The 87,431-nt window shown below is 50.5% G+C and carries 79 protein-coding genes, 1 rRNA gene and 5 pseudogenes (1 of these 85 only partly in view); 49 read left to right on the top strand and 36 right to left on the bottom strand.

The window, feature by feature from the left end; genetic code table 11:
* Positions 1 to 258: ribosomal RNA gene (locus GF617_RS10155) — 16S ribosomal RNA — on the bottom strand; the annotation flags it as partial.
* Between the two features lie 723 nt (positions 259 to 981).
* Between GF617_RS10155 and GF617_RS10150 the strand changes: the two genes are divergently transcribed.
* Both GF617_RS10150 and GF617_RS10145 read left to right on the top strand, forming a co-directional pair.
* The gene (locus GF617_RS10150; RefSeq protein ID WP_181621914.1) at positions 982 to 1,314 is read left to right on the top strand and encodes a YkvA family protein; all 333 of its coding nucleotides are present in this window, start codon (positions 982 to 984) and stop codon (positions 1,312 to 1,314) included.
* Complete coding sequence (locus GF617_RS10145) at positions 1,298 to 1,534, top strand: hypothetical protein (protein ID WP_239006409.1); 237 nt, start codon at positions 1,298 to 1,300, stop codon at positions 1,532 to 1,534. The genes GF617_RS10150 and GF617_RS10145 overlap by 17 nt, the downstream gene beginning before the upstream one ends.
* Positions 1,535 to 1,645: 111 nt before the next feature.
* Here GF617_RS10145 and GF617_RS10140 read toward each other — a convergent pair whose 3' ends face one another.
* Positions 1,646 to 3,160 (bottom strand): phosphoethanolamine transferase, encoded by a 1,515-nt coding sequence (locus GF617_RS10140; RefSeq protein ID WP_239006408.1) that lies wholly within the window; start codon positions 3,158 to 3,160, stop codon positions 1,646 to 1,648.
* A 327-nt stretch (positions 3,161 to 3,487) separates the two neighbouring features.
* Between GF617_RS10140 and GF617_RS10135 the strand changes: the two genes are divergently transcribed.
* Entirely contained in the window at positions 3,488 to 4,441 is a 954-nt protein-coding gene (locus GF617_RS10135; protein WP_181621913.1) for a nickel/cobalt transporter, read from the top strand.
* Between the two features lie 34 nt (positions 4,442 to 4,475).
* Here the strand turns inward: GF617_RS10135 and proP are convergent, their stop codons facing one another.
* Positions 4,476 to 5,978 (bottom strand): glycine betaine/L-proline transporter ProP, encoded by a 1,503-nt coding sequence (gene proP, locus GF617_RS10130; RefSeq protein WP_181621912.1) that lies wholly within the window; start codon positions 5,976 to 5,978, stop codon positions 4,476 to 4,478.
* Between the two features lie 648 nt (positions 5,979 to 6,626).
* Here proP and kdgT point away from each other — a divergent pair.
* Positions 6,627 to 7,619, top strand: a complete 993-nt coding sequence (gene kdgT / locus GF617_RS10125) for a 2-keto-3-deoxygluconate transporter (protein ID WP_181621911.1) — start codon at positions 6,627 to 6,629, stop codon at positions 7,617 to 7,619.
* 53 nt (positions 7,620 to 7,672) lie between these two features.
* Here kdgT and GF617_RS10120 read toward each other — a convergent pair whose 3' ends face one another.
* Both GF617_RS10120 and crfC read right to left on the bottom strand, forming a co-directional pair.
* Entirely contained in the window at positions 7,673 to 8,551 is an 879-nt protein-coding gene (locus GF617_RS10120) for a diguanylate cyclase regulator RdcB family protein (RefSeq protein ID WP_203451597.1), read from the bottom strand.
* The gene (gene crfC / locus GF617_RS10115; RefSeq protein ID WP_181621909.1) at positions 8,548 to 10,902 is read right to left on the bottom strand and encodes a clamp-binding protein CrfC; all 2,355 of its coding nucleotides are present in this window, start codon (positions 10,900 to 10,902) and stop codon (positions 8,548 to 8,550) included. Before crfC ends, GF617_RS10120 begins: the two co-directional genes overlap by 4 nt.
* A gap of 598 nt (positions 10,903 to 11,500) precedes the next feature.
* On the opposite strand from crfC, the gene GF617_RS10110 reads away from it, so the two are divergent.
* The 17 genes from GF617_RS10110 to GF617_RS10030 all read left to right on the top strand — a co-directional run bounded on the left by GF617_RS10110 (position 11,501) and on the right by GF617_RS10030 (position 23,724).
* Positions 11,501 to 11,836, top strand: coding sequence for a zinc ribbon domain-containing protein YjdM (locus GF617_RS10110; protein WP_181621908.1), 336 nt, complete (start codon positions 11,501 to 11,503; stop codon positions 11,834 to 11,836).
* Positions 11,837 to 11,917: 81 nt separating this feature from the next.
* Positions 11,918 to 12,349 carry a VOC family metalloprotein YjdN gene (gene yjdN / locus GF617_RS10105; protein ID WP_181621907.1) on the top strand — a complete coding sequence of 144 codons (432 nt, stop codon included), beginning with the start codon at positions 11,918 to 11,920 and terminating at the stop codon, positions 12,347 to 12,349.
* A 137-nt stretch (positions 12,350 to 12,486) separates the two neighbouring features.
* The gene (phnC, locus tag GF617_RS10100) at positions 12,487 to 13,275 is read left to right on the top strand and encodes a phosphonate ABC transporter ATP-binding protein (RefSeq protein WP_181621906.1); all 789 of its coding nucleotides are present in this window, start codon (positions 12,487 to 12,489) and stop codon (positions 13,273 to 13,275) included.
* A gap of 24 nt (positions 13,276 to 13,299) precedes the next feature.
* Positions 13,300 to 14,316: a phosphonate ABC transporter substrate-binding protein gene (gene phnD, locus GF617_RS10095; protein WP_181621905.1), complete on the top strand. Its 1,017-nt coding sequence runs from the start codon at positions 13,300 to 13,302 to the stop codon at positions 14,314 to 14,316.
* Between the two features lie 73 nt (positions 14,317 to 14,389).
* Complete coding sequence (gene phnE, locus GF617_RS10090) at positions 14,390 to 15,169, top strand: phosphonate ABC transporter, permease protein PhnE (protein ID WP_181621904.1); 780 nt, start codon at positions 14,390 to 14,392, stop codon at positions 15,167 to 15,169.
* Positions 15,170 to 15,189: 20 nt separating this feature from the next.
* Entirely contained in the window at positions 15,190 to 15,915 is a 726-nt protein-coding gene (gene phnF / locus GF617_RS10085; RefSeq protein ID WP_181621903.1) for a phosphonate metabolism transcriptional regulator PhnF, read from the top strand.
* Positions 15,916 to 16,368, top strand: coding sequence for a phosphonate C-P lyase system protein PhnG (gene phnG, locus GF617_RS10080; protein ID WP_203451596.1), 453 nt, complete (start codon positions 15,916 to 15,918; stop codon positions 16,366 to 16,368).
* The gene (gene phnH / locus GF617_RS10075) at positions 16,365 to 16,949 is read left to right on the top strand and encodes a phosphonate C-P lyase system protein PhnH (protein WP_181621901.1); all 585 of its coding nucleotides are present in this window, start codon (positions 16,365 to 16,367) and stop codon (positions 16,947 to 16,949) included. The genes phnG and phnH overlap by 4 nt, the downstream gene beginning before the upstream one ends.
* Positions 16,949 to 18,013 carry a carbon-phosphorus lyase complex subunit PhnI gene (locus GF617_RS10070; protein WP_181621900.1) on the top strand — a complete coding sequence of 355 codons (1,065 nt, stop codon included), beginning with the start codon at positions 16,949 to 16,951 and terminating at the stop codon, positions 18,011 to 18,013. The genes phnH and GF617_RS10070 overlap by 1 nt, the downstream gene beginning before the upstream one ends.
* Positions 18,006 to 18,851, top strand: a complete 846-nt coding sequence (gene phnJ / locus GF617_RS10065) for an alpha-D-ribose 1-methylphosphonate 5-phosphate C-P-lyase PhnJ (RefSeq protein WP_181621899.1) — start codon at positions 18,006 to 18,008, stop codon at positions 18,849 to 18,851. The genes GF617_RS10070 and phnJ overlap by 8 nt, the downstream gene beginning before the upstream one ends.
* A complete protein-coding gene (gene phnK / locus GF617_RS10060; RefSeq protein WP_181621898.1) occupies positions 18,848 to 19,603 on the top strand; it encodes a phosphonate C-P lyase system protein PhnK in 756 nt (251 codons plus the stop codon). Before phnJ ends, phnK begins: the two co-directional genes overlap by 4 nt.
* A 9-nt stretch (positions 19,604 to 19,612) precedes the next feature.
* Complete coding sequence (gene phnL, locus GF617_RS10055; protein WP_181621897.1) at positions 19,613 to 20,293, top strand: phosphonate C-P lyase system protein PhnL; 681 nt, start codon at positions 19,613 to 19,615, stop codon at positions 20,291 to 20,293.
* Positions 20,290 to 21,426, top strand: coding sequence for an alpha-D-ribose 1-methylphosphonate 5-triphosphate diphosphatase (gene phnM / locus GF617_RS10050; RefSeq protein WP_203451595.1), 1,137 nt, complete (start codon positions 20,290 to 20,292; stop codon positions 21,424 to 21,426). The genes phnL and phnM overlap by 4 nt, the downstream gene beginning before the upstream one ends.
* On the top strand, positions 21,423 to 21,980 hold the full coding sequence (gene phnN / locus GF617_RS10045; protein WP_181623664.1) for a ribose 1,5-bisphosphokinase: 558 nt from the start codon (positions 21,423 to 21,425) through the stop codon (positions 21,978 to 21,980). Before phnM ends, phnN begins: the two co-directional genes overlap by 4 nt.
* A complete protein-coding gene (gene phnO / locus GF617_RS10040) occupies positions 21,967 to 22,401 on the top strand; it encodes an aminoalkylphosphonate N-acetyltransferase (RefSeq protein ID WP_181621895.1) in 435 nt (144 codons plus the stop codon). The genes phnN and phnO overlap by 14 nt, the downstream gene beginning before the upstream one ends.
* Positions 22,402 to 22,409: 8 nt before the next feature.
* Positions 22,410 to 23,168 (top strand): phosphonate metabolism protein PhnP, encoded by a 759-nt coding sequence (phnP, locus tag GF617_RS10035; RefSeq protein WP_181621894.1) that lies wholly within the window; start codon positions 22,410 to 22,412, stop codon positions 23,166 to 23,168.
* Between the two features lie 73 nt (positions 23,169 to 23,241).
* A complete protein-coding gene (locus tag GF617_RS10030; protein WP_203451594.1) occupies positions 23,242 to 23,724 on the top strand; it encodes a hypothetical protein in 483 nt (160 codons plus the stop codon).
* On the opposite strand, the gene yjdP is transcribed toward GF617_RS10030, so the two are convergent.
* Both yjdP and GF617_RS10020 read right to left on the bottom strand, forming a co-directional pair.
* The gene (gene yjdP, locus GF617_RS10025; protein WP_203451593.1) at positions 23,721 to 24,041 is read right to left on the bottom strand and encodes a DDRRRQL repeat protein YjdP; all 321 of its coding nucleotides are present in this window, start codon (positions 24,039 to 24,041) and stop codon (positions 23,721 to 23,723) included. The genes GF617_RS10030 and yjdP overlap by 4 nt on opposite strands.
* Before the next feature lie 69 nt (positions 24,042 to 24,110).
* Complete coding sequence (locus GF617_RS10020) at positions 24,111 to 26,393, bottom strand: ATP-binding protein (RefSeq protein WP_203451592.1); 2,283 nt, start codon at positions 26,391 to 26,393, stop codon at positions 24,111 to 24,113.
* Between the two features lie 148 nt (positions 26,394 to 26,541).
* Here GF617_RS10020 and GF617_RS10015 point away from each other — a divergent pair, with 148 nt between their 5' ends.
* From GF617_RS10015 to GF617_RS09990, 6 genes are all read left to right on the top strand, one after another.
* Entirely contained in the window at positions 26,542 to 28,062 is a 1,521-nt protein-coding gene (locus GF617_RS10015) for a sugar ABC transporter ATP-binding protein (protein ID WP_181621890.1), read from the top strand.
* A complete protein-coding gene (locus GF617_RS10010; RefSeq protein ID WP_203451591.1) occupies positions 28,059 to 29,054 on the top strand; it encodes a ribose ABC transporter permease in 996 nt (331 codons plus the stop codon). The genes GF617_RS10015 and GF617_RS10010 overlap by 4 nt, the downstream gene beginning before the upstream one ends.
* Positions 29,055 to 29,083: 29 nt before the next feature.
* Positions 29,084 to 30,025, top strand: a complete 942-nt coding sequence (locus GF617_RS10005) for an ABC transporter substrate-binding protein (protein WP_181621888.1) — start codon at positions 29,084 to 29,086, stop codon at positions 30,023 to 30,025.
* A gap of 96 nt (positions 30,026 to 30,121) precedes the next feature.
* Positions 30,122 to 30,808, top strand: a complete 687-nt coding sequence (locus GF617_RS10000) for a D-lyxose/D-mannose family sugar isomerase (protein WP_181621887.1) — start codon at positions 30,122 to 30,124, stop codon at positions 30,806 to 30,808.
* A gap of 10 nt (positions 30,809 to 30,818) precedes the next feature.
* Positions 30,819 to 31,679, top strand: coding sequence for a ketose 1,6-bisphosphate aldolase (locus tag GF617_RS09995; protein ID WP_203451590.1), 861 nt, complete (start codon positions 30,819 to 30,821; stop codon positions 31,677 to 31,679).
* Positions 31,680 to 32,684 carry a carbohydrate kinase family protein gene (locus GF617_RS09990; RefSeq protein ID WP_181621885.1) on the top strand — a complete coding sequence of 335 codons (1,005 nt, stop codon included), beginning with the start codon at positions 31,680 to 31,682 and terminating at the stop codon, positions 32,682 to 32,684.
* A 3-nt stretch (positions 32,685 to 32,687) separates the two neighbouring features.
* On the opposite strand, the gene GF617_RS09985 is transcribed toward GF617_RS09990, so the two are convergent.
* Entirely contained in the window at positions 32,688 to 33,419 is a 732-nt protein-coding gene (locus GF617_RS09985) for a response regulator (RefSeq protein ID WP_181621884.1), read from the bottom strand.
* 257 nt (positions 33,420 to 33,676) lie between these two features.
* Between GF617_RS09985 and fdhF the strand changes: the two genes are divergently transcribed.
* The 3 genes from fdhF to GF617_RS09970 all read left to right on the top strand — a co-directional run bounded on the left by fdhF (position 33,677) and on the right by GF617_RS09970 (position 37,092).
* Entirely contained in the window at positions 33,677 to 35,824 is a 2,148-nt protein-coding gene (gene fdhF, locus GF617_RS09980) for a formate dehydrogenase subunit alpha (protein WP_203451589.1), read from the top strand.
* 321 nt (positions 35,825 to 36,145) lie between these two features.
* A complete protein-coding gene (locus GF617_RS09975) occupies positions 36,146 to 36,298 on the top strand; it encodes a Hok/Gef family protein (RefSeq protein WP_181621882.1) in 153 nt (50 codons plus the stop codon).
* 119 nt (positions 36,299 to 36,417) lie between these two features.
* The gene (locus tag GF617_RS09970) at positions 36,418 to 37,092 is read left to right on the top strand and encodes a tetratricopeptide repeat protein (protein WP_181621881.1); all 675 of its coding nucleotides are present in this window, start codon (positions 36,418 to 36,420) and stop codon (positions 37,090 to 37,092) included.
* 85 nt (positions 37,093 to 37,177) lie between these two features.
* On the opposite strand, the gene gltP is transcribed toward GF617_RS09970, so the two are convergent.
* Positions 37,178 to 38,491, bottom strand: a complete 1,314-nt coding sequence (gltP, locus tag GF617_RS09965) for a glutamate/aspartate:proton symporter GltP (protein WP_181621880.1) — start codon at positions 38,489 to 38,491, stop codon at positions 37,178 to 37,180.
* A 423-nt stretch (positions 38,492 to 38,914) separates the two neighbouring features.
* On the opposite strand from gltP, the gene acs reads away from it, so the two are divergent.
* From acs to actP, 3 genes are all read left to right on the top strand, one after another.
* Positions 38,915 to 40,873 carry an acetate--CoA ligase gene (gene acs, locus GF617_RS09960; protein WP_181621879.1) on the top strand — a complete coding sequence of 653 codons (1,959 nt, stop codon included), beginning with the start codon at positions 38,915 to 38,917 and terminating at the stop codon, positions 40,871 to 40,873.
* Between the two features lie 77 nt (positions 40,874 to 40,950).
* Positions 40,951 to 41,268, top strand: coding sequence for a DUF485 domain-containing protein (locus GF617_RS09955; protein ID WP_181621878.1), 318 nt, complete (start codon positions 40,951 to 40,953; stop codon positions 41,266 to 41,268).
* Positions 41,265 to 42,914 carry a cation/acetate symporter ActP gene (gene actP / locus GF617_RS09950; protein WP_181621877.1) on the top strand — a complete coding sequence of 550 codons (1,650 nt, stop codon included), beginning with the start codon at positions 41,265 to 41,267 and terminating at the stop codon, positions 42,912 to 42,914. The genes GF617_RS09955 and actP overlap by 4 nt, the downstream gene beginning before the upstream one ends.
* Before the next feature lie 34 nt (positions 42,915 to 42,948).
* Here actP and GF617_RS09945 read toward each other — a convergent pair whose 3' ends face one another.
* On the bottom strand, positions 42,949 to 43,638 hold the full coding sequence (locus GF617_RS09945; RefSeq protein ID WP_181621876.1) for an LrgB family protein: 690 nt from the start codon (positions 43,636 to 43,638) through the stop codon (positions 42,949 to 42,951).
* Positions 43,631 to 44,041 carry a CidA/LrgA family protein gene (locus GF617_RS09940; RefSeq protein WP_203451588.1) on the bottom strand — a complete coding sequence of 137 codons (411 nt, stop codon included), beginning with the start codon at positions 44,039 to 44,041 and terminating at the stop codon, positions 43,631 to 43,633. Before GF617_RS09940 ends, GF617_RS09945 begins: the two co-directional genes overlap by 8 nt.
* A gap of 102 nt (positions 44,042 to 44,143) precedes the next feature.
* On the opposite strand from GF617_RS09940, the gene GF617_RS09935 reads away from it, so the two are divergent.
* On the top strand, positions 44,144 to 45,037 hold the full coding sequence (locus GF617_RS09935; RefSeq protein WP_181621874.1) for a LysR family transcriptional regulator: 894 nt from the start codon (positions 44,144 to 44,146) through the stop codon (positions 45,035 to 45,037).
* 48 nt (positions 45,038 to 45,085) lie between these two features.
* Here GF617_RS09935 and GF617_RS09930 read toward each other — a convergent pair whose 3' ends face one another.
* The 4 genes from GF617_RS09930 to soxR all read right to left on the bottom strand — a co-directional run bounded on the left by GF617_RS09930 (position 45,086) and on the right by soxR (position 49,930).
* Positions 45,086 to 46,732, bottom strand: a complete 1,647-nt coding sequence (locus GF617_RS09930) for a Na+/H+ antiporter (RefSeq protein WP_181621873.1) — start codon at positions 46,730 to 46,732, stop codon at positions 45,086 to 45,088.
* Between the two features lie 151 nt (positions 46,733 to 46,883).
* Positions 46,884 to 48,233, bottom strand: coding sequence for a guanine/hypoxanthine transporter GhxP (gene ghxP / locus GF617_RS09925; protein ID WP_203451587.1), 1,350 nt, complete (start codon positions 48,231 to 48,233; stop codon positions 46,884 to 46,886).
* A gap of 303 nt (positions 48,234 to 48,536) precedes the next feature.
* Positions 48,537 to 49,202, bottom strand: coding sequence for a glutathione S-transferase family protein (locus GF617_RS09920; protein WP_203451586.1), 666 nt, complete (start codon positions 49,200 to 49,202; stop codon positions 48,537 to 48,539).
* Positions 49,203 to 49,471: 269 nt separating this feature from the next.
* Positions 49,472 to 49,930 (bottom strand): redox-sensitive transcriptional activator SoxR, encoded by a 459-nt coding sequence (gene soxR / locus GF617_RS09915; RefSeq protein ID WP_181621870.1) that lies wholly within the window; start codon positions 49,928 to 49,930, stop codon positions 49,472 to 49,474.
* A gap of 98 nt (positions 49,931 to 50,028) precedes the next feature.
* Between soxR and soxS the strand changes: the two genes are divergently transcribed.
* Entirely contained in the window at positions 50,029 to 50,355 is a 327-nt protein-coding gene (soxS, locus tag GF617_RS09910) for a superoxide response transcriptional regulator SoxS (RefSeq protein ID WP_003860277.1), read from the top strand.
* Between the two features lie 15 nt (positions 50,356 to 50,370).
* On the opposite strand, the gene GF617_RS09905 is transcribed toward soxS, so the two are convergent.
* A complete protein-coding gene (locus tag GF617_RS09905) occupies positions 50,371 to 51,936 on the bottom strand; it encodes an EAL domain-containing protein (RefSeq protein WP_181621869.1) in 1,566 nt (521 codons plus the stop codon).
* 339 nt (positions 51,937 to 52,275) lie between these two features.
* Positions 52,276 to 53,679 (bottom strand): sensor domain-containing diguanylate cyclase, encoded by a 1,404-nt coding sequence (locus GF617_RS09900; RefSeq protein WP_203451585.1) that lies wholly within the window; start codon positions 53,677 to 53,679, stop codon positions 52,276 to 52,278.
* A 496-nt stretch (positions 53,680 to 54,175) separates the two neighbouring features.
* Here GF617_RS09900 and GF617_RS09895 point away from each other — a divergent pair, with 496 nt between their 5' ends.
* The 8 genes from GF617_RS09895 to fecE all read left to right on the top strand — a co-directional run bounded on the left by GF617_RS09895 (position 54,176) and on the right by fecE (position 62,126).
* Entirely contained in the window at positions 54,176 to 54,457 is a 282-nt protein-coding gene (locus GF617_RS09895; protein ID WP_181621867.1) for a YjcB family protein, read from the top strand.
* Positions 54,458 to 54,577: 120 nt separating this feature from the next.
* Positions 54,578 to 55,099, top strand: a complete 522-nt coding sequence (fecI, locus tag GF617_RS09890; protein ID WP_181621866.1) for a ferric citrate uptake sigma factor FecI — start codon at positions 54,578 to 54,580, stop codon at positions 55,097 to 55,099.
* Positions 55,096 to 56,049, top strand: a complete 954-nt coding sequence (gene fecR, locus GF617_RS09885) for a ferric citrate uptake sigma factor regulator FecR (protein ID WP_203451584.1) — start codon at positions 55,096 to 55,098, stop codon at positions 56,047 to 56,049. Before fecI ends, fecR begins: the two co-directional genes overlap by 4 nt.
* Before the next feature lie 86 nt (positions 56,050 to 56,135).
* Positions 56,136 to 58,463, top strand: coding sequence for a TonB-dependent Fe(3+) dicitrate receptor FecA (fecA, locus tag GF617_RS09880; RefSeq protein WP_181621864.1), 2,328 nt, complete (start codon positions 56,136 to 56,138; stop codon positions 58,461 to 58,463).
* Between the two features lie 44 nt (positions 58,464 to 58,507).
* A complete protein-coding gene (locus GF617_RS09875; RefSeq protein ID WP_181621863.1) occupies positions 58,508 to 59,410 on the top strand; it encodes a Fe(3+) dicitrate ABC transporter substrate-binding protein FecB in 903 nt (300 codons plus the stop codon).
* Positions 59,407 to 60,405, top strand: a complete 999-nt coding sequence (gene fecC, locus GF617_RS09870; RefSeq protein WP_203451583.1) for an iron-dicitrate ABC transporter permease FecC — start codon at positions 59,407 to 59,409, stop codon at positions 60,403 to 60,405. Before GF617_RS09875 ends, fecC begins: the two co-directional genes overlap by 4 nt.
* Positions 60,402 to 61,358, top strand: a complete 957-nt coding sequence (gene fecD / locus GF617_RS09865) for a Fe(3+) dicitrate ABC transporter permease subunit FecD (protein ID WP_181621861.1) — start codon at positions 60,402 to 60,404, stop codon at positions 61,356 to 61,358. Before fecC ends, fecD begins: the two co-directional genes overlap by 4 nt.
* Positions 61,359 to 62,126, top strand: a complete 768-nt coding sequence (gene fecE / locus GF617_RS09860; RefSeq protein WP_203451582.1) for a Fe(3+) dicitrate ABC transporter ATP-binding protein FecE — start codon at positions 61,359 to 61,361, stop codon at positions 62,124 to 62,126.
* A gap of 49 nt (positions 62,127 to 62,175) precedes the next feature.
* Here the strand turns inward: fecE and GF617_RS09855 are convergent, their stop codons facing one another.
* Positions 62,176 to 63,726 (bottom strand): hypothetical protein, encoded by a 1,551-nt coding sequence (locus tag GF617_RS09855; protein WP_203451581.1) that lies wholly within the window; start codon positions 63,724 to 63,726, stop codon positions 62,176 to 62,178.
* 637 nt (positions 63,727 to 64,363) lie between these two features.
* Between GF617_RS09855 and GF617_RS09850 the strand changes: the two are divergent.
* Both GF617_RS09850 and wcaA read left to right on the top strand, forming a co-directional pair.
* Positions 64,364 to 64,675, top strand: a pseudogene (locus tag GF617_RS09850) (pentapeptide repeat-containing protein); the annotation flags it as partial.
* Between the two features lie 24 nt (positions 64,676 to 64,699).
* Positions 64,700 to 65,569: pseudogene (wcaA, locus tag GF617_RS09845) on the top strand (colanic acid biosynthesis glycosyltransferase WcaA).
* Positions 65,570 to 65,694: 125 nt separating this feature from the next.
* On the opposite strand, the gene GF617_RS09840 reads toward wcaA, so the two are convergent.
* The 3 genes and pseudogenes from GF617_RS09840 to GF617_RS27445 all read right to left on the bottom strand — a co-directional run.
* Entirely contained in the window at positions 65,695 to 66,174 is a 480-nt protein-coding gene (locus tag GF617_RS09840; RefSeq protein ID WP_203451580.1) for a hypothetical protein, read from the bottom strand.
* Positions 66,167 to 67,061, bottom strand: a pseudogene (gene parM / locus GF617_RS09835) (plasmid segregation protein ParM domain-containing protein). Before parM ends, GF617_RS09840 begins: the two are co-directional and overlap by 8 nt.
* 54 nt (positions 67,062 to 67,115) lie before the next feature.
* Positions 67,116 to 67,199 (bottom strand): annotated as a pseudogene (locus GF617_RS27445) (peptidoglycan endopeptidase); the annotation flags it as partial.
* Between GF617_RS27445 and GF617_RS09825 the strand changes: the two are divergent.
* A pseudogene (locus GF617_RS09825) lies at positions 67,161 to 67,933 on the top strand (EAL domain-containing protein). The pseudogenes GF617_RS27445 and GF617_RS09825 overlap by 39 nt on opposite strands.
* Before the next feature lie 142 nt (positions 67,934 to 68,075).
* The gene (locus GF617_RS09820) at positions 68,076 to 68,567 is read left to right on the top strand and encodes a hypothetical protein (protein ID WP_203451577.1); all 492 of its coding nucleotides are present in this window, start codon (positions 68,076 to 68,078) and stop codon (positions 68,565 to 68,567) included.
* Between the two features lie 255 nt (positions 68,568 to 68,822).
* Here the strand turns inward: GF617_RS09820 and GF617_RS09815 are convergent, their stop codons facing one another.
* Together GF617_RS09815 and GF617_RS09810 are read right to left on the bottom strand one after the other, a co-directional pair.
* Positions 68,823 to 69,068 carry a hypothetical protein gene (locus GF617_RS09815; protein WP_001514834.1) on the bottom strand — a complete coding sequence of 82 codons (246 nt, stop codon included), beginning with the start codon at positions 69,066 to 69,068 and terminating at the stop codon, positions 68,823 to 68,825.
* Between the two features lie 656 nt (positions 69,069 to 69,724).
* Positions 69,725 to 71,089, bottom strand: a complete 1,365-nt coding sequence (locus GF617_RS09810) for an anti-phage deoxyguanosine triphosphatase (RefSeq protein ID WP_057061554.1) — start codon at positions 71,087 to 71,089, stop codon at positions 69,725 to 69,727.
* Positions 71,090 to 71,615: 526 nt separating this feature from the next.
* On the opposite strand from GF617_RS09810, the gene GF617_RS09805 reads away from it, so the two are divergent.
* Entirely contained in the window at positions 71,616 to 72,182 is a 567-nt protein-coding gene (locus GF617_RS09805; RefSeq protein WP_001514831.1) for a DNA adenine methylase, read from the top strand.
* Entirely contained in the window at positions 72,179 to 73,024 is an 846-nt protein-coding gene (locus GF617_RS09800) for a hypothetical protein (protein WP_001514830.1), read from the top strand. Before GF617_RS09805 ends, GF617_RS09800 begins: the two co-directional genes overlap by 4 nt.
* Here GF617_RS09800 and GF617_RS09795 read toward each other — a convergent pair.
* From GF617_RS09795 to ssb1, 13 genes are all read right to left on the bottom strand, one after another.
* Positions 72,968 to 73,642 (bottom strand): dehydrogenase, encoded by a 675-nt coding sequence (locus GF617_RS09795; RefSeq protein WP_223371151.1) that lies wholly within the window; start codon positions 73,640 to 73,642, stop codon positions 72,968 to 72,970. The two genes, GF617_RS09800 and GF617_RS09795, sit on opposite strands and share 57 nt — an antisense overlap.
* On the bottom strand, positions 73,620 to 74,225 hold the full coding sequence (locus GF617_RS09790) for a 7-cyano-7-deazaguanine synthase (protein ID WP_016236833.1): 606 nt from the start codon (positions 74,223 to 74,225) through the stop codon (positions 73,620 to 73,622). The genes GF617_RS09795 and GF617_RS09790 overlap by 23 nt, the downstream gene beginning before the upstream one ends.
* Positions 74,222 to 75,463, bottom strand: a complete 1,242-nt coding sequence (locus GF617_RS09785; RefSeq protein WP_001514827.1) for a PfkB family carbohydrate kinase — start codon at positions 75,461 to 75,463, stop codon at positions 74,222 to 74,224. The genes GF617_RS09790 and GF617_RS09785 overlap by 4 nt, the downstream gene beginning before the upstream one ends.
* Positions 75,460 to 75,792 (bottom strand): hypothetical protein, encoded by a 333-nt coding sequence (locus GF617_RS09780; RefSeq protein ID WP_001514826.1) that lies wholly within the window; start codon positions 75,790 to 75,792, stop codon positions 75,460 to 75,462. The genes GF617_RS09785 and GF617_RS09780 overlap by 4 nt, the downstream gene beginning before the upstream one ends.
* 485 nt (positions 75,793 to 76,277) lie before the next feature.
* Entirely contained in the window at positions 76,278 to 76,397 is a 120-nt protein-coding gene (locus GF617_RS27510) for an IS1 family transposase (RefSeq protein WP_077258877.1), read from the bottom strand.
* Positions 76,398 to 76,552: 155 nt separating this feature from the next.
* Positions 76,553 to 77,725 (bottom strand): response regulator, encoded by a 1,173-nt coding sequence (locus GF617_RS09770; protein WP_057061553.1) that lies wholly within the window; start codon positions 77,723 to 77,725, stop codon positions 76,553 to 76,555.
* On the bottom strand, positions 77,722 to 78,180 hold the full coding sequence (locus GF617_RS09765; protein ID WP_001514824.1) for a response regulator: 459 nt from the start codon (positions 78,178 to 78,180) through the stop codon (positions 77,722 to 77,724). The genes GF617_RS09770 and GF617_RS09765 overlap by 4 nt, the downstream gene beginning before the upstream one ends.
* Entirely contained in the window at positions 78,170 to 81,478 is a 3,309-nt protein-coding gene (locus tag GF617_RS09760) for a hypothetical protein (RefSeq protein WP_088765868.1), read from the bottom strand. Before GF617_RS09760 ends, GF617_RS09765 begins: the two co-directional genes overlap by 11 nt.
* Before the next feature lie 95 nt (positions 81,479 to 81,573).
* Positions 81,574 to 81,993, bottom strand: a complete 420-nt coding sequence (locus GF617_RS09755; protein WP_032142156.1) for a hypothetical protein — start codon at positions 81,991 to 81,993, stop codon at positions 81,574 to 81,576.
* Positions 81,986 to 84,019 (bottom strand): hypothetical protein, encoded by a 2,034-nt coding sequence (locus tag GF617_RS09750; RefSeq protein ID WP_016236831.1) that lies wholly within the window; start codon positions 84,017 to 84,019, stop codon positions 81,986 to 81,988. The genes GF617_RS09755 and GF617_RS09750 overlap by 8 nt, the downstream gene beginning before the upstream one ends.
* Positions 84,012 to 85,571, bottom strand: coding sequence for a site-specific integrase (locus tag GF617_RS09745; RefSeq protein WP_001514820.1), 1,560 nt, complete (start codon positions 85,569 to 85,571; stop codon positions 84,012 to 84,014). Before GF617_RS09745 ends, GF617_RS09750 begins: the two co-directional genes overlap by 8 nt.
* Positions 85,561 to 86,808, bottom strand: a complete 1,248-nt coding sequence (locus GF617_RS09740; protein ID WP_032142157.1) for a site-specific integrase — start codon at positions 86,806 to 86,808, stop codon at positions 85,561 to 85,563. The genes GF617_RS09745 and GF617_RS09740 overlap by 11 nt, the downstream gene beginning before the upstream one ends.
* Before the next feature lie 157 nt (positions 86,809 to 86,965).
* Positions 86,966 to 87,431: the 3' portion of a single-stranded DNA-binding protein SSB1 gene (gene ssb1, locus GF617_RS09735; protein ID WP_181621853.1), read on the bottom strand. 59 nt of this gene lie beyond the right edge of the window; 466 of the gene's 525 nt are visible here — the last part of the coding sequence; its start codon lies off the right edge, out of view — the gene reads right to left on this strand; it ends in the stop codon at positions 86,966 to 86,968.

The raw sequence follows: 87,431 nt of genomic DNA, 5'->3' as shown, positions 1-87,431 counted from the left end.
CCCCACCTACTAGCTAATCCCATCTGGGCACATCTGATGGCAAGAGGCCCGAAGGTCCCCCTCTTTGGTCTTGCGACATTATGCGGTATTAGCTACCGTTTCCAGTAGTTATCCCCCTCCATCAGGCAGTTTCCCAGACATTACTCACCCGTCCGCCGCTCGTCACCCGGGAGCAAGCTCCCTGTGTTACCGCCCGACTTGCATGTGTTAGGCCTGCCGCCAGCGTTCAATCTGAGCCATGATCAAACTCTTCAATTTAAGTTTGATGCTCGTGAATTAAACTTCGTAATGAATTACGTATGTTCACTCAGAGACTTGGTATTCATTTTTCGTCTTGCGACGTCAAGAATCCATGTCACTTTGAGTGCCCACACAGATTGTCTGATAAATTGTTAAAGAGCAGGTGCGACACGCTTTAGCGCTCTGTCGCGAGGTGGCGTATATTACGCTTTCCTCTTTCAGAGTCAACCCGTTATTTCAGGATTTTTCTCTTCATCCGACCGGGTTGTTTGTGAAGTGATTCACATCCGCCGTGTCGATGGAGGCGCATTATAGGGAGTTCTCATCAGGCCGCAACCCTTAAATTGCAGAAAAATGACTGACTGCTGCATTCCACAGCAAAACACCGCCTTATACCCTTTTGCTCACAGACTTATCCACAATCATCGTTGTTTTCGGCCACATTCCAGGGTGATGAGGCTCAACACGGTATGAATTTACGCACTCCATCGCCGCGATACATTCATTAATGTGCAGCAAGCACACCAGTATATAGAGGTACATATAGAAGAAAGCGTGGCGCTACGATTTTCACTGTCCAGATGTTTCTCCAGCAAGGCTATGCCGGATTTAGTTAAAGCCATCGCTATTCTGGTCGAAAATGAAATAAGGATGACTGACATTTATCGTCAGCCAGCTCCAGCACTATAGAAAAGCGATAAACCGATAACACCGTGAAAAAGACAAGCAAAGGGGAAACGAATGGCTATAGAGATAGATGATTACAACGAAGAGGGTTTTTGGGCAAAAGCGAAAATGTATTGCAAGAGCATTGGCCGCACTTCCCTTGAGCAGGTGTTTACCCTGTATTACGCCCTGGAGAGTGAAAAATGCTCAACCAAAGATAAGACGATCATTTACGGTGCACTCGCTTATCTTGTATCGCCAATTGACCTGATTCCTGATTTAACGCCAGTTTTAGGATACACAGATGATATGGCTATGATCGCTGCGGCTCTTGTCGCTGTCACAGGATGCATTGATGATGTCGTAAAAGGAAAAGCAAAGGGGAAAGCAGATGAGCTTTTTGACTAAAATGAGAGATACACTCTTACCCGAAGCAACAAAAGAAAAAATCATTAAACATCAAGTGAAAAAACAGATTAATAACAAGCTTGGCCTTAATGGTGCGTTAGATACGCATGTTGATAAGTTGGCCGAAAAAGTTTTTGAAAAAGTAGATGCCTCTACGGTGTTCAAAGCTAAAGATATGTTTGACAAGTTGAAAGCTGCACCAAAAGACGAAAACAAGTAATCACTCTCGAATGACAATCCTGGCAAGGTCATGCCTGGCCTTTGTCTCGTCAATCGTGCTGACTACCTGCTGAAGCCGATTCTATTTTCATCGCCTTCAGCAGGCCCGAGATTAATGGATGATCGGATTGTTCTTCAAACCCTGATACTCAGTGAGCTTGCCACCGTCAAAAACAGTAATGTTTCCACTGGTAGCCTGTTCCGGGGAATGGGCCGTCACCTTATCGGAGCTAAAACCGGACAACCACTCAAATATAGAGATGAACTGTCTTGCACTGATGGGTTTGTCAGAAGTGATGTGCTTATCGCTGTCACTGGTGAAAATGAAGAAGGGGACATTATAGTTCTGTCGGGCATCATTACCGTGGCGCACCGGGCGATCGCTTTCATCAACCGTCATACCATGATCGGAAAAGTACACCAGCGCGTAAGACTCCCCACTTTGGTTCAGTATCTGGACAGCACGTTCCAGGAAGAGATCGAGTTTCTGTAATGTCGCGAGGTAACAATTGAATTTTTCCTGATGACTTATTCTTATATTCACCGGGAATCCATTCAATCTTTCACAGGTATCAGGGTGAGAGCCTATCATGTGCAGAAAAACAGCATTACGATCATGCTCTTTATTGTTGATGATACTGCTCAACTGCTTCAGTAGATCCATATCATCGGTATTGTTAGCGTTGTAATCACCCTTTTTAAAAAAGACTTCATGCTGTGCATTTTTCGCAATAATCGTACTTGGCGTGTCAAATTCGCCGACAAACCCCTGATTAGAAATCCAGTGAGTGTACAAGCCTGCTTTTTTTGCCAGCGCAACAATATTGTTATTCTCTTCGGTTTTTATGCCGTCACTCACTGTCAGTGTTCGCGGTAACGACATAAAGGTATTTGGGGCTGATGATACATAGTTTGAATAGAAATACCCCGGAGCATGATTCAGCCACGGTGTGGTGTCATGCTGGTATCCATATACCGATAAGTAATCCCTGGTAACACTTTCCCCGACAACAACAATAATATTCTTATACCTCTGATGATTATCGACCACCGTGAAATCATCAGGAACCTGGCTATAGCTCTCAAGCTTTTTCAGCTCAGCATTTGCCTGCTTTACGTACTCGGTTGTGAGAAAAAGCATACGTTTAGGATAGGCATTAAGGTTTATCAGAACAAACGCAATGAGATATAACCAGCTGTATTTTTTACCAAAATCCTGACCATTTTTTGCAAACATGTAGAGTGAAGCAATGGCCAGGAACATCAGAAACCATGCAGCAAAGCTTGTCCCACGCAAAAATTCAGATAGCTCCCCGGTATTTGTTTGCAATGCCGATATTACATAACCATAACTTATCCTGCCAAAATTAATACCTACAGGTATATATAGTGAAATAAAGAATAAGACGAGGCACGATACATAAAATGTCACCCTGTTCTTTCTGGAAAGATAAAGTGTAACAAAGGTTAATATTGAGCTACCAAACCCTTTATAGCCAATACAGATCGGAATGACTATTGATACAACGATAGCAGGGAATAACCACATGAGTGTATCTTTAAGGTCTGTACTTTTATGTTTCATACGAAATGAATGACCAAGACGGTTTAATAAACTATTGAACATCCCGTTGCCTTGCTGTGAAAAAATGAATGAGTAAATATTATTTGAATAAAAAAGCGGCGGACACTATACCTTGTTATACCGCCGGTGTGTAGAGTCTGAACACAATAAGCCCAGCCAACCAGAAAAGCCCTGGATTCCCTTTATCCCTTGATATACACCATTAATTAATAGATACCCGACAAGATATAACGTCTGTCTACCCTTATTTATAGTAGTATTTCATCAGTGCTAAAATGATCGAATGCCGATATAGACATCAACGTCAATGGACGCAAAACGTCCGCTCCCGCTATACTTTTCCTAAATTTTCTCGTCACAGGCCCTCCCATGACCACACAACGTCTGACGCGTGACTGGCGCATCCCCACTGCCGGGTTAATCGTGCTGGTACTTTTATTCGCGGGCTTAACTCTACACACTCACTGGAATGTTTTTATTCAATGGTGTCTTGCCACGCAAATCACTCTACATCGCTATCTGGTGATGTATTTACTGCAGCTCAATAACCATCAGTACAGCGGAGGGCTATGGTTACTGACTGGCGCATTCTTCTATGGCGTACTCCATGCTATCGGGCCGGGACATGGCAAGTTTATTGTCACCACGTATCTGAGCACCAATAAAGAAAGCCAACTCGCAGCACGCGTCGTACCGTTTATCGGTAGCCTGATGCAGGGCGTCAGCGCCATTCTGTTCGTCTTTATTCTGGCCATCGGGTTTAATCTGGCATCAGGGGATCTCAGTACCAGTCGCTGGTATGTGGAGAAAATCAGCGCCGTTCTTATTGGCGCGTTCGGCGCATTTGTCATTTATCAGGCACTCAAGACTTTGCGCCCACGAAAAATGACCATCAGTTCGCTCAAACCAGTACATCAGCATGACGAACACTGTGGCTGCGGCCATCACGGCGTCGGTGCGGACCTGACAAAAGGTGACTGGAAAACCCGGCTGGGCGTGATTCTGGCCATTGGCGCGCGACCATGCAGTGGCGCAATTATGATTCTGATGTTCTCAAATGCGCTGGGCATTGTGACCTGGGGTATTGCGGCCGTCATGACCATGGCGCTGGGAACGGCGCTGTCTATTATGGGATTATCGCTGGCAGTAAGGTATGCCCGTGAACGAACGGTGGCCTGCTTCGGTGGCAATTCTGCACTCAACTGGCTGGTTCCAGCCGTCAAAATTGTGGGTGGCGTGATGTTGATTCTGTTCGCGGTCGTCCTGTTCCTGACAGTCATCCCCATGAGTGCTAACGGGGACTATATCGCAGCCGGATGCTAGTCAAAGAAAACCCGCCAGCGGCGGGTTTTTTGTCTTACTCGTTAATCCGTGGATGCTGATCCACCAGACGTGAACGCTTCTCCTGCAACGCTTCTATCTCAGCATCAAGATCTTCAATTTTCTGCTCGATATTGTCGTGATGCTCACGCAGGATCTCTTTCGCTTCCTGAAGGTCAGATGCCGCAGGCGTAGCTCCTTTCAGCGGCAGATTTGCCGTTTCCTTCATGGTAATACCGGTAATCAAACCAATCACCGCGATAACCATCAGATAGTAGGCTGGCATCATCAGGTTCTGCGTACTCTCCACCAGCGAGGCGGCAAGTGTCGGCGTCAGACCGGCAATCAGTACCGAAATGTTAAAGGCTGCCGCCAGGGCACTATAACGAATGTGCGTCGGGAACATCGCCGGTAGCGACGAAGCCATCACCCCTGTGAAGCAGTTAAGGATCACCGCAAGCATCAGCAAGCCGGCAAAAATCAGCCCCAGCACATTACTGTTAATCAGCATAAAGGCCGGGATTGCCAGCAGTAACAGCGCAACACTGCCCATAATCACAAACGGGCGACGACCAAAGCGGTCACTCAACAGCCCCATCACCGGCTGCACAAACAGCATCCCAATCATGATGGCGATGATAATCAATACGCCGTGATCTTCCGAGTAGTGCAGGTTATGCGACAGGTAGCTCGGCATGTAGGTCAACAGCATGTAGTAGGTAACGTTGGTGGAAATCACAAGACCAACACAAGCCAGCAGGCTGCGCCAGTGCTTGGTTGCAATCTCCCTGAACGAGATTTTTGGACCTTCCTGTAAACCTTCACGGTCACCCTGTTCCAGCTTATCAACATGCTGCTGGAACGCAGGCGTCTCCTCAAGCGCATGACGCAGGTAAAGGCCAATCAGCCCAAGCGGTAGCGCCAGGAAGAACGGAATACGCCAGCCCCAGTCAAGGAAGTTCTCCTCTCCGACGAGAGTCGACAGCAGAACAACCACGCCCGCGCCAAGCACAAACCCGGCAATAGAGCCAAAGTCCAGCCAGCTTCCCATAAAGCCACGTTTACGGTCTGGCGAGTATTCCGCAACAAAGATCGATGCGCCCGTATATTCTCCCCCAACGGAGAATCCCTGTGCCATTTTACACAGCAACAACAGGATCGGCGCCCAAATGCCAATCGAGGCGTAAGACGGTATCAGGCCGATACAAAACGTACTGACTGACATGATCACAATGGTGATAGCCAGTATCTTTTGGCGACCGTATTTATCGCCCAGCATGCCGAAGAACAGGCCACCTAAAGGTCGAATCAGGAAGGGAACGGAGAACGTACCCAGAGCTGCAATCATCTGCACGCTGGGATCTGCACCAGGGAAGAACACTTTACCGAGTGCGTAGGCCACAAAACCATAGACACCAAAATCGAACCATTCCATCGCATTACCGAGCGAGGCGGCGGTGATTGCTTTGCGTAACTTTCCGTCATCGATAATCGTGACATCGCGAAGCGTGATGGGTTTTACCTTTTTCCTTTTAAGCATTGCTATCCTCGTAGACTGAGCCCTGTCCGCACCACAGTATATTTTGCGGTCTGTGGACCTGGTGAGCGCCTCTTGCGCATCTCCTCTTCAAGCGTAGCAGGTTTACTTACATTGACGTTTTACGTCGATACAACCGAACCTGTTGACGCCTGCCTGGGCAGTTAATGACCTCTTTACCCTACCAGTGTTTATATTTGTGATCAACTTCACACATATTCCCCCTCTTCGTCAGCTGTGTTCAGTATTTGTCAATTTTCGCTTACTACAGCCCTCAGCCTTTCGGGAAAAGCAATATCCTCCCGGACGTTATTATTTCCTTCAGAACAAAAAATAAACCACATTTATTCACAACCAATTCACAGAAATTTTAATTATCGAATATCAATTCTAATGTTTACATAAAATATGTGACACGCATAACTAAAACATTGTTTTATTTTCATTGAATCGCAATTCCAATGATCGCATTATAAAACTGAATTCACCACTTTTGGTGCTTTCGATTGAAGGGTAATTGAATGCACTTACTTAATTTTTTTGCATGGATAACGAAATGCTCGACGGAGCAGTCGATCAATTCATTGAATTAATTGATTTATTTTTTTGACATCTCCGCCAGTTACGCGGGATATGATGTGAGGGTTAAACATGAAAATCAAAGCCACGATAGAACGTATCCCTGGCGGAATGATGCTGGTTCCGCTAGTGCTAGGCGCAATCTTAAATACTCTTGCGCCGAATACAGGTGCTTATTTTGGTGGTTTCACAAAAGGGATGATTACAGGAACAGTACCGATTCTGGCGGTATGGTTCTTCTGTATTGGTGCGTCCATTAATTTACGCGCAACGGGTACGGTTTTGCGTAAATCCGGAACGTTAGTTATTACCAAAATTGCAGTCGCATGGGTTGTCGCGATGATCTGCGCCGTATTTATTCCTGAAAATGGCGTGCAAACCGGTTTCTTTGCAGGGTTGTCCGTACTGGCAATTGTCTCTGCTATGGATATGACTAACGGCGGTCTGTACGCCAGCCTGATGAACCAATACGGAACGAAAGAGGAGTCGGGCGCATTTGTTCTGATGTCTCTGGAGTCAGGCCCGCTGATGACCATGCTGATACTGGGATCGGCCGGTCTGGCCTCGTTTGAACCTCACCATTTCGTCGGTGCAGTTCTGCCCTTCCTGATCGGTTTTGCGCTGGGTAATCTGGATCACGACCTGCGTGATTTCTTCAGCAAAGCAACCCCGGTACTGATTCCATTCTTTGGTTTCGCACTGGGTAACACCATCAATCTGAATGTGATCCTCGATACCGGTCTGCTGGGGATTGTTCTGGGCGTTGCCGTTATCATCATCACGGGTATTCCGCTGATTATTGCCGACCGCGTGATTGGTGGAGGAAACGGGACGGCTGGTGTCGCAGCCTCATCAGCCGCAGGTGCTGCCGTAGCAAACCCGGTGATCATCGCGCAGATTAACCCCGCCTTCGAACCGGTCGCCGCATCAGCGACAGCCCTGGTTGCCGCCAGCGTAATTGTCACAGCAATCCTGGTTCCGATTATTACGGCACTGTATGCCAAACGGTTCGGCAATGTTCCTGAACAAGGCGTCGAGCAAAAAACGGTAGAAATGCATCACTAAAACACTGCCCCCTCATCCTCTTTCTTTATGGAGAGAAGATGAGGGGAAAACCTTCATCCACCAAATATCTCTTCGACCATCGCCCCCACCAGGCGTTTCGCTGAACACAATCTCGGCATCCCTAATGCCACTGTTTGCCAGTTCTGCGTCACCGACCAGCTCACCGGATGCTTATCGGCATGACACCAGTCCCCCAGCCAGCCCAGCATATCTTTATGATCCATTAATCCAGGGGAAGCAGGTGTAGTCAGCCACTGATGATAAAAGTGGCGTGTGGCGGGAGAAGCATTTATCCCCTGAGCAAGGTAATTTGACGCCATGCTACAAAGGTTATCCTTGAGCATTTCAGCCACATCATCATTCGCAAGGCGACAGGCATCACCAAATGCCCCCCAACGCAACTCTTCCAGTGCGATATAGCAACGCCCAGCCAACGACCAGCCATCATAGTGTCCGGCTCGCCAGCGAGTAAAAATCTGCTCACTATGCTCGCCTGCCTGCACCGTTAACCCGCGCTGAGACAAGGCTTTTTCTTTATAGGCTGCACGCTGGTTAAAATGTGAAGAGAGGTCGTCGTATTGCTGCATCAGGCCCGGAGATTGCGGTGTACGCGGGTTTGTCTGCTGACGCAGTGCCGTCAGTTTTTCGGTCATCCGGGTGAGCGCCAGATGCCCGGGATCAAGCATTCCAGCCAGTTTTTCGGCCAACCCGAGGCGCAATGCCACATTTTCGTTGAGCATTCCCGCCATCGCCCAGGGCCGCAGCCGAGTGTGCGTCATGATCTCCTGAGTTAAACGCTCACGAAACTGCAGCTGTTGCGGCCCCAAAGGGGTATGACGCACAGCGTCCACCCCCTGAACCAGATCGACCATAAATTTAGGATGAATACACTCCAGCGTCCGCCCGGGACCGTCCAGTAGTTGTGTTGTCATGGTTGCTCTGCCGCGAATAGAGTTTGAATATCATCGCGTAACAGTCGGGTATCTTCCTGAATCCACGTCGCAGTCGTAAGACTTTGCTTCAACAGCTGGCTGAGCCCCCGAGTGGAATGCTCATTTTGCTGGCGTACTGCGAGGCTATCACGCAAGCTTTCCTGTAACCCGGTCAGGCACAACGAAAATTCCGCAAAAAACGTTGCCATACCTGCCGTAACAGAGACATCGACCTGAGCGGCCAAAGCTTTACGAATTTGTTCACAAAACTGATCAATATGTTGCTTAAATTTGTCATGAAGCTGAGCGATATCGATAACATATCGGGTCCGCGTCACCACGTAATCTTCCCAGCCCCAACCCGGATTATTCAGCCAGCGAGAAACCGTCTCCCGCATACTGCCCGCACCGGAAGCCTGACCAGCAGGCCGGTTATCCAGCGCTATCGCATCGTTAAACAACGCACGCGTATTAAAGTTAAGCTGATTAGCCTGAAATGCCGGGAAGCTAATCCGCGCCCGAAAACCGGCATGACTGAGCTGCTCTTTAATGCGTGTCTCAATGGGGCGCATCGCCTCATTCAGAGATCGCGCCAGCGTGGACTCCAGTTGATCAAAGCGTAATGCCAGTTCACGGCTGATTTTATTCTGCACATCCAGCATGATCAGCTCGCAGGAAGAACGGATCTTACTCAGCACAATTTGCGCCTGGCCTTCATCCTCCAGCACCAGTTGCTTCATATCCTCCGGTGCACTGCTGCGCAGATTCAGGGGATCAATACCTGCCAGATCAAGAACATTATCGCTGCTGAACACATGAGCAATCGCCTGCTGAAGCGTGCTCTTTTGCTGCGCAATAAAGCTATCCGTTGCGCTCAGCGCCTGCTCAACTTCATGCTCGACTTCATCGCTCACCACTGCCTGACGCGTTTGCAGCAGCGTCATATCCTCTTCCAGACGGGCAATATTAAGCTGCAGTTCGTCAAAGGCCACCGTCAGACCCTGGTAGCGAAAATCGAGATACTCCCTGGCATTTTGCGCATAGTTCAGCAGTTTGTGCGATGCAGAACGCAAGGCAAACAACGAGGCATTGGCATACGCGGCATAGATCAACTTACGGATCGGTTGCTCAAATAAAGAGTCTTCCCACAGCAGGTCGGCGGCATGACGAATATGTTCGATATCATCCAAATCAGCCGTACGCCAGCGGCGGCCCAGTGCGGCCTCGGCGAAATCCTGAACCCAACGCTGCTCCTGATGATCGGGAAGATGTCCGTTAGCGGTCATTTCATAGCGCGCGCGGTTTGCCAGATAAGCCCACATCGACGAAACAGGGTAAATTTGCCCCGGCGAAATATTGCCTTTCATTAGCGTGCCAGAAATCATCGCCCGCACCTGCTCTTCATCATCGCTGTTGCGGTCTTTCTGATCGAATTTATTCACCAGCGCATACAACGGGACGGATTTCCCGACCGCAGAAATGGCCTGGCGAACCTCTTCATCAGAAATGGATTTCAGTTGGGTGTAATCCATTACGGCCAGCACTGCAGAGGCTCGCGCAAGCTGCTCACTGAGCATTTTTTGCAGATGCGGTTGCCCGGCTTCATTTGGCCCTGGGGTATCGAGCAACGTCAGTTGCCCCAAATGCGCATCCAGACCAGCAAGATGCACAAACTCCACCTCAATGACCGGTATATGCTCAATGGCGGCATATTCTGAAAACGGGAAATCGACACCCAGCGCCAAAGAAAGTCGCACCAAATCGTTAAGACTCTTCAGGCAATGAAATATGGGTTGCGCACCAAGATGATGCTTTTCAAAAGCCTCACCTTTTTCAATACGCTCCAACAACGCATTCATGTCTTTATCAATTTCCAGACGCTGCGCCAGTTTTCCCCGATCATAATCGCACAGTCGTTGCTGCAATTGCTGAAGCAATGTATCTATCGGAGATACATGTAAAAAATGCAGTACCGGCTCTTTCTGGCCCGGTGTATGGCGAATCAATGTGGGTAATGCCGTCATCGGACGGTTGCGGTTCGGGAGGACTTCCGTCCCAACGATGGCATTAATCGTGGTCGACTTACCGGCCTTCATGGTCCCGACAATCGCCAACACCATTTCAAGGCGGGTAATTTTCCGTAATTCATTATTCAGCATCGCTTGCTGCGCTTCGACACCACGCGTACTGAAATGCAAAGGTAAAACGTTGTTATTTTCGCCAGTTATCGCCGCTGTAGTGCTATCCAGCATCGCAATCGGCATTGATTTCAACGTATCAAGATTCTGCAAGGCGAGTTGTAGCAACCGCTCTGCTTCCTGGCTTAATTCAAAAATGGTCTGTGTGTGCATGATAAAAGCCTTCCCTTAACGCAAATTTAATACTTTTATTAAGCCACTTCGTTTTAATTATGCTGTTTCGGCTTATATGATCACGTGTGGAAAACATGTTCACTTAAATATAACTAATTGATGGCAATCAGAAATATATTCCCATCGTTGTATAGCGTGTAATACTTCCCCCTTTGGCCAGATAGCCAAAAGATAAAAAGCGTAGCTCAATTTCAGGAAACTTCAGGATATATCATCATTATTTACCCACCTAAAAAGAGAGGTAATTCACCACTGTCATTTGAGGCAAGACAGTAGAAGCAATGGATAAATAACAACGTGTTGCTTCACCTTATCCGAAATGGGAGAGTGTAGCAATTTGCTGCAATAAAATATTCGATATATTTAGTGCCATTTCTTTCCACCTTCTTAAGGGTGTTAGCATCGCTTAACTGACTGACAGGAAATGTCATCCCATCTCTGTTTTTTGCACTTTTTTATAAAACGATATCACCGACAAAAGTGTGGATTTGCGCTATACTTGCCGCCTTTTTCGGCTCTATGCCGCCTTTTAGCTGGCTCTTTCCAGCGTGATAAGCACTTTTTTGAGGATACCGACATGCAACTCCCACACTGCCCGAAATGCAATTCTGAATACACTTATGAAGATAACGGCATGTTCATCTGCCCGGAATGCGCACATGAATGGAATGACGCAGAGCCCTCGCAGGAGAGCGATGTACTGACCGTCAAAGATGCGAACGGTAATCTGCTGGCCGACGGCGACAGCGTTACCGTGATTAAAGATCTGAAAGTGAAAGGCAGCTCTTCAATGCTGAAAATCGGCACGAAGGTGAAGAATATTCGTCTGGTAGAAGGCGATCATAATATTGACTGCAAAATTGACGGCTTTGGCCCGATGAAGCTGAAATCTGAGTTCGTGAAAAAGAACTGATTTTCCAGGCCCGGTGGCGCTTCGCTTACCGGGCCTGCCAGAACTACACTTAACGAGCTTCTCTTACCTGAGGTAACGATTATGCCGTTAAGTCCCTACATTGCTTTCGCCGGTAACTGCACAGAGGCCACCGCCTTTTATCAGCAGGCCGTCGGCGCAGAACTCCTCTACAAAATCACCTTCGGTGAAATGCCAAAAGACGAACACAGCGAAGAAGGCTGTCCGTCCGGCATACAATTCCCGGATTCCGCCATTGCCCATTCCAATGTCCGTATCGCAGGCAGCGATATCATGATGAGCGACAGCTTGCCTGATGGAAAAGCACACTACAGTGGTTTTACCCTGGTCCTCGATACCCAGGATGTGGCAGAAGGTAAACGCTGGTTCGATAATCTGGCCCTGGGTGGCACTATTGAAATGGCCTGGCAGGAAACGTTCTGGGCCCACGGATTCGGTAAAGTCACTGATAAATATGGTGTTCCATGGATGATTAACGTCATCAAACAGCACTAAGATGTTGGCGGTGGGCAGTCTGCCTCCGCCTGTCATCATTTCCCCCTCAACTCTTCAAACTTCCGCAACCCGCACTTAACCGAAATGTCACATTGATCCGCCAGCATGAGGCCACATTTATCGTGAGGCTTCATCACATGCAAACTGTTATCCGCGTCGAGAAACTCAGCAAGACCTTTCATCATAACAAGGCTCTGCATGCCGTTGATCTGACCGTCCAGCAGGGCGAAATGGTGGCGCTGCTGGGGCCATCCGGCTCAGGTAAATCAACCCTTCTGCGTCATTTAAGTGGGCTTATCACCGGCGATAAAACCCCGGAAAGCCACGTTGAGCTGCTGGGTAACACCGTCCAGCGTGCAGGGCGCCTGGCGCGTGATATCCGCAAAAGCCGTGCGCAGACAGGCTACATCTTTCAGCAATTCAACCTGGTGAACCGTCTGACGGTGCTGGAGAACGTACTTATCGGCGCGCTCGGCAGTACACCGTTCTGGCGCACCTGCCTGCGCTGGTTCTCCCCCTCTCAGAAACAGCAAGCCTTGCAGGCGCTGACCCGCGTAGGCATGGCGCACTTTGCCCATCAGCGTGTTTCCACCCTGTCCGGTGGGCAACAGCAACGCGTCGCCATTGCGCGTGCCCTGATGCAAAAAGCAAAAGTGATCCTGGCGGATGAGCCTATTGCCTCGTTAGACCCAGAATCAGCCCGCATCGTGATGGAAACCCTGCGCGACATTAACCAGAACGACGGCATTACCGTTGTGGTGACTCTGCATCAGGTGGATTACGCCCTGCGCTACTGCGAACGCATCGTCGCGTTGCGTCAGGGCCATGTGTTCTTTGATGGCGCAAGTCATCAGTTTGATAGCGAACGTTTTGACCATCTCTACCGCAGCATTAACCGCGTCGAAGAGAACGCGCAGGCTGCTTAACTCAACCCGATCCGAGGAAAGTACATGAGCTACAAAGCCGTTGCCGCGCTGGCCTTTACCAGCATGTTCAGCATCAGCACCCTGTTAAGCCCTGCGTACGCGGAAGAACAGGAAAAAGCACTGAACTTCGGCATTATTTCGACGGAATCACAGCAGAATCTCAAACCTCAGTGGGAACCGTTCCTGAAAGATATGGAAACCAAACTGGGCATCAAAGTGAATGCCTTCTTCGCCCCCGATTATGCGGGCATCATCCAGGGTATGCGGTTTAACAAAGTGGATATTGCCTGGTACGGCAACCTCTCCGCCATGGAAGCGGTGGATCGTGCCAATGGTCAGGTCTTTGCTCAAACCGTTGCGGCAGATGGCTCTCCAGGATACTGGAGCGTACTGATCGTCAACAAAGACAGTCCCATCAATAACCTCAACGACATGCTCGCCAAACGTAAAGATCTGACGTTTGGCAACGGCGATCCTAACTCCACGTCAGGCTTCCTGGTTCCGGGCTATTACGTTTTCGCCAAAAATAATGCCTCTGCCAGTGACTTCAAACGCACCGTGAATGCCGGTCACGAAACCAACGCGCTGGCAGTCGCAAACAAACAGGTCGATGTTGCGACAAACAACACTGAAAACCTCGACAAACTGAAAGTCTCTGCGCCGGACAAACTGAAAGAACTGAAGGTTATCTGGAAATCGCCACTGATCCCTGGCGACCCGATCGTGTGGCGTAAAAACCTTTCCGAGAGCACCAAGGACAAGGTGTACGACTTCTTCATGAATTACGGCAAAACACCGGAAGAGAAAACCGTTCTGGAGCGTCTGGGCTGGGCGCCATTCCGTGCATCAAGCGACCTTCAACTGGTTCCGATTCGCCAACTCGCCCTGTTTAAAGAGATGCAGGGCGTGAAGGATAACAAAGGTCTTAAGGAAGAAGAGAAGACCAGCAAAGTGTCTGAAATTCAGGCGAAGCTGGAAGACCTGGATCGTCTGACCGCGGCGCTGAGCGCCATGACCAGCGTGAATAAAGCGGTTCAGTAACTTTTAGCCCTCACGCAGCCCTCTCCCCAAGGGGAGAGGGCTGCGTGAGGGACATAAACCAAAGGTGTCACACATGCAAACCATCACCGTCCCGCCACCAAAACGCAGCTGGTTCTCCCTGATTAGCTGGGCCATTCTGCTGGCAGTGCTTGTTATCTCCTGGAAGGGTGCGGAAATGGACCCGCTGATGCTGGTCAAAGATTCCGGCAACATGGCGACCTTCGCCGCCGATTTCTTCCCGCCAGACTTTAGCCAGTGGCAAGACTATCTCGGTGAAATGGCCGTCACGATGCAAATCGCCGTCTGGGGCACAGCCCTTGCCGTTATTCTCTCCATTCCGTTTGGCCTGATGAGCGCCGAAAACATCGTCCCCTGGTGGGTTTACCAGCCAATGCGTCGCCTGATGGATGCCTGTCGCGCGATCAATGAAATGGTCTTCGCGATGCTGTTCGTGGTCGCCGTAGGACTTGGTCCTTTCGCGGGCGTGATGGCGCTGTTTATTCACACCACCGGCGTCCTCTCCAAGCTGCTGTCAGAAGCCGTTGAAGCCATCGAACCCGGCCCGGTCGAGGGGATTCGCGCGACGGGTGCAAACAAAATCGAAGAGATCCTCTACGGCGTATTGCCGCAGGTGATGCCACTGCTCATCTCCTACTCACTCTATCGCTTTGAATCCAACGTCCGATCCGCAACGGTGGTCGGTATGGTCGGCGCAGGCGGAATTGGCGTCACCCTGTGGGAAGCGATTCGCGGTTTCCAGTTCCAGCAAACCTGTGCCCTGATGGTGCTCATTATCATCACTGTCAGCCTGCTTGATTTCCTCTCTCAACGTTTGCGTAAGCATTTCATCTGAGAAGCGAGGCTTTGATTTATATGCACGTATCCAGACATCCGACCAGTTACCCTACCCGCTGGCAAGAGATTGCCGCAAAACTCGAAGTCGAGCTGCGCACGCAATATCGCTGTGGTGATTATCTGCCCGCCGAGCAGCAGCTTGCCGACCGCTACGAAGTGAACCGTCACACCTTGCGCCGCGCCATCGACCAGCTGGTTGAACGCGGCTGGGTACAGCGCCGTCAGGGCATTGGCGTACTGGTGCTGATGCGCCCGTTTGACTACCCGCTCAATTCTCAGGCGCGCTTTAGTCAGAACCTGCTCGATCAGGGCAGCCATCCCACCAGCGAAAAACTGCTCTCAGTCTTGCGCCCCGCGTCCAGCCATGTAGCGGATGCGCTCGGTATTCAGGAGGGCGATAACGTAGTGCACCTGAGAACACTGCGCCGGGTGAATGGTGTGGCGGTATGTCAGATCGATCACTACTTTGCCGACCTTACCCTCTGGCCAGTGTTGCAGAATTTCTCCAGCGGATCGCTGCACGACTTTCTGCGGGATGCCACCGGTATTGCACTCAAACGAACCCAGACGCGCATCAGTGCCCGCCGCGCTCAGGCGAAAGAGAGCAAAGTGCTGGAGATCCCAAACATGGCTCCCCTGCTCTGTGTTCGCACCCTTAACCACCGTGACGGCGAGGTCAACGCAACGGAATACTCCGTCAGCCTGACCCGCGCCGACATGATTGAATTCACCATGGAGCACTGAATGTCAGTCGACACCTCCACTCGCCAGCGCTGGATGAGCGTACTTGCCAAAAGTCAGCCAGCCGCGCTGCAAACCCGCATGCATGCCCTGCATCTGACGCCAGACTATACGACCATTCGCGCGCCGGAAATTGGCCTGGTTCAGATCCAGGCGCGTATGAGCGGCACAGGAGCGCGTTTTTTTGCCGGTGATGCCACCCTCACCCGCGCCGTTGTCCGCCTGAAAAGCGGGACACTGGGCTACAGCTATGTCCTGGGTCGCGATAAACAGCACGCTGAGCGCTGTGCAGTTATCGATGCACTTTTGCAGGAACAGACCCATTTTCAGACCCTGATGGAAACCTTAATTGCCCCGCTGGAAGCTGACCACGCTGCACGCACTGCTGCACGTCAGGCCGAAGTGAACACCAGCCGGGTCGACTTCTTTACGCTTGTTCGCGGAGATAACGCATGACGCTTCAACCTGCTTTTACCCTGGCCGTCCAGGATGCCCAACACAGTTTTCGCCGTCTGCTGAAGGCCATGAGCGAGCCTGGCGTCATTGTCTCGCTTCACCCGCTTTCACAAGGCTGGCTGCCGCTGAGCCTCGCGACCACCAGCGTCTTACTCACGCTGGCAGACAATGACACCCCGGTATGGCTCTCTGCCGCGCTGGCGAACGATATCGCCAGACAGAACCTGCGTTTTCACACCAGCGCGCCGTTGGTTGAACAACCGCAACAGGCCATATTTGCCGTGGCGGATGAACAAATTAGCCACGAACAGCTTAACGCCCTTTCCACAGGATCGGCCGTTGCACCGGAAACCAGCGCCACGCTGATTTTGCAGGTCGCCAGCCTGAGCGGAGGACGTATGCTGCGTCTGACTGGCGCGGGGATCGCCGATGAACGCATGGTCGCGCCACAGTTGCCGGAGTGCATCATTCATGAGCTGACCGAACGTCCACACCCGTTCCCGCTGGGTATCGACCTGCTCCTGACCTGCGGCGAACGCCTGCTGGCTATTCCACGAACCACCCATGTGGAGGTGTGCTGATGTACGTTGCTGTCAAAGGGGGCGAAAAGGCGATAGCCGCCGCCCATGCGTTGCAGGAGCACAGACGACGGGGTGATGAGCAGCTTTCCGAGCTGAGCGTTGCCCAGATTGAACAACAGTTAAACCTCGCCGTGGACCGCGTGATGACGGAAGGCGGCATTGCCGACCGGGAACTGGCGGCACTGGCGCTGAAACAGGCCAGTGGCGATAACGTTGAAGCGATTTTCTTGCTGCGCGCCTACCGGACAACGCTGGCTAAGCTGGCAGTCAGCGACCCTGTTGCCACGGCCGACATGCGACTGGAGCGCCGTATTTCGGCGGTCTACAAAGATATCCCCGGCGGTCAGTTGCTTGGCCCGACCTACGACTACACTCACCGCCTGCTGGATTTCACCCTGCTGGCAAACGGTGAATCGCCAGAACTGAAAAAAGCCGCATTTCAACCCCCCCCCTCCCCGCACGTCTTTAGCCTGCTGACAAATCAGGGGCTGGCGAAAGCTGAAGAAGACAACGGAACAACACCCGATGACATCACCCGCACGCCACCGGTTTATCCGTGTTCACGCTCATCACGCCTGCAACAACTGATGCGCGGCGACGAGGGCTACCTGCTGGCGCTGGCCTACTCGACCCAGCGCGGCTACGGGCGCAACCACCCGTTTGCAGCGGAAATACGCAGTGGTCACGTCGATGTCACCATCGTTCCGGAAGAGCTGGGTTTTGCCGTCAACATCGGTGAACTGCTGGTGACAGAATGCGAAATGGTGAACGGCTTCGTCGCCCCGGAAAACGAAGCTCCACATTTTACGCGTGGCTATGGGCTGGTGTTTGGCATGAGTGAACGCAAGGCGATGGCGATGGCGCTGGTCGACCGCGCCCTGCAAGCCCCGGAATACGACGAAACCATTTCAGGCCCGGCACAGGATGAAGAGTTTGTGCTGGCGCATGCAGATAACGTTGAAGCCGCCGGGTTTGTCTCGCACCTCAAATTGCCGCATTACGTCGATTTTCAGGCCGAACTGGAACTGCTGAAACGCCTGCAACGGGAGCGCGAACATGGCTAATTTGAGCGGGTATAACTTTGCCTATCTGGATGAGCAAACCAAACGGATGATCCGTCGCGCCATTTTAAAAGCGGTTGCTATTCCGGGCTATCAGGTTCCGTTTGGCGGCCGTGAAATGCCCATGCCATACGGCTGGGGAACCGGCGGGATCCAGCTTACCGCCAGCGTGATTGGCGAAGCCGATGTGCTGAAGGTCATCGATCAGGGCGCAGATGACACCACCAACGCCGTGTCGATCCGTAATTTCTTCAAACGGGTCACCGGGGTGAATACGACGGAAAAAACTGAGGATGCGACGCTGATCCAGACTCGCCACCGCATTCCAGAAACACCACTCACCGAAGACCAAATCCTGATTTTTCAGGTTCCTATCCCGGAGCCATTGCGTTTTATCGAGCCGCGTGAAACTGAAACCCGCACCATGCACGCCCTGGAAGAGTACGGCATCATGCAGGTGAAGCTGTATGAAGATATCGCCCGCTTCGGCCATATCGCCACCACCTACGCCTACCCGGTGAAAGTCAACGGACGCTACGTTATGGACCCATCACCGATCCCGAAATTCGATAACCCCAAAATGGACATGATGCCTGCGCTCCAGCTCTTCGGGGCCGGGCGCGAAAAGCGTATCTACGCTGTGCCGCCCTATACCCGCGTGGAGAGTCTCGATTTTGACGACCATCCCTTTACGGTTCAGGAGTGGGACGAACCTTGCGCCATCTGCGGTTCGAAACACAGTTACCTGGATGAAGTGGTGCTGGATGATACGGGCAAGCGCATGTTTGTCTGTTCCGACACCGATTTCTGCCGCCAACAGAGCGAGGCGAACAGCCAATGAAACCGCTGCTTTCGGTGAATAACCTGAGCCATTTATATGCGCCAGGAAAAGGCTTCAGCGATGTGTCGTTCGAGCTGTGGCCAGGGGAAGTGCTGGGAATTGTCGGGGAATCCGGATCCGGCAAAACCACACTGCTTAAATCGATTTCCGCCCGCCTTACCCCACAAAACGGGGAGATCCTCTACGAAGGCCAGTCGCTGTACGGAATGAGCGAAGCCGAACGACGTCGCTTGCTGCGCACCGAGTGGGGCGTGGTGCATCAACATCCGATGGACGGTCTGCGCCGTCAGGTCTCGGCGGGCGGCAATATTGGCGAACGGCTGATGGCAACGGGCGCGCGTCACTACGGCAATATCCGCGCAACGGCGCAACAGTGGCTCGAAGACGTGGAGATCCCCGCATCACGTATTGATGACCTGCCAACCACCTTCTCCGGCGGTATGCAGCAGCGCCTGCAAATCGCCCGCAACCTGGTGACCCACCCAAAGCTGATGTTTATGGATGAACCCACCGGGGGGCTGGATGTCTCCGTTCAGGCACGCCTGCTGGACCTGCTGCGCGGCCTGGTGGTGGAACTGAATCTGGCGGTGGTGATTGTCACCCATGATTTGGGCGTTGCACGCCTTCTGGCCGACCGTCTGCTGGTAATGAAACAAGGCCAGGTGGTGGAAAGTGGGCTAACTGATCGCGTACTCGACGACCCACACCATCCGTACACCCAGTTGCTGGTGTCGTCCGTTTTGCAGAACTAAGAGGCCAACATGATCCGCGTAGAAAACGTGAGTAAGACCTTTGTACTCCACCAGCAAAACGGCGTGCGTCTGCCGGTACTGCAACATGCCACGATGAATGTCAAAAGCGGCGAATGTGTGGTGCTGCACGGTCATTCCGGCAGTGGAAAATCGACGCTGCTGCGTTCGCTCTATGCCAACTATCTGCCGGACGAAGGCCACATTCACATTCGCCATGGTGATGAATGGGTCGATCTGGTTCAGGCTCCTGCGCGGAAGGTGCTGGATGTCCGCCGTTCAACGATCGGCTGGGTGAGCCAGTTTTTGCGGGTGATCCCCAGGATCTCCGCACTCGACGTCGTCATGCAACCCTTGCTGGATCTGGGCGTCCCGCGTGAAACCTGCGCCGCCAAAGCCGCCAGCCTGCTGACTCGCCTGAACGTACCAGAACGCTTATGGCATCTGGCGCCTTCCACCTTTTCCGGGGGCGAGCAACAGCGCGTCAATATCGCCCGTGGTTTTATCGTCGATTACCCGATTTTACTCCTGGATGAACCCACCGCCTCGCTGGACAGCAAAAACAGCGCAGCCGTGGTTGAACTGATTGAACAAGCCAAAGCGCGCGGAGCAGCGATCGTCGGGATCTTCCACGACGCAACTGTCCGCGATCGTGTGGCAGACCGTCTCTATGCGATGGGAGTCGCACCATGATTATCAATAACGTAAAACTGGTTCTGGAAAACGAGGTGATCGACGGATCGATTGAGGTACAGGACGGAGTGATCCGCGCGTTTGCTGAATCGCAAAGCCGTTCTCCTGAGGCGATGGATGGCGAAGGCGGTTGGCTGTTGCCGGGTCTGATTGAACTGCATACCGATAACCTGGATAAATTCTTTACGCCGCGCCCGAAAGTCGACTGGCCTGCTCATTCAGCGATGAGCAGCCACGATGCGCTGATGGTCGCCAGCGGTATTACGACCGTTCTGGACGCAGTGGCGATTGGCGATGTCCGCGATGGTGGCGATCGACTGGAAAACCTGGAGAAGATGATCAACGCGGTGGAAGAGACGCAAAAGCGGGGTCTGAACCGCGCCGAGCACCGGCTTCATATGCGCTGCGAACTTCCTCATCACACCACCCTGCCTCTGTTTGAAAAGCTGGTCGGGCGCGAGCCTGTCACGCTGGTCTCGCTGATGGACCACTCCCCTGGCCAACGCCAGTTCGCCAATATCGAAAAATATCGCGAGTATTATCAGGGCAAATATTCGCTCACCAATGAGGAGATGGCGCGCTACGAGGAAGAGCAACTCGCGCTGGCCGCCCGGTGGTCACAGCCAAACCGCCTCGCCATTGCTGCCCTGTGCCGGGATCGTCATATCGCGTTAGCCAGCCACGACGACGCGACCCACGAACATGTTCACGAATCCCATCAACTTGGCAGCGTGATCGCCGAATTTCCCACCACCTTTGCAGCCGCAGAAGCCTCACGCCAACACGGCATGAACGTGTTGATGGGCGCACCTAACATCGTGCGTGGCGGTTCACACTCCGGGAACGTCGCCGCCAGCAAACTGGCCGCACTGGGTTTTCTGGATATTCTCTCCTCCGATTACTACCCCGCCAGCCTGCTGGATGCTGCGTTCCGTGTCGCGGACGACGACGAAAATAGTTTTTCTCTGCCGCAGGCTATTCGCCTGGTGACAAAAAACCCGGCTGAGGCGCTACATCTTCAGGATCGCGGGGTGATTGGGGAAGGCAAACGGGCAGATCTGGTGCTGGCACATCGCAAAGGCGATCACGTTCATATCGACCACGTCTGGCGTCAGGGAAAAAGGGTGTTCTGATGGGAAGACTGATCTGGTTAATGGGGCCATCCGGCTCCGGAAAAGACAGCCTGCTGTCGGCGTTACGGCAGCGAGAACATACCCAGCTACTGGTCGCGCATCGCTACATTACCCGCGCAGCGAACGCCGGAAGTGAAAACCATATTTCACTGAGCGAACAGGAATTTTTTACCCGCGCCGGACAAAACCTACTGGCACTCAGCTGGCATGCGAATGGCTTCTACTATGGTGTGGGCGTGGAGATAGATCTGTGGCTCCATGCCGGATTTGACGTGCTGGTGAACGGCTCCCGCGCTCACCTTGCGCAGGCGCATGCCCGCTATGAAGCCGCATTACTTCCCGTTTGTTTACAGGTATCGCCCGATATTCTGCGCCAACGCCTGCAAAACCGTGGGCGAGAGAGTGCGCGCGAGATCGACCTGCGCCTGGAGCGCGCGGCACGGTATACCCCTTCTGACTGCCATATCCTCAACAACGACGGAAGTTTGCTACAGTCAGTCGATAATTTTTTATCACTGATTCGCCAGAAGGAGAAACACCATGTCTGCCTGTGAACTTCGCCGCGCCGGGCCTGATGATGCACTTGCGGTTTACGCTCTGATTTGCGAACTCAAGCAAGCCGAATTTGACCGACAGGCCTTTCATGCCGGCTTTATTGCCAACCTTCAGGACCGCAATATGCACTATCAGCTGGCGCTACTGGATGGGCATATCATCGGCATGATTGGACTGCATTTACAGTTTCATCTCCACCATGCGAGGTGGATCGGTGAGATCCAGGAGTTGGTAGTGATGCCGCAAGCACGTGGACTGAAAGTCGGTAGCCAACTGCTGGCGTGGGCTGAGGACAAAGCTCGCCACGCCGGTGCGGAATTAACGGAACTGTCTACCAGCGTGAAGCGTGTAGACGCACACCGTTTTTATGTGCGTGAAGGCTACACACAGAGCCACTTTCGCTTTACCAAACCGCTGTAGAGGTGGATATGAGTTTGACGATCACGTTGACGGGAACTGGTGGCGCTCAGCTTGTGCCCGTGTTTGGCTGCGACTGCGCGGCATGCCGTCGGGCACGTTTGCAAGTCAATCACCGCCGTCGCCCCTGTAGTGCGGTGGTCAAATTCAACAACGCAGTGACACTGCTGGATGCGGGGCTTCCGGACCTGATGGACGACTGGCCTGCGGGCAGCTTCCAGCAGTTTTTGCTCACCCATTACCATATGGACCATGTGCAGGGGTTGTTCCCGCTACGCTGGGGAGTCGGCGCAACCCTTCCGGTCTACGGCCCGCCGGACGACGCTGGCTGCGATGACCTGTTTAAACACCCCGGAATTCTGGATTTTAGCCACACGGTCGAGCCCTTTGTGGTCTTCGAGCTACAGGGATTACGGGTGACACCATTGCCGCTCAACCACTCAAAACTCACCTTTGGTTATTTACTGGAAAGCGCCCACAGCCGTGTGGCATGGCTCTCCGATACCGCCGGACTGCCTGAAAAAACAGTGAAGTTCCTGCTCAATAACCAGCCGCAGGTCATTATTATCGACTGTAGCCATGCCCCGCGTGATGAAACGCCCGGCAACCACTGTGATTTAAATACGGTGATTGCATTGAATAACGTGATTGGCTGTCCGCAGGTGATTCTGACCCATATCAGCCACCAGTTTGACGTATGGCTCATGGATAACCCGTTGCCGGAAGGGTTCGAAGCGGGGTATGACGGAATGGTGCTGGCGCTGGATTAACGCCACTTCACTGTCTCTTCACTTATGCTGATTATCCTCCCCCTTCAACGTGAATACTCTGAAGGGGAATGCTATGACAAAAACACGCCGTATTATCCATCACGCTTGCTGGTTTGCTTTATTAGCCCCACACGCTGGTGTGCCCGTTGCCATTGTCGGTAAAGTGCTCACCAGTTCTTACACGCCAGGACAACTCCTCCTGCAAATCCTCAGCGTCTTACCGCTGTTTATGGCATTAACCTGGATTGTAGGTGGTCTCGCAGCCCTGCTGACCGGCATAGCTGCGGCATGCTTTCCTCAACGTATCTATCACTCTGCCTGGCGAAGAACGCTTGCCTGCGGTGCGATCGGCGCGGTTATCGCCTCTTTTTGCTGGTTGCTGATCATCAAAGAGCTTCCCCCTGATTTTCTCTGGATGTCGACCGGCCCTGGACTGTTGGCCGGGCTAATCATGGGCTGGGCTGTGCCGTATCTCCCGTTTCGTGGCGAGCAGACGGATGGCATGCAAGCCAAAACGGTTTCCATCGCGCACGAAGAAACCGCACCTGACCGTTAACGATCGTCACTCTCTTCCAGCCTTCGTTCGTCGTCTTCAAGCTGTCGTCTGTCATCATCAAGCCGACGCTGACGCTCGTCTAAACGGCGGCGTCGGTCTTCAAGCTGTCGGCGACGATCGTCATACTGCCTGCTGTCATTCCGACGGCTGTCATCATAACGATCTCCGTCATCATTACTGCGGCTACTGCTGGGGTTATAGGCATCGTTGATCGCCTGCTGAATATTGCCGATGGCATCATCTACAATATCGGCGTGAGCCAGTTGACTGGTTAAAGACAGCAAACCCAATAACAGAGCGGTAGAGTAACATTTCATAAAGCCAGTCTCGCAGGGGGGCTGGCTTTACAGTAAACAGCAGCAGGTTGCAGAGGTAGCGGAGGAATCTCAATTCGCGGTCACCTTCCGCAGCGCCTGCGCCAGTTGCACGCGGGTAAAAGGCTTGCGCAATAGCGCCACGTCCGGCAACTGTGGGTTATGCGCCGGACGTAAATCCTGGCCGCTCATCAGCAACACGGGAAGATGCGGAAAACGGCTGCGAACATGGTTAATCACCTCCGCACCGCTTAAGTTCCCTGGCAGCATTAAATCACTGATAAACATGCCAATACCCGGCGAGGCTTCCAGCATACTCAGCGCCTGCTCACCGCTTTCCGCTTCGAGCGTTAAATAACCCAGCTGGTGCAGTTGCTCACACAGCGTCTGGCGAACATCAGCCTCATCCTCCAGTACCAGAACCAACTGGTCGCTTGGCTCTGAGGCCGTCGCAGTCCGTATTTCTTCCCTGGGTACGGCCAGCAGCGTAGAACGTGGCAGTTGCAAGCGGACGGTTGTCCCCTGCCCTGGCGCACTTTCAATTTCCACCCGTCCACCGGACTGGCGCACAAATCCGTAGACCATCGACAACCCTAGTCCACTGCCGCTTCCGGTCTGTTTAGTGGTAAAGAACGGTTCGAAAACCTGGGACTTCACCTCCTGCGACATCCCCGTTCCGTGGTCGATCACTTCCAGCGCCACCATGTCCTGCTTGCGTCCGTCACTGCGGGTAACACGCTGGTTCCAGGTGCGAATTTTAATGACACCTGTTTGCCCTTCCATCGCGTCGCGGGCGTTCATCACCAAATTGATAATGGCGTTTTCCAGTTGGCTAACATCAATCCAGGCAGACCACGCCGGAGACTGCGCTTCAATATCCAGCGTCAGGGAAGCGGGCAATGAATGGCACATCAGCTCCCCCAGGTTCTCCAGCAGCGGTTTCATCTCCACGGCATGCGGATTGAGGGACTGCTTGCGAGAGAACGCCAGCAGACGCTGAGTCAGCAACGCGCCGCGTTCCGCGGCTTTCAGCGCACGGGTAATGCGCGGTGCATCCGGCGAGGCACGATCCGTCAGCTCCAGGCTACCGATAATCACCGCCAGCAGGTTGTTAAAGTCATGCGCCAGGCCGCCCGTCAGTTGCCCCACGGCTTTCATTTTTTGACTGTGCAACAGCGCCTCTTCCAGCCCCTGGCGCTCAATACGATCGACCTCCATCTGCGAGGTTTTTTCTTTCAGCAGCCGGGTGGTGTGTTCCAGTGACGCGGTGTTGCGGGCAAAAACGTTGAACGCGCGCGCCAGCTCGCCCAGCTCGTCACGGCGTTGCAGGGCGGGGACGGAAACATCCTGCTCGCCGTGCGCTAATCGCGACATTGCGCGGGAAATGGCCGTCAGGTTGGAGCCTAAATTGCGGTAGATATACCAGCAGGCACAGCCGGTGATGATGAGTGCCAGAACGGCGAAAATCGAGATAAAGACGCTGATCGAGCGCAGTTCCTGATGGCTCTGGGCAGTGCGAAGCTGGGATGCCTGAGCCACCTGCTCAACATACTGATTAATATCGCTGTTTAAGATCGCAACCAGCGCCTTAATGTGGAACATATACCAGCTAATCGCCAAATCGCTCTCTTCCAGCTGTTTGGATAAGGGGGCAAGCTTGCGCAGTTCAGCGTTGAAATCGGGAAGGACAAAATCCGCAACAGGCTGCGGAGCCGTTCGTGGCAGAGAGGCCATTACTCCGTTTAATTGCTGAATGGTGGCACGTGGCGAAGGCGTACCTATTGCCGCCACAATCAGCCGATCCATCTCTCCCAGCAGCTGTGCATCTGGTACGTTACCGCCAAAACGACGCTGAATATCCTGTAAATGACGCAAGTAACTCTGGCTTTGATAGAGTGCGCTAAGCAGCGCGTTGCGCTCCAGATGACGGCGTTGCCCCCGCTCCAGCATCTCCGTCACGCTTTGCTGTAATTCATTACTGCGCTGGATAATTCGCGCCACCAGTGCCGGTTCCTGCTGCGCCAGCGGGGCATCAGCCAGTTGTTCCAGAGAGTGACGTAAAGCCATTTGTGTCTGCTTAAGCCTGTCTGCCTCACCTTTGTACTCCAGCGCACCCACCACCTGCGACAACCGCACCGCCGCCGTCGCCACATTGGCAGTATCACGCGCCAGGTTCATGCTGCCGGTCATGTCATCAAGCGTTTGCTGCTGCACCTGCTCCTGGATCTGGCTGGCATGACGAAAGCCCAGTACCGCCACACCGCTCACCATCAACGTCACCGCGACCACCAGCAGGTTGAAAATCAGCAGGCGACCACGGGCGCTGGTGAAAAAAGGGGGACGGCGTGAGGGCATCGCTTCGCTCCGGTGCAGGACGATTTCGTCCCGTAACTGTGATCCATATTAACTATTCATAACTATGACAAATATGAACGGCTTCTGACATTTTGCATTTACGAACCTGTGATGAAGTGCGGATATCGAGCTTCACAGGAGATCCGCCATGAGCAGAACCCCGGTATTAGAGATGCGCAATATTGCCAAGGTGTTTGGCAGTTTCCACGCGCTCAAAGGTGTGGATCTGACGGTATTTCCCGGTGAGATCCACGCATTAATGGGTGAAAATGGTGCGGGTAAAAGCACGCTGATGAAGATCCTGGCCGGGGCATACACCGCCACCAGCGGTGAGATCCTGATCGACGGCCAGGTGTTTCACATCAAAGGGCCAAAAGATGCATTGGCCGCAGGTATTACCCTGATTTATCAGGAGATGCAGCTTGCCCCCAATCTCAGCGTAGCCGAAAACATCTTTCTCGGAAGCGAGCTGTCGCGTGGCGGACTGGTGCAGCGTAAAGAGATGGCTGCCCAGGCCCAGGCCGTCATTGACCGCCTGGGTGCGCACTTCAAAGCGACCGATCTGGTGATGAAGCTGACCATCGCCGAACAGCAGCAGGTAGAAATCGCCCGCGCACTGCACCGTAACAGCCGTATCCTGGTGATGGATGAACCCACAGCGGCACTCTCTTCTCGCGAAACCCATCGCCTGTTTGAATTGATCCTGCGCCTGCGTGATGAAGGCATGGCGATTATCTATATCAGCCACCGTATGGCCGAAGTGTATGAGTTGTCCGACCGGGTCAGTGTTTTGCGTGATGGGCAATACGTCGGCAGCCTGACGCGTGACAAGCTCAGCGCTTCTGAACTGGTGAAGATGATGGTAGGTCGCCCGCTGAGTGATCTGTTCAACAAAGAGCGCGATATCCCGCTCGGTAGCCCGCGCCTTAATGTGCATCACCTCACCGACGGCAAGAAAGTGCTCCCCTGCAGTTTGCAGGTCCGTTCCGGGGAGATCGTCGGTCTGGCAGGGCTGGTGGGGGCAGGACGTTCCGAACTGGCACAGCTGATTTTTGGCGTGCGTAAAGCCACGGGCGGCATGATTGAAGTGGATGGCGAACCCGTGGTGATCCACTCCCCGCGCGCGGCCATTGATAACGGCATTGGTTTCCTCACCGAAAACCGCAAAGAACAAGGGTTGTTCCTGGAGCTGGCGGCACAGGAAAACATCACCATGGCGACACTGGAGCGTGACGCCACCTTTGGCATGCTCAACCGCAAAAAAGCCCAATCGATTTCTGATGATGCCATCGCCCTGCTCAATATCCGTGTTCCACATTCGCAAGTTCGTGCAGGCGGGCTTTCCGGAGGCAATCAACAAAAACTGCTGATCTCCCGCTGGGTCGCCATTGGACCTCGCATTCTGATTCTGGATGAGCCAACGCGTGGTGTGGATGTGGGGGCGAAAAGTGAAATCTACCGCATCATGAACCAGATGGCGCGCAAAGGGGTGGCGATCCTGATGATCTCCAGTGAACTGCCGGAGGTGGTAGGGATGAGCGACCGCGTGTATGTGATGCGCGAAGGCAGCATTGCAGGCGAATTACACGGACACGACATCACCCAGGAAAACATTATGACGCTGGCAACCGGCGTGAACGACTCTCATCACCAGGCGGTGCAATCATGACGAACTCAACCAACCCGCAGCAGGTCGCAAAATCCGCTTCCGCCAAAAAAATGCTGATGAGCGATCTGATGCAAACGGTCGGTATTTTGCCCATTTTAATTCTGATCGTGGCGGTATTTGGTTTTATCGCTCCAAACTTCTTCACCGAGAGCAACCTGCTGAACATTACCCGCCAGGCATCGATTAACATCGTCCTGGCTGCGGGGATGACCTTCATCATTTTGACCGGCGGTATTGATTTGTCCGTGGGCTCCATTCTGGGAACAACTGCAGTCGCAGCAATGGTGGTGTCGCTAATACCAGTACTCGCCATGCTCTCCATTCCCGCCGCACTAATGCTCGGTCTGGTGCTCGGCCTGTTTAACGGCGCGCTGGTGGCCTTTGCCGGGCTACCGCCGTTTATCGTCACCCTCGGCACGTATACGGCACTACGCGGTGCGGCGTACCTGCTGGCAGACGGCACAACGGTGATTAACTCAAACATTAATTTCGAATGGATCGGCAATAACTACCTCGGGCCGATCCCGTGGCTGGTGGTGATCGCGCTGGCGGTAATCGTCGTGTGCTGGTTTATTCTGCGCCGTACCACACTGGGTGTTCATATTTACGCGGTGGGCGGCAATATGCAGGCCGCACGCTTAACAGGCATCAAGGTGTGGCTGGTACTGCTGTTTGTATATGGCATGAGCGGCCTGCTCTCCGGGCTTGGCGGGGTGATGAGCGCCTCGCGGCTTTACAGCGCCAACGGCAACTTAGGGACAGGTTATGAGCTGGACGCCATCGCGGCGGTGATCCTCGGCGGAACGAGCTTTGTCGGTGGGATCGGGACGATCACCGGCACGCTGGTGGGCGCACTGATTATCGCCACCCTGAACAACGGCATGACGCTGATGGGCGTCTCCTACTTCTGGCAACTGGTGATCAAAGGGGCGGTGATCATCATAGCGGTGCTGATCGACAAATACCGTACCCGACACCATCAAAGTGCATAACAACAACATCTTACCTTGAGGAATACCCTATGCGTTTGAAACCGTTAGTGACCGCGCTCTGTGCTGGCGCACTGCTTGCCGCTACACCATTTGCGCAGGCAAAAGATTTAAAATCCATCGGTGTTACGGTGGGCGATTTGGCGAACCCGTTCTTTGTGCAGATCACTAAAGGGGCCGAGCTGGAAGCGAGAAAACTGGCAGGCGATAACGTCAAAGTGACGCTGGTGTCCAGCGGTTACGATCTGGGTCAGCAGGTGGCGCAGATCGATAACTTTATCGCGGCAAAAGTGGACATGATCATCCTGAACGCCGCAGATTCCAAAGGGATCGGCCCGGCGGTTAAACGCGCGAAAGAAGCGGGGATCGTCGTCGTGGCAGTGGACGTCGCCGCAGAAGGGGCTGATGCGACAATCACTTCCAATAACACCCAGGCAGGTGAAATGGCCTGCAAATACATTACCGATCGCCTGAAAGGTAAAGGCAATGTGGTGATCATCAACGGACCACCGGTATCCGCTGTACAAAACCGTGTGGAAGGCTGCCAGACTGAATTCAAACGTCACCCGGATATCAACGTTCTCTCCTACAACCAAAACGCCAAAGGGAGCCGTGAAGGGGGTCTGGAGATTATGACCGCGTTGCTGGCCGCCAATCCGAAGATCGACGGTGTGTTCGCCATTAACGATCCTACCGCGATCGGCGCAGATCTGGCGGCAAAACAGGCTCAGCGTAATGAATTCTTTATCGTCGGTGTCGATGGTAGCCCGGATGGTGAAGAAGCGTTGAAACGCGAAAATTCCCTGTTTGTGGCGACACCCGCACAAGATCCGCAGGTTATGGCGGCAAAAGCGGTCGAAATCGGCTATGACATTCTACAGGGCAAACCTGCGCCGAAAGAGCCTGTGCTGATCCCGGTGACGATGATCGATAAGCAGAATGTCGGATCGTACAAGGGGTGGACGGTTAAGTAATCGTTGTGCAGCCAGTTGTCCCCTTCCCAGCCCTCTCCCCTTAGGGGGAGGGTTAGCATGAGGGGTAAGACTTTGCACGTAACGCAAGGAGTTCCCATGAAACGCGCCGAAATCAACGAAATCCTCGGCCACACACGGCAATTTTTTTCCATGCACGATGTTCATCTTCCGCCGTTTGCCAGCTTTCCCCCAACCAAATGGCAACAGCTCGACCAAAACGCATGGCGGGAAGTGTTCGATCTCAAACTTGGCTGGGACGTGACCGCTTTTGGCGGTAACAACTTCGCGGCGCAAGGATTAACCCTTTTTACGCTGCGCAATGGATCGCCAAACGGCGTGCCCTATGAAAAGTGCTATGCCGAAAAAATCATGCACGTCCGTGACGGTCAGGTCACTCCCATGCATTTTCACTGGCGTAAGCGCGAGGACATTATCAATCGCGCGGGCGGAAACCTCATTATCGAACTGTGGAATGCCGACGCGCACGAAGAGACTGAAAATACCGATGTGACGGTAGTCGTTAATGGAGAAATTCAGACACATGCGCCTGGCAGCCAGTTGCGCCTCCAGCCAGGGGAAAGCATCTGCCTGACGCCGGGTCTGTACCACAGCTTCTGGGGAGAACGGGGCTTTGGCGATGTTCTGGTGGGGGAAGTGTCTTCTGTCAACGATGATGAGCACGACAACCACTTTCTCCAGCCGCTCTCCCGATATAACAACATCGAAGAAGACGAACCGGCGGTGCTGGTGCTGTGTAACGAGTACGCCTTGTTTCGGATATAAGGAGTGATTTATGCCACTGATTTCGCTTGCCGACGGTCTTGAGCACGCCAGGGAACATCACTACGCGCTGGGCGCATTTAACGTTCTCGACTCCCACTTCCTGCGCGCGCTGTTTGCGGCGGCTAAGCAGGAGCGCTCGCCTTTTATCATCAACATTGCGGAAGTCCATTTTAAATATGTCTCGCTGGAATCGCTTGTGGAGGCCGTTAAATTCGAAGCCGCTCGCCACGATATTCCTGTGGTACTTAACCTTGATCACGGGCTGCATTATGAGGCGATCGTGCGGGCACTGCGCTTAGGTTTTAGTTCCGTGATGTTTGATGGCTCAACGCTGAGTTATGACGAAAATATCCGCCAGACCCGTGAAGTGGTGAAGATGTGTCATGCCGTGGGGGTTTCTGTGGAGGCTGAGCTTGGCGCAGTTGGGGGCGATGAGGGCGGCGCACTTTACGGCCATGCTGATGAAGCCTTTTTTACCGACCCGCAACTGGCTCGTGAGTTTGTCGACCTGACCGGCATTGATGCCCTGGCCGTCGCTATCGGTAACGCACACGGCAAATACAAAGGTGAGCCAAAACTCGATTTTCCGCGACTGGATGCCATTCGCCAGCAAACGGGACTGCCGCTAGTGCTGCACGGTGGCTCCGGTATCAGCGATGCCGATTTCCCGCGCGCCATTGAGCTAGGTATTCACAAAATCAATTTCTACACCGGCATGTCGCAGGCTGCACTGGCGGCGGTGGACCAGTGTATGGCGAACCGTCAGCCGCTGTATGATGAATTTGCAGAACTGCTGCTCGGCATTGAAGAAGCCATTACCGATACCGTGGCAGAACAGATGCGCATCTTCGGTAGCGCAGGGCAGGTATAAATGGAACGTAAAGGGATCATCGCAGCAGGTAATATGCTGGTGGATCATGTCCACCAGATCGTGCAATGGCCGGAACGTGGCTGGCTGGCGGAAATTACCCACAGTGAACGATCAACCGGTGGTGCACCGCTTAACGTTCTGCTGACGCTGGCCAAAATGCATGTCGGGCTACCGCTACAGGCGGTGGGATTGATTGGTGAGGACAGCGATGGGGATTATATCCTGGCGATGCTAGACCAGTATCATGTCAACCGTCAGCGCGTACAGCGCACCACATTTGCCTCAACGTCGATGTCGCAGGTCATGACCGATCCCAGCGGGCAACGGACCTTTTTCCACTCACCAGGGGCCAACCGTCTGCTGGATCTGCCCGCCTTTGATCGTCTCGATAGCACCATGAAAATCTTCCACCTGGGGTATCTGCTGCTACTCGATAGCCTGGATATACCGGACGATGAATTTGGTACACGTGCCGCGCGCCTGCTGGCGCAGATGCGAGACCTGGGTTTTGAAACCTCGCTCGATCTTGTCTCCCGCAAAGGCGACCCGCGCTATCAGCCGCTGGTGCTCCCTGCCCTACGGTATCTCGATTATCTGGTGATCAACGAGCTGGAGGCCGGCGAGTTCAGTGGGCTGGAGATACGCGATAAGAACGAGGAACTGAACATTGCTCATCTCGCCGACGCCGCATCACAGCTGCTGGCGGCGGGTGTCCGACAACGCGTGGTGATCCACTGCCCGGAAGGTGCATGGGGCGAAGCGCCTGGGGAAGAAGGCCGCTGGATCCCCTCATGGATGCTGGAGCAAAAAGAGATCATCGGCAGCGTCGGCGCGGGAGATGCCTTTTGTGCGGGCTTTTTATATGGCTGCCATGAATCACTGCCGCTGACTGCCAGCATTTATCTGGCACACGCCTGCGCACGGGCAAGCCTGCTGGCTGCCAATGCCATCGACGGCGCAAAAACATTGGCAGAATTGCAGTCATTTATTAACGAGAATACCTGAGATTCAGGCAGCTTTATCACTGTGAGAAACATCGGAGGCGAAGACATAGCCCAGCCCACGGATGGTTTTAATCAACATCGGCTGGTGAGGGTTGACCTCTATTTTTCGCCGCAACCGCATGATGAGCACGTCAATGGTGCGGTCAAATACCTCCGCGCTTTCATTGTGCGTCAGTTCAAGCAACTGTTCGCGGCTGAGTACTCGCCGGGCATTTTGTGCCAGTGCCAGCAACAGGTTGTACTCGCCTTGCGTGAGGGGAATAACATTACGCTGCGGATCGCTGAGTTCACAGCGAACGGTGTCTAACGTCCAGCCATTAAACGCGACCCCGGCAACGCGCGGGGCGTTTGTTTCTGCGGCCAGTACGCCGGTGCGCCGCAGAACGGCTTTCACCCGCGCGACCACCACGCGCGGATTAAAAGGTTTGCCGATGTAATCATCAGCGCCCATTTCCAGCCCCACCACCACATCAGACTCACTCCCCAGCCCCGTCAGCATCACCACTGGCAGTTCCGGACGCTGTTTTTGCAATTGCAAAAGAACCTGCAATCCGTTGATATCCGGCAGCATCATATCCAGCAAGACCAGAGCAATGTGCGGCTCCCGCTGTGACAGTTTCAGCGCATCCTGACCGTTATGGCAGACAAATACCGTAAAGACGTGTTCATTGAGCACATCCTGCAACAGCTCACAGACTGCGGTATCGTCATCTACAACCAGGATCGCCGGCTTCATCGTATGCTTCCGTAGTGGGATTATGTTAAGTCTGATCCATTCTGCAATCGGCTCCAGCCAAATTTCTTTTTACGTGATGGAATTTTAACCCACGTCACATCCATACCCCCTTCGACACGTCAATTTTGACGATTGCCTGCTTTTCGTCAGTGTTTTGACCAAAAATCACCCGTAAAGTCAGGGGATACCCACAATAAAAACATGGCATAGAAGCTGCATAATGGGTGCGAAAGAATCGATTAACTGGAGCAAGACCGATGAAAAAAGTCGTCACGGTTTGCCCATATTGTGCCTCAGGTTGCAAGATTCACCTGGTGGTCGATAACGGCAAAATCGTCCGGGCGGAGGCGGCACAGGGGAAAACGAACCAAGGTACGCTGTGTCTGAAAGGCTACTATGGCTGGGATTTTATTAACGATACCCAAATCCTCACCCCCCGTCTGAAAACCCCTATGATCCGCCGCGAGCGCGGTGGCAAGCTGGAGTCTGTCTCCTGGAGCGAAGCGCTGGACTATGTCGCCACGCGCCTGAGTGCCATCAAAGCAAAATATGGCCCGGATGCTATTCAGACGACCGGCTCCTCACGCGGGACGGGCAATGAAACTAACTATGTAATGCAAAAATTCGCGCGCGCCGTTATTGGTACGAATAACGTCGACTGCTGCGCTCGCGTTTGACACGGCCCATCGGTTGCAGGTCTGCACCAGTCGGTCGGTAACGGCGCAATGAGTAATGCCATCAACGAGATAGACAATACCGATCTCGTGTTTATTTTCGGCTATAACCCGGCGGATTCTCACCCGATCGTCGCGAATCACGTCATTAACGCGAAACGCAACGGGGCGAAAATCATCGTCTGCGATCCGCGTAAAATCGAAACGGCACGTATCGCAGATATGCATATTGCATTGAAAAACGGTTCGAATATCGCGCTGTTGAATGCCATCGGGCACGTCATTATTGAAGAAAATCTGTACGACCAGACGTTTGTCGCCTCACGTACAGAAGGCTTTGAAGAGTATCGCAAAATTGTCGAAGGCTACACGCCAGAGTCCGTCGAAGCGATAACCGGTGTGAGTACGCAGGAGATTCGCCAGGCTGCGCGGATGTACGCGGGGGCGAAAACCGCCGCCATTCTGTGGGGTATGGGTGTCACCCAGTTTTATCAGGGTGTGGAAACGGTGCGCTCGCTCACCAGCCTCGCGATGCTGACCGGTAACCTCGGTAAACCGCATGCGGGTGTGAACCCGGTACGCGGTCAGAATAACGTTCAGGGCGCATGCGATATGGGCGCACTGCCGGATACCTATCCGGGCTATCAGTACGTCAAGTTCCCGGAAAACCGCGCAAAATTTGCGAAGGCCTGGGGCGTTGAGAGTCTGCCTGAACATACGGGCTATCGCATCAGCGAGTTGCCGCACCGTGCAGCACATGGTGAAGTGCGTGCAGCCTACATCATGGGTGAAGATCCCCTGCAAACTGACGCCGAGCTTTCTGCGGTACGCAAAGGGTTTGAGGATCTGGAACTGGTGATTGTTCAGGATATCTTTATGACGAAAACGGCGGCGGCGGCGGATGTGATTTTACCGTCAACGTCATGGGGAGAGCATGAAGGTGTCTACACCGCGGCAGACCGCGGATTCCAGCGCTTCTTTAAAGCGGTGGAACCAAAGTGGGACCTGAAAACCGACTGGCAGATTATTAGCGAAATCGCCACCCGAATGGGTTATCCGATGCACTACAACAACACCCAGGAGATCTGGGACGAGTTGCGCCATCTGTGCCCTGATTTTTATGGGGCAACCTATGAAAAAATGGGTGAGCTGGGTTACATCATGTGGCCATGTCGCGATGAGTCTGAGGCCGATCAGGGCACGTCTTATCTCTTTAAAGAGAAATTCGATACCCCGAACGGGCTGGCACAGTTCTTCACCTGCGACTGGGTCGCACCAATTGATAAGCTCACTGAAGCGTATCCAATGGTGCTCTCCACCGTGCGCGAAGTGGGCCACTACTCCTGTCGCTCGATGACCGGTAACTGCGCCGCGCTGGCTGCCCTGGCAGATGAGCCGGGTTATGCGCAGATCAACACTGCCGATGCTGCTCGTCTGGGTATTGAGGATGAAGCGCTGGTTTGGGTGAATTCGCGTAAAGGCCGAATCATCACTCGCGCGCAGGTCAGCGATCGCCCCAACAAAGGAGCGGTCTATATGACCTACCAGTGGTGGATTGGTGCGTGTAACGAGCTGGTGACGGAGAACCTTAGCCCAATAACCAAAACACCGGAGTATAAATATTGCGCTGTGCGCGTGGAGCCGATCGCCGATCAGCAAGCCGCCGAGCAATATGTGATTGATGAATATAGCAAGCTAAAATCCCGGCTGCGTGAAAGTGCAATGGGGTGATGCCGTTAATTAATCAATGAATAAATGGGGTGAAATATTCACCCCATTTTTATTTATGAATAGATGATTAATAAATCAAATATATATTCTGGAAGATGGATCGCAGAAATAATGTAATTTACACAGAAAAGAATTACATCTTTGCAATTTAATTCAGAGAGATAAGATGTGCGGCGGGTGCTTAAGACTTTCTGTTTTAAGCATTGTTGAGGGAAAGAAAGTGGAAAGCCCCGGGAAAATTTGATTTACCCGAGGCTCCCCCTCAACAACCAACAGGTTGGGAGTAGCCTCTTATTCTATTTTTCACAAAGAGTAAAAGGCATGACGCCATTAAAAACGGCGCCAGGCATTGGCTTTATTATTTGCCTGAAGATAGTGATATTTACCTTTATTAATCGCGGTAAGTTATACGAACTCACAATAAGGAGTGAGCATCAGGAAGTGGCGGCGAAATTGGCCTGCAATCCAGGCTAATCTCTACGGGCGGAGCGACGGTTCCGCCTGGCTTGTCGGATGCTGAGGTCTTAATGCACCTTTTTTTTCTTCTATGACCACGATTATACTGCGCGACTGTACCCTGATGATGAGAATCCATGAAACGCATTTTTCTACTGTTGTTACTGTTTACCTCTTTTGCCCGTGCCGACGAGATTGGCAGCCAATACCGTGAACAGGCCGAAGCTGGCGACGCACGAGCACAATACTATCTGGCTGATACTTACTTCAGCTCCGGAGACGACAAACAGGCAAGTCTGTGGGCCGAGAAAGCCGCAAAAGGCGGAGATATCGATGCCATGGCGCTGTTATCACAAATCCATTTCACCCTGGGTGATTACGCACAAGCCAAAACACTGGCCCAGCAGGCGACTATCGCGGGCAGTAAACGTGGGGCAATCATGCTGGCCCGGATTCTGGTTAACACGCTGGCGGGCAAAACCGACTACCCACACGCCGTTAAGCTGCTGGAAACAGCCACTGAAGATACGGATAACGACTCCGCCGTTGACGCACAATTATTGCTTGGGTTGATTTACGCCAATGGCGTTGAGGTGACGCGCGACGATGCCAAAGCTGAATCCTGGTTCAAACGCAGTTCTTCTTTGTCCCGCACGGGCTATGCCGAATACTGGGCAGGCATGTTGTTTCAACAGGGTGAGAAAGGCTTTATTACGCCCAACAAACAGAAAGCACTGTACTGGTTAAACCTGAGCTGTAGCGAAGGGTTTGATACAGGATGCGAGGAATTTGATGCGTTGAGTGGGGAGTAAGTGACTCCCTCACCCTGACCTCTCCCTGTGGGAGAGGAAATGCTACGCAGGCCGGGTAAGCGCAAGCACCACCCGGCTTTTTACATTACTGATCCGCCGTCTTATCAAAACGACCCAGCACTTCGCGTTCATACGCCAGCGCTTTTTTACGGTCGAATTTGTGTTCCCACTTAGCGATAACCAGCACAGCCAGTGCGTTACCCACCACGTTCAGTGCAGTACGAGCCATATCGAGAACACGGTCAACACCGGCAATAAACGCCAGACCTTCCAGCGGAATACCCACACTGCCCAGCGTTGCCAGCAACACCACAAAGGAGACGCCAGGCACACCGGCAATACCTTTTGACGTCACCATCAGCGTCAGAACCAGCACAATTTCCTGCCACAGGGACAAGTCGATACCGTACAACTGCGCAATGAAGATAGCGGCAATACTCTGGTACAGCGTAGAGCCATCCAGGTTGAAAGAGTAACCCGTCGGCACAACAAAGCTGGTAATAGAAGCTGGCGCGCCATAGGCCTCCATCTTCTCAATAATACGCGGCAGAACACTCTCGGAACTGGCCGTAGAGTAAGCCAGAATCAGCTCATCCTTCAGAATACGGATCAGGATCCAGATACTCAGCCCACAGAGTCGCGCCACCAGCCCCAGCACCACCAGGGCGAAGAACAGAATCGCAAAGTGTACCAGAATAACCAGCTTCGCCAGCGGCCACAGGGAGGCAAAGCCGAAGTTCGCAACGGTCACGGCGATCAGTGCAAAGACACCGACAGGTGCATAACGCATCACCATGTGTGTCACTTTAAACATGGTCTCAGAGATCGAGCGGAATACCGTCACCAGTGGTTCACGGTGCGTAGCAGGCAGAGACGAAAGCCCCAGACCAAACAGCACCGAGAAGAAGATAATCGGCAGCATTTCACCCTTCGCCATCGACGCCACAATATTGGTCGGTACGAGTGACAGAATGGTTCCCATCAGGCCATGAGCATGGCTTTGCACGTCTGCAGTTGTGCTTTGGTATTTCGAAATATCCACCGTCGCCAGTTGCGACATATCAATCCCGGCTCCCGGCTGGAAAACATTCGCCAGTGTAATACCGAGAATAATGGCAACCGTAGTGATCACTTCGAAATAAATGATAGTTTTCGCGCCGATACGGCCCAGTTGTTTTGCATCCCCAACACCTGCGATACCGACGATCAGCGTGGAGATCACAATAGGGACGACAATCATTTTGATCAGGTGAATAAAGATGTCACCGGCCGGAGAGAGCATATTCGCAACCAGCCACTCGCGGCTGTCGCTGTGATAATGAAGATAACTGCCCAGTAAGATACCCAGCACCATGGCGATCAAGATTTGCCAGGCCAGGCTGATTTTCAAATTTTTCATAAAAACAGACTTCCTCAATGAAGCGTCCTATTCACAAGAACTGCATGAATATGGAGACATACTGAAAGGGTATGAATTGTGTTGCGTTGGTTTATAGGGTTTTTTAACGCGGCGTATGAGTATCATTTGCACGGCATGCTACGCAAGCCTTAAAGAACGAGGCTTTCCACTGCAAAAACCCTCGCTGACACTAATTTGTAATAATTCTTATAAATAACCTTTTGTTATAAAAACGCTTTTTTCTCACGAAATGTGAATAACCTCAAAGCTGAATTATTTCCGTTCAAAGTTTCATTTGCTGTTTTTTCATACAACATAATTAATGCGTGATCTGTCGCCCAAATACTAAACAAAGCTGGCAAAGCCCCTACTATTAACGTTTTTGCGACATATTATTAACATCTTACACGGAGAAAAAAAGCCATGAGCCAAATCCACAAACACGACATTCCCGCAAACATTGCGGACCGTTGCCTGATTAATCCGGAGCAGTACCACGAAAAGTATCAGCAATCTATTTCCAGCCCTGACGCCTTCTGGGGTGAACAGGGACATATCCTGGACTGGATCAAACCCTATCAGAAGGTCAAAAATACCTCGTTTGCCCCCGGCAACATCTCTATTAAATGGTATGAAGATGGCACGCTGAACCTGGCTGCAAACTGCCTGGACCGACATCTCGCCGAACGTGGTGACGAAACCGCCATTATCTGGGAAGGCGATGATGCGACCCAGAGCAGGCATATTACCTATCGCGAGCTACATCGCGATGTCTGCCGCTTCGCCAACGTGTTGCTGGCGCAGGGCATTAAAAAAGGCGATGTGGTTGCTATCTATATGCCCATGGTCCCGGAAGCTGCGGTTGCCATGCTGGCCTGTGCTCGCATCGGCGCAGTCCATTCCGTGATTTTCGGTGGCTTCTCTCCTGAAGCTGTCGCGGGCCGTATTATCGACTCTAACTCGAAGCTGGTGATCACGGCTGACGAAGGCGTTCGCGCCGGGCGTAACATCCCACTGAAGAAAAACGTTGATGAAGCCCTGAAAAACCCGAACGTGAAAAGCATCAGTCACGTCGTGGTTCTCAAACGTACTGGTGGAAAAGTCGACTGGAAAGAGGGCCGCGACCTGTGGTGGAGCGACCTTATCGATCAGGCAAGCGACGTACATCAGCCTGAAGAGATGAACGCTGAAGATCCGCTGTTTATCCTTTATACCTCTGGCTCCACCGGAAAACCGAAAGGCGTACTGCATACCACGGGCGGTTACCTGGTGTATGCAGCATCAACCTTTAAATATGTCTTTGACTATCATCAGGGCGATGTTTACTGGTGTACCGCTGATGTGGGCTGGGTGACGGGCCACAGCTATTTGCTGTACGGTCCCCTGGCTTGCGGTGCAACCACACTGATGTTTGAGGGTGTCCCTAACTGGCCGACGCCTGCCCGTATGTGCCAGGTCGTGGACAAGCATAAGGTCAACATTCTCTACACTGCGCCGACGGCTATCCGCGCCCTGATGGCTGAAGGTGATAAAGCCATTGAAGGGACTGAGCGCGCTTCCCTGCGTATCCTCGGTTCCGTTGGCGAGCCAATCAACCCGGAAGCCTGGGAGTGGTACTGGAAGAAAATCGGCAACGAAAAATGCCCGGTAATGGACACCTGGTGGCAGACCGAAACCGGTGGCTTCATGATCACTCCGCTGCCTGGTGCGACCCAACTGAAAGCCGGTTCCGCTACCCGTCCTTTCTTTGGCGTGCAGCCTGCATTAGTTGATAACGAAGGCAACCCGCTGGAAGGTGCGACCGAAGGCAACCTGGTGATCACGGACTCCTGGCCTGGACAGGCACGTACACTGTTCGGCGATCACGACCGTTTTGAACAGACCTATTTCTCAACCTTTAAAAATATGTACTTCAGTGGTGACGGTGCACGCCGTGATGAAGATGGTTACTACTGGATCACCGGACGTGTCGATGACGTACTGAACGTATCAGGCCACCGTTTGGGGACCGCCGAGATTGAATCGGCACTGGTATCTCATCCGAAAATTGCTGAAGCCGCCGTGGTAGGTATTCCACATAACATTAAAGGTCAGGCGATTTACGCCTATGTCACGCTCAACCACGGCGAAGAACCGTCGCCTGAGCTGTATGCTGATGTGCGCAACTGGGTGCGTAAAGAGATTGGCCCGCTTGCAACACCGGATGTCCTGCACTGGACAGACTCGCTGCCGAAGACCCGCTCCGGCAAAATTATGCGCCGTATCTTGCGCAAAATCGCCGCAGGTGACACCAGTAACCTCGGTGATACTTCAACACTCGCCGATCCTGGCGTGGTGGAAAAACTGCTCGAAGAGAAGCAGGCCATCGCGATGCCATCATAGCGCTGTTCTCCCCCTCTCCTGACGGGAGAGGGAATAACGATAAACATCTACCCTACAAAACCTCTGGAGACTCTGTGATGAATGACATCAACATTTATCAACGGATTGAAGATAGTGCCCATTTCAGGGAGCTCGTCGAAAAACGGCAACGGTTTGCCTTCATGCTTTCCATCATCATGCTGGTTATTTATGTCAGCTTTATTCTGCTGATCGCCTTTGCGCCTCACTGGCTCGGCACACCGCTCCACGCGGGAACCAGCGTAACGCGCGGCATTCCGATCGGTATTGGTGTGATTGTGATTTCGTTTGTGTTGACCGGCATCTATGTCTGGCGGGCTAACGGAGAATTTGATCGTCTTAACAAAGCAGTACTGCGCGAGGTACAAGCATCATGAAGAGAGTCCTGACGGCGCTTGCCGCCACACTTCCTTTTGCGGCTCATGCAGCCGATGCCATTACCGGCGAAGTACAGCGCCAGCCAACTAACTGGCAGGCCATTATCATGTTCCTGATTTTCGTCCTGCTGACGCTGTATATTACTTACTGGGCCTCAAAGCGCGTACGCTCCCGGAGTGATTATTACACCGCAGGCGGTAACATTACCGGTTTCCAGAACGGCCTTGCCATTGCGGGCGACTTTATGTCGGCAGCATCGTTTCTGGGGATCTCTGCGCTGGTCTATACCTCCGGTTACGACGGACTGATTTACTCCCTCGGCTTCCTGGTGGGTTGGCCGATCATTCTGTTCCTGATTGCAGAACGTCTGCGCAATCTGGGACGCTACACCTTTGCTGACGTGGCATCCTATCGCCTCAAGCAAGGCCCCATCCGTATGCTTTCCGCCTGCGGCTCGCTGGTGGTTGTCGCCCTGTATCTGATTGCCCAGATGGTTGGCGCAGGCAAACTTATCGAACTGCTGTTTGGCCTGAACTATCACGTGGCGGTGGTGCTGGTTGGCGTTCTGATGGTGATGTACGTCCTGTTCGGCGGCATGCTCGCCACAACATGGGTACAGATCATCAAAGCCGTCCTGCTGCTGTTTGGCGCAAGTTTCATGGCCTTTATGGTGATGAAACACGTCGGCTTTAGCTTCAATAACCTGTTTACCGAAGCAATGGCGGTTCACCCGAAAGGTGAAGCCATCATGAGCCCAGGCGGGCTGGTAAAAGACCCGATATCCGCGCTTTCGCTCGGTCTGGGCCTGATGTTTGGTACGGCAGGTTTACCGCATATTCTGATGCGATTCTTCACCGTGAGCGATGCGCGTGAAGCACGTAAGAGCGTGTTCTACGCCACCGGATTTATGGGTTACTTCTACATCCTGACCTTTATCATCGGCTTTGGCGCCATCATGCTGGTCGGGGCAAACCCGGCATTTAAAGATGCGGCGGGTCAGTTGATTGGCGGCAATAACATGGCGGCGGTGCATCTGGCTGATGCGGTCGGCGGCAACTTGTTCCTCGGCTTTATCTCGGCAGTCGCCTTTGCCACCATTTTGGCCGTGGTCGCCGGGCTAACGCTGGCAGGCGCCTCTGCGGTATCACATGATCTGTATGCCAACGTTTTCCGTAAAGGGGCGACCGAACGTCAGGAGCTAAAAGTCTCCAAAATTACCGTGTTGGTGCTGGGTGTGGTGGCGATCCTGCTGGGCATCCTGTTCGAGAAACAGAACATCGCCTTTATGGTGGGGCTGGCGTTCTCGATTGCTGCAAGTTGCAACTTCCCGATCATTCTGCTCTCCATGTACTGGTCAAAACTGACCACCCGTGGCGCGATGATTGGCGGCTGGCTGGGCCTGCTGACAGCCGTGGTGTTGATGATTCTTGGCCCAACGATTTGGGTACAGATCCTCGGGCACGAAAAGGCCATCTTCCCCTATGAATACCCGGCGTTGTTCTCCATTGCCGTGGCATTTATTGGCATCTGGTTCTTCTCTGCCACCGACAACTCTCCGGAAGGTAACCTGGAACGCGAGAAATTCCGCGCCCAGTTTATCCGGTCTCAAACGGGTCTGGGTGTCGAGCAAGGCCGCGCGCATTAATCTGCTCTTCTCCCCGGCCATTCAGGCCGGGGAGCTAAAACATCGCCCACGCCACCAGCGGTGCAATCAGTACCATCATCACCCCTGAAAGCATCATCACCAGACTGGCTACCACCCCTTCCTGCTGGCCAAGTTCGTAAGAACGCGCCGTTCCTGCGCCGTGCGATGCTGCGCCAAATCCCGCCCCTTTTGCCATGCCTTCCCGAATAGAAAGGCGCAGGAAAAGCATATCCCCGACCGCCATTCCGAATACCCCAGTGACGACCACAAACAGCGCCACCAGATCCGGTTGTCCTCCCAGCGGTTTTGCCGCCGCGAGCGCAAAGGGTGTGGTCACTGAACGCACAGCCAGGCTGCGCTGAATTTCATCAGATAAGGTAAACAGCCGCGCCAGCCAGACGGAGCTGGTCACCGCGACAACCGTCGCCGTCACCACACCAGCGGTCAGAGACATCCAGTGACGTTTGATAATGGCGAGGTTGTCGTACACCGGTACGGCAAAGGCGATGGTCGCCGGGCCCAGCAGCCACAGCAGCCAGTGCGACTCCCCAATGTAGTTCTGCCAGGAGATATGCCCGAACACCAGCATCAGTACCAGCAGGATCGGTGTGAATACCAGCGGCATCAGCGGCAACGTGTGAAAACGGCGATACAGACGCTTATTCGCAAAATAGACCACCAGCGTGGCAATAAGGCACAACATGCTGATCTGGAAATTAGTCATGCTTCTGCCTGCTGATTTCAAAACGATAGACCTTATCCACCACCCATGCGGTTGCGCCCAGCACCATTAACGTGCTCAGCGCAATGACGGCGAAAATACGCCAGCCATCGACCATCAACAATTGCGCATAATTGACCACTGCGACCACTGCCGGAACAAAAAACAGCAGCATTTCTGCCAGTAACCAGCGCGCCCCTGCACGCACCCAGTTCAGCGGGATAACGCGACACAGGATCAACGTCAGCATTAAGACCATCCCCACCAGGTTGGCAGGCAATGGCAAATGCAGCCAGGTGACGAGATATTCGGCAAAAACAAAAAGACCGGCATAAAGCAGGACCTGAACCGGAACCTGGAGTCGTTGCACAACGGCAGGCGTAACACGACTTAACGCCACAGCCATGGGTGATTTCCTCAAAAATGAGACGAAGCGCCAGTATAGTGAGCGCACGCAATGGACTGAAATGAATTAAAATCATCAAAGGTATAGTTTCGAGGAATAATCATGGACATAAGAACGCTGCGCTATTTTGTCGAAGTGGTTCGTCAGCAAAGTTTTACCCGCGCAGCGGAAAAGTTATTTGTCACTCAACCCACGATCAGCAAGATGCTGAAAAACCTCGAAGATGAACTGAATTGCACCCTGCTGATCCGCGACGGTCGCAAGCTGCTACTCACCGACACCGGGCGTGTCGTGTTCGAGCGCGGGCTGGCAATCCTGGCGGAATTCCGCCAACTGGAAGCGGAACTGGGCGATATTAACCATCTGAATAAAGGCTTGTTGCGCCTCGGCATCCCGCCGATGGTCGGCATGATGATGGCAGGCCCCATTAGCCTGTTTCGTCAGCGTTATCCCGGCGTTGAGTTAAAAGTTTCCGAATTTGGTGGCTTAACTGTCCAGCAGGCAGTCATGAACGGCGAACTGGATGTGGCAATGACGGCCCTGCCCGTCGAGGAAGAAAGCGGTCTGGCGACATTACCGCTGTTCAGCCATCCGCTGTGCGTACTTGTACCGCGTTCTGGTGACTGGCTACATATTGATTCGGTACAACCTGAACGCCTCGGCGAACACCCCTTGCTCATCTACAACGAAGATTTCGCCCTCAGCCGCCAGTTGATGGCGCTCTTCCAGCAGCACAACGTGAAGCCGCGCATTGCGGTACGTAGCGGGCAATGGGACTTTCTGGCGGCGATGGTACAGGCCGGGGTTGGGATTGCGATTTTGCCACAGCCTATCTGCGAACGTCTGGATAAGAACACGCTGCGCTGGATCCCGCTGGAGAGCGATCTGCACTGGCAGTTAGGCATGATTTGGCGTGAGGGGGTTTATTTGTCGCACAGCGCTCAGGCATGGCTGGATTGTTGCGAGGGGTTTTGGGTTGATAATACCCCCTCCTAGCCCTCTCCCTGTGGGAAAGGACAGGGAGAGGGTATCAGCCCGTACAGATCACTGATTCTCGATCAGCAATGCTTCCAGCAAATCCAGGTCGTGCAACAGCTTTTGCAGCGTTTCATTGCTGATCTTGCGCGTCGCTCGCAGGTGATACAGCTCGGCACGTTCAGAGCGTAAAGCCGCCAGACGGAACCGGCGTTCAAGGTTCTCTTCCTGCACAGAGCTTTCCACGTCGTTACGCCCATCAGCGCGACGACGGAGGTTGCCAATAACGCGGGAACTGACCTCTTTCAGCAACTGGTTGTCGATGTTCTCTTCCGCGTCGGCCGCCAGACGTTCTTCCATCTTTTCGATCGCCACAATCGCCACTTCAGCCGTAGCAGCACGAGCAATGCGCTCCTCTTTGTGCTGTTGGGTATGGTCAGCGACTTCCAGATGCTGTAGCAAAATAGGCAGCATAACCACGCCGATAAACAGCGAGAACAGAATCACACCTGCCGCCAGGAATACCAGCTCATAACGCGCCGGGAAGACGTCGCCGCTCGGCAGCAGCAGTGGGATGGAGAGTACACCCGCCAGGGTAATCGCCCCACGAACACCCGCAAACGACGCAATCAACAGTTCGCGCGTCGACCACGAGCCAAACTCCATCGGTTTTTTCTTCAGGAAACGACGACTGAAGTTTTTCATCGTCCACAGCCAGCCAAAACGCACCAGCATCAACGCGAGATAGATCAGTACAATGTCGGTGAACAGCATCCAGGTTTCGACATTCGGGTCGGCTTCAGCCGCCACCAGAGAAGACTCCAGAATGCCCGGCAACTGCAGACCCAATAGCAGGAACACCATGCCGTTAAACACAAACTCAAGCATCGCCCAGGTGCTGTTGGCACGCAGACGCATTGCCAGGGGCGCGGTGCGCATCACGCCGGAGCGGGTAATGGTCATCCCCGCCGCTACCGCCGCCAGAATGCCCGATACACCAATATGTTCGGCAATCAGGTACGAAGCGAATGGCAACAGGAACAGCAGCACAATCTGCGTGGCGGGTTCATCGCCACCCCAGCGGCTCAGGAAGCGTAGCGAACGGCCATACAGCCAGCTCACCACAAACCCGGCCAGGATGCCGCCGATTGCCACTTTAAAGAATTCGATAGTGGCGCCGCCCACGGTGAAGATCATCGTGCCCATGGCGACCGCGACCGCAAATTTAAGCGCAACTAGGCCGGAGGCGTCGTTCATCAACGCTTCGCCCTGCAATATTCCCATGATTTTCTTTGGAATACGCCCTTCCCCGACGATGCCGGAAAGCGCCACAGCATCGGTCGGCGATAATACGGCCGCCAGCGCAAAGGCCGGAATCAGCGGAATACCCGGCACGACCCAGTAAATCAGGAAACCAATCCCCACGACCGTAACCACCACCAGCGCCAGCGCAAGACCGAAAATCTCGCGCCCATGTTCCAGGAATTCACGCGTGGGGGTTTTCCAGCCATCGGCAAACAACAGTGGAGGGATAAACAGAACCAGAAACAGCTCCGGGTCGAACTCGACGTGCAAGCCAAACGTAGGCCATGCCAGCAAAGCGCCAATGGCAATTTGCATCAACGGAAGCGGTAACTGGAAGGGGAGTACGCGGGTAACAACCCCGGATAGTGAGACCACAAGGGTCATGATGAGTATTGTGAAGAAAATTTCCATGCGTTCCCTGTTTGCGATATTTCTTATAAGTAAAACGTAAGGCGTCGTGCCTCTATTCTATCCTCTCCAGAGTAACGCAAAAGGCAACGGGATGAGTCCTGAAAATAAAAACGGGCGGCCAAAGCCACCCGTTTTAGCCGTAAAGGACAAATCAGATTGCCCAGCCACCCGCATAGAATACGACCAGTGCGACTGCGATAACCACCGTACCGATGTTCAGCTTACGCCATTCACCGGAAACCAGACGGCCAATCACCAGCGACGCGAAACCGATCATGATGCCGGTAACGATGTTACAGGTCAGCACAATGAAGACGGCGGTGATCAGACCGGACATCGCATCCACGAAATCCGCAAAGTCGATTTTTGCAACGTTGCTCAGCATCAGCAGGCCGACATACATCAGCGCAGGTGCTGTTGCGTACGCCGGAACCAGATAAGAGAGCGGGGAGAGGAACAGGATCAGCAGGAACAGTACGCCTACGGTGATCGCCGTCAGACCCGTTTTACCGCCTGCCGCCGTACCCGCTGCTGATTCGATATACACTGCAGCAGGCGCAGCTCCCACCAGACCTGAGAACACGCTGCTCAGGGAGTCGGTGGTCAGCGCTTTGCCGCCATCGATAATCTGGCCGTCTTTATCAAGCAGATTGGCTTGACCGGCAACGGCACGGATCGTCCCGGTCGCATCAAATACCGCAGTCATAACCAGCGCCAGCACGCTTGGCAGAACCACCGGGTTCAGCGCGCCCACAATATCCAGGCTACCAATCAGGGAGTTACCTTTGTCATCGCTCAGCGATGGCATGGCGAAGATACCGGAGAAGTGAACCGTTGGATCGAAAATCAGACCGACAATGGACACACCGATGATGGTCAGCAGAATGCCACCAGGGACTTTCAGTTTTTCCAGACCGATAATCACTGCCAGACCGATCAGCGACATGATCACCGGGAAGCTGGCGAAGTGGCCCAACGCTACCGGCAGGCCGTCCAGCGGGTTCTTAATAACCAGACCAACACCGTTAGCCGCGATCAACAGCAGGAACAGACCGATACCAATTCCCGTCCCGTGCGCCACGCCCTGCGGCAAGTTGCGCAAAATCCAGCTACGGATGCCGGTTGCAGAAATAATGGTAAACAGCACCCCCATCAGGAACACAGCACCCAGCGCAACCGGAACGCTGATGTGTTGACCCAACACCAGACTGAATGCGGTGAATGCGGTCAGAGAGATAGCACAGCCAATTGCCAGCGGCAGGTTTGCCCACAGGCCCATCACGATGGAACCCACACCGGCAACGAGGCAGGTCGCCACAAAGACCGCCGCAGGAGGGAAACCAGCTTTACCTAACATTCCCGGCACAACGATGACGGAATAAACCATCGCCAGAAACGTTGTCAGACCAGCAACAACTTCCTGACGTACGGTGCTGCCGCGGGCAGAAATTTTAAACATGGCGTCGAGAGAACCGCCGGTACGCGCAGATGGCGTAGACATAGAAAACATCCCCTGAGAGTTTTTATCATTCGTCAATAAGCGTGGTGGACACTCCACTGCCAGCGAAACGTCAAATCCTTGTGCTGCGTTTGTAACGAAAAGGGGCGTCACAAAAAAAGCAAACGTTTAGCTCCGCGCTTAAAAAACGGGTGGTCAAATTAAGGCAAACGATTATCTAGCCTAATCACAGCCCTTTTCAACTTAACTTTATCGTTTTTCGCTAAAATTCCCTTATGACGCTGAAGAAATAATCAGAGGATGCGCAAACGTTATCGTCTATGCGCAATTTGATAACATTTATCCCTAACCTGGAATATCAAACGGGCCGCCTTGCGCAACTGCACGCTGCCAGCCAGGCAACATATCAACCCTTTTCTTCCAGGCATGAATATGGGGCAAGTGATCAATCCCCCCACGCGACAGCAGCGCAAAAACCGGGAAACTCATCTGAATATCCGCCATGCTGAGGTGATCGCCGGCGAACCAGAGATTATCTGTAAGATGAGATTCAATATAGCGGGCATGCGTTTCTAGCTGAGGATTCAGCCAGGCTTTTTGCACGCCTTGCCCCAGCACTTTCCCCAGCGCACGCAGACCAAAAGGAATGGGCGGTCTGCCCAGGCTCGCAAAAACCAGCTTCATCAGGAGCAGTGGCATAAGCGAACCTTCTGCGTAATGCAGCCAGAAACGGTATTGCACTCTGTTGACAGCATCCTGTGGTTTGAGCCTTGACTCCCGATCGTAGGTCTCCTGGAGATACTCAAGAATAGCGCCCGACTCCGCAAGGATAAGTCCATTGTCTTCCACGACCGGAGACTTACCCAGAGGATGAACTTTCCGGAGCGAGGCAGGAGCAAGCATGTTCTTTTCTCGCTGATAGTGAACGATCTCATAAGGCAGGGAGAGTTCTTCCAGCGCCCAAATCACTCGCTGGGAACGGGACTGATTGAGGTGATGTACCGTTAGCATCGTGTTCTCCTGTTTTCATACTTATTAACTATAGAAAATCGAACAACATCACGAAAAAAATTTGGCTAAAAAACAGTCATCACAACTGGCAAAAAAAAAGGTTATGCATAGAATTAAAGTGTCAGCACAAACCGGAACCTCCTCAACCAGCTCGACATGAGGGGTGCTGATGTCGGGGGAAAACCCTCCCGTGAACCAGCGGGATAGAGAGAAAGACAAAGACCGGGAATAAACTAAAGCGCCTTGGTTTGGCGCTTTAGTTTTTTGGGTTAATCCTCTTCCAGCAATCGTGCGCCCGTCCCCTGTGCGCCGAGCTGGTCACCAGGGTTACGCAAAGGGCAATCGCTGCGTGACAGACAGCCGCAACCAATACACCCATCGAGTTCGTCACGTAGCGCAACCAGCGTATGAATACGTCTGTCCAGTTCCTCACGCCATTGTGAGGAGAGATGCTTCCACTCTTTAGCACTCAGCGAATGGCCTTCCGGCAGCACCCCAAAGGCGTCACCGATGGTTGCCAGGGGGATCCCAATCCGCTGTGCAATTTTAATAATCGCCACATAACGAAGCACGTCGCGGGTATAACGCCGCTGGTTTCCGGCATTGCGGAGACTTTTAATTAACCCTTTGCTTTCATAGAAGTGCAACGCCGACACCGCGACACCGCTTCGCTTCGCCACTTCGCCTGGGGTTAACAGGGCTTTAATTCGCGGCAATCTCTTTTCCATAAAACCTCTTTACCTCAAGTTAACTTGAGGAATTATACTCGCCCGCAGAGAAAACGACGAATCAACAGAGATAGTTGTATCTAGAGAGGGGCAACTTTATGTCACATCAGCAAATTATTCAGACACTTATTGAATGGATTGATGAACATATCGACCAACCGTTAAACATTGATGTGGTCGCTAAGAAATCCGGTTACTCGAAGTGGTATCTGCAAAGAATGTTCCGCACCGTCATGCATCAGACGTTGGGCGACTATATTCGCCAGCGCAGACTGCTACTGGCCGCTCAGGCATTGCGCTCTACGCAGCGCCCCATTTTTGATATCGCAATGGACCTTGGATATGTGTCGCAACAAACATTCTCTCGCGTGTTTCGCCGCGAGTTTGATCGCACACCGAGCGACTACCGCCATCAATTGAATTAATGCGTATGTACACGTTTAGCGTAAAGGTTGCTGCTGCCAGGTCATGAATTCCTGCGGCGGCATCGCTTTCGCAAAGTGCCAACCCTGACAGTATTGTACGCCACGCTTCAGCAACCAGTTTACCTGCTCGGCCGTCTCAACCCCTTCCGCAATCGTTTTTAAGCGCAGACTTTGGGCCATCTCGATGATGTGTTCAGCTATCAGGTGGCTGGTACTGTTGGTGGTTAAGGTATCGATGAAGGATTTGTCGATTTTCAGGATATCGACGTTCAGTGAATAGAGGTTGTGCAGGTTGGAATAACCTGTACCAAAATCATCAATCGCCACTTCATAACCTGCCTGCCGGAAGGCCTGAATCACTGGCGTCGTTTTCGGAACATCGATAAACCCGCGCTCCGTGACTTCAATTTTGATCTGCTGCGCCCGCACAGAGTAAAACCTCGCCTTCTCGGAGATCAGGGCAATCAGGCGCGAAGAGTGGAAATCAGACGCGGACAGGTTAATCGAAATATACAGGTGTGGGTTTGCTGCCAGGAAATGGCCCAGATCGCTGAACACGCCCTCAACGACGTAATCCGTAATGCGCTCGATCATGCCCTCTTTTTCTGCGAGCGGAATAAATTCCGCAGGGCTCATGACTTGTCCATTAAAACCAGGCCAGCGCAGCAGGGCTTCAGCACCGACACACTTGTTATTTTTAATATCAATAATAGGTTGATAATGCACACAAAGCTGATGCTTATTCAGCGCCCGGTGCAATAATCGACCTGGTGAATTGAGCTCGCGATGAGTACGTGACCACACCAATAATATAATGATGCTGCAAATCATCCCCAGCGGCAGTGTCAGCGTAGCCTGGTGGTAAAGAATTTCATAAAAACGGGTATTGGATGTCGACACAATGGCCGCTATTGGCCGCTTATCAGAATTAACGATCGTATAGAAACGATCATCCTTTTGAAATGAGGATTCGTCATGACGAATTCTCGAATTTAATAATGAAACGTTTGCTTCCGTACTCACCGAAAAGAATGCATTAGTGACCGTATCATATACTCCCCACGACAGTGAATGGTCCGTCGACATGACCTCACTGTAGGAAAGTGGATTGACCACCACAACATAATTCCCACGTTGCATATACGTCATTTTATAGCCAGTAAAGAATGGCGTATCGCGATAATAATAGATCGCAACATCAGGTTTACGTTTGTAATTGGCTGTGGGTATTAAGTAAGGATGGTCAGGCGTCAAAACGGTCGAACAAAGAAAATTCTGACCTTCTGCATAAATTAAATCTGCAACGTACAGGCGGCCACGAACAACATTCAACATATATTGACGATGGCCAGGCGTACACAACTTACCCTGGTATTTTTCAGCGGCGTCGCGAGCTAAATCAACCTGTTGAATTACCAGTTCAGTTTTGTCTAAGGCGAGTTGTGCAAATGAACGGAGTTGGGCACTTGTTTCGGTCACCGCGCGTAACTGAGCAAACCATAGCGCAAGCATCACCGGTAGCAAAACTACCATGATGATCCCTACCACTCTCAGCATCTTGCGCTGCGCGCTACGATTCATTTTCCGCCCTATATCCCTGCTCTTTGTGCGCCTGTAGTAATGAAGGCCGGATGCTTTGATAAACAGGTGATTACGTTGCATGAATCATGCGAAGTTAGCAACTGACTTTTGGTATTAAAAATCTTAAATTTCGTTATGACGATAATATTTTCCCGTAAGCCAAACTGAAAGTATTCGTTTCGTTTCTATTAAGGAAAATATTTATCCATTCTGGCAGGGAAGTTTTAAGATAACACAACAGAGGATCGTTGATTAAGCCAAACTGCTGGCAGCATGAAAAAAGCACAACTTGAGTGTGAAAATTCATACTATTTGTTCATGACCATTTCTGGGTTTGATTTATAAATAATCAGAGACGACTACCGTTTTCCCTCTTCCCGTCCGCTTAGCATCATATAACGCTTTATCTGCGCGCGTCAGTAATGCTGAGGTATCACGTTGACCATGACACACCTCTACCAATCCTGCACTAAAGGAGAGGATCAACGTTTTATCCCCGACCAACAACGGTATTGTGCTGAGCGTTGTGCGTAATCTGGCGGATAGTAGCATCGCGGCATCGCTGTCCGTCCCCTCCAGCAGCAGTAAGAACTCCTCCCCCCCCACCCGTCCTAAAGCAGAATCTACCGGGCTCAACTCCCGGATCCGATCGCAAAAATGGACCAGAGCAGCATCACCGACCTGGTGTCCCCATTCGTCATTGATTTGCTTGAAATAATCCAGATCAAACATCAGCACACAAAAATGGCTGTTCGCATCCTGAAGTGAATGTACTGCCAGTGCTGACTTGAGTTGCTGCAAAATCGCAGAACGATTGAAACATCCGGTGAGATCGTCAGTGGTCGCTTTTACCGCCAGTTGCTGCTCCACTTTTTTACGCTCGGTAATATCCAGACCTATATTAAGGATAGAGCTGTCCGGTAACAGAATATTTGACCACAGGATGGTGAGTTGCATTCCGTCTTTGCGCACAGGATACCATTCATACATATCCTTAAGTGGGGAGATATGAATCGACTCTCGCACCCGCCTCCGTTCTTCAGGATCGGGATAAAACAGCATCAGCGGATCGGAATGTGCACTGATTTCAGCCATGCTCCAGCCGAACACTTTTTCACATTCCGCATTCCATAACACACATCGGTTATGTCGGTCGAAAGCGTTCATCAACACCGGCGCACGTTCGAAGAGCGTTTTATATTGCGTGACAACTCGCTGCATTTCTTGCGCCGTTTTCTCCCTGGCGACGATTTCTGCCAAATAATCTTTTAATTTTTCAACCAAAACCATCACGATATTTTTGAGTATCGGTAACGAATATAACCGTTCGTCAAAGGCTAAAAAGAAATAGCCACTGCATCGCCAGTCCTGTGATGAGAGCTTACATAATACGCCGCTTTGTAATTGCGAGTAACCAGGATGCTGAGAAGGAAACAATGCTCTGCCAATATTTTCTTTCCAGTACACCGCTCTCCATGAGCGTTTGTGCCTTTGCAGTAACGTGCTGGCCAGAAAATCAGTCACATCAAAAGAATGACAGGTCACGTCACCGGCACACACAACACGCTGTAAACCAGTGTCATCATCGACACTTACCCAGGCCAGTGTCGACCCCAGCGTGCGATTGATGGTTTCAAGCATTTCTACCAGAGAGGATTGCGAGGTGAGTTGAGGCATTAGCTTTGCCAGTGCATGCAACGCCCGCATACTGTCATTAACAATCTCGCGTCGTTTTTCTTTCATCGTTGATTCGCAGGTCATTGAGCGATAAACCGACCGCAACGAATAAATCAGGATTCGGGAAAATGGTAAATCAGATTAAACATCCAAATAATATTTAAAAGATTACAGTCTTATTCTGTGCGTAATAAAAATGATACATAAAAGTAAGAAAACCAATAAATTCAAAATCCTGAATTATTAACTGCGAGTACATTTATATGTCCACTCAAGCATAATCCATAGGTTTAATACTGTAAATATTATACAACTTACGACCTATTGCAGAGGTTTTGCTATCTCAATGAATTTATTATAAAGAGTACAAAGAATCATTCCTTCGCCTGCAAAGATATATTTTCCGTCGGCGCTCTACACATTTACCCTGGCTATAAAACATCGATTTTTCATCACATGAACGCTGGCGAATAAAACAGCAAGTGTGATATAGTTCACATATCTTATGTAACACAAAACACTGTTTCATTACGTTTCGTCTGCCCTGTCGAGGATTGGTTTTATGGCAACCATTACTACCAGCATGGTTCTTCTGCGCTGGCCGTTACTGAGTGCGGTTTTGATGTTTTTAGCCAGCACGCTGAACATTCAATTTCGTAAATCTGACTACGCTGGCCTTGCCATCATCAGCACTGTCCTGGGACTCGGAGCCGCCTGCTGGTTTGCAACGGGTCTGCTTGGCATCACTCTGGTAGATGTCGCAACGATCTGGGAAAACGTAAAAGTGGTGATGGTTGAAGCGATGAGCCACACCCCGCCAGACTGGCCGATGGTGATTACCTGATCGTCTTTGATAACAATGTGTTAAGAGCCTCCATTGCGAGGCTTTTTTATTTCCAATTGTAATGAGAACCATTCTCATATTAATATAGCCGCGTGATGATTAACTTTTGATACATTCCGCATGTCTGACCGCGCCGCTACCACCGCTGCTTTCACACTTGAATCGCTCTACGGCGCGCATCACGGCTGGCTGAAAACCTGGCTCACTCGCAAACTCCAGTCGGCATTTGATGCCGATGATATTGCCCAGGACACCTTCCTGAGAGTGATGAGTAGCGAAACGCTGTCCACGATCCGCGATCCGCGTTCATTTCTCTGTACCATTGCCAAACGGGTGATGGTTGATCTCTTTCGCCGCCATGCACTGGAAAAGGCATACCTTGAGATGCTCGGGAATCTGCCTGAGGCCCTGGCCCCTTCACCAGAAGAGCGTGAAAGCCAGCTCGAAACCCTGCAACTGATTGACACCATGCTTGATGGTTTGAGCGGCAAAACCCGCGAGGCCTTTCTGCTTTCGCAACTGGAAGGCCTGACGTATAGCGACATTGCCCAAAGACTGGGAGTCTCGGTCAGCTCTGTGAAAAAGTATGTCGCCAGGGCCATTGAACACTGTCTGCTGTTTCGCCTGGAGCACGGTTTATGACCCCGTCGTTAACCGATTCACGCCGTCAGGCATTGCGCTCCGCTTCGCACTGGTATGCCGTCTTAAGCGGCGAGCGTGTCAGTCCTCAGCAGGAGGAACGCTGGCAGCAGTGGTACGAGCAAGATCAGGATAACCAGTGGGCGTGGCAGCAGGTAGAAAACTTGCGCAGCCAGCTTAGCCATGTTCCTGGTGATGTCGCCAGCCGGGCGCTGCACGACACACGGCTGACCCGTCGCAACGTGATGAAAGGTCTTCTGCTGTTACTCGGAGTGGGTGGGGGCTGGCAACTCTGGCAATCCGAAACGGGTGAAGGACTGCGCGCCGATTACCGTACGGCGAAAGGCAACGTCAGCCAGCACAAACTGGAAGATGGCTCCTTGCTGATGCTCAATACGCAAAGTGCCGCAGATGTCCGTTTTGACGCCCGGCAACGCACAGTGAAACTCTGGTACGGCGAAATTGCTATCACCACCGCGAAAGATGCACAGCAGCGCCCGTTCCGGGTATTCACTCGCCAGGGCCAGTTAACCGCCCTGGGCACAGAATTTACCGTTCACCAACAGGACGACATCACCCGCCTCGCCGTTCAGCAGCACGCCGTGGAAGTGATTCTGGCCAACGCCCCGACACAAAAGCGCATCGTACATGCCGGAGAGAGTTTGTCATTCAGCGCCACTGAATTTGGCGTCCTCACCCAGCAGGATGACGAAGTTACCAGTTGGACCCAGGGCGTACTGAGCTTCAGTGATAAACCGCTTGGGGAAGTGATATTAACCCTGGCGCGCTATCGTAATGGTGTACTGCGCTGCGATCCTGCCGTCGCTGGGTTACGCCTGAGCGGGACATTCCCGCTGAAGAATACCGACGCGATCCTGAACGTGATCGCCCAAACACTCTCCGTTAAAATTCAGTCAGTTACGCGATACTGGGTCAACATCTCGCCACTGTAAGAAAAATAATTCTCATTTCGATTGTCCTTTTTACCCTTCTCGTTCGACTCATAACTGAATACAACAAAAATGATGATGGAGAAGGTATGACGCCTTTACGCGTTTTTCATAACACAACACCTTTGGTTAACGCCATTCGCCTGAGCCTGCTGCCACTGGCAGGGCTGGCATCGTTTTCCGTATTGGCTGCACAGGTTGATATCGCGGCGGGATCGCTGGACAAAGCACTCAACCAGTATGCCGCCCACAGCGGGATCACCCTGTCCGTAGATGCCAGCCTGACGCGCGGCAAACACAGCAACGGACTGCACGGCGACTACGACGTGGAAACAGGACTGCAACAGCTGCTGAGCGGTAGCGGTTTGCAGGTTAAGCCTCTGGGCAACAACAGCTGGACGCTGGAGGCAGCCCCCACGCCAAAAGAAGATGCCCTGACCGTGGTGGGTGACTGGCTGGGCGATGCGCGTGAAAACGACGTTTTCGAACATGCTGGCGCACGCGACGTGATCCGCCGTGAGGATTTCGCTAAAACAGGCGCAACCACCATGCGCGACGTGCTTAACCGTATTCCTGGCGTCACCGCCCCGGAAAACAACGGAACCGGTAGCCACGACCTGGCGATGAACTTTGGTATCCGCGGGCTTAATCCACGCCTTGCCAGCCGTTCGACGGTATTAATGGACGGAATTCCCGTCCCGTTTGCCCCTTACGGTCAGCCACAGCTTTCACTTGCTCCGGTTTCGCTGGGTAACATGGATGCCATCGATGTGGTGCGTGGCGGCGGTGCAGTTCGCTACGGACCGCAGAACGTGGGCGGCGTAGTGAACTTTGTAACCCGCGCCATCCCGCAGGATTTTGGGATTGAAGCGGGTGTTGAAGGCCAGCTCAGCCCAACCTCTTCGCAAAATAATCCGAAAGAGACGCACAACCTGATGGTTGGCGGTACGGCGGATAATGGTTTTGGCACATCACTTCTCTATTCCGGTACACGCGGTAGCGACTGGCGCGAGCACAGCGCCACGCGAATCGACGACCTGATGCTGAAAAGCAAATATGCGCCAAACGAGGTGCATACTTTTAATAGCCTGCTGCAATATTACGATGGCGAAGCTGACATGCCCGGCGGCCTGTCACGTGCGGATTACAACGCCGATCGCTGGCAATCAACTCGCCCGTATGATCGTTTCTGGGGACGTCGCAAACTGGCGAGCCTGGGCTACCAGTTCCAGCCGGACAACCAGCATAAATTCAATATTCAGGGTTTCTACACCGAAACGCTGCGCAGCGGTTATCTGGAACAAGGTAAACGCATCACCCTTTCCCCTCGTAACTATTGGGTGCGCGGCATTGAGCCACGCTATAGCCAGAGCTTTATGATGGGCCCCACCGCGCACGAAGTCGGTGTAGGTTACCGTTATGTCAATGAATCGACGCATGAAATGCGCTACTACACCAACACCAGCAGCGGTCAGTTGCCGTCCACCTCCAGCCCGTATGATCGTGATACCCGCTCCGGAACAGAGGCGCATGCCTGGTATCTGGATGACAAAATCGATGTGGGCAACTGGACCATTACGCCAGGTATGCGCTTTGAACATATCGAGTCATACCAGGACAACAACATCAAAGGCACGCGCGAGGAAGTGAGCTATAACGCCCCACTCCCGGCGCTCAACGTTCTCTATCACCTGACTGACAGCTGGAATCTTTATGCCAACACTGAAGGCTCGTTCGGCACCGTACAGTACAGCCAAATTGGCAAGGCTGTGCAAAGCGGCAATGTGGAACCGGAAAAAGCGCGAACCTGGGAGCTCGGAACCCGATACGACGACGGTGCGCTGAGCGCAGAAATGGGGCTGTTCCTGATTAACTTCAATAATCAGTACGACTCTAATCAGACCAACGATACCGTGACTGCACGGGGTAAAACCCGCCATACCGGGCTGGAAACACAGGCGCGCTACGATCTGGGCACACTGACGCCAACACTGGATAACGTCTCCGTGTACGCCAGCTATGCCTACGTGAATGCCCGGATCCGTGAAGATGGCGACACTTACGGCAATCAGGTTCCGTTCTCACCAAAACATAAAGGCACGCTGGGTGTGGATTACAAACCCGGTAGCTGGACGTTCAATCTGAACAGTGACTTCCAGTCGAGCCAGTTTGCGGATAACGCCAACACCGTGAAAGAGAGTGCTGACGGCAGTACCGGTCGCATTCCAGGCTTCATGCTGTGGGGCGCTCGCGTGGCGTATGACTTCGGTCCACAGATGGCTGACCTGAACCTGGCGTTTGGCGTGAAGAACATCTTCGATCAGGAATACTTCACCCGCGCGTATGACGATAACAACAAAGGCATCTATGCAGGCCAGCCGCGTACGCTGTACATGCAGGGTTCTTTGAAGTTCTGACGTGTTAATGCCCGGCTTGCCGGGCTTTTAGCAGGAATACAACGATGTTGGCATTTATCCGTTTTCTTTTTGCAGGCCTGATGCTGGTCACCAGCCACGCCTTTGCCGCCACGGTTCAGGATGAGCATGGCACTTTTACACTCGATAAAACACCACAACGGATTGTGGTGCTGGAACTGTCGTTTGCAGATGCGCTGGCAGCCGTCGATGTCAGCCCGGTCGGGATCGCAGACGATAACGATGCCAGCCGAATTCTGCCTGATGTACGTGCACATCTGAAGCCCTGGCAATCTGTCGGAACCCGCGCACAACCCAGCCTTGAAGCGATCAGTGCGCTGAAGCCGGATCTGATCATTGCCGACAGCAGTCGCCATGCCGGGATCTACAGTGCGCTACAGCAAATCGCCCCGGTACTGTTGCTCAAATCACGTAATGAAACCTATGCCGAAAATCTGCAATCAGCGGCAATCATCGGCGAGGTGATTGGAAAAAAAGCGCAGATGCAGGCACGCATTGAGCAGCATCACGAGAAGATGGCGCAATGGGCCAGCCAGTTACCCAAAGGAACGCACGTCGTCTTTGGCACATCCCGCGAACAGCAGTTCAACCTGCATACCCAGGACACCTACACCGGCAGTGTACTGAAAGCACTGGGGCTGAATGTCCCGACCGCAATGGCTGGCGCCGCTATGCCCTCCATCAGCCTTGAGCAGTTACTGGCGATTAACCCAACCTGGTTGTTGGTTGCCCATTACCGTCAGGAGAGCATCGTCAAAAACTGGCAGCAGGATCCGCTCTGGCAGATACTGACCGCAGCGCAAAAACAGCAGGTCGCGTCGGTCGACAGTAACGCCTGGGCGCGAATGCGGGGAATTTTCGCCGCAGAACGCATTGCCAGTGACACGGTAAAAATCTTTCACCACCAGCCACTTGCCGATGTGAAATGATCGATCTACATCATCCCGCGCTGCGGTGGGGCATTCCCATCGTGGCGCTTATCGCTATTTTCTGGCTGAGTCTGTTTTGCTACTCGGCCATTCCTGTTTCTGGGGCAGAGGCATTGCGAGCGCTCATTCCAGGCCACACGCCGACGCTGCCCGAAGCGCTGGTGCATAATCTTCGCCTGCCGCGAAGCCTGGTCGCTATGCTGATTGGTGCGAGTCTCGCACTGGCGGGCGCATTGCTGCAAACCCTGACCCACAACCCGCTGGCTTCGCCTTCACTCCTCGGTATTAACAGCGGTGCGGCGCTGGCGATGGCGCTGACCAGTGCGCTCAGCCCGACGCCCATCGCTGGTTATTCCGTGGCGTTTATCGCAGCCTGTGGCGGAGGTATGAGCTGGCTGCTGGTGATGACAGCAGGCGGGGGATTCCGGCACACGCAGGATCGCAATAAGCTGATCCTGGCGGGCATCGCACTTTCGGCGTTTTGCATGGCCCTTACCCGCATCACGCTACTGCTGGCTGAAGATCACGCTTATGGCATTTTTTACTGGCTTGCCGGCGGCGTTTCCCATGCACGCTGGCAGGAATTCTGGCAACTCTTTCCGATGGTGGTGATCGTCACCCCGGTCATTTTGCTGCTGGCGAATCAACTTAATCTGCTCAACGTTAGCGACCATACCGCCCATACGCTGGGCGTGAATTTGCCGAGACTACGTCTGCTCATCAATGTGCTGGTGCTGATTCTGGTGGGCGCGTGTGTCAGCGTGGCGGGACCTGTCGCATTTATTGGCTTACTCATGCCGCACCTCGCCCGTGTCTGGATTGGGTTTGATCAGCGCAAGGTTTTGCCTATGAGTATGCTGATGGGCGCTACGTTGATGCTGCTGGCCGATGTACTGGCAAGAGCGCTGGCTTTCCCCGGCGATCTTCCCGCAGGCGCTGTGCTGGCATTGCTTGGCGCGCCCTGCTTTGTGTGGCTGGTCAGGAGGCGCGGATGAGATTCGCGATGGTGAGCCTCCTTGCAATTGCGTTAGCGGGTTGCGCCGTATTATCACTCCAGATGGGGGTCATCGCCGTGCCGTGGCATGCCCTGTTGACCGACTGGCATACTGGCCGGGAACACTACTACGTTCTGATGGATTACCGCCTGCCGAGGTTGCTTCTGGCGCTGTTTGTCGGGGCCGCACTGGCCGTCGCCGGTGTACTGGTTCAGGGCATCGTGCGTAATCCGCTGGCTTCGCCGGATATCCTTGGCGTAAACCATGCGGCCAGCCTGGCGACCGTGGGGGCGCTGCTTTTACTGCCCTCACTTCCGGTCATATTTCTGCCACTGCTGGCGTTTGGCGGTGGAATGGCAGCACTGCTCCTGCTGCGACTCCTGGCCGATACCGCCCAGCCGATGCGACTGGCGCTCACCGGTGTTGCCCTTTCTGCTTGCTGGGCAAGCATCACCGATTATCTGATGTTGTCCCGCCCGCAAGATGTCAGCAATGCCCTGCTCTGGCTGACCGGTAGCCTGTGGGGGCGCGACTGGAGCTTTGTGAAAGTGGCCGTTCCCCTGTTGGTGCTGCTTCTGCCGTTAAGCCTGCGATTTTGCCGCGACCTCGATCTGCTGGCGCTGGGTGATGCCAGAGCCACCACGCTTGGCGTACCGGTCCGGCGTCTTCAGTTCTGGGGACTCATGCTGGCTGTGGCCATGACGGCAACCGGTGTTGCCGTCTGCGGCCCCATCAGTTTTATCGGTCTGGTCGTGCCGCATATGGTGCGAAAAATGACCGGGGGACGTCACCGTTGGCTGCTGCCAGTCTCCGCTCTGATGGGGGCACTGCTGCTGGTGGTTGCCGATCTGCTGGCGCGAATTATCCACCCGCCGCTGGAACTTCCTGCTGGCGTACTGACCGCCATTATCGGTGCACCGTGGTTTGTCTGGCTGCTTGTGAGAATGCGATAAATGAGATTACGTACTGAAAATCTGACCGTCAGTTATGGTTCGCAAACGGTGCTGGACGGGCTTTCACTCACGTTACCTGAGGGGAAAATTACTGCGCTACTCGGCCCCAACGGATGCGGGAAATCCACGCTGCTGAACTGTTTTTCACGCCTGCTAGCCCCAAAATCTGGCTCAGTGTGGCTTGAAGAACACTCCATTAACCGCCTCACATCACGTCAGTTCGCCCGTCAACTGGCACTATTGCCGCAGCATCACTTAACCCCTGAAGGCATCACCGTTCGGGAACTGGTGAGTTATGGCCGTAGCCCGTGGGTATCGTTATGGGGACGGTTGTCCGTTGAAGACAATGCGCGGGTCAATGTAGCCATGAGCCAGACTCAGACGCACCATCTTGCCGAACGTCGGCTAACCGAGCTATCCGGCGGACAACGTCAGCGGGCTTTTCTGGCAATGGTGCTGGCGCAAGATACTCCGGTCGTCTTGCTCGATGAACCCACAACCTATCTCGATATCAATCACCAGGTTGAGCTGATGCGACTGATGGGCACACTAAAAACACAGGGAAAAACGGTGGTCGCCGTACTGCATGATTTGAACCAGGCCAGCCGCTATTGCGATCATCTGGTGGTCCTGGCAAACGGGCGCGTAATGGCGCAAGGATCGCCGGAAGAGGTGATGCAGCCCGCGTTACTGAAAACGGTATTTAGCGTCGAAGCCGAAATCCACCCCGATCCGGTGTCAGGCAGGCCGATGTGCGTGGTGGTGTAACACGCGATACCTGAACAGAACACACCTGTTCAGGTATCAGGGACGTGATTTAAAGAGAGGCATTTTCCTGATAAGTATTTAGATCCAGAACATCAGCACTGACATCAACATACTTTACAGGGGAGGCTGGACTGATGATCGTCCCTTCCGATATGGGGGCAAACAGTGCAGGAGTGATGTAAATCCTGTAAGCCCCACTGACGGGATAAGGCGCTCGGGTTATCGTGGCAATGAGCGTTTCACCTCCCCGTCCACCGCCAGGAATCATAATTCTGGTTTTCGCTGACTTCGTATTAGTGGACGCCCAGTTTCGAGAGCCTGCGCAGATAAGATAATCCTGCCCAATCTCTGCCGCTTTTACTGTATCACCGCCGCTCATCAACGCCCCAGCCTGCGTGACAACAAACATACCCCCAGATTTTTTATACAACACATCATTTTCGCTAAATTCAAAACCCTGAGGGAAAGCGTCCCCAGACAAAAAATAACTGTGATCGATATTACCCAGGATATAACCCCGGGCGCCTGTGACAGATGTCGACTGAACGACATCAATATTACAATCACTGGTATACAACCGGTCACATTCCAGACGGGAAAAAGCACTATTCGGTTGCTGCCCTCCCTTCATTTCCTGGACGGCATTGATGGTAGCCTCGATATATGCCTGTCGATTGTATACGCCTCCCCCTTCCCCTTCGCCGAACTTGTAATTCCCTATGGCATCGAATTTCTGACAACGGATCCAGCTAAACGTCATTTTCGAACCAGACCCCCGATGCCGCACAATATTTGCAGTAATATTCGTCAGTGAAAACTCATTGCTGACGTCATTTGTGCTGGAGGTGGCAACCTCAACAGTACCATCCTGAGTCGTAATATCAGACAAAACAAAATTACGGCAGGGTGCAGTATAGATGCCGTTGTTTGTCCCCCAGGCCACGTACACGATTCTTTTACCGTTTCCGACAGGCTCACCTTTCACACCCTTCACCTGAAAATCACGACAGCCATAAAAGGCCAGACCTGAAAACGTCAAACCGGCGTTCAGTGACACATTGCTGTCAGGATAAACCTCGACATTTTCAACGATAAAATTTCGCGACACTTCAAAATGTATGCATTGCCGGGTTTTGGTTGCATACACATTTCGAACGATAATATCAGAGGCAAAATCGGAATCTTTCTGGTCAAGTGAATAAGGTCCTTTTCCCGCAATACCAATACCAATTCCCCAGTTGGGCTGCGCATTTTTATGATTAATATTGTTGATCTGAATATTTTCTATCAGCATGCCGCCATTTTGGTAGTGTCCGTTCACCACATTCAACTCAATAGCATCACCATTCAGATCGGTAAATGAACTGCGAGTAATTCTTCCCCATTGCAGTTTTTCACCTTCATTACCTTGTTGAAGAATGCCAAAGTGGCAACTGGAAAAAGTACAATCCGTCACCCCCAGCGAACTGACAACAGGTAAGTTCATCACGAGGAGCGCCGCCGTTGAGACCTGATGTTTAAATTCAAGAGAGCGAAGAATAATATCCCCTCCGCCATGTACCATTGCGGGGCCATCAAACACGGCATCATGGATAAACACATCTCCCTTGACGGTGATCGTCCAGTGGCCTTTGAACCGCCCCCGATAAACTGGATCCCATCAATGACCAGACTGGCATCAAGTGTGCCGCTAAAGCCTGTGGCGATGACAGGTACGGCACACTGTTTCGCATAATCACACATTGCCTGCAACGCAGCAGAAACCGATATTCCATCACCCATAAACATGGCTGGGGTAACAAATTTCACATCACTCATCATGCGATTCGTAACAACGCGACTTTCCATATCAACATCCCTGAATTTAGATTCCAATAACAGTCAATAAAAAGGATTATATTTTCCAAATAGAAAACACAAAAAACACCCGTAATTAATCATCAGCCATAAGATTCAGCTGATATATTAAGCAGTGGATTATTTTTCAAATAAATAACATCTTAAAACCACATCATCAGCATCAGCATCAGCATCAGCATCAGCATCAGCATCAGCATCAGCATCAGCATTCAACGTACTGATATTCACAACAATGTGATGCGAATTATGTCTAAACGGCTTTACCTTAGAAAGGTTATCAGGCAATAATAAATCACAACCACAAAAAAACACCGTGATATTTATACATTAAAAAAGACAATATACATCCCCCTCTTATTTATTCAGGCAATTTATATATGCTACCTCGCAAGAAAGATAATTTATTAAAAAGATTAAATAAGCATCAGAGTGCAATAAAAAAAGGGACTGTCAGTCACCTTGATTTACAGGGAGCGGATCTTCGTTTTTCTAACCTCAGATCAGTTCGCTTTGAATTTGTTAACCTTACTGGAACCGACCTTTCACACAGTAAACTGGTAGGTTGCCAGTTTGTATCAAGTTCCCTGAACTCGGTGAATCTCAACTTTTGCGATCTTTCAGATTGCCAGTTTCAGAATGTGGATGTGACAGGACTCAGTTTGTCGGGCAGTGACGTTCATACCGCTGAATTTACCAATACGTTCAGCCTGGAAATGCCAAGCCAGGCCACTCAGTCCAGCCTGATGGTCTCTATTTATATGCCGACCTGGAACAGAGAAAAGATGGCTATGCGCGCCATCCAGTCCGTACTGGAGCAGACCTATCCATTTTGGGAGCTAATAATTGTTGATGACAACTCACCTGAGAATAGCCAACTACAGGCATTTATCAACGCAACGGCAGACCCTCGTATTCACTACATCTATAACGATTTCAAATCAGGTGCTTGTAGTGTACGAAACTAGGCGATTGAGCAAGCCAAAGGTAAATATATTGCCGGAATCGATGATGACGATGAGTGGCCACCTAACAGACTGACCACATTTATGAAATATCACTATTTACTGGCTGGATTCTCTTTTCTTTATGCCGATGATTTTATCTGCGAAGGGGAATTGTATTCGAGTCTTAATGACCTTCGCCTCTATCCTAAACCTGCTTTTTCAGGGTCGCTTTTCCAAAAAAGAAATATCATCGGCAACCAGATTTTTACTTGTACTGACAGGTTAAAGCCTGTTCTTTTTGATGAGACGTTAACAGCCGCACAGGACTATGACGCCTTTTACCGTCTACAGCAGGAGTATGGGCGGCCCTACAAAATTAATCTCGCCACGCAGGTACTTTACGTTGACCACGGCGAAGGCCGGATCACCCAGTCCGGGAAAAAATTCTCAGGCTACTTCAACTTTTACAGAAAACATCAGGCCAGTTTGGATATCTCCAGCCGCAAATATCAGCTCTTCACCTTTTATGTTATTCGTAATAAAAAAATGTCCTGCAGAACGTTGCTAAGATTGATGACCTTGCGCAACCTTAAGCGATTTATTACCGGAAAATTGACCTTACGCATCCGTAAGTATTGATATGTGATTCGGGGAAGATCGGCACACTCCCCTCTCCGGTAGCGTGAGAGGGGAAAACATCCTCCGTCAGAAAATCCCTTTCTGCCTCACCTTCTGCATTTTCTGGGTGGGGGCATCGACAGTGCTCAAATCAATCTCTTCTTTGCCGCTAGTGCGTTCCAGCTCTGGCACGCTTGCGGTTTTCCGGCCAGTCTGAGTGGTTGCAATGCAAGCTTTTGCTGCTCCAGCAACGGTTTTAACGCCGCGACCTCTTCACGGATTTTGTGCAGTTGCGAGAGGTGCTCTGAAGCCGTATCGGATCGATCGGCCAGCACCTCTTGTGGCTGCAATTCACTGAGCAGTTCTGCCGGCGTAAGATGTTCTCGCCCCAGAGATTCCGCCACATGGCGGCACAACGCCGGGTCCATCAGATGCAACTGCAATCCTGCCAGATAGACGTTACGGTGAAACGCGCGAATCTCCATATTGGAGTCATCAATGCTGTCCGACTGGTTCATCGACTGATGCCAGCGTTGCAACTGCTGCATCGCGCGCAGGTCTGCGCGCGATTTTTCCGGGGTCAGGTGCAGGGACAGATTGACGCGGCGGATCCCTCCCTTACGCATCCTCACCCACCTCAGCCATCAGGGGTTCATCGATCGCCTGCGCACCAGCGTCAGAGTGATAGAGGCAGATCTCACGTGACAGCGCACGTTGCGGGTTATCGATGCTGATGACTCGTTCATCCAGCGTGGCATATGCCTGGCGCATCGCCTCTTCAATCAGATGCGCCCCGCCGCCGACCAGATAAACACGGTTTGGGTTCTTGGCGAACGTCTTCGCCTCATAGGCCACCTGAGCGCCCAGCTCCTGGATTTTGATCTCAATCTTTTCGCGGATCTCATCGATCCGCGACTCGTCATTAACCACGCTCTTCACAAAGTCGGGATCGTGGCGGCGTTTAATCAGTTCATTCGCCACCAGATAACTGGAATCGCTACCCGCCGCCGCCAGCAGCTTGCAGGTAGCATCGGTCACCATCACCACACCAATTTCATTGTTGCCGTAAATAGCCGACACATCATCAAACTCGCCAACAATCACGCCCATGTCCAGGGTTGTGCCGCCGCAATCAACCACCAGTGATTTGGTGAATTCGTTCACGCTGGAATTCACCAAATGTGACAGGGCAGCAGGCAGACTCTCCGGCATCACCTGAACGTCAACAATGCGGAACAACGCCGGTTTGCAGCAGTGCGTGATGGACGGCCAGCAGGTTCAGATCGCCATACTGGTATTCAATGTGCGTAGTCGACAGCGCCTTATCCGAGGTCGCGTCATAGGTATATTTGGTCGTACCGATGGTGTAGTTGTACACCGCCTGACCGCGCAGCAATGCCGCACTCTTCCAGTCTTTGCGAAAAGAGTTCGGGGAGACCACGGTTTTCAGGATGCCGTTCTCAATCCAGCTAATTTTTACGTTTGTCGAACCATCATCAATGGCAAATTTCAGGCGTGTCTGGGCCATGGAAATGTCTCTATCCATCTTAAATTAACGGACCGCGCATCAGAGCACGACCTCATCTGTCAGTATCCGGCGAGCACCAAGGTAATGGTCCTGCCAAAAGTGGTCGGAAAGCTGGCTAATGCGATTAAGCACCATCAGATCCACCCATACTATCAACCGCTGATTTCCGCCCGTAACAACACCATTTCCGGGGCAGAGATCCTCGCCCGCTGGAATCATGAAGAGCTGGGTTTTATCCCGCCGGATGTTTTTTTCCAGTGGCGGAAAGTACGGGGTTAGTTATCAATCTGACGGAAAGCCTGCTGGTGCAAGTCGTCAACGATATCCGTCGTGGCGTAATAGCACTTGAGCCTGGCTTCAACCTGAATCTCAATATTAGCTACGCCCACTTAGCCGACGATTCCTTTGATACGTTTATTGATACCAGGGCCCCTGTTTTTGCGGCGCAGGGAATCACCCTGGTCTTTGAAATTACCGAACGCGAAAACATCGATCTGTCTGATGCCATCGCCAGAAAAATTATCCATATCAAAAACAGCGGGATCCTGATCGCGCTGGATGATTTTGGTACGGTTTTTTCGAATCTGGCCTTTATCGCTAACCTCAGGCCTGACAGCATCAAAATAGACAGAATGTTTATCCGGCAAATCTCGCAAGACGTCGCAACGCCGTTAATTGACTGCGTAATCGATATGGCGAAAAGAATGAACATCCTCACAACGGCTGAGGGCGTCGAATATGACTATCAGGTCGACTATCTCAAAAACAACCAGATTGATTGTTTGCAGGGGTACTTTTTCTCCAGACCGCTCTCGTTTAATGATTTTATCGTGTTTTTGAATAAACACGCGGTATAGACCCCAAAATCCATCACCACCTCCCCTGGAGGTAGTGATAACAAAAAAGCCCCGTCAGGGCTGAAGGCTCCCCATAAATAAAGACAGGCATAGAAGGTTGTGATCTACTTAGTGTTCCACCAAAAAGTAAGGTCACTCCTCTATGCCTGCTTCACAAGTTTGCCATAAATTTTTCAGCCAGTCCCTGAACTCCATTCATCAGTACCGTAAAAACGCCCTGCTCGATATGACCGTGGCCCTGACACGTGGTGCTTCGCTTTCTCTTACCAGCATCGGCAGATACCTGCCAGGCCCCGCACGTGTTAAGCACAAGATTATCAGAGATGAAAAAAGCGAGCGCTATGGGCTGGGAGTGCGGGCAAGTAAAAGTCGGGGAGAAAAAAGACTATCCGTGCTTTGCCTGGTTGCAGTTCTCTACAGCATCATCCTATGGCTGACGGGATATTACCTTGAAAGTAAGGGAATAAATCGATGGTTCCAGGCGAACAGTGAGAAATCACGCAGGGTGCTGTCGTATCTGACATTGAGTGAAAATGTCATCCGGCAGTCACCGGGGCTCCTGTCGGGGATGAACCCCGACAGGGTATATGCAGATATGGCAAGGGCCTATCGAAACATCATCATGGTGTATTGATGATGTTTCTGGGGATCCCTCAGCCCTGACGGGGCTTTTTTTATGCAGCAACAAACCTTAAAATGGTTCTAATTACCTGATAGTGGAAAACAAAACAAAAAATATAATAATTTCATATTGTTATATGATAATTTATTAACTATGTGAAGTTTATAGTAAAAAATAGCCTTTATTACGACTAAAAACTTTACTTTCCTCTCTTGGTTGTTGCTCACCGCAATCATTCCAATTTTCTGGAATTAGTCTAAAAGAGAATCAGAGCAACTCTTTGCCTATTGGCAGCCTGAAGTCAACTCTGTTGTGAAGATTAACCTCAGAAATGCCCTCAATAAGATTTTCAAGGGAATATTTAACCAGTTCCGCTGGGCCAATAATGATACAGCCATTTTTGGCTTCAATATCAATAGCATCGCCGATACTGAAGCCAACTTTTTCCATAATTGCTTCTGGTATTTTGAATACTGGGCTATCTCCGCATTTCTCAATAATTATCTGGATCATTAGAGCTCCCCCGCTAGTACCATCATACATCATGTCTATAACTATGATTATATATCAACAACTTACATTATTTCAAACCATTTAGTAAGTATCATTGCACTAATCAGTATTAGTAAAAATAATTCAACTATCTTTTATTAATAGATAATTGATACATCCCGCTACAGCACATCGTCCGCATCAAATAGTATCTAATTGATTAGAAATGATTTTAATTTAAAACAGATGAAAAAAGTCAGATGTGCTGTAGTGGGAAAATGATTTTTAATGGAGTGGCTTGCAGTGCAAAAACCTCCTGTTCGATCACCATTTAACAAATGAAAATTTACACAAACTTACAGAAAGGCTCAAAAATTTGTATACATAGCGCAGTTGAGGTTAGGATAAGCAAAGCTTCCCGCCTCCGGGTTGCTACTTACCAAAAATACCAAAGCGGGGTGCTACCCCCGCTTTTTTTGTAACTGACACTTATTCAGTAACCGTGACTTTCTGGCCCAGTGACGCGCAGTATGCTGAGTTAGCAATAGAGCTTATGCTATCCCAAAAAAAGCCATAGAACCCGACAATACTGATAAGGATTGAGCCCCCCTGAAAACAGGGCCAGTGCCAACTTCTAATTCATCATGCTCACGGTTTTGCCATGTGCAGGGGGAACATCAGAGTCTGTCAAAGATTGATCCTTTGCGCGGAACAAAGATTTTCTCATACATCCGGGTCGCGTACTCGTCCGTCATACCTGAAACATAGTCGCTAATGACCCGCATTTTTTTATCGTCAGCTTTTTCAGCTTCTCTATACTTCTTGCACGTCTCTGCCGGGAGAAAACGTGTGGGGTCGCTTGCCAGCACATTGAACAGCTCTACAATCAACTTCTGGCCTTTGAACTCCAGTAGCTGAACGTTTTCGTGCCGGATAACCTTGTCCTCAACCAGACTGAAAATGGCCTTACGTAAGGCTTCGACTTCAGCAGGTAGTGCCACTTTATAGCGAAGCATTCCGCACTTGAAATCAGGATGCTGCACCTGAAGCGTGACACTTGTGATCATCAGATGAACCAGCGTTCCGATACATTCCTTGCGAAGGTAGCTTCTGCCGAACAGCTTATCGGCTACGTCTTCAGCGGTCAGGTCAAACGAGCTACGTTGACATGCTTCAAACAGATGCGACTTGTCACTGAAGTAGTCCATCCACATGCTTTTGTCGATCATTCTCAGTGAGATCGCGTCCTCAAGATCATGGAGTGAGTAGGATATCTCATCCGCTAAGTCCATAATCGTTGTGTCCAGCGCTTTATATTTCGTTTTCCTGTGCTCAACCGGCTCGGTGGTCTTTCTTCCGGATCTGAATAACAGCGCATCATCATGATCAAAAGGTTGGAGTGCGAAGCTGACAGTATCCGCTTCGGAGTCCAGATAGCATTTCGGGGGCTTAAAGCCGGAGGATTTAAACAGCCATTCACGGCTTCCTGACTCTAGCTGGCCGTAAGCGCTCTCGTTGACTACCTCAGAGTAGCTTGCCGGGTATTTCAGCACGCCTAGAATAAGCCTGCGCGTCGGATCCAGCCCGTTGGACTCGGTGTACTTATCCAATTGGGTGAGTATACGCAGCGTCTGTCCGTTACCCTCAAAGCCTCCATAGGCTCTCATGCAGTAGTTAAGCGCAACTTCACCACCATGACCGAAGGGGGGATGGCCGATATCGTGGGCAAGGCAGATAGCCTGCATAAGGCTTGGGTGAGGCAGGAATTCCGCCTCAGCCGCTACCCCAACGGGATAGCGTATATTCAGCTGAGACAGGATGCCGCTGCCAATCTGCGCTACCTCCATAGAGTGAGTCAGCCGTGTGCGGTAGAAGTCGCTCTCGCCCAGCCCCAGCACCTGTGTCTTCGACTGTAATCGCCTGAACGCGGAAGAGTGGATTAGTCGGGAAAGATCACGTTCGTATTCCGACCTTATTTCATCTGGCCTACGGGTATTGTTCCCCTGACGTTCAGACCAGAGCTGTTCTTTGCTGCGTGTCATACAGGCTCCTGTGGGCAGAATATAGCAATCAGCCTGCTTAAGCGCAGACGTGAGAAATGTAAACCCGGGGCTGAGATTCGTCCCTGTTATTCGGAATGAATCCTCTGTGCCAGCAAACTACCCAGGTTTTATCATCGTTAAAGAGTTCCGGGCGAGTGCTCGTCCGTGCTGCACCCTGGAAGTGAAAATGCATCCGTCGCATCCATCATTGAGCAGAATAAATTATCTATCGCATCTATTCCTGTAACGAGACAATATATTTTTTAAATCATCACGTTGCTATGCGTTAGTGCGAACAGCTATGCAATAGAGTTTACAAAAAACGAACTATCAAGTTATTGATTATGTACCTTGTAGTAAAGGAGCGCGTACACCAATACCGATTGTAATTGACATCATCGTCAGAAATGACGATGATTAGCGCATGAGATATCCCGGTGGTAAAGGCAAGTGCTATCAGAGACTCATCAACCTGATGCCAGTGCACGAGACATATATTGAAACCCACCTTGGTGGAGGAGCTGTGATGCGCAACAAACGGCCAGCAGCCCGTAATATTGGAATCGATATTGACCAACAGGTTATTGATGTATGGCGCGGCGGGGATATTCCCTGCGAACTCATTCAGGATGACGCTATAGCGTATCTCAGTACGTTTCCGTATCAGGGTAGTGAACTGGTTTACGCCGACCCACCCTATGTTCATAGCACGCGTAAACGTAGCAAAATCTATCGTCATGAATATTCAGATGACGATCATCGCCGGTTGCTGCAAGTGCTTGCCAGGTTGCCCTGCATGGTCATGATATCCGGTTACGGAAATCCTATCTATGACGAAATGCTGAGCGGATGGCGCTGCGAGCGATTTAACGCCAAGACTCATACGAGCGTGCGTGAAGAATGCGTATGGATGAACTTTGATGTTCCTGACAGGTTGCATGACGCGCGATACATGGGCAGCAGTTATCGGGAAAGACAGACTCTGGCCCGCAGACGCACTCGGCTTTATGATCGCATAGAACGAATGGAACCCGCAGAGCGCAACGAACTGATCAACTGGCTGAACGCAACTTATGGTCTGGAGACTGTATGACGCAGCGCGGAGCGGTCTTCATTGGACCGACAATTATCAATCTTGACTTTCCAGCTCCGGAACAGGATATCCTGCCGGGAGTTCGGTGGGGAAGAATTGAGGCGTTCCCATCGCCAGCGTACTGGGCCTATCAAATACTCGCCCGTCGTCTGGAAGTCAATGCCGTCAATTACAAGCTTGGGCGAACGCTCAAAGAGGAAGTGGGTGCCTGCCTGCTGGGTGGACACGGCATACCAGCTGCGATAGGCCTTGCCGCATTCAATAAGCTGAAGGATTGCGGTGCGTTTGATGCTCAGCCACCATCTGAAGCCACTCTTTACGAATGGCTATCAGAGCCCATTAAAACTGGTAACAAATCAGTGCGTTACCGCTTTGCTCGGCAAAAATCGCGCTATCTCTCGGTTGCACTAAACAGGCTGGATGTAGAGATGCCGCCGACGGATTCGGGCCGTGCTCTCAGAGACTGGCTGACCTCCATTCCCGGTATTGGTCATAAAACGGCATCATGGATAGCACGTAACTGGCTCTGTGCGGATGATGTCGCTATTCTGGACATTCACATCCTTAGGGCGGGATTACTTGCAGGTTTTTTCCCGGGAGACCTTACTGTTGAACGTGACTACCTGAAGCTGGAACAAATATTTCTGGAGTTCAGTGAAGCTATGGGCGTAAAAGCATCCGAGCTGGATGCGCTTATCTGGTATGAAATGCAGGCCTCTTCCAGTACGGTGTTCAGTCTCATCGAAAACATGCGCGACCAGCCTCTTGCGAAATTGCGCCCTCGTTCATCGCGAGCCAAAAACCGCCAGTCCGGTACCAGCCAGACGACCTTCCAGTTTTAATCCGGAGCACCAGTCATGGCCTGTAATGCCCAGCGGGCAAAAATTGCATTCTAGCGCTTCGGCAACAAGCGCCATCTGCCCAACAAGAACACCAGAATCGCGCCAAACAAGGCTATCAGCATCTGAATATTTTGCTGACGTTTTTCCCGGCTCAGCGATAAGTCTGACAATAATTCCGCTCTGGATATCAATTACCGGCAAAAGCTCATCGCGTATTTCGAATCGGGTCTGCTCAGGGATCCGAAGCGGTGCCAGCGCGTGCATGTCAGGCAGATACAGCTGCCACCCATCCCGTTCAGGGAGGGAAAGAATAATGTGAATAGGATGTATGGCCCCAGCGGAGGGGACGGGGCGTTGAGTTAGTGGAAAGCCATAGCTTGAATGTCCCACAGCCATCACTCTGCCGGTTAGCCATAGCCAGTGAGATAGCTGGGCCTGACTGACGTGGCTGAAGTTTCGCTGTGTTCTACGGGTTTCGATCACATCATTCAATCCGGGAAGCACTGCATTCTCCGAAGGAGGCGGCAGAAAAAACGGATCTCCGGCGGGCCAGTTAACGGGTTGATAACTGAGTGGCTGTTCGCGAGGAACAGGACTAGCGGGAACGGTCCAAGTCATATCCGACATCATCCAGAACCTGAAAATACTTATTGCACCCCCGGCAGTTGCCGCATGGGATGTTTGCCTTATGGCAGCTATGGGCCCAAGCGAGGCCACCTGGCGTAACATCTGAAATTCTGATCAACTCAGAGGTTGATAACGTAATTGCCGGAGCTTCGACAACCATGCCTCCTTCCTGAAACGACATAAGCTCACTGATTCTGCTGATAAAGCCTATGGTACCATCTAGATGCGTTTCATCTGACTTCACTGTGCCGATCCACAGGTGCGTGACGCCAAGCGTTATTGCCTTCATGGCCGCCAGCGAGATGAGCATCTGGTTACGATACGGCCACCAATCGCTCGATGGTGCATTCGGATCCATAGCGGTACCAGCCATATCCCCTGATCCCAGCGAACGGCAGTCAATGCGTATAATGTGATGCTCAATTCCAAGGGCCTCACAGGTGGCAGTGGCAGCTTTAATTTCGGCATTGGCGGCTTGCTGACCGTAGTCGAGTGTCAGTGCTATATCCGGGCGCTTCCACCAGGCAATAGCAATGGAGTCCATTCCGCCAGAAAGTAAAAGTGCGGTTTTCATTTTTGAGCGGCCACCCAGAGCGTTTTATAAATTGCTGTGACGTAATCTTTGCTCAAGATACATCCTGATCCTTCCATCATTTTCTGATCCTCTTCCGATTCGTTCTCGGCATAGAACACCACCGGGGTGCCTAGCGCCCGTGCGTAACCGACTTCATAGATGGTGCCGGAGTCGAGTGCATCACCTATTGCAAAAACGATGTCGGCCTGCCGTATCGCATCAAGATCCTTTTCGACTACTTCTTCTGCGGGTCCGTGTCCAACCATGTGGTAGGGGGAAAAAACGTCCAGCCCAAGATCGCTCAGGTTCCGTCGCGCTTGCTCAACAAGCCAGAGCTGTGCCAAGGTAAAGAAGGGGCCAGCCAGATAGACTTTTCTGTTGCCACCCTCAATGAACGCCTGAGAAAGCTTGATGGGGCTGGGACTGAAAGCAGCCAGCCCTTCTGCTGAAGGAAAAAGTCCGCTTTCGCAGTAGCATGCGGTGGCAAGTGAGGCATAATTCGCAGCATCGTGGGCTGTTTTTTTGTTCAGCATCCACTCACGGGAAAAATAGGCTACGAATGCGTCACCAGATCCAATTTTGTTGACCCGACTTGTCTCATAGGCAGGGATATAGGATATTTTCCCTTTATCGCAGATGAGTGCACCGGCTGGGCCCTGCTTGATAATGATGACTTCGGCATGACCACTTTCGTAGAGAAACTCTGCATGCTCTCTGTCGGATAATTCACTCTGGCCACTAAGGGTCTTCGCCTCATAGCGATTAAGGATCAATGCGAGGTGCTTTGCTCTGGATCCGTTTGCTGTGAATGGCTCCGGATTGGTCACATTCTGGGGATCATATACTGCGTATTCCGCGTCGATTACAGCGGATCCCTCCAGCATTCCATAGCGTAGAATACAGGGCGCTTTCACTGTAATGGCCGGGTAAGGGGTGTCCGGGTAATTGAAAATTCGAGGTTCCGCCAGCCCATGCTCATAATGGAATATGACGGATTCACGTACTTCATTCGTATGAAGCGTGAAGTTTTCAAAACAGGCGCGTTCTCGAAGAACCGAATTGACTACTTCATCAGCGTAGGTGTACAAATCAACGTTTACACCGAGCGTTGCCAGTGCTGATGCCGCCCTTCCCGCTGAACCGTAAACCTGGTGATTTCCTGGATAAAGGATAATTTCATGATAGGCACCGCCTGCAATAGTGATGATCTCCGTACTGACCGTTTTGCTGTTGCTCATATCGCGTACACACTGACCCTGACCTGACCACCGTTAATGGCGGTCACTTTAGCAACATAGGTAGTACCATTACTCATACAGTCACGGAGGCGCTGGATGTAGGGAGAAGCGATACCCCCAGCCTGCATACCGTTGTGCATAGCAACCGTTAGCAGAGTCCCATTTGAATTGATTTGCATAATCCCCATAATCACGCCGATTGACAGCTGCGCTACGACATGCGGATCAGGCGAACTTAACTGAGTATCAATCGTAAGTTTTTCACAGGTCACTTCAAAATCATCCTGACCGAACTGGCCGCCAAAGCTACCCCCACCAGAGCCTGACATAGACACCTCATGTTACAATTATTAATATATTTGATATTTGTATATCAATAAATTTTGTCGGTGTATAGAAAAATTGTTTGCTTTATGTGCAGGTATCAGGTGCTATTTTTTTAACTAACATTAGTCATGATTTGTCTTGATAGTCATCTCGGTAGCGTCAGCCTAGGGTCCTTCGAGCAGACCTCGTCGTGAGGACAGAAAGTGTCCATAATTACGGCACCACCTCAATTAACGTATTGAATAAATTACCTATTACAGATAAAACAATCGTTCTTAGGGATAAAACTTCCGTTACCCTAATTAAACATGTACTTAAACATGTACTCTACCTGGTTGGGCTTTTTCCAGCGAAAAAACGCGGAGTTAGCACACATGAAGCGGAAACACAGAGTATTCACCTCCCTTTCGCGCCGTAAACGCCGCGCTAAAACCCGAGAAATCAAAAACCTTATCCACCGTGAACGGCATCACTGTGGTGGTGTATTCTATGACGAGTGCGATATAGATGAGGCATTTGCATGCGGAAATTGGAAGTGGAGCAACATACTTTTCTTGGGAACCTCATCAGAATCACAGCGGGGACAATGGATAGTTACAGTAGCCATGGGAATACCTCAAATGAGGGCAGGATATCATAAAATCCAACTATTCAGAGGCATCACCGCCTATTGATTAGTAGAACTCATTCTTTTTATAATCTTAATCGCATTCTAATTAACTCCGCAGAAACATTAAGAACCGCGGAGTTAAATTGCGTAAATCATTTCATGCAAAAATAATAAAAACAAAAAAACAAGGCTGTGAGATATATTATACTCTTAACTTTCCCAAGCCCAGATGTAACTTTCTCAATAATACCAGAGGTAACAATACTGTCACATCTCTGATCTATCACTTCTATATTGGAATCGCCATAGAATAGAGGCAGCCAATATTTTTCCATGAATCCACTACCTTCATCAAAATAATGACTATGTCCACCTTTAAAAAATCTATTTACAAACCTTGCATTATTAAGCCCATAGAATCCTACCCTTCCTGCCATACCTGTATTTGGTACAAGCCCTTCAGAAAGAAGAAGAATTCTATCATCACAGCCACAATCGTTTATCAACTTCATATCTGTCAAAGTCATTATCTTATGAAAATCATAGTTTGATGGAAGAACGCTACCAGATAAAACCAGCATCTTGATATTGACTGTAGTTCCTTCGGACAATAATTTGGAGATAGCATTAACAGTAATATATGTCCCAAAGCTATGGCAAAATATAAAAATTTCTTTACCTTGAAGATTTATCCTTTTTAGTTCTTTACTGAATGAATTGACTTTTATCTGTCTTAAGAATGGTATCATAAAAGACAATACAGTAAAGTATCCATATTTGTAGCTTTCAAAACTGACCGTGTCAACATTGGACTCTACAATTTTCTTGAATTTTTGCTGCCACTCACCTCTGGTTCTTATTCCGTGAACGGATAAGCAGGTGACATTTCTTTCAGTAGTATACTTCGATATAAGTTTCGAGTTTTCAAATTTAACAGCTTGTAAAATCTTACCTTTCCAATCTTTTGAGCGAGTAGATGCTTCGATTAATACTTCACAATGAGAATCAAATTGTGTTCTAAAAGACTCAAGATCTTCAAATTGGGCTGTAATACCAACAATTTTACCAGGCTTTTTAATTGTAGGCCTTTTCTTAATATCATTTAATAGGGCAAGGCCAAATTCAGCACATGGTGGCTCATCTCTCTTTGGCAAAACCACATCTAAAATCAAGAAATCGAATCTAATACTTCTCATCAAAGTTTTAGCCGATTGTGTGTTATATGCTGTATAAATATCAGGCTCGCCAATTCCTAGTTCTTCTTGTAAAAGAGCCTTAACTTCTTCACATCTTGCAGCATTATCATCAACTATTAAAATTTTCACTTTTCTAACTCTTTTATTGACTTAACAAGTTCATCACGCCATTCACTTTTAGTATTACTGTAGAGTATGAAACCTAGGCAATTAGAACTGTACTTACACAATAGTTCTGACTTCAAATCATCATAAGAATAAGAGTTAATATTATCACTAAAACTCTTATACTGCGTAATAAAAATAAACTTTGATTTTACATTTCTTTTTCCCATTTTCCGGGCTAACTCTTTCCCTCCAAAAATTCTAAAAACTCCTCCAGGGTCAGAGTCTGTTTTATCAAAAGTAGGCAAGCTCATATCTAATAAAATAACGTCAAAAACATGTTCAGATATAAACTTCCAAGCTGAAGTAAAGGAGTATGATTCAGTCACAATGCAATCATTGAAATCAGATTTGATAACTTCAACAATTCGTTTCCGTTTGTATTCATTATCTTCAACAACAAGTATATCAATACCCATATGTAACCTCTACACAGAACTTATCATTAACAATCATTGGCTGCAAATTATATTTACTTGAAACAGTTTTCAACCCATGAAGTGATTTGTATAACCCTGAACCACCTTCTTTTGTTAGTAAATCATTATTGTCAGCATCTGCTAACTTACTTATCAAAAGATCAATCCCTCCATTCTGCAGATACTGCAACGTGCTATTACTTATCTCATTAAGTATTTTAATGGAAAAACACTTTCTCTCTTCACCAGTGATTTCAACATATATATCTCTATTTTCACTTGAATATTTATATGAGTTATTAAAACAATTAAGGATACAAAACACAAGCGCATATAATTGACCGCCATCAATTTTATGATTCAAGTGCGATTCAACATGAATTTCAATATCACAACTATTAATTTGTTTGAAGCAACGCTCTGCTAATCGAATTAATTTATCTAACTCGATACTTTCGAAATCTACGGATTTTTTAAGGGAAAACCACTCGCATACAGTTCGTATATTCTCTTTAACCTCGGTATTTGCCAATCTGATTTCCTCCAACAAATAATTCATACCGGTTGTACTTTTCGCGGCATTTATATTATCGATAAGGTCAGTAAACAAATCATCCACCTGAGAAGCAAAAACCTCATTTAATTTTGATTTCATAGTATCAAGGCAACTTAGCAGCTTTTCATTAAATAAATGAAACATACTATTTGTAATTTCATCAACACTGACAGAGGCATCTGCCAGATCTCTTATCATATTAAATTCTTCAACAGTAAAGTTGAACACAAAAACTCTATCAGTATCATCACTGTTAAGAGATACTTTCATCCACTGTTCTGCTTTTTCTATAATTTGATTAAAATCCTCACTAAACTTAACTAACAAGGCATCAACTTTATTTAATATTTCTGAACTTATCATTTTATAGTATTCCAACCAATATTGATTGGATTTATATTTACCACTTCCATCTAATTCTGTAAGCAGGTGTCTGTTTTGAGGTCCTGAACAAATTAAATTACCAAAAAAACCATGTCTTATTTCTGAGCTTAAATTTTTATCCAAGCCGACCTCTTTATTATTAAAATATTCAACCAGAAGTATGTTCATCATTCTTGTTAGAATTTCATTTTTGCTGCCTTTAAGTATTGCCATAGATTCAATTTCATATTGTACATTGTCATTAACTTGATCCTCTTCTAAGCTATTTTTATACTTATGAAGTAACGATTCTATATCATTCTTTCTTTTATTTAAAATAGATCTAGTATCAATATATATTTTAGCATCATTAAATTTTGCTGCTTCATTTTCGATGAGAATGTCGTCTACGATCATTTTACATTCACCATCAACATTTGTTTGAGATAAAAAACCTGCGGACACGAGTTTATTTAAAATTTTTATCCTTTCTATTTTCAAATCATTATCATTATCGAAACAACCTAAATAATCCATTACGTCAATTTTAGAAATCTCATTTAAAAGTATTATTTCTTTTTTAGATAATTCACCAGTAACTAATTCACTTGGACGAAAAACATCGCGAGAAATTATATACTCTTCAAAAACCTCATTCAAAACAGAGCTGTTATCCTCTGATGAAAACTTATTATAATAATAGCTGCAAATTACAGAATCAATAGTATATAAGTTATTTTCGCTAACATAACCAACAATATCCTTCAAAGGCAAGCATATATTTGAGTTTGGATTTATAATCAATTCATTTGAAGCGTACTCAATTAACGATTTTTTATCACTGCATCGAATAAAGCATTCAACCATAAGCTCAATTGCATCTTTCTTAATAGGTGCAACCTCATAATAGTCTTTAACTTTATCCAGCATTTTTTCATCATTATTTAAAACAGCAAAAATTGCAGTTCTCTTCCTTATTAAATGTTCGACATTTAAATCCAAGGAGTAGTTTTCATATAGTGAAGGTGATTCATCAAGGTGGCATGCAAGCGGGGTAAGCTGTTTTTCCAGAAACTTTGATTTAAAGATAATTCCATCTTTCTGCTGAGCTGAAAGGAAATACGGTGCAGATTTTAAAACACTTATCATTAAATGATCGGAAACATCTAGCACTGAATATTTTACAATCAACCCAACCTGCTGCATTATCGCCTGATTTGCATCCTTTAGAGAGTATATGCTAATGAGATTATTGATGACTTCATTCAGGAAAATAGGTAGCCCATTTGGTTTCCTATTCGAATGGATGTATGATTTAGCAAAAATATTAATTTTTGTTATAATATCATCAAGACTATTTAGTCTTGTTTCCACTGCATCTATAACATATTCGTAATTTCCCTCGCTATAATTTAATATGATATCATCAGTTATTGGAAAAATACTCTGAGCCGAATTTTCTGAAGAAATTGCAGTTACTATCTCTCGTAAATCACGTAAGTTCAACTCCTTATTCAAGGATACGAACAGATCTCTTAAAGAATTTTTTTCAATCTCACTTAGGCACCCATTACCCATTCCATATACTGTGATTTTTTTTACAGCATTAAATAAATCTATAGTAGGTAATAGTTGCAACCATTTCATACTATGCATTAAATCAACATCGTTGTAGAGTGGATAATGAAGACATGTAAGTGAATAAAATGCAGCTATAATAAAAGCATTTCCATCTATAAACTCTTTATTTGGCCTACGAACCATAGTTTCCATAATAAGACTAGGATCGACGCTTTGAGATTTCCATGCTATTACCCTTGCAATATCCCGTAGAAACTCATCATCTGTCTCACCTTTTATTTTTTCAAGATATTCAGTTATGGCACTATATTCTTTTCTAATTGTGTATATTGCAAACCTGACTTCCATTTCCCAAATGGAAAAGCCTAAATTTTCATTTAACTCGTCCAGTATATTTATTGCTTGATTAAGGTCACCATGGACAAACAACTCTTCCACTTTTTGCTTAGCATCAACATATAATCTGAGACTATCAATTTTACTCAAAAGAATAGCATTATATAATTTTATTATTCGTGCATTACTAACATTATTCGCTGAAACAATAGTTCTAGAAAACGCCTCTTTAATAGATTTAACATTCTGATTTAACGCGTTTGATATTTCTTCATCCCGAAGGATTATATTTATAGCCCTGTTAAAGTCTTCATCATTTGAACGGCAGACAAAATCGCTAAAACAGGCCTTCTTTGCATCAATTTTACTACCTAAAAAGCGGCTTGGGTTCAAGACAGAACTTACAATTTCATGCGTTGGTTTTATTTTAAATCTTTTTTGTTTATTTAACAATTTAGTCACCAATTCGGATTTTTTAATTAGATAATGGTATAAAGCACAATAGTCATTATTCAGAAAAACTGTATCTAGTTTTTTAGCACCGCTAAGTTGAAAAGTTAACGTTTTTCACCATCAGTTCTCTCCCGGTCAATCTTCGTCAACTGCGCATTAAGTTGATGCTCCTTCATTCCATGTTTGTATGCATTGTATTGCCAGATCACAAACTGTTGTTTGTACATCCGGTTCTCTTCCTTCAGCTCTTCGATTTCGTTCTCAAGCTTCACAATCCTAGCGGCTGCAATGTTCAAACTAGCTGGACGCGGATTTTTGGGGCCACGGCCTTTAAGCGCTTCTTTCTTTGTTTGATAGGCAGTCACTATTGCCTCATGTGCATTAAGGGACTGTCTTGACGGCAACTTTCCGACCAATGGTTCTGCCGCCTCACAGATTGCTGACCAGGACAGTTTTGGTTCCTGCCATCCTCGAATTAGATTCACGATGGCGTTAATGTCTCGATTGTCCAGATGCTTAGCCAAGGCCCCCCCCTAACAAAGTTGTCAAATTATCTAACATCACAGCTTCTTCACTTTCTTTGCCTTTTTGCTCGATGGCCTCAATAGAAGTCTTTGCGACAACACGGCGAAGCTGGCTGAAATCATTGCCCAAGAGCTTAATCTGGGTACCATTTTCAATGTTTGGATCTTCTAAAATGGCGACTAGTTCCCGAAGCCTGGTAACGGTCTTCTTATGGTACTGATACCAGCGGTCAGCCCCCATCTCGCCGCTTGCCACAGCCGTTTCAGCAAGCGAAAATAATCGTTCCGACTTCACCAGCCGCTTTTTAATTCGGTCTGATTTTTCTGTATCATCGCCCTTGATACAAACCTGCTCAGTACAGTTGACGCAATCTCGGAACTTCTCACAAGGACTCATGGTGTAATCATGCACACAGTAGCCATACTCCGTCACATGGACTGCGGCATGCTCTAAGGTATTCAACTCCTGCATAGTCACGGGCAGATGCTTTGCCACTTCGCCAACAGGCCCAAATAGCGCTTTTGTGGGATCAAGGCGTTCAGCCATGCCAACCAGTTCGTATTCAGTCATGTGGTTGTAGGTTCGATTCTGCTTCACGTCTGCCCGTCCAGACCACTTGGCAATTTCCAAGTTTGACAGTCCTCCACGCTGGGCAATGGTGTTGAGCAGGTGTCGAGCCTGATGCGAGGTCAATTTGACCCGCTCTCCATTTTCAGTACGATAACCATGGCGATCAAAGATACTGGCATGTTTTCCTTCAATGGCCTCACGAGGCGTAAGATCATTGTTAAAAAAATTATGGGTTGGTTTGTGCAATTCAACCGGCAGGCAGCCTCGGTTTCCATGAAACTGATTAGCATTCAGTGCAAACAAAGCATTACTGTACATAATACCTTTGTCTTTATCGAACCACGGAAAACTATCAGGCAAACGCGCCAAAGTATGCTGCCACAAACTATTTAGCGTGTGCACACCATCTTTTTGGACTAGTCCTCGATTATAAAGAGAAGAATGACATTGCTTTTTGGATTCACAAGCAAGACCGAGAGCTATACAAGACTCCTCCATCGTTAATGGCTTATCATCAGCAACATCAGGACAGTCAATATGACGGTAAAACTTGTTAGGGTTATTCTCAATCCACTTGGCTAGGCTTCGGGCATTCTGTGATAGAGTTTTCACTCTGGCGATGGCAGTTTTGGCTACTTCGACCATAACGCTTGGTATCCACTTTATATCACCCTCGTAACCTTTCCCGGCAAAGAAACGCCAGCCATAACGTTCTATACCTTCGCGATCAGTTTCAAATACCTCGCAATCCGCAGGTAGAGCCAAAACTTCAGTAATGCGTGATGGTGCTGACATCAGCATCGCAAACACCGATGATGTGAATATATCCCTCTCATTAATTGGATTAGTGGCAAAAATTTCGGCCAGCGCATTGAGAGCAATATCACAGGGCAGTTTCTCCTCTCTATTTTTCTTCGCCTCTCTGCCTGTTTTATTCTTATCACTAGCACGCTGAATTGGATTGACCCAATCTTGTATAGCGTTTGGTACAAGCTGGTTTTCAACTACAAACTTAGCCAGCCGCTCAATCTCACGGCCGCAACTATATGCTGAGCCATCTGAGTAGTGCTGCCTTGCCAATTCAGCTGCTTCATCAAGCACAGTAATTGACAGGCCATCAATATTTGCACTCCCGTTTACTTGAAGCAAAGACGCCTCAACCGCTCGGAGGGCCTTACTTTCATTTTTTGTCCCCGTGGGATGATGCCCCTGCTGGTAACGGAAATAAGCTTTAGCGAAATCGATGAACTCTGGATCTTGCATCTCTTGGGGTTTTGGTTTGCGAGTAGTAACGCCCAACTTGGCGAACACAGTTATGTTTGGCCACACAGGAGCATCCCAATTGAGTTCGGATCCGAATACAGTCAGTTGATCTCGGCACTTGGCTATGAATGCTCCAAGGTTTTCTGCTGCCGTCAGAATAGCCTTTGGCTTGAACTGGAAAATCTCAGCCATTGGTAATTAATCCCTCTTTACCAAGCTCTTCACGACGTTTAGCGCAACGCATAATCACATCTGCCACCGCGATGATGCTACGATCAAGCACGGCAGCAATCTGGATGTCGCCAGTTATCTCTTTCACCCGCTCACGCTCATTAAGCAAGCCCTGATAGACATCTTCATGCGGGCCATCCAGCCATGGCTGAAAATGCATGCAGGTGTAGCAAGGAATAGGTACATTGGCGCCACAAAAGCCATGTTCGCCACAAGTTCCAACACCTTGACCTATTTCGGTCCGAATACGGCTTGTTGGGTCGTCACCTCGATGTGCATCCCTCTCTGAATCTACAAGTACCCCGACAAATGCCTGAGCGTATGGCGCCAATTGAAAACCAACCGCCTCATCCAGCATTTTCACATGCTCGGGTATATTCTTGATATAAACACCTGCGTTTTGGGTGTCCGTATGGTCAAGCAGTTCCGCTATTACCAACTCGCCAAAACCTTCACGGGCAGCCCGTGTGCCCGTGGTATACCGAAAGCGGCGAGAATTGATATGCAATAGATCACCAGTACGTTCTGACCGGATATCTGATTCTTCTACGATTAAATGGAGTGTTTTAGTTATCACTGAAGCGGCGATGTGGAGTTTGTCAGTGGCAAGCAGTTGGTAGAATTCATAAGGGGATTGGATGGTCGCTAGCACATCAAGATCAGGAAACAGAGGGATCTGCTGCCGGTCAGCTTCCTGCAATTCAATCCCGAGACGATTCTCAACCAGAGTAACAGCATTCCTTGCCTGAGCACTCAGGACTGCCCATAGTTCGAGAGTCATCGCATAGGGCTTGAAGCTTTCGCGAAAAAAGCTGTTACGTTGCTTGGCTCGCGGCACATTCAACACATAGAAGGGTTCACCCTTTTCATTTTCTCCGCAGAGAATATCAACCACGCGCAGCTGAGAGATCTGGATTGAACGACGCCCTGTATGACTGACGCTAAGAGCCATAGCCAACTCCGCGATGGTAATTAAGCTCTTTTCATAAGCTCGTACAACCGCCTCGTTAAACGCTTGAAGTTCATTATCCGTCAACGGCCCCTTTAGAGGATCCAATCGCTTAACCGCATCCCCCTTACGCCCCCCCTTTAACCTCCATCCCTCCAGCAAACACGCCACGTTCTTGCTAACACCGGGATAGCCCAGCTTGTGCCACTTTCGCAGTAAAACACTAACGCAGGCTAACTCATGCTCATGAGCCGCATCCAAAGAAGACCTATATCCAATCAACATGATATCGTCAATACGAGTAGCTTTAGTTGCACGAATCATGTCTAAGAAACACAGGAAAATATGTCTCGTGTATGCCGCGGACAGGTTCCTGGCATAAAATGACAGGGTATGAAGAAACCCACTCAGAGTCTCAGGATCCAGAAGGTCATGTATCATACCAACCGAAATATTGTTGTTTTTATCTAATCTCCACATAGCTTCATGCAACGTGAAAAAGTATCCATTTGATTTTGCAGGTATTTTCTCGGTAGGCAATGCTGGTAAGATGTTATTCATCATCAATCTTCATGTCCTTTGGTAAGCGAGTGCCATTTCCCTCTTGTAAAGCCAAGGCGGCCTCAAAACCTTTTTGCTGAATGAAACGCTTGTTGTAAGTCGCTGCGGTTCCTGAGCCCGGTTTCCAACCTTGTAAGTACGCACGGATTTGCTCTTGTCGTTCTTCGCTGACTGGCTCATCCATGGCATCCATTCTTTCTGAAAACTTACGATTCCATGTGTGGCGGAGCGAGTGTCCAGTCACTGTGTACAATTGCGGCGATACATCTTTGACCAAGGAAAATATTTTGTGATAACCCGCCTTGGAGATAGGGTTTCCGACAGTTGGCCCACGCTTGTAAGTCACAAACAGGTAGTCATTTTTCTTTGCATTTTGGACTTTGCGGCGATCTTTGGTGATATAACTGTGCAGTTCTTGAGCTAAGGATTCAGCCAACGGTATGAGCCGTTCTCTGGTTTTGGCATTAGGCTCATTGGTTCTAGAATCAGCTCGTTCATCTGCTCGCCTAACGATACGGATCCTGTTAGAGCTAAAATCTATGTCCTGTATTCTGATGTTCAATAATTCACCACCTCGGATGCCCAGATGATACAGAAGCAAGATCATCAGCCGATTGCGGCGCTGCACATCAATTGAAAAAGGATTCCACTCTGAATCGAGCTTGATCGTCTCAAATAGCACATCCAATTGAACGTCACTCAAAGACCTGTCTTGCAATGTACTGTTTCTGCTCTTTTTAGACGGTCGGCGCACCTTTATTTGCGTCGCCATAGTCTTGATCTGTTCGCCAACATCCAGCTCAGGCATCTTTAAGAGATGCATAGCATACCAGCGTAAATAGTTGGCAAACGTTGTTAGGCGGGAATGTTGTGTTCCGTTATCCACGATATTGGCCAACTCATCATCCAGCCAAGGATTGGAGAGCGCCTTTGATGGCATCCTGCCTTGCTTGCGCTGAGCAAAGTCTCGCAGATCGTCCATCTCATGTGGCTTGAAGAAATCTTTGGTCAATAACCGTTCTTCAAGGTTAATGTCACGACTCTCTAGAAAGCGTAACAACAAGACTAGGTTGTTAGCAGCAGCTAGCGTCGTTGAGAAGGCATTGCCTTTATTGCGGATTTGGGTTGTTAAAAACAAAGTTGGGTAATACATGGGAAGGCCAGAAGCACGATCCACTACCATGCAATAGCGCTCGCCACTATCCATGACAAATGTTGTAACTCTGTAGTTCTTTTCCATGCACTCACACCCATAAATAGTACACAATTACAAGGTAGACTATATGTGAAAAATCACCAATTTATACAAGACACTTTTCTTGGCGCTAGAAACGAAAAACCCCTGAATTAACAGGGGTCTATGTTTACATTCTTTACAGATAACTCTAAGGTCATCTTCAGAACGGAATGTCGTCATCGAAGTCCATTGGCGGCTCGTTAGACGGCGCCGGAGCAGACTGCTGCTGTGGGCGAGACTGCGCGCCACCGCTGAACTGGTTGCCGCCCTGTGGCTGCTGAGGTTGACCCCAACCGCCCTGCTGCTGGCCACCCGCTGCCGGAGCACCACCACCCTGACGGCCACCCAGCATCTGCATGGTTCCGCCAACGTTCACAACCACTTCCGTGGTGTATTTCTCAGCACCGGATTGATCGGTCCATTTGCGGGTACGCAACTGGCCTTCGATATAAACCTGAGAACCTTTACGCAGATACTCACCAGCCACTTCGGCCAGTTTGCCGAACAGCACAACGCGATGCCATTCAGTCTGCTCTTTCATCTCACCGGTCGCTTTATCACGCCAGGATTCGGAAGTAGCCAGCGTAATGTTGGCAACTGCGCCACCACTCGGCATGTAGCGTACT

This window comes from Lelliottia sp. RWM.1 (genome assembly GCF_016859735.1).
In the GTDB taxonomy this organism is placed as follows: Bacteria; Pseudomonadota; Gammaproteobacteria; order Enterobacterales; family Enterobacteriaceae; genus Enterobacter.
This window is presented reverse-complemented; position numbering and strand designations above follow the sequence as displayed.

Coding starts and splice junctions, on each gene's coding strand:
- GF617_RS10150 (WP_181621914.1), top strand. CDS start 982: ATGGCTATAGAGATAGATGATTACAACGAAGAGGGTTTTTGGGCAAAA.
- GF617_RS10145 (WP_239006409.1), top strand. CDS start 1,298: ATGAGCTTTTTGACTAAAATGAGAGATACACTCTTACCCGAAGCAACA.
- GF617_RS10140 (WP_239006408.1), bottom strand. CDS start 3,160: ATGTTCAATAGTTTATTAAACCGTCTTGGTCATTCATTTCGTATGAAA.
- GF617_RS10135 (WP_181621913.1), top strand. CDS start 3,488: ATGACCACACAACGTCTGACGCGTGACTGGCGCATCCCCACTGCCGGG.
- proP (WP_181621912.1), bottom strand. CDS start 5,978: ATGCTTAAAAGGAAAAAGGTAAAACCCATCACGCTTCGCGATGTCACG.
- kdgT (WP_181621911.1), top strand. CDS start 6,627: ATGAAAATCAAAGCCACGATAGAACGTATCCCTGGCGGAATGATGCTG.
- GF617_RS10120 (WP_203451597.1), bottom strand. CDS start 8,551: ATGACAACACAACTACTGGACGGTCCCGGGCGGACGCTGGAGTGTATT.
- crfC (WP_181621909.1), bottom strand. CDS start 10,902: ATGCACACACAGACCATTTTTGAATTAAGCCAGGAAGCAGAGCGGTTG.
- GF617_RS10110 (WP_181621908.1), top strand. CDS start 11,501: ATGCAACTCCCACACTGCCCGAAATGCAATTCTGAATACACTTATGAA.
- yjdN (WP_181621907.1), top strand. CDS start 11,918: ATGCCGTTAAGTCCCTACATTGCTTTCGCCGGTAACTGCACAGAGGCC.
- phnC (WP_181621906.1), top strand. CDS start 12,487: ATGCAAACTGTTATCCGCGTCGAGAAACTCAGCAAGACCTTTCATCAT.
- phnD (WP_181621905.1), top strand. CDS start 13,300: ATGAGCTACAAAGCCGTTGCCGCGCTGGCCTTTACCAGCATGTTCAGC.
- phnE (WP_181621904.1), top strand. CDS start 14,390: ATGCAAACCATCACCGTCCCGCCACCAAAACGCAGCTGGTTCTCCCTG.
- phnF (WP_181621903.1), top strand. CDS start 15,190: ATGCACGTATCCAGACATCCGACCAGTTACCCTACCCGCTGGCAAGAG.
- phnG (WP_203451596.1), top strand. CDS start 15,916: ATGTCAGTCGACACCTCCACTCGCCAGCGCTGGATGAGCGTACTTGCC.
- phnH (WP_181621901.1), top strand. CDS start 16,365: ATGACGCTTCAACCTGCTTTTACCCTGGCCGTCCAGGATGCCCAACAC.
- GF617_RS10070 (WP_181621900.1), top strand. CDS start 16,949: ATGTACGTTGCTGTCAAAGGGGGCGAAAAGGCGATAGCCGCCGCCCAT.
- phnJ (WP_181621899.1), top strand. CDS start 18,006: ATGGCTAATTTGAGCGGGTATAACTTTGCCTATCTGGATGAGCAAACC.
- phnK (WP_181621898.1), top strand. CDS start 18,848: ATGAAACCGCTGCTTTCGGTGAATAACCTGAGCCATTTATATGCGCCA.
- phnL (WP_181621897.1), top strand. CDS start 19,613: ATGATCCGCGTAGAAAACGTGAGTAAGACCTTTGTACTCCACCAGCAA.
- phnM (WP_203451595.1), top strand. CDS start 20,290: ATGATTATCAATAACGTAAAACTGGTTCTGGAAAACGAGGTGATCGAC.
- phnO (WP_181621895.1), top strand. CDS start 21,967: ATGTCTGCCTGTGAACTTCGCCGCGCCGGGCCTGATGATGCACTTGCG.
- phnP (WP_181621894.1), top strand. CDS start 22,410: ATGAGTTTGACGATCACGTTGACGGGAACTGGTGGCGCTCAGCTTGTG.
- GF617_RS10030 (WP_203451594.1), top strand. CDS start 23,242: ATGACAAAAACACGCCGTATTATCCATCACGCTTGCTGGTTTGCTTTA.
- yjdP (WP_203451593.1), bottom strand. CDS start 24,041: ATGAAATGTTACTCTACCGCTCTGTTATTGGGTTTGCTGTCTTTAACC.
- GF617_RS10020 (WP_203451592.1), bottom strand. CDS start 26,393: ATGCCCTCACGCCGTCCCCCTTTTTTCACCAGCGCCCGTGGTCGCCTG.
- GF617_RS10015 (WP_181621890.1), top strand. CDS start 26,542: ATGAGCAGAACCCCGGTATTAGAGATGCGCAATATTGCCAAGGTGTTT.
- GF617_RS10010 (WP_203451591.1), top strand. CDS start 28,059: ATGACGAACTCAACCAACCCGCAGCAGGTCGCAAAATCCGCTTCCGCC.
- GF617_RS10005 (WP_181621888.1), top strand. CDS start 29,084: ATGCGTTTGAAACCGTTAGTGACCGCGCTCTGTGCTGGCGCACTGCTT.
- GF617_RS10000 (WP_181621887.1), top strand. CDS start 30,122: ATGAAACGCGCCGAAATCAACGAAATCCTCGGCCACACACGGCAATTT.
- GF617_RS09995 (WP_203451590.1), top strand. CDS start 30,819: ATGCCACTGATTTCGCTTGCCGACGGTCTTGAGCACGCCAGGGAACAT.
- GF617_RS09990 (WP_181621885.1), top strand. CDS start 31,680: ATGGAACGTAAAGGGATCATCGCAGCAGGTAATATGCTGGTGGATCAT.
- GF617_RS09985 (WP_181621884.1), bottom strand. CDS start 33,419: ATGAAGCCGGCGATCCTGGTTGTAGATGACGATACCGCAGTCTGTGAG.
- GF617_RS09975 (WP_181621882.1), top strand. CDS start 36,146: ATGACGCCATTAAAAACGGCGCCAGGCATTGGCTTTATTATTTGCCTG.
- GF617_RS09970 (WP_181621881.1), top strand. CDS start 36,418: ATGAAACGCATTTTTCTACTGTTGTTACTGTTTACCTCTTTTGCCCGT.
- gltP (WP_181621880.1), bottom strand. CDS start 38,491: ATGAAAAATTTGAAAATCAGCCTGGCCTGGCAAATCTTGATCGCCATG.
- acs (WP_181621879.1), top strand. CDS start 38,915: ATGAGCCAAATCCACAAACACGACATTCCCGCAAACATTGCGGACCGT.
- GF617_RS09955 (WP_181621878.1), top strand. CDS start 40,951: ATGAATGACATCAACATTTATCAACGGATTGAAGATAGTGCCCATTTC.
- actP (WP_181621877.1), top strand. CDS start 41,265: ATGAAGAGAGTCCTGACGGCGCTTGCCGCCACACTTCCTTTTGCGGCT.
- GF617_RS09945 (WP_181621876.1), bottom strand. CDS start 43,638: ATGACTAATTTCCAGATCAGCATGTTGTGCCTTATTGCCACGCTGGTG.
- GF617_RS09940 (WP_203451588.1), bottom strand. CDS start 44,041: ATGGCTGTGGCGTTAAGTCGTGTTACGCCTGCCGTTGTGCAACGACTC.
- GF617_RS09935 (WP_181621874.1), top strand. CDS start 44,144: ATGGACATAAGAACGCTGCGCTATTTTGTCGAAGTGGTTCGTCAGCAA.
- GF617_RS09930 (WP_181621873.1), bottom strand. CDS start 46,732: ATGGAAATTTTCTTCACAATACTCATCATGACCCTTGTGGTCTCACTA.
- ghxP (WP_203451587.1), bottom strand. CDS start 48,233: ATGTCTACGCCATCTGCGCGTACCGGCGGTTCTCTCGACGCCATGTTT.
- GF617_RS09920 (WP_203451586.1), bottom strand. CDS start 49,202: ATGCTAACGGTACATCACCTCAATCAGTCCCGTTCCCAGCGAGTGATT.
- soxR (WP_181621870.1), bottom strand. CDS start 49,930: ATGGAAAAGAGATTGCCGCGAATTAAAGCCCTGTTAACCCCAGGCGAA.
- soxS (WP_003860277.1), top strand. CDS start 50,029: ATGTCACATCAGCAAATTATTCAGACACTTATTGAATGGATTGATGAA.
- GF617_RS09905 (WP_181621869.1), bottom strand. CDS start 51,936: ATGAATCGTAGCGCGCAGCGCAAGATGCTGAGAGTGGTAGGGATCATC.
- GF617_RS09900 (WP_203451585.1), bottom strand. CDS start 53,679: ATGAAAGAAAAACGACGCGAGATTGTTAATGACAGTATGCGGGCGTTG.
- GF617_RS09895 (WP_181621867.1), top strand. CDS start 54,176: ATGGCAACCATTACTACCAGCATGGTTCTTCTGCGCTGGCCGTTACTG.
- fecI (WP_181621866.1), top strand. CDS start 54,578: ATGTCTGACCGCGCCGCTACCACCGCTGCTTTCACACTTGAATCGCTC.
- fecR (WP_203451584.1), top strand. CDS start 55,096: ATGACCCCGTCGTTAACCGATTCACGCCGTCAGGCATTGCGCTCCGCT.
- fecA (WP_181621864.1), top strand. CDS start 56,136: ATGACGCCTTTACGCGTTTTTCATAACACAACACCTTTGGTTAACGCC.
- GF617_RS09875 (WP_181621863.1), top strand. CDS start 58,508: ATGTTGGCATTTATCCGTTTTCTTTTTGCAGGCCTGATGCTGGTCACC.
- fecC (WP_203451583.1), top strand. CDS start 59,407: ATGATCGATCTACATCATCCCGCGCTGCGGTGGGGCATTCCCATCGTG.
- fecD (WP_181621861.1), top strand. CDS start 60,402: ATGAGATTCGCGATGGTGAGCCTCCTTGCAATTGCGTTAGCGGGTTGC.
- fecE (WP_203451582.1), top strand. CDS start 61,359: ATGAGATTACGTACTGAAAATCTGACCGTCAGTTATGGTTCGCAAACG.
- GF617_RS09840 (WP_203451580.1), bottom strand. CDS start 66,174: ATGCGTAAGGGAGGGATCCGCCGCGTCAATCTGTCCCTGCACCTGACC.
- GF617_RS09820 (WP_203451577.1), top strand. CDS start 68,076: ATGCCTGCTTCACAAGTTTGCCATAAATTTTTCAGCCAGTCCCTGAAC.
- GF617_RS09815 (WP_001514834.1), bottom strand. CDS start 69,068: ATGATCCAGATAATTATTGAGAAATGCGGAGATAGCCCAGTATTCAAA.
- GF617_RS09810 (WP_057061554.1), bottom strand. CDS start 71,089: ATGACACGCAGCAAAGAACAGCTCTGGTCTGAACGTCAGGGGAACAAT.
- GF617_RS09805 (WP_001514831.1), top strand. CDS start 71,616: ATGCGCAACAAACGGCCAGCAGCCCGTAATATTGGAATCGATATTGAC.
- GF617_RS09800 (WP_001514830.1), top strand. CDS start 72,179: ATGACGCAGCGCGGAGCGGTCTTCATTGGACCGACAATTATCAATCTT.
- GF617_RS09795 (WP_223371151.1), bottom strand. CDS start 73,642: ATGACTTGGACCGTTCCCGCTAGTCCTGTTCCTCGCGAACAGCCACTC.
- GF617_RS09790 (WP_016236833.1), bottom strand. CDS start 74,225: ATGAAAACCGCACTTTTACTTTCTGGCGGAATGGACTCCATTGCTATT.
- GF617_RS09785 (WP_001514827.1), bottom strand. CDS start 75,463: ATGAGCAACAGCAAAACGGTCAGTACGGAGATCATCACTATTGCAGGC.
- GF617_RS09780 (WP_001514826.1), bottom strand. CDS start 75,792: ATGTCAGGCTCTGGTGGGGGTAGCTTTGGCGGCCAGTTCGGTCAGGAT.
- GF617_RS27510 (WP_077258877.1), bottom strand. CDS start 76,397: ATGGCTACTGTAACTATCCATTGTCCCCGCTGTGATTCTGATGAGGTT.
- GF617_RS09765 (WP_001514824.1), bottom strand. CDS start 78,180: ATGGGTATTGATATACTTGTTGTTGAAGATAATGAATACAAACGGAAA.
- GF617_RS09750 (WP_016236831.1), bottom strand. CDS start 84,019: ATGGCTGAGATTTTCCAGTTCAAGCCAAAGGCTATTCTGACGGCAGCA.
- GF617_RS09745 (WP_001514820.1), bottom strand. CDS start 85,571: ATGATGAATAACATCTTACCAGCATTGCCTACCGAGAAAATACCTGCA.
- GF617_RS09740 (WP_032142157.1), bottom strand. CDS start 86,808: ATGGAAAAGAACTACAGAGTTACAACATTTGTCATGGATAGTGGCGAG.